Below are 113,542 nucleotides of genomic sequence, written 5' to 3' on the forward strand. Positions count from 1 at the left end.
GATCACTCCGATGCCAAGCTTCAAGATGCGCTCGCCAGAATGCCTGCCCATGCCTCTTCGCCATCTGGAGTCCCTCCGAAAAAGCACCCAGAATGCACGGGATTAGCGGGAAACTACAGGTGGAGCGGCTGGCCGCTTACAGTCTTGTTATCGAATGAGCAGTTAGCGCCTCACGATTGCCTCATTTCTCAACATAGGAAACAGTTCCACTCTTTCAACCACCCACAGGCACAGCCTCTGAAACTGGTTGTGGCTGATCAGGCGTGCTTGGGCTGATCTTTCACCCATGTAGGGGAGGATTTATCCCCGTAGGGCTTTGGCATGATAGGCCAAGTGTTCGCCAATGAATGTGGCAATGAAATGGTAGCTGTGATCATAGCCTTCCTGCATGCGCAGCGTGATGGACCCGCCCTGCTCTTCATAGGCCGCCTGCAGATCCTGCGGGAACAGTTGTTCGGCCAGGAACTGATCATTGGTGCCCTGATCAATTAATACCAGCATGGCAGTGTGCCCGGCCTTGATCAGTTCGGTTGCATCGTAGGCCTTCCACTGTTCTTTATCATCACCCAGATAAGCGCCGAAACACCCCTCACCCCATGGAGATTTCACTGGATGACAGATGGGTGAAAAGGCGGAAACGGAACGGTAGGCGCCTTTTTCCTTCAATGCGCAGATCAATGCGCCGTGACCACCCATGGAATGACCGCTGATGGATTTGATGCCAGGCAGCACCGGCAAATGGGCCTCGATCAATGCCGGCAACTCTGCAGTGACGTAGTCATACATCTGGTAATGCGTTGACCAAGGCGCCTGGGTGGCATTGACATAAAAGCCAGCGCCCTTGCCCAGATCGTAACGATCCGGTTCGTCGGCCACGTCATCGCCGCGGGGACTGGTGTCCGGCATGATCAACGCCAGCCCAAGTTCGGCGGCATAACGTTGCGCGCCGGCCTTGGTGCGGAAATTATCATCGGTGCAGGTCAGGCCCGACAGCCAATAGACGGCGGGGACTTTTTCCGTTTCTGCCTGTGGCGGCAGATAAACGGAAAAAGTCATGGTGCAATGACAGCTGGTGGACTGATGCTCATAGCGGTTCAGCCATCCGCCGAACTCTTTGATGCTTTCGATTTTCTTCATTTTTTTCAACCGTCTTAGAAGATGATCACGGAGCGAATGCTTTCGCCGCTATGCATCAAATCAAATGCCCGGTTGATATCCTCGAGCGGCATGGTGTGGGTGACCATCTTGTCCAGCTCAATTTCGCCGCTCATATAACGATCCACGTAGCCGGGCAGTTCCGTCCGTCCCTTGACGCCGCCGAATGCGCTGCCCTTCCAGGTACGGCCTGTGACCAGTTGGAACGGACGGGTGCAGATTTCCTTACCGGCACCGGCGACCCCGATGACGGTGGAGACGCCCCAGCCCATGTGGGTGCATTCCAGTGCTTCACGCATCACGTGCACATTGCCGATACACTCGAAGGAATAGTCGACGCCGCCATGGGTCATTTCAACAATGGCTTCAGTAACACTGCCGCTCAATTCCTTGGGGTTGACGAAATCCGTCGCGCCCAGCGCCTTGGCTATAGCCCATTTGTCCGGGTTAATGTCCACGGCAATGATGCGTTTCGCCTTGGCCATCACGGCACCCTGAATACAGGACAGTCCTATACCGCCCAGGCCGAAGACCGCTACCGTTGAGCCGGGTTCCACCTTGGCCGTGTTGATGACCGCGCCGATGCCGGTAGTGACACCACAGCCCAGCAGGCAGACCTTATCCAGCGGGGCCGCTTTATTGATTTTTGCCAAGGCAATTTCAGGCACCACGGTATATTCGGAAAACGTGGAGCAGCCCATGTAGTGGTAAATGGGCTTCCCATTCATGGAAAAACGTCGCGTTCCGTCGGGCATGTAGCCGGTCCACACGGTGGATGCAATGGATTGACACAGGTTGGTTTTGGGGGAATGGCAATATTCACATTCGCCGCATTCGGGAATGTACAGGGGTATCACATGATCACCCGGTTTCAGACCCTTGACGCCGGGGCCGCACTCCATCACTTCGCAGCCGCCCTCGTGGCCCAGCACTACAGGGAAAACGCCTTCGGGGTCATCGCCGGACAGGGTAAACGCATCCGTATGGCAGACACCCGATGCGATGACTTTGAGTAACACCTCGCCTTCCTTCGGGCCTTCCACGTCTATCATTTCGATCGACAGGGGCTTTTTCGCTTCCCATGCAACAGCTGCTTTTGCTTTCATCAGGTACGTCCTTAAATAGTAAAAATATATTCTTAACGGTATCACTTTATTTATATTGATTGTCTGCCACAGGTCTTTCGCTGCCTGGCATACGTAGATGGTGAAAACCAATGGATTGGGCACGATGCCGGCGTTCGGGTTTACGGATGGCGTCGGGTCAGGCTGCCATTTCGTACACTTGCTGTGAACGCGCGATGTCTAAATCCTGATGCTCGCCGAGCGCGACCATGCCATGCCGCTCCAGTTGTGCCATCAGCGCCGATATCGCCTCGGTGCCGATTCCATAGTCCGAGAGGCGGGTCGGCACCTGCAGCGATTCGAAGAACTGCCGGGTGTGCTCGATGGCTTGATTGATGCGCGCTTCTGCGTTGCCTTCGCGCAAACCCCATATACGATCTGCGTATTGCAGCAGTTTCTCGCGTTTTTCTTCACGGCAGACTTGCAGCATGGCGGGCAGTAGCACGGCCAGTGTCTGGGCGTGGTCAAGTCCGTGTAACGCGGTGAGTTCGTGCCCGAGCATATGGGTCGCCCAATCCTGAGGCACACCAGCACCGATCAACCCGTTGAGTGCCAGCGTTGCCGTCCACATCAGGTTGGCGCGTACTGCGTAATTTTCCGGCTCCTGCAATGCTCTGGGTCCTTCTTCGATCAGTGTCAGCAGCAGACCTTCGGCAAAGCGATCCTGCACCTTGGCGTCAGCCGGGTAGGTGAGGTACTGCTCGGTGACATGAACGAAAGCATCCACCACGCCGTTGGCTACCTGACGCGGCGGCAGGGTAAAAGTCTTGCTTGGGTCGAGCACCGAAAAGAGCGGAAAGACCACAGGGCTAGAAAAGGCCAGCTTGTCACTGCTCGCGCGTCGGGACACCACCGCAAAGTTGTTCATCTCAGAGCCGGTCGCGGGGAGCGTGAGTACGCTGCCGAACGGGATCGCTCTTTCGATCGCAGCGCCCTTGGCGAGGATATCCCACGGGTCGCCAGAAAAGGGGATGGCGGCAGCGATGAACTTGGTGCCGTCGATCACCGAGCCGCCGCCGACGGCAAGCAGGAAATCGATCTGCTCACGGCGCGCGAGTTCAATGGCCTGCATCAGCGTTTCGTAGGTTGGGTTGGGCTCAATGCCGGCGAACTCGAAAACGGTGAAGTCTTTCAATGCGGACTTCACTTCGGCCAGCGTGCCGGTCTTGACGACGCTGCCACCGCCATAGGTGACCAATACACGGGCGCCGGTCGGGATCTCGCGAGAAATATCGGCAATGCGCCCTTGGCCAAAGAGAATTCGGGTCGGGTTGTGGAGAGTGAAGTTTTGCATGAATTTGTCCTTGTAGTTTATGCGGCCTCAGTTGCTGCGCCGTTTGCCGTGTGCGTCGCGATGAAATCCATCAGCGCCGGTGATAAACAATCGTAAGAGGGCAGGCCGAGTTCTGCCAATCTTTCCCTGACTGCACCCATATTATCCGGGCTCGCACCTGATTCTATAATTGAAGAAACGAATGCTGCGAATTGTGGCGCTGCCCAGCCATCTTCGTTTGATAGCTCGGTATGAATAAAATCGAGCCCGTAAAATGGATGTGCAGTATTTTCGATGCGGCCATACATGTGCACACCGCACTCTTTACAAGCATAGCGTTGCAGCATTTCCTTAGCATTTACGATTGCCAGCTTGTCCTCATTTGCTAAGATACTGACGTTATCACGCGGTACCACCGCAATCTGCGAGAATAGCGCGCCTTCCGGTTTCCAGCACTGCGTACATCCACATATGTGATTGTGCGCAGACTGCCCCTTGATCGCGACCTCAACCTTGTGCGCCGGGCAGGCGCAGAAAAGCGTCCCGCCGGGAAAAGCATCCGCCGCAGACTGTATTCCCTTATCAACTGCCGGATGTATATTGACTGCATTATTCATGAAACGACTCCTTGGTTTTAAATTATTTGTAAATAAACGGGATGTGTAATGCCGTATATTTAAAAGAAGTATTCTACTATCTGAAAAAGGCGGGAAAGGAGAGCAGGGTGGATTCTGGCTGTAAATGCCGCAACGTTGTCCGTATTTGCGTCCAATTGCTCTCGGCATCTGTTTTTTTCATTCGCGATGGCAACAGCGCGCATCGACTGAGAGATCGCGCACACCCGGAAATTATTAAAATTGTTGCAGGTATCGGCTACTCATCCATGCAGCAACTCACCCGCATTGTTTTCAGCGAACTGAAAATAGCCCTGTCTTTCGTGAAGAGCTTTACAAGTAACGAGGGTTTGAGCATCGTGGTCGAGTCGAGCATCGGTAGCTTTTGATTAACTGATGAATACTGAACGGTAGGTTGGATTGATATTAACCAACTTCCGATTTTCGGCTGCTGTTCTTGGCGAATAATAGGAAGACCTGGATAATTATCTAAATGAAAAGCGGTTTCCGGCAGTGTAATATCGTGGCTAGCCATCTGCTGCTGTGTGATTCATTAAGTACACAAAATTTCTGACATGCTCACAACGTATTTAAACCGAAGTGGTGATTGTTCACCAATTATTTACAGCAGGTTACGGACTTAATCTATATGGCAATGACATGAGTCAATATAAGCTACATACCGTGGATATCATTGTATATCCGGGCTTTAAGGCTTTGGAAGCGATAGGGCCATTGAAGGTTCTTGACTATACCAACAGTTGCTTGCGTAAACGCAACCTTGCAGGCGGATATGAGATTGCTATTGTCTCAACAAAAATTGGCATGATCCCATCGGATACTCTGATGTCACTGCAAGCGACCAAGGCGATCAGCATTTTTGCATTGCCGGATCTCGCCCTGATTGTCGGTTCGCCCGATATTGAGCAAGCACTGAAAGATTCCCCAGAAATTGTCGAATGGGTTAAAAACGCCGCACCCAGAATCAATCGGCTGGCAGCATTATGTACAGGAAGTTTCTTTTTGGCCGAAGGCGGGGCACTCAATGGCAGGCGTGCCACAACGCACTGGAATTTTGCGGAACTTTTGCGAAAAAGATATCCCCGGGTGCAAGTGGATGCCGATGCAATCTTTATCCGCGAGGGGAATATCTGGACCTCTGCCGGTGTGACTGCCGGAATGGATTTGGCATTGGCGATAGTGGAAGAGGATTTTGGCCGTGAAATAGCGCTCGAAGTGGCTCGCGACCTGGTGATCTACCTGAAAAGGCCGGGCGGTCAATCCCAGTTTAGCGTCCATCTTTCCAGTCAGCTGACGACCAATCCAACCATACGCGAATTACAAAACTGGATTATGCTGCACTTGGACGAAGACCTGAATGTCACCAAGCTGGCGGCCAGACTGGCGATGAGCGAAAGGAATTTCGCCAGAGTGTTTCATCGGGAAACAACCGAAAGCCCGGCAGATTTTATAGAAAGAGCGCGATTTGAAGTTGCCCGGCGTCTGCTTGAGGAAAACAAATCTCCGTTGAAAGTGATTGCCTTGAAGACGGGCTTCCGAACTGAAGAAAAAATGCGTCGTGTATTCCAGAAAAAAATAGGTGTAACCCCGAAGGTATATCGCGAGCGATTTTCAACTGCTTTGTGAGCATCAGTTACTGTAGGGCGCCGTTTGCCGTGTGCGTCGCGATGAAATCGATCAGCGATGGGGACAAGCAATCGTAAGAGGGTAACCATTCTAGCCAGACCTTCGCAAGCGCGCTTCGCCCGCTTGCGAAGTCGCTCAATGGCATCGTTGAAGGTCCGCTTTCCAAAAGACGTGAGTGTCCGCAAGGGGTCGAAGGCGGCCGACCAGCTTTTCTGGATGCGGTCATTCAAGTTGGTTTCCGCGAAGATTTCCCAATAAATATTGGAAATGACCGGTGTTGGATTTGGAGCAGTCATTCCCCTGCGCCAATTTTCAAGCCTCGCTGACCGGCTCCTTTGGCCGAGAACCTGACATAGCAGACTGCTCCATTTAGGTTCTCTGCCTGATCGAGAGCAGCCGATTACCGGACCGACACGGGAGTGGGCATTGCTTCCATTGGCGGCGTACCCAAGAAGATCAGACCAAATTGGAATTCATCGCGCTTGGCCGAACCGCTCGCACAGGCCCTTCACAGCCTCGCGCTCGCCGCGAATGCGCAAGAACGCGCCCTCACCGTCGGCGCGCTCCTTCAGCACCTCACAACTCGCGAAGATTTCGCCACGCAGTTGCTGTGCCGACCAGGGCAGGAAAAGCTCGGCCTCAACGAGACCTTGCCGGAAAAACGCGACTATCGCCTCGCGTAGTTTTGCAACGTCACCAGTGCGGCGTGCGCTCATCACAATGCAATCGGGGTACTGCGCGCGTAGCGCCGCTTCGCGTTCGGCTTGCGCTGCTGCGTCGCCGACGTGGTCGATCTTGTTGAAGACGCGGATGCGCGGCACGTCCTTCGCACCGATCTCGTCAAGCACCTTGTCGGTGACCTCGAGCTGCCGTTCGAACCCTGGATCACTTGCATCGATGACGTGGAGCAGCAGCGACGCTTCAAGCGCCTCCTCTAGCGTCGATTTGAACGAGGCGACGAGTCCGTGCGGCAGGTTCTTGATGAAGCCGACCGTGTCGCTGACGAGCACGCGCGGCCTGCTCTCGGGCTGGAGGGCGCGCACGGTGGTGTCGAGCGTGGCGAAGAGTTTGTTTTCGACCAGCACCTCGCTGCCGGTGAGGGCGCGCATCAGGGTGGACTTGCCCGCGTTCGTGTAGCCGACGAGCGCCACGTTGGCGATTCCCTGGCGCTCCTGCCGCCGCGCGCGCTGCGTCTTGCGCTCAACGTCCATCGCGGAGATCTCCAGCTGCAGTTCGGCGATGCGGTCGCGGATCTTGCGTTTGTCCAGCTCGGTGTGCGACTCGCCGGCGCCGCGGCCGCCGGTGCCGCTACGCTGCCGCCCTTGCGGCCCCGCCAGCTTCGCCGCCTCGCGCAGGCGCGGCGCCATGTAACCGAGGCGCGCGATTTCCACCTGTGCGCGCGCGGCGCGGGAGCTGGCGTGACGGTGGAAGATCTCGAGGATGACCATGGTGCGGTCCATCACCTCGCAGCCGACCTCGATTTCGAGGTTGCGCGCCTGAGACGGCGAGATCTCGTGATCGACGAAGACGACGTCGATCTTGCCGGCGTTGGGGTCGGCGGCGGCCTGTGGTGTTCTTTCCAGCTCGACGGGCTCGGGTTTGTTGTCCACGAAGGAGCGTATCTCCTGCCGCTTTCCGGCGCCCAGGTAGGCCGTCGAGTCGAAGCTGGAGCGCTTCTGCGTGAATGTGGCTGTGATCTCGAAACCCAGTGTCTTTGCCAGATCGCGCAGCTCGGCCAGCGATGCCTCGAACTCGACGTCGCTCACGTTCGGCAGTTGCACGGCCGCCACGACGGCGTATTTGGGCTTCTCTTTGACTTCTTTTCGCATTCGGGGATTGCTTCTCTTGAGTGGGCGAAGCCGGATAGTATAGTACCTGCCAATGCAATAGTCGCCGGCATTGACCATGCACAGCCCCCCACGCCCAAGCCTTCGGCCCGTCTCGAGCTCGGCATTCAAAAACGGCCTATGATCGTTTCGGGTCCGACGCGCGACTACGCAATATTCGATAGCGGACGTTCAAATCGAGTAGCTCTTGGTTACATCGAATGACCGCAAAGGCCCGAAAAGGACTCATTCGTGGTGCAGCGCTCGACTGACGCTTTCTCGGCCTAAGCGGACCGTCACGATCTTCAGAAAAGGCACTCGGTCCCGTCTGCGGGAATGACCGCTTTCAATATTTCCGAATCGTCCCTTTCGACCCTAAGCCGCCTGATTGCATTCGCATGGCCAATGACCGCTTTCCCTACCGAGGAGCTAGTCGGGACGCCCGGTACCAGTGACCGTTCCTCCTACAATTGCGGTCAGTCGCAATCTTCTGGGCTGAAAATCAGCGTTTTCGATTCGGGCGACTGCTTCTCAAAAAGCTGATCGGCGCAGGCGCTGTAATCGTGGGCATCATCGTCCTGCTGGTCGCGCTGGGTATTTTGTCCTGATGGAAGCCTGTGCAGCGGCATTCTTATCCCATCGCCCGCGCCTCATTTTGTAGCTTTCCGGGGGGGGGGGAGAACGAACGACTGCTCAGGGTCCAGACCGTGTCTGGTACCAGTAGTGCAAACCGCAGCCCATCATTGATGGCACACCTTGTGCAACCCCTCACACTTGGCATTCCCAGCATATTCTGCGGATTTAGATGTTCTTGTTGCGTGGCTGGAAAGTGCGCTCTGATGAGTCCAGCCCTGTTCGGTCAGCCATAACGTGGCATTTCGGATGCCCACTGGTACGGTCGAATGAGTTGCCTAGATGAAACGCATGCAGATTCTCCAGGATGTCTGGCCCTCCAGCCGAAACGTTGTCAATCTTCCACCCGAAATCGGAATTTTGATGTCCATATTGGTTTCGGCTTATCCATGCGCCACATTCATCTTCACGCCAGAGGCCCGAATCCACGTCGAAATTACCCCTTGCTTTCTCCCAAACCTGTTGTACCAGTTCTTCGCTAAACTTCATGAACATTCTCCATAGTCCAAAATGCGCGACACGGCCAGCGTTCTCACCTTTCCTGAGTCAGGACGATCCTTATTGATTAAAGCAGGCTGCAGGGGAAATGCAAACTTTTTCCAGTAGCGGCCTGATGCTGGGGTCAGTAAATTTGCAGGGGGCGTTGCTGAGCGTGAAGGAACCAGCGGTCAAGCACCACGTGCCGGGTGCACCATGCATTGCTTAGCAGCTTGCCGCCGATGAATCGCTGTAGCTGCTGCGGCAATCTGCTCGCGTCCGCAGATTGGGCAGGGCCGAAGCGTTCCTGCAGGCGCTGTGGGTAAGGTGCAAGACGCGCTTGCCGGTAATCGCCGTCTGCTTCGATAATCGTCTCCGCCGCCAGCAGGGTGGATTCCACCGCCGGGCGAATGCCTTCGCCGCTTTGCGGGTAGGCCAAACCCGCCGCATCGCCGATTAGCAGCACCCCATTGTCCATGGGCTTGCGTGCGCTGTGACCGTGAAGCAAATAGGTGTGCCCGCGGAATCCGTTCGGGATGTCGGCAGGAAACTTGCCGCGTCGTTTCAAGAAATCGAGGAAAGCCGCCAAGTGCTCCGATAGTTGGTGGCTCTCATTCCGCCCTAGACCGACGTTGAGATAGCCGCCCTTGCGGAAGCACCACCCATACCCCTTGAGATCCTGGCAGAAAAATAGCTCCGGGGTGTGCGGCAGCACTCGGCATGCTTTCGCTTGTGCGGCATCAAGTGGGAATTCGGCCTCCTGTGCCACGACGAGAGACTGTTGCGCGCCGAGTTGCGCGCCGAGTTGCGCGCCGAGAAACCGCGCCACTGGGCAGGAATGCCCCCCGGCGCCGACCAGTAGTGAGGTCTGAATTTTGCCATTGGCGATGCGATAGTCCCAGTTCGACCCTGAGCCGTCACATGACATCGGTAAGCCGACTGACCGCTTTCGCTACCGAGGAGCTAGTCAGGACGCCCGGCACCGGTGACCGCTCCTCCTCCAATTGCGGTCAGTCGCAATCTGCCAGGGAGAAAATCAGCGTTTCCGTTTCGAGCGACTGCTTCTCAAAATGCTGATCGGCAGCAGGCGACCCACAAGCGACTGTCATGGACTGGTCGTCGAAGGTCTGTTCAGCGGCTTAAAGTGGTCATCCAGTTCCAGTTTGCCTAGCAGACTATCCGCCACTGAATGGTGCCTGAACCAATCGCCAGATTGCATTATTCCATTTCGTTACCTAATATTTCATAGTGGCCGAGATGTTTTTTTGACAACTCACATCGTGCCAGCAATAGCCACCCACCTCCATCCCGTTCAGCAGCTAATTCCGCTCAGTCAGGGATTTTTGCAAGAAGCTCAATTAACAGGGAGACAATATGATCTACGCTGCCCCCGGCACAGCTGGTGCCAAGATCGCCTACAAGGCCCACTATGACAACTTCATCGGTGGCAAGTGGGTCGCCCCGGTCAAGGGTGAATACTTCGATGTTATCTCCCCGATCAACGGCAAGCCCTATACCAAGGCTGCGCGCTCCGGTGCGGAAGACATCGAGCTTGCGCTTGATGCAGCTCACGCGGCTGCCGACAAGTGGGGGAAAACATCTCCCGCTGAACGCTCTAACCTGATGCTGAAGATCGCCGACCGCATCGAAGCTAACCTTGAACTGCTCGCCTACGCCGAGACGGTCGACAACGGCAAACCGATCCGCGAAACACTGAATGCTGACATTCCGCTCACCATCGACCACTTTCGCTACTTCGCCGGCTGCTTGCGAGCGCAGGAAGGCGGCATTTCCGACATCGACGAGACCACTGTCGCTTACCACTTTCACGAGCCTCTCGGCGTGGTCGGCCAGATCATCCCGTGGAACTTCCCGATCCTGATGGCCGCATGGAAGTTGGCTCCAGCAATCGGTGGCGGCAATTGTGTTGTTCTGAAGCCAGCTTCGGAGACTCCGATTAGCATCCTGATCTTGGCTGAACTGATTGCCGATGTGCTGCCCCCTGGCGTGCTCAACATTGTCAACGGCCACGGTCGCGAAGCTGGCTATCCGCTCGCTACCAGCAAGCGTATCGCCAAGATCGCCTTCACCGGCTCGACCAGCACGGGTCGTGTTATCGCGCAAGCTGCCGCCAATAACCTGATACCGGCTACGCTGGAGTTGGGCGGCAAATCGCCCAATATTTTCTTCGCCGACATCGCTCGCGCTGATGATGGCTTTTTTGACAAGGCGATCGAAGGCCTCGTGTTATTCGCTTTCAACAAAGGAGAGGTGTGTACCTGCCCCTCGCGCGCACTGATTCAAGAATCCGTTTACGACAAATTCATGGAGCGCTGCCTCCAACGCGTCAAGGCAATCAAGCAAGGCAACCCGCTGGATACCGAAACGATGGTCGGTGCTCAAAACTCGGAAGAGCAGATGACAAAAATCATGTCTTACCTCGATATTGGTAAGCAAGAGGGTGCACAGTTGCTGATCGGAGGCGATCGTGCCCAAGTCAGCGCCGATCTGAAAGGCGGTTACTACGTCCAGCCGACCATGTTAAAGGGTCACAACAAAATGCGCATCTTCCAGGAAGAGATCTTTGGCCCGGTGCTCGCGGTGACTACCTTCAAGGATGAGGCAGATGCTCTAGCTATTGCCAACGATACTTTGTATGGCCTCGGTGCCGGCGTGTGGAGTCGCGATGGCAATGTCGCCTACCGCATGGGTCGCGCCATCAAGGCGGGGCGTGTGTGGACCAACTGCTACCACGCTTACCCGGCCCACGCCGCCTTCGGCGGCTACAAGGAATCGGGTATCGGACGCGAAACGCATAAGATGATGCTCGACCACTACCAGCAAACCAAGAATCTGTTGGTCAGCTACAGCGAGCAGAAACTCGGCTTCTTCTGATCACACCATTCTTTTCTGGTCACTTTCGGGCGACTCTTTATGGGGCGGGTAACCGCCCCATATGTATTGGAGATGGAAATCATGGTTAAAAAAGTGATTGCCACAGATGCGGCTCTGGAACTCATCGAGTTACTGAAAAAGAAACACGGCCCTCTGATGTTTCACCAGTCCGGAGGCTGCTGCGATAACAGCGCAGCCAACTGCTACCTGCCTGGCGACCTTACCATCGGGGCTGGTGACGTTTATCTTGGAGAAATCGGTGGCTGCCATTTTTATATTGGCAAGGCGCAGTATGAATCCTGGAAACACACACAGCTGATCATCGATGTGATCGATGGGCACGGCGGTACGTTTTCGCTGGAGGGGTCGGAGGGTAAGGCATTCCACACCCGTTCACGGGTGTTTACTGAGGCCGAGTTGTCCGAATTGCAGGCTGAACAAAAGCACCCGTGATGGTACCCTTAGTTCCCCTAAGGTACCCGTGCGCGCTTCGTCAAGTTGATGCTCGGATTGGCAAGTCCGGGGCCAACTCACGAAACGAGGAAAATCGTATGTTAAGCCGTTTGTATGTACTGATGGTTCGCGGAAATGCCCCTTCCCGCGAAATTTTAACTTCCGCTAACAAGTAGCAAGCAGACCTTCGACCGCGGATACTTGACCGTCCGGTGTTGGCACGGTCCGGAAGTAGTCGGCAAATCCCAATTGCAGACGGTTGCGAAAATTCATGGTTTGACCTCTGACTGCTTTGCGGCTCAATGCTCACTGAGTGCTCCGTGCCAGTTCCGGACATTCACGGATCACTAGCCAATGGCTGTTTGTACTAGCAAAGCGGTCGTTCAGCGTAGCGCAATAATGCCAGTTTTTACGGTTTTTTTATGCCGACATGACCATAATTTCCGTGAGTTTTACGTAGTCCCGACTAGACTGCTAATCAAGCAACCTCTTCAGGGAATGCAAAAATGAGCGCCGATTTGCCTGTGCCATCTACCAGTGCCGCCGCTCCAAAAGGATATGGCTGGACGCTGCTTGCCTGCGTGATCACGACCCTCGTCGCCACGCCACTCAGGGAGCACCTCGACCTCACCAACATCGTCATGCTGTTCCTGCTGACGGTGCTGCTGGTCGCGGTGCGCTTCGGCCGTGGGCCGGCGGTGCTGGCGGCATTCCTCAGCGTCGCCCTGTTCGACTTCTTCTTTGTGCCGCCGCGGCTCTCGTTCACGGTCAACGACGTCCAATATCTGGTGACATTTGCCGTCATGCTCGCGGTCGCCTTGATCACCGGCCATCTCGCTGCCGGCCTGCGCCTGCAGGCCGACATCGCCTCTCTCAAGGAGCAGCAAACCAGGGCGCTTTACGAAATGGCGCGAGACCTGGCTGGAGCGCTGACCATCGAGCAGGTTTCCGACATCGTCCGCCGTTTTTTGCATGATGGATTCGCTCTCGATGCGGCACTGCTCCTGCCCGATGAACAAGACAACCTGAAACCGATCGCCCAATTGGATAGCCGGCTTCATATCGAGCAGCGCTTCGCGCTGATCGCCTTCGATCAAGGCGAGCCGGTCGAGGACTACTCGCTGTCGGGGTATGGCTACGGGGCGGGCTACTTCCCGCTCAAGGCGCCGATGAAGGTACGCGGCGTGATCGTCTTCGCCCCCAACAGCCAGAATCCTCACGCAGTGCGGGAGCAAAAACCGCTGCTGGCGACCCTCTCGTCGGTGGTTGCCATTGCCGTAGAGCGTCTGCATTACGTGGAGGTGGCCCAGTCCACCCAGGTGCAGATCGTTTCCGAGCGGCTGCGCAGCTCGATTCTCTCCGCCTTGTCCCACGACCTGCGCACGCCGCTCACCGCCTTGGTGGGGCTGGCCGATTCACTCGCGCTGGCCAGGCCGCCACTTCCCGCTGAGGCCCTGGAAACGGCGGAGGCCATCCGCGAACAAGCGCTGCGTCTCTCCAGCCTGGTCGGAAATCTTTTGGACATGGCCCGCCTCCATGCCGGCCGCGTCACGCTGCGCAAGGAATGGCAATTGATCGAGGAAGTGATCGGGGCGAGCATCCAGATGCTGGGGCGCAGTCTGGCGAACCATCATGTCCGCGTCACGCTATCCAAGGACATGCCCCTGGTGGAGTTCGACGCGGTATTGATCGAGCGAGTATTCTGCAATCTCCTGGAAAATGCGGCCAAATACGCGCCGCCAGGCTCTTTGATCGAAATCGCGGGAAACGTGAAAGGGGAAAGCGTCGAAGTCTCCGTTTGCGACCAGGGGTCAGGCTTTCCTCCGGACAAGCAACACGCGCTGTTCGAGATGTTCGTGCGCGGCGCTCCCGAATCGGCGACCCCCGGCGTCGGGCTCGGGCTGGCGATCTGTCGGGCGATTATCGACGCGCACGGTGGGACGATTCATGCGACGAACAGGCCGGAAGGAGGGGCCTGCGTGACATTTACCTTGCCGAGCGGCACGCCGCCCACCGTTGAAGAGGAGAGCGGAACATGAGTGAAATCTCTCCGAGCGTCGTCGTCGTCGAAGACGAGAAGCAAATTCGCCGCTTCGTCCGTTCCGCGCTGGAGGCCGAAGGCTGCCGCGTGTTCGAGGCGGAAAGCGGCAAGCAGGGGCTGGTCGAGGCCGGCACTCGCAAGCCCGACTTGATCATTCTCGATCTCGGCCTGCCCGATCTGGATGGCGTCGAATTCATCCGCGACCTGCGCGGCTGGTCCGCGGTGCCGATCCTGATCCTGTCGGCGCGCTCCACCGAGAACGACAAGATCGTTGCGCTGGATGCCGGAGCGGACGATTACCTGACCAAACCCTTCGGCGTCGGCGAACTGCTCGCCCGCGTGCGCGCACTCCTGCGGCGGCAAGGCAAAAGCAGCGAGGGCAGCCCCGTGGTCTCGTTTGGCGATGTCCAGGCTGACCTTTCCAAGCGTGTTGTCACACGCAGCGGCGAGCCCGTCCACCTCACGCAAATCGAATACCGCCTGTTCGCCCTCTTGATGGCCAATCCGGGCAAGGTCCTGACCCATCGCCATCTGCTGCGCGAGGTCTGGGGACCGTCTTTCGTCGAGAGCAACCATTACCTGCGGATCTACGTCGGCCATCTGCGCCAGAAGCTAGAAGCCGATCCCGCCCAGCCGAAGTACCTCCTGACCGAGACCGGCGTGGGCTACCGTTTCAAGTCTTAATCCATTCAGAACCCGGAGAACTTATGACCCAACAAGATGCACATCAAGACCGCCGCCTGGCCCCCCTTTCCTTGGCCGCCTTGGGAATCGTTTACGGCGACATCGGCACCAGCCCGCTCTATGCCATCAAGGAAGTATTCGCCGGCGCCCATCCTGTTCCGGTCTCGCCGGATAACGTCCTCGGCATCCTGTCCCTGATCTTCTGGTCGCTGGTGATCGTAGTGTCGATCAAATACGTTGCCTTCATCATGCGTGCCGACAACCGGGGCGAGGGCGGCATCATGGCGCTGATGGCGCTGGCCCTGCACAAAGCCGAGGGCCAGCGCGGGCGGGCGGCGATCATGCTGGCGGGCATCGTCGGCGCAGCACTGTTTTACGGGGACGGTGTGATCACCCCAGCCATTTCGGTGCTCTCCGCCGTCGAGGGACTGGAGGTGGCCACTCCGGCGCTCAAGGCTTACGTGATCCCAGTCACCATTGGGGTGCTGGTCGCCCTGTTCTCCTTCCAGCGCAAAGGCACGGCGGGCATCGGCGCCCTGTTCGGCCCGATCATGTGCCTGTGGTTCGGAACTCTGGCGCTGCTGGGGATCGTCAACATCCTGACCGAGCCGAATGTAGTCAAGTCGCTCAACCCAGCCTATGGCTTTGTTTTTCTCGCATCAAACCCCTGGCTTGGATTCCTCGCGCTGGGCGGGGTAGTACTGGCGCTGACCGGTGCCGAGGCGCTTTATGCAGACATGGGACACTTCGGCCGCAAGCCCATTCAGCTCGCCTGGTTCGGCCTCGTTCTGCCCGCCCTGGTGCTCAATTATTTCGGTCAGGGCGCGCTATTGCTGCATAGCCCGGATGCAGTCCAGAATCCCTTTTACCTGTTGGCGCCCAACTGGGCGCTGTATCCTTTAGTGGCCCTGGCCACGGCGGCCACTGTAATCGCCTCACAGGCAGTGATCTCCGGCGCTTTTTCGATCACCCGGCAGGCGATCCAATTGGGCTATTCGCCGCGCATGGAGGTGCAGCAAACATCGGAGCGGGAGATCGGGCAAATCTATCTGCCGGGAATCAACTGGGCGCTGCTGCTCGCGGTGATCGCCCTGGTTCTGGGTTTCCGCAGCTCTACCAATCTGGGGGCGGCTTACGGCATCGCCGTGACTGGCACGATGGTGATCACCACCATCCTCGCCTTCATCGTCGTGCGCCATCTGTGGGGGTGGGGATGGATTCGGAGCGGGCTGCTGATCTCGTTTTTTCTGGCGATAGATATTGCCTTCTTCGCCGCCAACGCCATCAAAATCGAGGATGGCGGCTGGTTCCCGCTGGTATTCGGCCTGGGCGTGTTCACCCTGATGAGCACCTGGAAACAGGGGCGCAAACTCTTGCGTACCCGCATGGAGAGCGAAGCGATCGCCATCGAACCGTTTATCCGGGGGTTGGATTCTGGCTCGGTGACGCGGGTGCCGCGCACGGCGGTGTTCCTGTCGGGCGATCCCGACGCCGTACCCCATGCCCTGTTGCACAACCTGAAACACAACATGGTGCTGCACGAGCGCATCGCCATCGTGACCGTGCTGGTGGAAGACGTACCCCATGTCCCGGAAATCGACTGGGTCGAGGTGCAGGCACTGCCGAACAATTTCTACCGTGTGATCGTCCGCTACGGTTTCAAGGACGATCCCGACATACCCAAGGCGCTGGAACTCTGCGAGCGATATGGCCTGTCTTTCGATATGATGACCACCTCTTACTTCCTCGGCAGGGAAACGCTGATTCCCCGGCTGGGTTCGGAGATGCCGCTATGGCGCGAGAAGTTGTTTGTTGCCATGTTCCGTAATGCGGGTAGTGCGGCCAGCTTTTTCAAAATCCCACCCAACAGGGTGGTCGAGGTTGGTACTCAGGTGGTGCTTTGAAAATGGTGATGAAGGCGGCTACTGGATCAGCTGCGGCTACGAGGCAATGTTCAGGTTTACTTCACTACAGTGCATTCTACGTCCGGCTGCCGAGGCTGACTTTGATGAGACTGCATATTGAACCCCAAACGCGATTGAACAGTCTCACCCGGACGACCCACTTCCGAAATTCTTCCAGGATCAGAAGGCCGACTGCGAAAGGAAGAACAAAAAGCCAAACTTTCCCCACAATCGGCGCCGTTCCCAAGATGACATTGCCCCAGGGGGTATAGTCGATGAGCAGAATCAGCGCAATCTCCAGTATGACGCCCCAAACAATCAACCGGTTGCTGAAGAGGCCGGTGGAAACTACAGACCTGATGTCACTCCGACACAGGAATACGTTCACGATTTGCATCACAACAATGGCGCTCAGGCAGGCGGTGGTGGCTTGTAGGTAAAGCGGATCATTGGTTGCCAGATTATGGCCGTATTTCCAGCCTGCTCCGTTGAGGACGAAAAAGAAAGCCGCCATGCTTGCGACAGCTTCGATCAGGCCCAGGAACAGGTAGGCGCGCAGCGCCAGAGACCAATCGAACAGCCGCTCGCGCTGCGAGCGGGGAGGTCGCTGCATGGCCTGCGGGTCGGGCCTTTCGATACCAAGTCCGAGGGCGGTGAGCGAGTCGGTTGCCATGTCGATGGATAGAATCTGGACGGGTGTCAATGGGAGCGGAATATTAAACAGCGCAAAGCCGAGATAGGGAATCAATTCCGGAACATTGTGCGCCAGGATATAGGTGAGGAACTTGCGGATATTTTCGAAGACGGCGCGCCCTTCCTCGATGGCGTTCACGATGCTGGCGAAGTTGTCATCCAGCAAGACCATGTCGGCTGCTTCTTTAGCCACGTCAGTGCCGGTAATGCCCATGGCGATGCCAATGTGCGCGCTTTTCAGGGCCGGAGCGTCGTTTACGCCATCGCCAGTCACTGCCACCACATGCTGCTTTTGTTTCAGTGCGTCCACAATGCGCATTTTCTGGTCCGCGCCGACCCGTGCAAAGATAATTTCGGGCGTATCCAGGACGAGCCGCAGTTGCGTAACAGAAAAACCGCGTAGTTTTTCACCAGTGATCACGAGCGGGTTGTCTGACAGGACGAGTCCGATTTCCCGGGCGATCGCCAGGGCAGTGTGAGGGTGATCGCCGGTGACCATGATCACCCTGATTCCCGCCCCGTGACATTTGCGGATCGCCTCCGGTACCTCCGGGCGCGGCGGGTCTTCCAGGCCGGCAAGCCCCGTGAAAACGAGTTCCTCCTCCAGTTGCTGATGTTGTCCTGGGTGTTCCACTCGGCGGTACGCAAAGGCAAGGACACGCAATCCTTGCCGGGCCATGGCTTCCTGAGATTCGCGGGCCCTCTCGCGCAGCTCTGGGGTGAACGGGTGCATCTTCCCCTCCACCAGGATGCGGTTGCACAGAGGCAAGACGGTTTCCGGCGCGCCCTTGCAGAAGAGCGTGGGGCCATCCGGCATTTCATGCATCGTGCTGAGCCTCATGCGGTCAGCGTCGAAAGGGATTTCGTCCAGCCTCCGGTACGTAGGGGGCGTAGGCAGGACTTGCTGCGCCATTTCGACCAATGCGATCTCCATGGGATCCCCGAAAAGAATTTTTTCGCCACGCTGCTCGCCTTCCTTGAGATCGTGGCATAGATGCGCCGCCAGGAAGAAAGGCAGATAGTGATCCGCGAACTGCCGCCCTTGTTTGGCTGCATCCGGCAAAATGGACGTTCCTCCCAGGAAAAGCTGCTTTACCGCCATCCGGTTCTGGGTCAGCGTACCGGTCTTATCCGTACAAATTACCGTGGTGGCCCCCAGCGTTTCGACCGAAGGCAGGTAACGGATAAGGACATTTCGTTTTGCCATGCGCTGGGTGGCGAGAACGAGCGCCAAGGTCAAGGTCGGAAGCAGCCCTTCCGGCACCATGGCAACAATGATGCCGATGGCAAAAATAAAGTCTTGCCAAAAAGGCACGCCGATTGCCCAGCCGATCGCGAAGAATACCAACCCGATTAGGACGGCCAGAGCGGCGATCAGCCGACTGAGGTGCGCGACCTCCTTTTGCAATGGAGAAATCGCCTCCCCACTCACCTGGGTGAGATGGGCAATTTTGCCGAGTTCAGTATGCATACCGGTAGCGAAGACAACCGCCTTGGCCTGCCCGGATACCATCGAGGTGCCGGCAAGCAATATGTTTTTGCCGTGGATCAATTCACTTTCTTCGGAGGGTGAAATATCTCGCGCTTTGGGGAGTGATTCCCCGGTTACCGTCGCGTTATTGACCCTGACGCCGAAAGCCTCGATCAGGCGGCAGTCTGCTGGAATGTAGTCACCTTGTTCCAGGAGGACGATATCTCCCGGCACCAGTTGCTCCACGTCGATCTGGTCCACCTTGTCTTCCCGTGACACCTTGACCTGCTGCGGCAGCAGCTTGCGCAATGCGACCAGGGTTTGTTCGACACGGTATTCCTGCCAGAAAGAGAACAGACCGCTAACCAGGATCACCGCGATGATGGCGTAGCCCACCTTTGCCATGCCCTGCCCGGGAGCGCTCCATTCGGCGAGAAAGGCCAGGCCGGCGGCAACCCACAAGATCAGGGAGAAGAATTGGGTAAATTGCTTGAGAAAGCGCAGTATCAATGACTCGCGGGTAACTTTCTGGACGCGGTTGGGCCCGAATTCGATGAGCCGGCGTGTCGCCTCGACTGACAACAACCCCTGCGGCGTGCTGCGCAGGCTCGCGATCGCTTCATCGGCGGAAAGTTGATGAATCTTCATGAGAGATCCTTTTGACGTTGCCGGAGCCGTTTTCCTCTGGCGATCCTACTCGGCTGGTGCAGCTCAGAATTAAATCTTAGCTCAATTGCGCCCGCGCGAAGACTCCGCCTATGATTGGCCGAGTCTTTGGATCTGCCCAAAAGACCCGCCAAGTCGGCGTCAAGGACGGCGCCGGCAACACGACAGAACCGTATATTCCTACCGACGACTCAAAGCTCAGGAACAATCAGCATCTCCTTGCTTGCTCTACAAGGTTAGGCGTGAAACTAAGGAGGGTAGCCTGAAGACTGGTCTTGGCCGGGATGTGCCAGTCAGGCACCTGAATGACTGTTTTATGCTGGCGCTCTCAACTGGTCGATGCAACACTTTAATCTATAAGTTCGATAGATGGGGTGTGAAATATGACATACAGAACTCGAATCAAATACACGGCCGAGCATAAAGCTGAGATTTGGGACCGCTGGCAACGTGGGGAATCACTAAAATCAATTGGACGGGCGTTTGACAGGCCTTCATCCTCGATCCATGGGCAGATTGCGCCTAGTGGAGGGATACGTCCATCTCCTCGTCGACGATCAGCGTCGGCTCTTACGCTGACCGAACGCGAAGAGATTTCCAGAGGAGTTGCCAGCCAAGTATCCTTGCGCTCGATAGCGGCTCAACTGGGACGCTCACCCTCGACTATCAGCCGAGAAATCGAACGCAATGGTGGCGATGGTAACTATAGAGCCGCACAAGCTGATCAAGCCGCATGGAATAGAGCCTGCCGACCTAAAAGCTGCAAGCTTGCCGGTAGTCCGTGGTTAAGGCGTGCGGTGGAGATAAAGCTCAGGTTAAACTGGTCACCGGAGCAGATAGCAGGTTGGCTAAAGAGAACGCATCCGGGAGATGAGAGTAAGCAAGTGTCACACGAGACGATCTATCGCAGTTTGTTCATACAGGCGCGCGGCGTACTGAAGAAGGAACTGCTGCAATATCTTCGGTCAGAACGAACAATGCGAAGATCCATCCATTCAGGCCAGCTTGAAGATGGACGGGGAAAGATAAGGATTTTTTGGATGCGATGCACTTTCCACATGCTACATTTACTTCGACATCGATCACGGCAGCGGTCGCCGGCAAGTTCCTGGCCAACGCAATTAACTCTAAAGGGCAAGAGCCTTCCTCTGATCATTCCTTTTACGGCACGCCCAGAGGGTGCCGGCATGTGGTTCGAAGGCAGCATTCCTCTCTCTCACCTAGCCTATAAAGTGGGAGAAATAGAGTGGGCCGACATTGGAACGCTTGCGGATCAAGTGCAAATAAGGTTCAAGATCTTCGTGCCGAATTAACATTGGCAATATGAGAATTTAAGATTCTGCCGGTTTTCTGACTTGCCATAGACGAGGTGAAGGCGGCGAATCACCTCAGCAGCTTTTAGATCGAAAGGCCGCTTTGGCCGAATTCTGTTGAAAAACTCTAATTTTTATAACCGCTGAAATCTTGCCAAAAGTCCGTTGCCCATAGAAAAGCAATCAAATTCTTTTTTATAGGCAAATCAGACGCTCTACAGCGAACGATCAGGCAATATGCGATCCTCGGCACGTCTTTCGAAGGAAAGCTTACCCAAGAGGCTTAAATTTTTTTAAGCATCCTGAAAAAAGAGTTTTTCAACAGAATAGCCGAGGAGCGGACATCCGCGACGGCTAACCTGAGCGGCGGTTTATGGCACGCTGCTGCCGGTCGCGGGAGTAGGGCGCCAAGCCGACATTCGCGCCTCTCCAGCATTTTTTATTAATGCGCTTTGCATTATTAAACGTCGAATTGCAAGCGTGCGAGTCGCGCGTACAGCCCGCTCTGTTTTCGTAAATCTTCCGGCGCGCCGGTTTCGACGATGCGCCCATGTTCCAACACGATGATTCTGCTGGCCTTCTTCACGGTGGCAAGCCGGTGTGCAATGACGAGGGTTGTGCGCCCCTGCATAGCGGCGTTCAATCCTTCTTGCACTAGGATTTCGGATTCCGCGTCCAGCGCGCTGGTGGCTTCATCAAGCAGCAAAAGTGGCGCATTTTTCAAGATCGCACGCGCGATGGCAATGCGCTGGCGCTGCCCGCCGGACAAGCGGGTGCCACGTTCTCCCAGGAAGGTCTGATAGCCTTCTGGCAGGCGGTTGATGAATTCTTCCACCTGCGCCGATTTGGCGGCGGCCATGACTGCATCGTCGCTGGCAGTGGGGCATCCGTACCGAATATTTTCCAGCGCATTGGCCGAGAAGATCACCGAGTCTTGTGGCACGATGGAGATCTTGTCGCGTAATTCGTGCAAAGAAAGTTGGCGGATATCCTGCCCGTTGAAGCGAATAGTCCCATTCGTCACATCGTAAAAACGCAATAAGAGTTGGAACAGGGTAGTCTTGCCCGCGCCAGAAGGGCCGACTAGCGCGACGCTTTCGCCAGGTGCGATGTCGAGGGTGATGTCATCAAGCGCAGCTGTTTGCATTTGCGACGGGTAACGGAAGGTGACATTTTCGAACTGGATCTTCGCTTTTCTGGGCTGCGGCAGCGGTTGCGGTGAGGTGGATTCGACAATGGTGGGCTTTGCGTGGAGCAATTCCAGCAAGCGCTCGGTTGCACCAGCCGCACGCATTACATCGCCCCATACTTCCGCCATGGTGCCCACACCGCCTGCTACCAAAACCGCATATAGGACGAAAGAAGCCAGTTGTCCACCAGTCATGCTGCCTTCATGCACCTGGTTCGCGCCGATCCACAGCACGAAAATAATGGCGCCCATCACAGCCGTGATGATCAGCGCCGTCAGCGCCGCACGCACGCGGGTACGCAGGATCGCAGTCTTGAAGCTCACTTCAGCGCGGTCGGTGAACCGTTTGATTTCGTGTTGTTCCTGCGTATAGGCCTGAACTGTTGGAACAGCGTTGAGTATCTCGCCGGCCAGCGCCGAGGCGTCGGCAATTTTGTCCTGGGATTCACGCGAGAGCTTTTTGACTTTACGGCCGATGGCAAAGATGGGTAGCGTCAGCAATGCCATCAGGCCAAAATTCAGGGAGAACAGATAAAAGCTGGTCACCGCCAGCATGATCATGCCGCCGATAAACTGGAACAGGCTGCGCAAGCCCATCGAAATAGAGCTGCCGATCACGGTCTGGATTAGTGTGGTGTCGCCCGTAAGACGTGACAGAACTTCGCCGGTTTGCAAGGTCTCGAAAAATTGTGGAGACTGCGCCAGCATCCGCGCATACACCGCACTTCGCAAATCTGCCGTCACCCGCTCACCTACCCAGGTCACGGTGTAATACCGCGCCGCCACTGTCAAAGCCCACAGGCTCGCCAATCCGAACAGCGCGGCGAAATGTCCATTCAAACTCAGCGTACCCAATAGCCCACCACTGGCGTTTTGCCGTTGCCCGAAACCAAAATCGATCAGATCACGGAACGCCAACGGCACCAACAATATGGTGGCCGAGCCAAGGCACAGGAGTACAAAAGCCAGCGCGATCCTCTCTCGATAGGGGCGCAGGAAGGGCCACAGATCCCAAAGAGAAGATATGCGTCGGGCGGAGTCAGATTGGATCGATTTCGAGATAGACATCCCTTGTTGTCACGTTTTATTGAGTGTTTTCCATTTTCCCATTTCCTAAGAATCAAAACGAGAAAATATTCGCTGGGAAGAATTTTAATTATCCAGGGGTGACCGCTATTGGCACCAGCCAGCCGTTCGCAATTGCCTAATAGTTTTCGGATATGTTCGATAAATCGCTTCACACCATTTATATGGTAAGTCTAGTCATCAGCCACCATGTGCAAACGCCAGCGGACGGGGGGTTGCACGGAAAGCCAGCCGACGGGCGAAGCATTGGCCACCAAAACTTCCCGCAGCCCCTCTTCTGCCCCGAGCCCCAAGGCTTGAGCAGCTTGACGATCAGCGCGCAGTTCGAAAAACCAATGTATGGCCAGCCAGCACACGAGAAATCCAGCCGAGCCGAGCCAAGTCGTCACATCCCAGGGCGTATCGGGAAACATCACCGTCAACACCAGTACCGGCAATAGAGCAGCCAGCCGCTGGGACAAGCTGCTATGCACCAAGGCACGCGCCAAGAGAAAGCGAAGCCCGTTTATCCCAAGTTGCTCCGCCAAGGCGGAAGAGATAAAAACCTGGCTTTGTCCAGGCAACAATCCGGCAGTGACGATGAACGGGGCTGAATATTCCGCCAGAATGACTGGTATCTCGGCCAGTTGGACATGCCCTTTGCTCTTGTGCAGCTCTGCCAGAGCCCAGTCCACAGCTTGACGTAACGGCCCGATAGCGACCTTCTTCACAACGAGTGCCCGGCAGATAGCTGGCCCGTACCAGAACCACGCCATCACCAGTACCCCCTGGTAAAGATTGTAAAGCAGCAAATAGGTCGCGTTCTTGTCCCAGGCCGCAGGCGCGAAAAGGCCCGGTCCATAAAAGGCCAAGGAACTGACCAGCAGGAATATCCAAGTGCGCCGAGGGGATGAAGGAATCATTGTTCTATTGTGCCACGAACTCTTCATGGGCATATTCAAGTCTCTCTATACACTGGGGACGGTTCGTTTCTGATACCTTAGCGACCACCTATCCAGATGGCCGCTTGTGAGCGTAAGAGGCTATACCTCGGTCTGTTCGGCAATTTCCAGGGCATCGTCGACCTAGATACCAAGATACCGAACGTGCTCTCCAGTTTGGTATGCCCGAGCAGCAGTTGAACAGCGCGCAAGTTCTTGGTGCGTCGGTAAATCAATGTGGCCTTTGTTCTGCGCATCGTGTGAGTACCATACGCCGATGGATCCAATCCGATTGAAGCAACCCATTTATTGACGATTCTGGCATATTGCCGTGTCGTAATATGTGGCGAGGCTTTTATCCGACTCGAAAACAGATACTGCTCCGGTTTAAGCTGCGCAATGGCAATCCAGGCGGTTAGTGCGTCACGAGTCTGGCCCGTGATCTCGAACTGTACCGGTCTCTGGGTCTTACGTTGCATGATGATTGCCCGTGGTGCGATTTGATTGCCATGTGCAGCATCCAGCACCTGTAGTGCAACGAGATCGCACCCGCGTAACTTGCTGTCGAGGGCTAGGTTGAACAGCGCCAACTCCCGTGTTTGCTTGGCCAATTGCAGGTGGATGCGGATTGCCCAAATTTCCTTCAGCTTTAGCGGTGGTTTCTGGCCAGTGAGTTTGCCTTTGTTCCAGGGAACTTGAGCATGTTTGACTTTCGGATTGGCTTCCATGATGAACTCTTTCGGGTTAATTGTGTTGAAAAACTCCCCACAAATTTGGCCATAACAGGCGTGCTGATTTATAATTACATCATTGATTTATTGAGGATAAATAATCATGATGGGATGTCAGCCGGGTGGTCAGAATAGACTGTTCTACGCATTCAACCTCGAAGACCACGTTCCCCAGAATCACCTTCTCCGCGGCATTGATCGTTTCCTTGATCTGAGTGACCTGCGCCAGCACCTAGCTGAGTTCTACAGCCACACAGGCAGACCTTCCATTGATCCCGAGTTGATGATCCGCATGCTGGTCATCGGCTACAGTTTCGGTATCCGCTCAGAACGCCGGCTGTGTGAAGAAGTACATCTCAATCTGGCCTACCGCTGGTTCTGTCGATTGGGTTTGGAAGATGCCGTCCCGGATCACTCTACATTCTCCAAGAACCGTCATGGCCGGTTCCGCGATAGCGAGACATTCCGGCATTTGTTTGAAACGGTTCTGCGTCGCTGCATGTCCGAGGGGCTGGTGGGTGGCGAAGGATTCGCCGTCGATGCCAGCATCGTCAAGGCCGATGCGAACCGAGCGCGAGGATTGCCAGGGAACCAGCCGATCGACTGGGCGCATGAGATCTGTATGACGCGTGCAGTGCATGAGTACCTGGCTGGCCTTGAGGAAACCAATCAGACCGAAACGCCACCCAAGAACATCTCGCTGACCGATCCGGCTGCACGTTGGACTGCCGCAACTGGCGAACCCGCTTTCTACGCTTACTCGATCAACTATCTGATCGATCTAAAAGCCGGCATCATCGTTGATGCGGAAGCCACTCCAGCCTACCGTACGGAAGAAGTGAATTCGACCAAGACTATGGTTGACTGCGTGGAAGAGCGGTTCGAAATGAAGCCTGAGCATCTGGTGGGAGACACAGCCTATGGCACCGCTCCCATGCTGGACTGGATGGTGAATGACAAAGGGATTGCACCACATGTGCCTGTTTGGGATAAGACGGCTCGTGACGATGGCACCCTTTCGCGGAGCGATTTCCAGTGGAATGCAGAGGGCAACGAATACCGTTGTCCTGAAGGCCATGCTCTGTGTTGCGATTGGCGACCATTCAAGAACCCGCGCTCACACATCACGAAGGAGCTGGGGTGGGTGAACCAGAGGGATTTGCTTTGCGCCCAGTTGGGTGCCTTGCGGATGCTGCTCGGGGTTCTGACCAGGCCGTAAAAATCCAGCATGCGGTCGAACGCGCGCAACAGTTGTTTTCGTAGCGCCGGGTTGTGGCGGAATTCGACGATCTGTGCGGCTCCAACGTGGGTGCGGTGGGGTTTGCGCCGCTGTTGCTGGTCAGCGGGAACAGCCACTGGATGAAATTGTGGGTGTATTCCAGCCATTCGTCGTCGTGTGCCAGAATGGCGTCGAATGTCCTGCCGTGATCGTCCGGGGCGGTGCCGAGATAAAAATCGACCAGTGGCCGCGGCGCAGGCATCAACCGCCGGTTAGGGACATGAAGCGGATTATCTGGTCCGGTTTTTCGCGGAATTCGTGGCGTTGAGGCTTGAGTTCGATGGCGGCGCGGATTGCGGCAGCCAGTTCGTCGTCCGAAGCGCCGGCACGCAGCAGGGGGCGCAACGCCAGGCTTTCGTCCTGGCCCAGGCACATGTACAGGGTGCCATCGACCGATAATCGGACACGGTTGCAGGTGTCGCAGAAATGCTGCGACATCGGGGTGATGAAGCCGACGGTGAAGGCGCCATCCGGGGATTTCAGGTAGCGCGCCGGGCCTCCTCCGGCCATGACGCCGTCGATCAGCCCGAAGCGCTGCTGCAAGCGCGCCTTGACGGGCTGAAGGTCAAGATATTGCGCGTTCCTGCCGGTTTCGCCCATCGGCATGGCTTCGATCATGCGCAGGGTGAAGTCGTGCTGGATGCAGAACGCCACCATGTCGTCGATTTCGTCGTCGTTCACGCCTGCCATGACGACCATGTTGATCTTGATCGGGGCAAAGCCGGCTTCCTTTGCGGCCATCAATCCTGCCAGGACCTGATCGAGGCAATCTCGCCGCACGATCTGGCTGAAACGCTCCGGATTGAGGGAGTCCAGGCTGATGTTGAGGCGGGATATTTTCGCTTTTTTGAGCTCCACGGCATGTTTGGCAAGCTGGGTGGCATTGGTGCTGAGGGAGAGATCCTTGACGCCATCGATGGCACTCAGGCGGCGAGCCAGATCAGGCAGGTTGCGGCGCGTCAGGGGTTCACCGCCGGTCAGCCGGATCTTGCTGACCCCGAGGCGAGCAAATGCACCGATCACGCGTTCGATTTCGTCAAAGCTGAGCCATAGTTCGGGCTCCTCGAAACCCTTGTAACCTTCCGGGATACAATAGGTGCAGCGCAGGTCGCAACGGTCGGTGACCGACAGGCGCAGATACTCGACGTGTCTGCCGAAACGGTCTTGCAAGATGGGTTCGTTGACCATATGGTTTTCTGAAGATTACAAACACTATTCGAAACGATATCCTTATCCTATTTTTAACACGATGCAATAGGTGAATAGTGGTATTTTCTAAAAATTATGATGAAAAAAAGTGAAGGCTGGAAATGGAAATAACAAATAATTCAGGCTTTTCAACTGATTGCATGAGATGTCCAAGATTGGCAGGATTTCTGGGTCAGGTGCGCAGCGATCATCCGGAATACCACGCCAGGCCCGTACCGCCTTTTGGTGCTGAGGATCCGCATTTGCTGATCGTCGGCCTAGCACCGGGAATGCATGGGGCCAACCGGACCGGCCGGCCGTTTACCGGCGATTTTGCAGGCATATTGCTGTACCGGACGCTGCACAAGTACGGATTTTCCAGCGCACCGGATTCGGTCAGCGCGGAGGACGGGCTGGAATTGATTGGCTGCCGTATCACCAATGCGGTCAAGTGCCTGCCGCCGCAAAACAAGCCGGAGCCTGCTGAAATCAGGCAGTGCAACGGCTATCTCGGCGAGGAAATCGCCGGTCTTGAAGCGGGTGCCGCGATTCTTGCGCTGGGCACAATCGCGCATCAGGCGGTGTTGCGCGCGCTGGGGCTCAAGCTCAAGGATTTTTCCTTCGGCCATGGCGCGGTGCATGCCCTTCCCAGGGGAATGACCCTGTACGACAGCTATCACTGCAGTCGCTATAATACCCAGACCAGACGCCTGACCGCGGAAATGTTCGAGTCCGTATTCGCCAACATCCGCAACAACTTGCCAAGGAGCTGACATGCCCTACGTCAATATTCGCATCGCCGGTACGCTCACCCGCGAGCAGAAGCAGAAAATCGCTGAGGAGGTTACCGACACCCTGGAACGCATCGCCAACAAACCCCGGTCCTATACGGTCATCTCCTTCGATGAGATGCCCTACGAAAACTGGGCGTTTGCGGGTGAACTGCTCGACGCCGACTGATTTGTTCGACCCCAGACATTTTATTGCTAATCTGCCCCATCTTCCGGGGGTGTACCGCATGCTCAACGCGGGCGGAGAGGTCATCTACGTCGGCAAGGCGCGCGATCTCAAGAAACGGGTTTCTTCCTACTTCCAGAAAACCACGCTGGCGCCGCGCACCGGGTTGATGGTGTCGCAGATCGTTCAGATCGAGACCACCGTCACGCGCACCGAAGGCGAGGCGCTGTTGCTGGAAAACAACCTGATCAAGGCGCTGGCTCCCCGCTATAACGTCCTGTTCCGCGACGACAAGTCCTATCCCTACATCATGCTGAGCGGCCACCGCTACCCGCGGCTGGGGTATTTTCGCGGCACGCCCGACAAGAAGAACCGGTATTTCGGGCCGTTCCCCAATGCCGGCGCGGTTCGGGAAAGCATGCAGTTGCTCCAGAAGGTGTTTCGTCTGCGCACCTGCGAGGACAGCGTTTTCAACAACCGCACCCGTCCTTGCCTGCTCTACCAGATCAAGCGCTGCACCGCGCCCTGCGTCGGCTTGATCGGAGACGAAAACTATCATCAAGACGTGAAGGCGGCCGAGCTGTTCCTGGAAGGCAAGGAGCAGCAGGTGCTGGAGCGCCTGGAAGTGGCCATGCATGCGGCGGCGGAGGCGCAGCGCTACGAGGCGGCTGCGGTGTTGCGCGATCAGGTCATGGCCTTGCGTACGATCCAGGAAAAGCAGTTCGTCAGCGGCGAGAGCGGCCTGGATGCGGACGTGGTGGCCTGCGTCGCAGAGGAAGGCGTGGTTTGCGTCAATCTGGTGATGATCCGGGGAGGCCGGCATCTGGGCGACAAAAGCTTCTTCCCCAAAAATGCCGACGAGTGCGATGCGGTCACCGCGCTGGAAGCCTTTCTGGCGCAGCATTATATCGGCCGCTCCGTGCCGCCCCTGATTATCGTCAGTGAAAAGCTGGATGACACCATGCTGGCGGCGCTCCTTACCGAGCAAGCGAAACGAAAAGTTCAGATCAGCGCCAAGCCCATCGGCGAGCGGCGGGTGTGGCTGAGGATGGCGCTGGAAAACGCGCGGCTCGCGATCGCGCAGCGGCTCAGCCAGCAATCCTCCCAGGAGGCACGGCTGCAGGCGCTGATCCAGGCGCTGGACCTGCCGGAGGGGACGCGGCGCATCGAGTGCTTCGACATCAGCCATACCATGGGAGAGGCGACGGTAGCGTCCTGCGTGGTGTACGACAACTATGCCATGCAGAATGGCGAGTACCGGCGCTACAACATTACCGGCATCACGCCGGGGGACGATTATGCCGCCATGCGCGACGTACTGACACGCCGCTACCGCAAGATTGCGGCAGGCGAGGGCAGTATGCCGGACCTGATCCTGATCGATGGCGGCAAGGGGCAGTTAGCGGTAGCCGAGGAGGTGATGGCCGAGGTGGGCTTGAGCGATGTCCGCCTGGTCGGCGTGGCAAAGGGGGCAGAGCGCAAAGCGGGTCTGGAGCAGCTGATTTTTCCGGGCGGCGAAAAGGCGTTACAATTGCCTGCAGATCATATCGGGCTGCATTTGATCCAGCAAATCCGCGACGAGGCGCATCGTTTCGCCATCACCGGGCATCGGGCGCGGCGCGGCAAGGCACGTCTGCATTCGTCGCTGGAGGATATCGGCGGCGTGGGGGCGAAACGGCGGCAGAAATTGCTGGCTCGTTTCGGTGGCTTGAAAGGCGTGCAAGCCGCTAGCGTAGATGAATTGGCCCAGGTCGAAGGGATTAGCCAGACGCTAGCAGAAAAAATTTACCAGGGACTTCATTAGTGCCACTGAATATTCCAAACTTACTGACATGGCTGCGTATCCTGCTGATTCCGGTGTTTGCGGCCGTGTTCTACCTGCCGGCCACATGGCTGCAGCCGCAGTGGGTCAACCTCACCGCGACAGTGATTTTTGCCGTGGCGGCAGTGACGGACTGGCTTGATGGTTACCTGGCCCGTGTGCTGAAACAAACCACCGCTTTTGGCGCCTTTCTAGACCCCGTAGCGGACAAGCTGATGGTGGCGGCAGCATTGATCATCCTGGTGAAATTCGATCGCGTGCCCGCTCTGATTGCTTTGGTCATCGTCGGACGGGAAATCACCATCTCCGCGTTGCGCGAATGGATGGCCGGGATCGGCCAGGGTAAAAGCGTGGCGGTTTCGTTCATCGGCAAGCTCAAAACCACCGCGCAAATGGTGGCGATTCTGCTGCTGCTATACCATGACCCGATATTGCAGGTAATCGACACCCATGTTTGGGGAACCTGGCTGATTTATATTGCGGCTATTTTGACTTTATGGTCAATGGTTTATTATCTCAAGCAGGCTGCACCGCAGGTGTTTGAAGGAAAGTGAATGGCGCTCGGTGTTGACATTGGCGCCAAAGTCGCTAGAATAGCGGCTTCTTAAATGCGGGAATAGCTCAGTTGGTAGAGCACAACCTTGCCAAGGTTGGGGTCGAGAGTTCGAGTCTCTTTTCCCGCTCCAGATTCCGAGGGAAAGCAAACGCTTTCCCTTTTTAGTTGAATTCAGCACGTTTTTGTGCGCTCCTGTTCCAACGGCGGGGTAGCAAAGTGGTTATGCAGCGGCCTGCAAAGCCGTCTACGCCGGTTCGATTCCGACCCCCGCCTCCATCAATCACTTCCGTGACAAGCTTACGCTAACGTTTGGCGAAGCGCTTTTGCCATTCAGTGATTTCACCCCGCTTGATCCCCTTTCCAGTAACCTCGTTTGTAACCCCAAGGCATAGATAATGCCCAAAAGTTGGGAAAGTATGACGGTTTGTTTAAAACAATGAGCCTGCGCGTGGCTGTGGTAAAATCACGCGCTTCGATTCGTGAGTAGATTGCAACGACGTTTTCTAGAAACGTCATGAATAAATCGATGCCCGGATGGTGAAATAGGTAGACACAAGGGACTTAAAATCCCTCGCTGCTAACGCGGCGTGCCGGTTCGATTCCGGCTCCGGGCACCAATAAATCAACGAGTTATGGCGATTTGTTATAACTCGTGATCATTGACTACCATGATTTTTGCCTTGAAAATTTTCCCGTGGTTTGTTTTTGGCGCTTACAATTGACAGATCAAAGCTAGTAATTCTTTTGCAGGCGGAGTGGTGGGGACATCTGCCAAGAGCTTTCCTTTGTAATCACCTCTTCCAATAGCTGTTGAAACAACAGCCATTAGGTGGCGCGCAGTGGGCACGGCGTCCCCGCTCTGCCATTGTCTCCAGGTTCGCTGGTCGCTTTCCTGGATAAAGATTTCTAGCACCGCACAGCTCTTCGCACCAAGTTCTATAATTGTACTGACCGGGAGAAGCTCAATTCCCTGGCGTTCCTCATAACGATGGCCATCGTTTCTACTATTCTTTAGGTGCTCTGTTCGTTATCGCACATAACTTGTCAATAAAAACCTGTATCGTTTTCCAAACGGACTTCGTATGCGCGTTTTCACAATCCGGTTTTTAAAGCGGCCCGAGTGGGGCGTCACTAACAAAATGAAGGCATGAACGATGGGGCAACCTCGCTGGAGCACGGTGATGATCGGCCGGTTCCACTTTTCGCTTGTCGTACTGATCGTCGCGGTCTTCAGTGGATGCGCGTCGCTTCCCCCCGGCTCCAACTTCCCAAAAATAGCGTCCTCGGCGCTGGCTCATCCGGAGGAGACCCGGCTTGGCCGACAGTTTGAAAATGCGGCGCGCGAACATAATGGCAACTCCGGATTTCGCATCATTCCAGTAGGTGCCGACGGGTTCCTGACCCGAATGCAAATGATCAATGCCGCAGAACGAACACTCGACCTTCAATATTTCATTTTTCGCGGGGACGAAACTGGCCGACTGCTTACCGATGCTGTGCTGCATGCGGCCGATCGCGGGGTGCGTGTGCGTGTGCTGATCGACGATGGCGAAACGGTGGCCGGCGACGAACAGATTACGGCGCTTGAAGCGCATCCTTCAGTCGAGATCCGAATCTTCAACCCATTTGCGTATCGCGGCCATACCAACGTGTTTCGAGCCATCGAATTCATGTTCAATGCCTCCCGGCTCGACTATAGAATGCACAATAAATTGCTCGTCGTGGACAATGCAGTAGCGCTCGTAGGCGGGCGCAATATAGGTGATCAATACTTTCAGATCGACCCTGAGTCCCAATTCGCCGACGACGACGTATTCGCCGCCGGTCCTATCGCCCAACAGCTCTCGGCGACCTTCGACGAGTACTGGAGCAGTGCTCTGTCGATCCCGGCCGAGGCGCTTTCAGGCGGGAAGTCGTCACATGCCGCCTTGAACGAGCATCGCGAGGTATTGCACGAACAGAGCCGGCAGTTGAAGTCGGACGGTATCGGCTATGTGAAGCGGTTAGCGACTGGCGAGCCATTTAACGGGATGATCTCCGGCCGCTTGCCCCTGGTCTGGGCGCACGCGCAGCTGATCTGCGACAGCCCAGACAAGAAGAAAGTGGAAAATGGCGCGATGGTGGGCAGGCTGATGCATCGGCCGGTGGCCAATGCCACTGTCGCGGTGCAGTCCGAGCTGCTGATGGTCACGCCCTACCTGATACCGGGGAAAGAAGGAATGAAGTTGTTCAAAGACCTGCGCCAGCGCAACGTTCGCGTCCGCGTCCTGACCAGCTCACTCGAATCATCGACGGTGTTGCTGGCGCAGGCCGGTTACATGCATTATCGGGTGCCCCTGCTTGAGAATGGCGTGGAGCTCTATGAGATCCGCTCACTTCTGGGTAATGCCAGAGGCAGCGGTGAAACGACGGCAATATCGCGCTATGGAAATTATTCCCTGCACGCGAAACTGTTTGCATTTGACCGCCAGAAGCTGTTCATAGGTTCAATGAATTTCGATCAACGATCGATGCATCTTAACACCGAGATTGGCTTGATCATTGACAGTCCCGAGCTTGCTCAACAAATTGCTGCGCGTTTCGAAGCCATGGTGCAGCCGGTCAATTCCTACAGGCTGGCATTGCGTCAGAACGATGCGGGGGGGTCGCCAAGTTCGGTGTGGCACACTCAGGAAGACGGCAAAGCCGTTGAGTACGACACGGAACCGGCCCGGAGTGACTGGCAAAGAGTCGAGGTCAATATTTTATCGCTACTGCCACTGGATAAGGAACTATGAACATACGATTGACAATGGGTTCGGTACTGATGCTGGGACTCTTGTCGGTGCCAGTTGCGGGTGCGGAGCCCCCGGCAAGTATGCCAATAGAAGTCAATTTCCTACTTGGTTATATCGAGGGGTCAGGATGTGAGTTTTATCGCAACGGCACCTGGTACGACTCGAAATCCGCACAAGTGCATTTGCGCGATAAGTTCAAATGGCTTATTGCAAGAAATCTGATCAATACCACCGAAGACTTTATTGAGAGGGCGGCCACTGAAAGCAGTATTAGCGGTAACCCGTATCTGGTGAGGTGCTTTGGCAGCGCACCGGTGACAAGTAAACAATGGCTGCGTGATGAACTTGTGCGTTTTAGAACTTATTAAACGTATATGAACGGCTGTCGAGAAGAATTGGAAGCCCTGATAACTTTGGGAAACGTAACCTCGCGAAATGAAAACCCAGGATATGAGACCCTTTGAGCGCAAACGATACCGAATCAGTACGCAGTACAGAGTAACGAATGAAGGTTGAATTGTTGTCGCTGCAGCCGCTCGTCCGCGAGCGATAAACACCCGGATATTGCACTTTGGATCGGCAGAGATGAAAGGGCCAGAGGCGATTACATCGGCCTCTGGACCGGTTTGCGCAGCGCGAATTACGCGCCGCGGTCTAAGCGTTAGCGTCGAGCCGGAACCTTAGCGGTCCATCTTGATTTTGAGATCACTCCAAACCGATTTTACGCCTTCAGTGTTGCGTGCCGTTGCAATCGCCTGGTTTATTTCTTCCTGGGTATTGGCAGTGCCGGTTAACCACACAACGCCATCCTTATCGGTATCGACTTGAATATGCTTCATGCTGCCCGGATGATCCGCGGCCAGCTTGGCCTTAATTTTGGTTGTGATTACCGAGTCTTTGACGTATGTCATGGGGTGTGAACGGTCCTTGTCAGAATCTGCGGCATAGGCCGCAACTGGGGCCAGCAAGGTGCCGATGATGAGACATGTTGTCGCGAGTTTGGTTTTCATGATCTGCCTTTTCATTTATTAAGTAGGAGGTACGGATGATCCGGCTATTTTCAAATTCGATCTGTACGCTGGCGCACACAGCGCTTTTAAAATGAAGCAGATTATTATCTGGTGATCGATGGCCATCGTGTGGAATTTGATGCGATTGATTGAAGTCCATTACAATCAAGCGCGCTGACATGGCGCTTTTCAAAGGGGAAAATGGTGGCCGTGATTGCTACGTCATTGCCAATCTTCAGTGCTGACAGCATCTACGCTAAGACTGTCAAAGCGTTTCCTTTCCAACTATGTGCGCTAGCGTACCGACGAATCTCCTCCTGGCGCAGATAATTTAACTCCCAATAGACGTTTTCCCTTGTTGGGCCGCGCTGATTGCGCTACTCCTGGCGGAAGCACAGGCCATCGTCGGTGCTGCGCTGGCGGCGCCCAAGCAGCAGATGGAGATTGCGTCCAGGACAAGTTTGAAGGAGAGTCTATGAGCGAACAAACACGGGTCAGTCACCCGAAGGCGCGTCTTTTGTCGACGGACGTAGAGGGATTCGATTCCCTTACCGAGCTTGCCCTGGATATGCGTTCGTCGTGGAATCATGCCACCGACCAAGTGTGGCGGCAGCTGGATCCTGTGCTGTGGGAGCTCACGCATAACCCTTGGGTCGTCTTGCAGACGGTCTCACGGGAGAAACTCCAGCTTGTTTTAGCCGATCCCGCTTTCCGCAAAAACGTTGACGATCTGCTGCAAGCCAGGCGCGATGCGGCAGAGGCGCCTGCGTGGTTTCAGCAAGCCTACCCGCAATCGCAGCTAGGCTGCGTGGCGTATTTCAGTATGGAATTCATGTTGAGCGAAGCGTTGCCCATTTACTCGGGGGGGCTGGGCAATGTGGCCGGCGATCAACTCAAGGCCGCCAGCGATTTGGGCGTCCCTGTGATCGGCGTGGGGCTGCTCTACCAGCAAGGCTATTTTCGCCAGGTGATCGATAAGGATGGCGCGCAACAGGCCCTCTTTCCGTACAACGACCCCGGACAGTTGCCGATCACACCTTTGCGTAAACCGAATGGAGAGTGGTTGCGATTAGAGGTGGCGTTACCCGGTTACTCGGTCTGGCTGCGCGCCTGGCAGGTTCAGGTCGGTCGCGTGAAACTATACCTGCTGGACAGTAATGACGCAGCGAATTACCCTGCGCATCGAGGCATTACCAGCGAGCTTTATGGAGGCGGACCGGAGTTGCGCCTCAAACAGGAAATACTGCTCGGGATTGGCGGATGGCGGCTGCTCGCGGCGCTCGGCGTCAAGCCGGAGGTCTGCCACTTGAATGAAGGGCATGCGGCCTTCGCGGTGCTGGAGCGCGCGCGAAGCTTCATGGAGGAAACCGGGCGGACCTTCGAGGTCGCGATGGCTGTCACCAGAGCGGGCAACCTCTTCACCACACACACGGCGGTGGCTGCCGGTTTTGATCGTTTCGCTCCGGCGCTCATCGAGCAATACCTGGCTGGTTATGCACGCACGCAGCTCGGTATAACCCACCACGATTTGCTGGCCTTGGGCCGCCAGAACCCGAATGACTCGTCGGAACCTTTCAACATGGCGTATCTGGCGATTCGTGGGAGTGGGGCGGCGAATGGCGTGAGTCGCTTGCATGGAAAAGTGAGCCGGCATCTGTTTGAGCCGCTCTTTTTGCACTGGCCAGCTGAAGAAGTACCGGTCGGACACGTGACCAACGGCGTCCATATGCCGACCTGGGATTCGGCGGCTGCCGATAATCTTTGGACAGAGTTTTGTGGCAAGAACCGCTGGCTGGGTGCAGCAACGGAAACCCTGGAGCAGGACATTCGTAGCGTCTCCGACGCCAGGCTCTGGCAATTTCGTACCGCCGCCAGCAAGTCCCTTGTTGAATACGCCCGCGAACGATGGTCCCGGCAATTGGCGGTATCCGGCGCATCGCTCGAGGCGGTTGATGGTGCGAAGCACCTGTTTGACAGCAATACGTTGACGCTGGGTTTTGCTCGCCGTTTTGCAAGCTACAAGAGACCGAATCTGCTGCTCCACGACCCGGAACGACTGCTGCGCCTCCTGACAAATCCGCAACGCCCGGTACAGATCATCATGGCTGGCAAGGCCCATCCCGCAGACCTGGCAGGGCAGGCCCTGATTCAGCAATGGATGCGTTTCATCTGTCGGCCCGAGGTACGCCCCCATGTGATCTTCCTCAGTGACTATGACATGGATTTGACCGAGCAGCTGGTGCAGGGAGTGGATGTCTGGCTCAATACGCCACGACGCCCCTGGGAAGCGTGTGGAACAAGCGGCATGAAGGTGCTGGTCAATGGCGGCATCAATCTGTCTGAATTGGACGGCTGGTGGGCGGAAGCCTACACGCCGGAAGTAGGCTGGGCGTTGGGGGATGGTCAGGAACATGATAGCGATCCCGCCTGGGACGCTGTCGAAGCTGAAGCCCTCTATGACCTGCTCGAACGCGAGGTGGTCCCGGAGTTCTATATTCGTGACGAACAAGGTATCCCCAGCGCCTGGGTGACCCGGATGCGGGAAAGCATGGCGCGATTGACGCCGCGTTTTTCCACCAATCGCTCGGTGTGCGAATACACCGAGCAGCACTACCTTCCGGCGGCCTCAGCCTACCGTACGCGGGCTGCCGATAAAGGCGCAATCGGCGTGGATATGGTTAATTGGCGGCACGATCTGAACCAAAAATGGGCCGCACTACGCTTCGGCGAAGTTAAGTTTGAAACCGATGGCAAGCAACACGTATTTGAGGTTCAAACGTATCTCGATGACCTCGACCCGGAGGCAGTGCGGGTCGAGCTTTATGCCGGTGGCGTTAACGGTGCAGCACCGGAGCGAGTGGAGATGAAGCGCGTGCGGCAACTGGTGGGCGCAACAAATGGCTACGCCTATCGCGCAGGCGTGCCTGCAGCCCGCCCGGCGTCGGACTATACGGCGCGACTCATACCGCACCATGATCATGTGGCGGTTCCTCTGGAAGATGCTCATATCCTGTGGCAGCGGTGATTCGGTTTTGAAAGATACGGCGACCACGACCCGTTGTTCCAACCTCAATCGTGGATATTGGATGCAGGTCAAAAACGTCCCGTGAATTTTGCTAAGTTAGGGAGGCTGTTCCGATGAGTCTAATTAAGGATCCCGCGCCATGAAACAAGGTAAGCATCTCTCAATGATCCGCAGCTTCCATCTCGCGGACTGGTTTACGTTAGGGAATGCAGCCTGCGGCGTCGGTGCGCTTTTCGCCGTGATGAGCTATTTGCAGAGCCAGGACGTGCGGCACCTGTTGTTTGCCTGCGCCCTGATTCCGCTGGCGTTGATATTCGATGTCTTCGATGGCCGCATTGCTCGTTGGCGTCAGCAAACCTCGTCGCTGGGGCGCGAACTGGACTCCCTGGCCGATGTCATCTCTTTTGGCGTTGCGCCGGTAGCTATCGCCTATGGAGCTGGCATGGACGGCCTCTGGGATCGTTTGATTCTGATCTACTTCGTTGCGTGCGGTGTGAGCCGCCTTGCCCGCTACAACATTACTGCCGAGACCCTGGCGCAAGGCAGCGACAAGGTAAAGTATTTCGAGGGCACGCCAATCCCCAGCTCGCTGTTGCTCGTCATCGTCATTGCCATCGCCGCGGTATACGGTGCGATCGGCAACCATATCTGGTTTGGGATGACCCACATTGGTCCATGGCAGTTCCACCCGCTCGTGTTGATGTTCGCGGTTTCCGGCTCATTGATGATCAGCCGGACACTGCACATTCCGAAACTCTGAGATATTTTCTGGCTCGATTTGCCCTACGACGACAACCCGACCGGATTCTCGTCAGTCACCAGGTGTTTGTAAACGACTAAAACCAGATATTTGCGAACAACGAAGCAGAGGCGCGTCGAATTGTGGCAATCAACGCGCGACTGCTGAGACTGAAGAAATAATCAAGACATTGATAACAGCAACCAGGAAAGAAACATGCCAATCAATGATCAGCTGTCAGGTTCAGCAAGCCCAGTAGAGTTGGCCACACATGCCAAAACCCTGGGGGCAAGCCGCGAGTCGTTTTCTCTGCTAACGATCAACGGCGGCTCATCGAGCATCAAGTTCGCGCTGTATCAGACCGGTGAGCAGATGCAACGAGGGTTGGCAGGAAAAATTGATCGCATCGGCTTATCCGGGACGGATATGACTTACAGCGATGCGTCCCGAGGTCAGCAAGGCAGTCTTGGCATAGAAGCTGACGATCACAGTTCGGCGGCTAATTTTCTGATCGACTGGCTCGAACAGCAGGTCGGTTTTACGCACGTCATGGCTGTGGGACACCGCGTGGTCCACGGCATGAAACACATCCAGCCCGAGCGTGTTTCTCAGGTATTGCTGGATGAACTGCACCGCATCAGTCCGTATGACCCGGATCATCTTCCACGCGAGATTGAGCTGATCGAAGCATTCCGCCGGCGTTATCCGCAACTGCCTCAGGTGGCCTGCTTTGACACGGCTTTTCACCACACCTTGCCGCGCGTAGCCCGGCTCTTGCCTATCCCGCGTCGTTTCGACGCCATGGGGATCCAGCGCTACGGGTTCCACGGCCTGTCCTATGCTTATCTTATGCAAGAACTCGCACATGTTGCCGGCACGAAAGCCGCCCAAGGCCGCGTGATCCTGGCTCACCTTGGTAACGGGGCGAGCATGGCTGCCGTTCGCGACGGCCGAAGTATCGATACCAGCATGGGATTTACACCGACCGGCGGTTTGCCAATGGGCACCCGGACAGGCGACCTGGATCCCGGCGTGGCATGGTACTTGATGCAGAGTGAGAACCTGACACCCAAACAGTTCAGCAAGCTCATCAATCATGAATCCGGACTGCTCGGCGTGTCTGAGACCAGTTCCGACATGCGCGACTTGCTGGCGCTCGAAATTGAGGACGTGCGCGCAGCCGAGGCGGTCGAACTGTTTTGTTACCAGGTCAAGAAATTGATCGGGTCATACACCGCAGCGCTGAGCGGACTGGATACGCTGGTGTTCGCGGGGGGGATCGGAGAGAACGCGCCTGAAGTCCGTGCGCGGATCTGTGACGGGCTGGAATTTCTTGGAATCGAGATCGATGAAAACCGCAACGCGACGAATGCAGGCGCGATTTCCGCGGAGACCAGCCGGGTCGCTGTTCGCGTCATGCATACGGATGAGGAAAAGATGATCGCGAAATCGGTCTGCCACGTTTTGGGTCTCCCAATTGAAAAGGAAAATGAATATGGTCATGAAGACGAAAAAGCCTAAGCTCAAGGACCAACCGTTGTCGCCTGATCTTCTGCGCAAGATGAACTGCTGGAGGACCTGAACCGGACGTTCCACCGCCTGCGCCAGAGCGGTATCGACGAGGAATTGTTCGACGTCGTCTCCGGCTTCTAGGCGCTGACAGGGTCTTAGCGACGGCCGAAAGGATAGCGATGAAAATCAATTCAAAGGATTTCCGGGTACAGGAAGGCGAAAAGGTCAAACTCAAGAAGTGGCCGACGCTTGTGAAGCCCGTTTACCAGTCGAAGGAGCAGTATCAAGAACTCCTCGGAGAACAGGTGGGGGAGCTAAGCGCACTGCAACAACTTCACTACGCATCCAACCGTTATGCAGTATTGCTGATTTTTCAGGCCATGGACGCGGCCGGGAAGGATGGCGCCATCAAGCACGTGATGTCCGGCATCAATCCCCAAGGTTGCCAAGTGTTCAGTTTCACACATCCGAGTGCTACGGAGTTGGAACACGATTTTCTGTGGCGCACCTCCCAGTGTTTGCCGGAACGCGGTCGGATCGGCATCTTTAACCGATCCTATTATGAGGAGGTGTTGATCGTTCGTGTGCATCCGGAGATTCTCCGCAGCCAGGGGCTTCCTGATGGGCTGCTCGACGAGAAAACCATCTGGCAGGAGCGATATCGTTCCATCGTGGACTTGGAGAACCATCTCTACCGTAACGGCACACGGATCATCAAGTTCTTCCTTCACCTTTCAGAGGAAGAGCAGCGAAAGCGCTTTCTCGATCGCATCGACGAGCCCGAAAAAAACTGGAAATTCAGTCTTGCCGACATTGAAGAGAGGAAATTCTGGAAACAGTACATGCAGGCCTATGAGGCGTGCCTGAGCGCAACGAGTACAAAAATTGCGCCTTGGTATGTGGTGCCCGCCGACGACAAGGAGAACGCTCGGCTGATTATTTCAAGGATTATTCTAGATACTTTTAAGGCGCTCAAGATGCGCTATCCCAAAGCCAACGCAAAGCGCCGGCAGGAATTGCAGTCGATCCGCCAACGGCTGATGAAGGAAGGTCCAAGTGGCAACTGAGCTCGATAAATTCGGCCTGCACTGGCTCATTGATTGGCTTGTGCAATTGCGCAAGCAGATACTATTTATTTATTCGAGGAGGACTGTATGCTGGTGACATTTACAACAGACGCCCATGCCGACATCACTATGTTTGGGGATGTCGCGCTTGCCATGCTGAAAATGATGGGACACAGCGCAACCGTGCCTGGCGCTATTCTGGCGGCAGATGTTCCTGTCGCGCTGAGTCGGTTAACAGCCGCTATCGATGCAGAAAAAGCCTCGCCGCCAGTTGAGGATAAGGATGGGGATGAGCCGGTGGTGAGCATGGCTAATCGAGCGCTGCCTCTAATTAACCTACTTACTGCGGCAGCAAAGGCAGGCTGTAACGTAATGTGGAAATAAATTGCCATTTTGTTGTTACAAAAGGAAACATCATGAAAAAATTGGAACAGATGGAGTTGGAGGGGCATCGCAGTGAAATCATCGCGGACGTGAAAAGTTTGGTCGAAAAATATCGTGCCATATTCGATTGGGATGTGCCGGAGATCGATCAAAACGTTGCGGATAAACTTATTTTGGCGGAAATACGCAAGGCCTTGGAGGATATCGAAAAGGAATTGCTGGGCTAAACGGAACAGAACCTTGGGGCCAGTGCGCTTGGTTCGGTCACCGATTCATCCGGTAAAACGGAGTGAAATAACACAATTTAAGGAGCGTCGAAATGAAGAAATCACTTCCACCGCACGATCAAATCGAATCAATGGGTGAAGCTTATGAATTGTTGCTGGAGAAGGCGCAGCAGAAAGCGCATCAAAGCGGCGCCGCCATCCACCAAATGATTGATGAGATTCGGGGGGATGTCGTGGCCTTGACTAAGTTTAGTGAAGATGAAGTCGTCAAGCTGGAAGCCTATGTGAAACGGGATCTGATCGATGCTGCGGGGTATCTGGACAAGACCGGCAAGGAATTGAAGGAGTGGGTGGGCTTTGACGTGGCGTTGATGAAGCACGAATTTTGGGAGCGTTTTTCCGCGGCGGCAGATCAGACCACGAAAGCGCTATATCGATTAAAGCAACAGGCGGCAAGCGCCGAATATCATACCGGTGAGCTCATTGGGCTAGGAACGCTGGTTTGCGATCAGTGTGGTGAAAAATTGCATTTTCACAAACCTGGCCACATCCCGCCTTGCCCCAAATGCAACAGTACGCACTTTCATCGGCAGAATTTTGAATAATCCCGATCGCAATTTCCAAGTCACAGTCCCAACAAGGAGATCAAGACTACTTGCCATGTTCTTGAAGTGGGCAAACCACTGGAGCTCATGCCGCGCCATGTCGCCGGTCACTGAGAAAAAGAGATGCGCCCACTAGGAACTGCGCTACAGCGCTGGCGCATGCGCAGGATTCTCAAGCGTCATCCGATACCTCACCACATCTGGCGAAGCGTGACTCGGCGCGTGTTGATTTTGAGAAGCCTGGACGCGGTACAAATGGCGCATCTGCGCGAGATGACGGCATGGTTTCTGGATCAGAAATCAATCACCGGCGCCCAGGGTTTGGAGGTAACGCCGACAATGAAGGTGGCGGTGGCCGCCCAGGCCTGTTTGTTGATCCTGAATCTGGGAGTGGAGTATTTCGACGGCTGGGTCGAGGTTATACTCTATCCGGGTGCGTTTCGCGTTAATCATGCGCAGATGGATGCCATTGGCCTGGTACATGACGAAGCAAGCGTTTTAACCGGCGAGTCATGGTTGCGTGGCCCGGTAATTTTGTCCTGGGATGACGTGGAGCGGGACACCTATCATTACCAGGCCGGACACAATGTTGTGTTGCACGAGTTCGCACATAAGCTGGATGGCTTCAATGGGGCAACGAATGGCATGCCGCCATTGCGTCGTGGCATGAGCCGGAAAAGATGGGCCGAGGCCTTGAGTGGGGCCTACGATGCACTGTGCCTGCAAGTAGCGGCAGGAGAATCAGCCTTTATCAATCCTTATGCTGCCACCAGCCCGGCAGAGTTTTTCGCGGTATTGAGCGAGGTTTTTTTTACTGCGCCGGATATTTTGAAAAACCGCTGTCCCAGTGTCCACAAGCAACTGACGCTGTTTTACCGACAGGCCGCATCGCGTTGATTCATCCTGGAGAGTTACCACTTGGCGGGCATGATGAGAAGAAAGAGGGGTGCTGAGATGGGGAATACCTATAGCCGCACGACGCCGGCTGATGCGCTGGTGATCTTCGGCGTGACCGGCGACCTCGCCCACAAGATGATTTTTCTGGCGCTCTACGCGATGGCCAAGCGCGGCGTCCTCAACGTGCCGGTGGTTGGCGTCGCCTCCTCGAAGTGGAGCCTGGCGCAACTGCGCAAACAGGCGACGGACAGCATCAAGCAAGCCGGCAAGATCGATGACCGGGAGGCCCTCGACCACCTTCTTTCCCTGCTCCAGTATGTGGACGGTGATTACAACGACCTGGGTACGTTCAAAGCGCTCAAGCAGGCGCTGGGCGATGCCCGGCGCCCGGCGCACTACCTCGCCATTCCTCCCGCGCTGTTCGCCGCGGTTATCCAAGGGCTCGGCGCTGCGGGTCTGGCCGATCAGGCGCGCATCATCGTCGAAAAGCCGTTCGGACGCGACCTGGCTTCGGCGCGGGAGCTCAACCGCATCGCGCTGTCGGTGTTTCCGGAAGACTCGATCTTCCGCATCGACCACTATCTCGGGAAGGAGGCGATCATGAATATCCTCTATTTCCGTTTCGCCAACTCCTTCCTCGAACCGATCTGGAACCGCAACTGCGTGGCCAGCGTGCAGATCACGCTGGCCGAGGATTTCGGCGTGAAGGGTCGTGGCGTATTTTACGAAAGCGCCGGTTGCCTGCGCGACGTCATCCAGAACCACCTGTTTCAGATTGTCGCGCTGCTTGCCATGGAGCCGCCGGCCTATCAGGGTTATGGTGCCATCCAGTGCGAGAAAGCCAAGGTGTTCCAGTCCATGCGCCCCCTGCAGTCGGACGACGTGGTGCGTGGCCAGTACGCCGGCTACCGGAAAGAGCCTGGCGTGGCGAAGGATTCGGATGTCGAGACGTTCTGCGCTCTGCGGCTGTTCCTCGACTCGTGGCGCTGGGAGGGGGTGCCGTGGTACCTGCGTTCCGGCAAATGTCTGGCTGCCACAGCGGCTGAGGTTCTGGTGGAGTTAAAGCCACCACCGCAAAGGCTGTTCGACGATTCAGCTCCGGTGGACGGGCGGGCCAACTATCTGCGCTTCCGGCTCTCCCCCAACTCCGCCGTTGCCCTCGCCGCGCGCGTCAAGCGCTCAGGCAAGGAGTTCGTCGGCGACCAGCACGAGCTCTACCTGCTGGATGAACAGCCGGGAGGGGAAACACCCTACGAGCGGCTGTTGGGTGACGCCATGGCCGGCGATGGCGCGCTCTTCACCCGTGAAGATGCGGTTGAGGCTGCCTGGGCGGTGGTCGATCCAGTCCTTGATACGCACCACCGGGCTCACCCCTACAAGCCCGGCAGTTGGGGGCCGAAACAAGCTGACGCGCTCATTGCGGCAGACGGAAGCTGGCACAATCCCATGCTGGTTAAGGCGGCAAAATGACAGCGGCGAACGAGGTGATACTCTTGCCGCGCCAAGGACACATCGCGCTCGACCCCAGGAATATCGCAGCCTATTCACCCGCTGACCTGATGGACTGCATTGCGTCAAAAAGCGCTGCGCTTATGCAGGCCCACCCAGGTGGAGCCAAGCCATGACAGTCGCAGCGCAACTCGACCAGTTGTGCATCAACACCCTGCGCACACTTTCCATCGACGCCGTGCAGCAAGCGCAGTCCGGGCATCCCGGTACGCCCATGGACGCCGCGCCGACGGTTTACTGTTTGTGGCAGCGTTTTCTGCGCTACGACCCGGAGGATCCCAACTGGCCGAACCGCGATCGCTTCGTGCTGTCGTGCGGTCACGCCTCGATGCTGCTGTATAGCCTGCTTTATCTGTGCGGGGTCAAGGCGATGAGTCCAAGCTATGAACAGGCCGGCGGCCTGGCGGTGACGCTTGACGATATCAAGCGCTTTCGCCAGGCCGGCAGCCGCTGTACCGGCCATCCCGAGTATGGCTGGACCTCCGGCGTGGAGACCACCACCGGGCCGCTTGGGCAAGGTGCGGCAACAAGTGTCGGCATGGCCATCGCGGAACGCTGGCTGGCGGCCAACTATAACCGTCCCGGTTACGCCCTGTTCGAGCATAAAGTGTATGCCCTATGCAGCGACGGCGACATGATGGAAGGGGTCAGCAGCGAGGCGGCATCCCTGGCCGGCCACCTCCAGCTTGCCAACCTGTGCTGGATTTACGACGACAACCACATCAGCATCGAGGGCCCGACCCGCATCACTTTCACCGAGGATGTGGCAGCGCGCTTTCTCGGCTACGGCTGGAATGTCACGCGCGTAGCCGATGCCAACGACCTGGAGCTGTTGACGCGCGGCTACGACACTTTTCTCGCTACCCATGATCGTCCCACCCTGATCATCGTGCAGAGTCACATCGGCTATGGCGCACCTCACAAACAGGACAGCAAGGAAGCCCACGGCGAGCCGCTTGGCGTGGAAGAGGTGCGACTGGCGAAGGAATTCTACGGCTGGGATCCTGACGCTCAGTTCCATGTACCGGACGGCGTTCCGGAATATTTCCGGGAGCAGATTGGCCGCCGCGGTGCGGGGCTTCGCGCCGCCTGGGAGAAACTGTTCGCGGCCTATCGCAACCAGTACCCGGATCTTGCCGAGCAGATCGATCGCATGCAGCGCCGTGACTTGCCCGAAGGCTGGGACAGCGCGCTACCGATCTTTCCGGCAGATGCGAAGGGCATGGCGACGCGCGACTCGTCGGGCAAAGTGCTGAACGCCATCGCCCAAAAGATGCCGTGGCTGCTGGGCGGCGCGGCAGACCTGGCGCCGTCAACCAAAACCCACTTGAACTTCGAGTCTGCCGGCGATTTTCAGGCGCCGGGTGAGTCGGGCGAGGCGGGCAACTACGGCGGACGCAATTTCCACTACGGCGTGCGCGAGCACGCCATGTGTGCCATCAGCAACGGGCTCAGCCTGTCGAATCTGCGGCCCTATGCCGCGAGTTTCCTGATTTTCACCGACTATTGCCGCGGCGCGCTGAGGCTGGCCGCGATGATGGAGATTCCGGTCATCACCATCTGGACTCACGATTCGATCAGCATGGGCGAGGACGGGCCCACCCACCAGCCGGTCGAACAACTCGCGTCATTGCGCGCGATGCCCGGCATGTTGGTATTGCGCCCGGCGGACGCGAACGAGGTGGTCGAGGCGTGGCGGGTGATCATGCAGCTCAAGGATCGCCCTGTTTGCCTGGTGTTAACACGGCAGGCGCTGGCAACGCTGGACCGCACCCGCTACGCGCCGGCGAGTGGCGTGGCGCGCGGCGCCTATGTGCTCGCCGACGCCCCGCACCACAGCCCCGATGTGCTGCTGCTGGCGACCGGCAGCGAAGTCGCGCTGTGCATTGCAGCTTATGAGCAACTAAAGGTAGAGGGAATCAAGGCGCGCGTGATCAGCATGCCGTCATGGGAACTGTTCGAGAGCCAGGGCCAGGAATACCGCGACAGCGTGCTGCCGCCGGAGATAACTGCGCGCGTCGCCGTCGAAGCTGCGTCCAGCTTCGGTTGGGAACGCTATACCGGTTTCGGCGGAAGCATCCTTGGCCTGGATACCTTCGGATTGTCTGCACCGATGAAGGTCGTTGCGCAGCACTTCGGGTTCGAGCCTGCTCACGTTGTCGCCGCAGCCAGGGAGCAAGTGGTGCGTCACGCTTCGAAGAAGTGAGACTGGTCTGCACGGGATTCTCGCTGCCGGAATTTCTCTAACTGCGGTGGGATCAACAGTTGCGGCAATGAAGACTTGGCGAATGAACCGCGCAGCTTGGATCGCGTGATCAGCGTACTCGATGAGGCGACTTCGCGCCGCTTCAGCGAAAGGACTCCGGCGGTGTTTTTAGCATCGCCAGTTCGACCTGCATTCTGTCGTTATTGTCAGCGATCCAAATCTCTCCATCCTGAATGGTGCATTGCAGCTGCATGGTGCGTTGTACCAGCGTTGTCAGAGCCTGGCTGGTGGTCTCCGGCAGGTTGATTATGGTCAGGTTGTTGATCCGTCCGAGTTTGCTGCCATTCTGGTTCCACCAGATATCGGCGCCACGGCCGCCATAGGTATAGACGACTACCTGCCTGGCGCGGCCGCAGGCTTTGCGTATGAGTTTTTCATCGGGCAAACCCACGTCTATCCAGAGTTCAATGGTGCCGGTCAAGTCCTTTTGCCACAGATCGGGTTCGTCATCGGCGCTCAGCCCCTTGCCGAACGACAGAGCCTCATGGGCGTGCAGCGCGAAGGCCAGTACTCGCACCATCATGCGTTCGTCGGTTTCCGATGGATGCTGGGCGATGGTGAGCGCATGGTCATGGTAGTAGTTGCGATCCATATCGGCGATTTGCAACTCGGCTTTGAAGATGGTTGATTTAATAGCCATATATATACTTTTTAGGTTGTCGTGGGTGCCGTTTTGGTGTGTCGCATCAGGGATTCGAAGAATAACCGATTTGATTGCGCCCGCGAAGCAATGTCTATTGTCTGATCAATGCATGGTTGACACTGAAATTGCGGCGTCGTACCGTGGTGAATCTATTTTTCGGAAATCTCTATGCAATCCGTCGAATTCCCGCTTAACGGCGAATACATCGAACTCTGTAACCTGCTCAAGCTTGCCGGCGTGGCGGAGAGTGGCGGACGCGGGAAAACCCTGGTCGCTGAGGGCAAGGTTACTGTGGATGGTCGGCCCGAGAGCCGCAAAACGGCGAAAATCCGCGTCGGCCAGGTAGTCGAATGTCTTGGGGTACGGATTGCCGTCGTGGGTCTGTAACTCGGGTTCGTGACGGTATAATATTCGCCATTCGAGCCACGTTGTAAATCTTGCTTAACATGTCGAACCCGTTTACTGCCTGTTGGACGAGCAAAGGAAACAACCTTTGTCTTGGCCAATGGGAAATCCACTACCTTGGGCGGCTTCTGACCCTTGATGCCGGACGGCGCGAGGAAGATATGGGCACCTTCGGCATATTCAGCTACATCTACCCCGACGACGAGGATTTTGCCGAAGGGCTGTTAGAGGACGACTGGATTCTTGAGCACGCCGGTTGGCTGGCCGATCTTTTTTCCGAGCACGACATCCCTGTCGATGCGGCACACATGCGCTGGTTCTATCAGGCTGCCAACCCCCATGACTGGCGGTGCGGCAGTTGCGGCGGGTGCCTCTAGAGCCTGTCAGCCCGGCTGAAGCGCGGTCTCGGTTGCGTCGTTTCCGGCGGTATGGCGCTCGATAAAGCTATCGAGAAAGCGGCGCAGAAAGCCTTCAGTCTGCGCGCTGTGAAAACGGTCGATTCCCTGCCCGCGGCTGTAGGCGATGACCGTCGGAAAACCTCTCGCCTGATGCCTACCGGCGATTCTCATGTTTTCGTCGGCATCGACTTTCGCCAGCACAAATTTGCCGTCGTATTCCTTGACCAGCCTTTCCAGCATCGGCCCCAGCACACGACACGGGCTGCACCATTCGGCGCCGATATCCAGCAACACCGGTACCTCGTGCGAACGGGCAACCACCCGCTCGTCAAAATCGGCTTCTTCTACGTCGTAAGAGAGATTCATCGTCTTGAGTAATTTGAATGAAGGACAAATAATAGTTTAAACAAGCTGTTCGCGTTTAGCCACTGCCCAAATGGGCAATGAGATAGCTCGTGAGATCAATGCGCCTGCTTGGCGGCGGGTCGTTTCGCCGTTGGCGGCAAATTGACCTCATCCATCAGTGCCCGAATTCGGTCGGCTACTTCCTGGGGTGGGGTGGCATAGGCGAACTTGCCGAGAAAGCTCCCGTCCGGCCCCAGCAGGTACATGCCCGCCGAGTGGTCCACCGTATATTGGTTTTTTCCCGCGCCGGGTTCCCAGTGCTTCTCGTACCTCACCTTGAAGTGGTCGGCTACGCGTCGTACCAGTTCCGGGGAGCCGGTGAGGCCGATGATGCGCGGGTGAAAATACGCGGTATAGCGGCTCAACACTTCGGGCGTATCCCGTTCCGGGTCCACGGTCACGAACAGGGGTTGCAGCTGTTCGGCACGGGTTCCCAGTTTTTCCATGATCAGCGACATTTCCGCCAGGGTGGTTGGGCAGATATCCGGGCAGAAGGTGTAACCGAAGGCGATGAGCTGAAAGCTGCCGAGAAAATCCTGATCGGAAATCGCCCGTCCTTTATGATCCATTAGCAGATAACGGGAAACAATCCCGATCTCCGGCTGATCATCCACGACGGGCGAAGGCGTCTCGGCCCGGGCGGGAGCCGCGAACAGCAGGGCTGAGGCTAGAATGGCAAGATACAATCGATTCATGGAGGTTACTTCGTCACAGAAGCAGGTACGGCAGCCTGCAGGCGCTGGGTTGCTTCATCGACTTGCCCGCTGAGAGTGGGGCCATCAGGGCAGGTCGTCCGCTCCTTCCTGCTCTGGTCGAGGAAGGCGTTGTTGGTGGCTTCCTCGAAGGCTGCCCCGTAGCGCCGCGACTTGGGTGCGTGCTGAATCATCGCGGTCTTGATGCGGGAGACGGCTTCTGCGTAGTCGCAGGCAAGCGCCTGACCGTTAATGCGGCCCAAATCCCGAACCTCAGTCAGCCCCGCATCGGTCGAGGAGTCGGCAGCGCGGGCGGAGAGCGCTAAGCTCAGGAAACACAGCAGAAGGGCAGAACGCTTCATATCACTTTTCCTTTTGAATATCAGGGATGCCAAAGTCGAGAATTATAGCAGTCTTGATGAAACCAGAAGGGCATAATCCAGTGCCGGTTTTGAAATCCCGGATTCCTGCCTGCAATTGTGCAGTGGATAAGCCTACTATACTTAATTTTTTACTTTCTGTAAGTGGCTATGATGGTCAGCGAAGCCGCTTAATTCGGTATTAAGGAGACACATGGTCCCTGCTCTGCGTACCCTGATTCTGGGTATTGTGGCCATTGGCCTGGTAGGCTGCGCCAGCCCGAGCCCGCGTTACCAATTCGCTTACCGTTACGAACCGCCAGCCGATAGCGCAGGACAGGCTTGCCTGGAAAAGTGCGGGCAGAAAATGGAAGCCTGTCAGCAGCGTTGCACGGCGGATTACCAGGCTTGCCTGGCAGGCATTGAGCCGTTGGTGGAAGGGCGTTACGGCGAGGCTCTCAAACGCTATGCGGCTGAATTGGACCGTTATCGCTGGGAGCTGGAGCGTTATCAGTGGTACCTGTCGCTGAGCTGGCCAGATTCCTTCTGGTATGGTCACGGTTTTTACTATCCCTGGCCTGGCCCATTCTATTTTCCGCCTGCTCCGCCCAAAAAGCCCAGCCGCGACGAGGAGTTCGACCGGCTAAGGAAGGAAAGATGCGAGATTGAATGCGGCTGTCAGCCCATCTATGACGCCTGCTTTCTGGCCTGCGGCGGCAAGCGGATTCCGGAGGTGAAGTGCATCGCAAATTGCCCTGAGGGGAAATAAGGGTTGGCTTTGTGTGGTTTGTAGGGCTTTGTGGCTGATGGCGGCATTTAAGAGCAAGCGGTTTTTGATGTCTTCAAAAAGTCGGTGAAATCGCCTACAGAATCGCATCGGCACATATGGCTCCCATCACCTTTTTGTCACACGCTGCCCCAGGAGTTCTTGAAAGCGGCTGAATCCGGACTATGCTGGAATAGACCCTGTGGCAGCATCTACCGGGTATGTGCCTGAATGAAAATCCCAACCAACTGTAAGCGCGAATGAACTTCGCGCCAGCCGGCTAAATCCGGTCCTATAGGAGGGGATTTCATTGCCGGTTTAATAACGACTTTTTGAGGAGCTTTCCATGAATCAAACCACACGTTTTTTCTTTACTGCAGTCTTGTCTGCGGTTCTTACGCTGGGCGCGGCAATGACGCCCGCCATCGCTGACGATGCCGACATGTGCCCTGGTATGGGCATGATGAGGGGAGGGATGATGGGCCCTGAAATGATGGATGGCATGATGGGATCAGGAATGATGGGTGGCATGGCAGGCCAGGGCATGATGGGCGGAATGATGGGTCGCGGCATGATGATGGGGCTGGATTTGACTGACGATCAACGTGCCAAGGTTGAAAAAATCAACTACGAGATTGCCAAAAAGCATATGGAGCTGATGGCCGTGATGCTGGAGGAGTCCCATAAGCTGCGGGAGGCGCTGGCGATGAAAACGCCCAATCCGGCCGCAGTGGGCAATGCAACAATCCGGATTCACGATCTCAAGCGGCAGATGAAGCAGTTGCATGTCGACACCCACAATCGCATCGAGGCGGTATTGACCAAGGAGCAACAGGAAATGTTCAGGCGCCACGGTCGGGGCGGCATGATGGGGCATTGAGGCTGTTCCCGGTTGATCCCCGTGGTGAATTAGCGCAGCACATTGCGCCGGATGCAGCTCATACTTCCGGCGGGATTCTCCTGCAAGGGGTTTCTCCGTCGGGTATTACGATCCCGTTTATTCGATTTCTACGCGTTCTCAATACCGCAGCAGACCACCTTGTTACGGCCTGCTTGCTTGGCAGCATAAAGCGCGGCATCGGCTTCTGCCAGAACGTCCTTGAGTTCACGCGTGACATCGGATGGGCAGTGCGAGATGCCGATGCTGATTGAGACGGAGAGGTTCCCGCATTCGGTGGCAAACGATGAGGAAGCGATGGTTTCCCGCAAGGATTCGGCCAGGTTCAGTGCGCCCCCGGTGTCGGTATCCGGGGCGATCACGCAGAATTCTTCGCCGCCGTAACGCCCCAGAACGTCGTGTCCGCGCAACCGTCCCGCAAGCCGACCGGCGACTTTGCGCAACACCTCGTCTCCGGCAGGGTGTCCGTGGGTATCGTTGATGAGTTTGAAGTTGTCCACGTCGATCATCAGCAACGCCAAGGGCGAACCGCTGCGCCGGGCCAGGGCATGTTCGGCGTGTTCCATCAGGGCGCGCCGGTTGGGAACCTGGGTGAGGCTGTCGGTCATCGCCAGGTGCATGATTTCCCGGTCCGTGCGTTCCTTGACCATGAGCACGAAACCGATCGAACCGAGCAGCGCGGTCGCCATGACGGCGATGAAGGAAATGATCTGAACCGGGTGAGGTGATGCGGCGTTCTGGGGTTGGGCGAATTCACTGTAGCCGGACAGGGCGACGACGGCCCGCAGTCCCAGTACCAGCACGATCATGGCGCAACCACCGAATAGTAGCCGCCAGGCCCGCCCGGCGCGGGTTTCCGTGTCGGACAGCAGGGTGCGGGCAATCAGCACCATCTGGAAGCTATAGATGAGGCTGCCCCAGATGAAGCGGTCGCGTATGTCGTCCACCAGAATGGCCGCCATCACCAGCGTCAGCGCGACCGGTGCAAGGTACTGCCAGCGCGGAGCCTGGCGTTGCTGGAATTCACAAATGGCAGCCAGTATCAGGGCATGCGAAGCGGCTTTGAATCCGTTGGCGACAATGATCGAGAAGACATCCGGAATGGTGCCGCGGGCCGCAATCAGCGTCCAGGTCAGGGTTTCCAGGAGCATCGCCGCCGCCCATTTGCCCATGCCGTCCCGTTTTCTGTCGCCGTTCCCGCCGGTGGCGGCGACGAACAGGCTCAGTACCATCAAGGCATTGGTCAGGATCAGCGAAAACAGCAGGGTGCGAGGGTCCAGGTTCATGTTCGCTCAGCGTGACTTGGCTAGCGCCTGCAACACTGCCTTGAGCAATTGCCAACAGCGTGCGACCGATTCTATTTCGACGCTTTCGCCGGGCGCGTGTGCGCCGCGAATATCGGGGCCGAAGGATATCATATCCAGATGCGGATGGCTGGCCGCGAGCAGGCCGCATTCCAATCCCGCGTGAATCACCTGCAATCCAGCGGACTGGCCGAATTGCGCGGTGTATACCTGCTGGCACAACGCGAGCAAGTTCGATGACGGGTTCGGCGTCCAGCCCGGATAGGCGCCGTCCTTCCAAGCGCGCAATCCAAATGATGCGGCATGCGCAACCAACTCGTCGGCTAGAGCATCGGCTCGTGCGTCGTGCAGCGAGCGCACCTTGAACGTCGCGCGGAACGCCCCCTGTTCAAGCGCAACCACGCCGAGATTGTCCGAGGTGTCGGTCACGCCGGGGAATTCGTCGCTCGTGCGTGCCACGCCGTTGGTGGCACTGTTGAGGAAATTGAGCAAGCGATCTCGCTCTGCGCATGAAATGGCAGAAAAAACTTCCGTTCGCCCTGAGCTCGTCGAAGGGTGAACGTCCACACCCGTCCATGGTTCGACAAGCTCACCACGAATGGCCTTAATGGATAGCGACACCTTCGCATCCACCTCAGCGAAGTGCTTCCGCCATGCCGCATTTTTCTGTTGCCTCCATGCTTCCAGTTGCGCCGCATCGGCAGCAGGTAGCGCAAACACTGCGACCGCTTCGCGCGGAATGGCATTGCGCGCCGTTCCGCCCTGCATGCCGATCAGACGCAAATCGAAGCGTTCGGCCAGCTCGCGCAGCGCCTCCGCCAGCAGCTTGATCGCATTGCCGCGCCCGAGATGGATGTCGATGCCGGAGTGGCCGCCGCGCAGCCCGGCCACTTCCAGCCGCATCAGTTCATAGCCCGGCGGCAAGTCTTCCTGTTCGCAATCGTGGCGCACCTCCACATCCACGCCGCCCGCGCAGCCCAGATAGAAATGCCCCCATTCCTCGGTGTCGAGGTTGATCAGCGTCTTGCCCTGCAAGGTGCCGGAGGTCAGACCGCGCGCGCCGTCCATGCCGGATTCCTCGTTCACGGTCAGCAGCACCTCCAGCGGCGGATGGATCAGCCCCGGCTCTTCCAGCGCGGCCAGTGCAAGCGCCACGCCGATGCCGTTGTCCGCGCCCAGCGTCGTGTTCTCCGCCACTACCCAGCCATCGCGCACAGTAGTGTTAATCGGGTCGCGCTCGAAATCATGCTGCGTGCCGGCATTGGCCTGGCACACCATGTCCAGATGGCCTTGCAGGATCACGCCGGGCATCGCCTCGCAGCCTGGGCTGGCGGGCTTTTTCAGGATCAGATTGCCCGCGTCATCGACCACAGCGGTGAGCCCGCGTGCTTGCGCCCAGGCGATCAAATGCTCGCGCAGCGCCGCCTCGTGCAGCGACGGTCGCGGTATCGCGCACAGCGTGGCGAAGTGTGCCCAGACGGAATGAGGTTGGATATTTTCGAGCGCGGATGGCATGTTAACGGTTGATTGGCTTGTATCGCGGCAGTGAGGTTTCGTAGGGTGCAATAAGCGCAGCGCATTGCACCGGATGTTTAGATATGGCTACATACGGCGCAATGCCCGTTGGTTATTGCCCTACGCGGGCTGACCCCGTTTGTTTACTATTTCACCGCCGCACCAGCACAAATAATCATGGCCGGCAGGCCGGCGTCCGCATGACCGGGCAAGGCAACTTCCTCTTGGGGTTGAGCCACGGTTTGACCGGTTCAGCTCTGAGCACGGCCAGTTCCGGCTCAAGCGCTACCATGCGGGCTAGGGCCTTGTTCTGCGCTTCGCAATCCTTGTCGTACATCGCCTTAATCCCGGCCAAATGATCGTCCAATGCGTCGGTAAAGGGGTACGTCCCGTGGATGTATTGCTGGACGGCCTCGATCGCTCTACGCGGGTACTCGTCCACATATCCGCGATGAATGGCGTACTGCGCTTGCTCTACTGAAAATACGGTTCCGGCGACGTCCCACTTATCGTCAATAGCCCTCCGCTTCAGCTCAATATATTCGCGCGCCAGTTGCTCTTTCGCGGAGTCCTTCGGGTCAATGCCTTGCAGGGGTTGGAGCCGGGCAATGTCCGGCAATATCGGACACGTTTGGAACTGCGCAAGCTTTGAGGTTACCTCGTCAGCGGTGAGCGCCGGGGCAGAACCCTTACCCGACTTGCTGCATTGCGCGAACGTAAATACCACCAAAACTACTGCGCCAAACGTAAGCGCGGTCGGCCAATCATTTTTCATCTGTGTACCTTCAATTATGCTCGGCGTGGCCACGCAGAGACCCGGGGCATTATGGACTAAACGGGACTAAACGGGGACAGACCACGTTTTATGGACTAAACGGGACTAAACGGGGACTAAACGGGGACAGACCACGTTTTGTTTTTACTGATCTCTTCATGCACCCACGAAGGATCAAGGTCGGCGCCATTCGACCAAGAGCAACTGCAAGAGCAACTGGGGACAGACCACGGTTTCTGCCCCCATTAAAGAGCAACTGGGGACAGACCACGGTTTCTGCCCCCATTAGATCACCGACTGATCGGCTTATACCGAATCCGCTTGGGCTTTGCCCCTTCTTCACCCAGCCGTTTCTTCTTGTCCGCTTCGTATTCCTGATAGTTGCCGTCGAAGAACGTCCACTTGGAATCGCCTTCGCAGGCGAGGATGTGGGTGGCGATGCGGTCGAGGAACCAGCGGTCGTGGGAGATGACCATGACGCAGCCGGCGAATTCGAGCAGGGCGTCTTCCAGCGCGCGCAGGGTTTCCACGTCGAGGTCGTTGGAGGGTTCGTCGAGCAGCAGCACGTTGCCGCCGGCGATCAGCGTCTGCGCCAAGTGCAGGCGGCCACGCTCACCACCGGAGAGCTGGCCGACGGTCTTGCCCTGATCGGAACCCTTGAAGTTGAAGCGGCCGATGTAGGCGCGCGCCGGGGTCTCGTATTTGCCGACGGTGAGGATGTCGTTGCCGCCTGAGATCGCGTTGAACACGGTCTTGTCGTTCTGCAGCGAGTCGCGCGCCTGATCGACGTGCGCGATCTTGACGGTGGTGCCGATCTTCACGGTGCCGCTATCCGGCTGTTCCTTGCCGGTGATCAGCTTGAACAGCGTGGATTTGCCCGCGCCGTTCGGGCCGATGATACCGACGATGGCGCCGGGCGGCACCTTGAAGCTGAGGTTGTCGATCAGCAGGCGGTCGCCGAAGGCTTTGCTGACGCCGTCGAACTCGATGACTTCGTTGCCGAGGCGTTCGCCGACCGGGATGAAGATTTCCTGCGTTTCGTTGCGCTGCTGGTGTTCCTGCGAATTGAGTTCTTCGAAGCGGGCGATGCGCGCCTTGGATTTCGCCTGGCGTCCCTTGGGATTTTGCCGCACCCATTCCAGTTCCTGCTTCATCGCTTTCATGTGCGCGTCGATCTGCTTGTTCTCGGTCTCCAGTCGCGCGCCCTTCTGCTCCAGCCAGCTCGAATAGTTGCCCTTCCACGGGATGCCGTGGCCGCGGTCGAGTTCCAGAATCCATTTGGCGGCGTTGTCGAGGAAGTAGCGGTCGTGGGTGACGGCCACCACGGTGCCGGGGAAGTGCACCAGGAACTGCTCCAGCCAGTCCACCGATTCCGCGTCGAGGTGGTTGGTCGGCTCGTCCAGCAACAGCATATCCGGCTTTTCCAGCAGCAGTTGGCACAGCGCTACGCGGCGCTTCTCGCCGCCGGAAAGGTGTTCAATCCTGGCGTCCCAGGGCGGCAGGCGCAGCGCGTCGGCGGCAACTTCCATCTGGTGCTCGGCATCGGTGCCCGAGGTGGCGATGATGGCTTCCAGCCGCCCCTGTTCCTCGGCCAGTTTGTCGAAGTCGGCATCCGGCTCGGCATAGGCGGCATAGATTTCCTCCAGCTTCTGCTTGGCCTGCATCACTTCGCCCAGGCCCGCTTCGACTTCCTCCCGCACGGTCTTGGCCGGGTCGAGCTGCGGCTCCTGCGGCAGGTAGCCGATGGAGATGTTGGGCTGGCGCTGCACCTCGCCGTCGTATTCCTTGTCCACGCCCGCCATGATGCGCAGCACGGTAGATTTGCCCGAGCCGTTCAGGCCGAGCAGGCCGATCTTGGCGCCGGGGAAGAAACTCAGCGAGATATCCTTGATGATTTGACGCTTGGGAGGGACGATCTTGCTCACGCGGAGCATGGACATTACGTATTGGGCCATGGCGTTAGTTAGGTGCTCGAGGAAATGCGTAGCTTAACCCAAGGCGGCGGGTTTTGGGAGCACGGAAATCAATGGCCGTTTTTTGGCTTATAATTCCCCCGCGACCTTGATCGCGCCTTCCATGACCGGGACTATCCTCTGATGAATTACCGCCACGGCTACCATGCCGGCAACTTTTGTGACGTATTCAAACATCTCATCCTGATGCTGCTGATCGAACATTTCAAGCAGAAGGAAAAGGGTTTTACCGTGCTTGACGCACACGCCGGCGATGGGTCCTACAGTCTGCGCGGTGAACTGGCCGCCAAGACGGGCGAGGCGGCAGAGGGGATTTTGCGCGTATTGGAATTTCCCAAGCCTTCGCCGGCGCTTGCCGACTTTCTCAACCTGGTGCGCCGCCTGGGTTTGCCGGACGCCGAGGGCAGGCTGACCAGCTATCCTGGCTCGCCGCGATTGGCGCGCGCGTTACTGCGGCCGCAGGACAAGCTGCTGCTGAGCGACATCCACCCGGATGCGCTGAGTTCGCTGGAGAGGTTGTTCCGCGATGACCGCCAGGTGCGCATCCAGCCGATCGATGCCGCGCTGGCGCTGAAGTCGCTGTTGCCGCCGGAAAGCCGGCGCGCCCTTGTGCTGCTCGATCCGCCGTACGAAGAGCCAGACGAGTTCCGCCGCCAGCTGGCAGCCCTGAAAGAAGCGCACAAACGCTTTCCCACCGGCACCTATGCCATCTGGTACCCGATCAAAAGCCCGGAACCGGTGCGCCACTTTCACCGTCAATTGGCTGCCAGCGGGATCAAGCGGATACTCACCACGGAGATCCACCTCGCTCCGCTCAACAACTTTCAACTCAACGGCAGCGGCATGACGATCATCAATCCGCCCTGGAAGCTCGACACGCAACTGGGCGAAGTGTTGCCGGAATTGCTGGCCGCGCTGGGCGCGGAAAAAAGCGGCAAAATCCGTCTGGAATGGACCGTGCCGGAATAACCCAATCCGCTAGTATCTGTAGGTTGGGGTGAGCATGCGAACCCCAACACCCCCAAAGTGATAGAGAGCCATGAGCCGCTACACACGCGCATTTACGCCAGGCGGGACGTTCTTCTTTACGGTCAACCTGGCCGAGAGATCGAAAACCCTGCTTACCGACCACATCGACAAGCTGCGCGAAAACCTGCGGCATGTCCGCGATCGGCATCTATTCCATATCGACGCCATCGTGGTTCTGCCCGACCACCTCCATACCATCTGGACATTGCCGCCAGGCGATGCAGATTACCCCACCCGCTGGACATTGATCAAAGCCGGGTTCTCTCGCGGCCTGCCCAAGAACGAGCGCATCGGTTCGAGCAGAATCGCCAAGGGCGAACGGGGCATCTGGCAACGGCGATATTGGGAACACCAAATCCGCGACAAAACCGATTACGCCCGGCATATCGATTACATCCATTACAACCCGGTCAAACACGGCTACGCGGAAACACCCCTCGATTGGCCGCATTCATCGATACATCGATATATTCGGGATAGGATTCTTCCAGCGGATTGGGGCGCGAATTACGCCGAGGCGGAAATGGCAGGGTGGGGGGAATTATGAGGGGTTTGTTGGGGTTCGCGGGCTCACCCCAACCTACCGGGCTTGGATTGTCAATCACGGCGGGATACGGCTGCGCCTAACCCGCCCTACATTTTGTTCGCCTCATTCTCCAGCACCTGTAAAAACTCATCACCGTATTTCGCCAGCTTGGCTTGGCCCACGCCGCTGATTTCGCCCATTTCCCTTAGGCTGCCGGGGCGGCGGTTGAGGATTTCCAGCAGGGTGCTGTCGTGGAAGATCACATAGGGCGGCACGCCCTGCTCGCGGGCGAGTTCAGTGCGTTTGGCCTTGAGTGCCTGCCACAGCGGGTCTTCGTTGGCACCGGCGAAAGCTTCGCGGGCGCGGGCGCCGCGCTCGGCCTTGCTGGTTCGGCTCTTCTTGGCGGGTTCGGCATCGCGCCGCAGCCAGACTTCCTGCTCGCCGCGCAATACCGGGCGGGATTCCTCGGTCAGGCGCAGGCCGCCGTAGGCTTCGATGTCCACGTTGAGCAGACCGGCGGCGACCAGTTGGCGGTAGACGCTGCTCCACTGGGCTTGGGCGAGTGCTTGCCCGATGCCGAAGGTGGTGAGCTGGTGGTGGCGGAATTTCTCGACTTGGGGTGTGGTTTTGCCCAGCAGGACGTCGATCAGGTGGCCGACGCCGAAACGCTGGCCCGTGCGGTAGACGCAGGATAGCGCCATCTGCGCGGGCTGGGTGGCGTCCCAGGAGTCGACGGGTTCGAGGCAGTTATCGCACTGGCCGCAGTCGCCGGGGTGCTCCTCGCCGAAGTAGCGCAGGATGGTCTGGTGGCGGCAGGCGGTGGCTTCGCAGAAGCCGAGCAGGGCGTCGAGCTTCTGCAGTTCGACCCGTTTGCGCTCGGCGGGGGCGTCGCCGGAATTGAGCATCTGGCGCATCGAGACCACATCGCCCAAGCCGTAGGTCATCCAGGCGTCCGCAGGCAGGCCGTCGCGGCCGGCTCGGCCGGTTTCCTGGTAATAGCCTTCCATGCTCTTGGGCAGGTCGAGATGGGCGACGAAGCGCACGTTGGGTTTGTCGATGCCCATGCCGAAAGCCACCGTGGCGACCATGATCACGCCTTCCTCGCGCAGGAAGCGGCGCTGGTTGGCGTTGCGCGTGGCGGCGTCGAGGCCGGCGTGGTAGGGCAGGGCGTCCCAGCCTTTTTCCTTGAGCCAGGCGGCGGTTTCCTCGACTTTCTTGCGCGACAGGCAATAAACGATGCCGGCATCGTTGGCGTGTTCGGCTTCCAGAAATGCCTGCAACTGGTTCCGCGCGTTGGCTTTCAGCGTCACCCGGTAGCGGATGTTCGGGCGGTCGAAGCTGGAGACGAACTGGCGTGCCTGTTCCAGTGTCAGGCGCTCGACGATCTCACGCCGGGTCGGGGCATCCGCCGTGGCCGTGAGCGCGATGCGCGGCACCGCCGGAAAACGTTCGTGCAGTACCGTCAATTCCCGGTACTCGGGGCGGAAGTCGTGGCCCCACTGCGACACGCAGTGTGCCTCGTCGATGGCGAACAGCGCCAATCCCGGGCCGGCCTGAACTTGCTCCAGCGCACTCAGGAAATTCGCCATCAGCAGGCGCTCCGGGGCCACATAAAGGATATCCAGGTCGCCGCGCATCAGGCGGCCAAACACGTCTCGGGCGGCATCGGCGTTCAGGCTGGAGTTGAGGAAGGCGGCCTTCACGCCGAGTTGCTTGAGGGCGTCCACCTGGTCCTGCATCAGCGCGATCAGCGGCGACACCACGATGCCGACGCCGTGCCGCAACAGCGCGGGGAGCTGGTAGCACAGGGATTTCCCGCCACCGGTCGGCATCAGTACCAGTGCGTCGCCACCGGCTGTGACATGCTCGACGATGGCCTGTTGTTCGTCGCGGAAGGCCGAGTAGCCGAAAACGTCGTGGAGGATTTGCTGGGCAGAAGGGGAGGGCATGGGCGGGCGAGCGGATAAAATGCCATTTTACCCTGTCATGGCCTTCCCGGGTTATGCAATAGTCCGGGTCGACTCTGATGATGGGGCGCAGTTGTGCTGTTGTTTCTGTTAAACTAACTAATATCAGATCAGTGAGTCCGGCTACCAGGCCCGGCTTCATTTCCTTTCTTAATCACGAATACCAGCTTAAAGGGTGATAACTTGGCAAAACCTAATTTTCAATATGAAAAGCGTCAAAAAGAGCTGGAAAAGAAAAGAAAAAAAGAAGAAAAAACACAGCAGAAACTGAACAAAACCCAGCCCCAGGAAAATCCGGATCAGTCGCCGGAAGAGGGTAGCGCCAATCCGCCTCCGGCTGAGTAAAGGACATCTCTAAAGGGTTATGGTTTTCCCTCGGTCATCTTCACAAAGATGGCCGAGTCCCCCAAGACGGGTACGGCTACTTCCCAGTCCATTTTCTTGATGTAATCGGCCAGCGCCTGGGCGGCGTTCGGTTCGCCGTGAACCACGAAGGTTTGGGCGGGCGGGCGCTTGAACTGTTTGAGCCAGTGCAGCAAGGCGGCTTGGTCGGCATGGGCCGAGAACCCGCCGATCGTATAAATTTCCGCGCGCACGGGAATGTCCTTGCCGTAAATGCGCGCCGTTTTTGCCCCATCCACCAGCCGTCTTCCTAGCGTGCCCTGGGCCTGGAAGCCGGTGATCAGGATCGTGTTCTGCCTTTTTCCCAAATTATTGATCAGGTGAAACTTGATGCGTCCGGCATCGCACATGCCGCTTGCGGAAATAATGATCGCACCGGAATGGATGTCGTTCAGCGCAATGGATTCTTCCGCGCTGCCGGTAAAAGTGATCTTTAGCGGAGTGTGGTTTTTTGCCTGCCAGGCGGTAAGGTTCCTCGCCTCCTCGTCGAACATTTCCATGTGTCGCATGGTGATATCCGTGGCTTTGGTCGCCATCGGCGAATCAACATAGACAGTCAGATTCTTGAATCGCCCCTGGCGTGTGAGTTCATGAAGAAAATAGATGATTTCCTGCGTACGTCCCACTGCGAAGGCGGGAATGATGACATTGCCTTTTTTCCGGTACAGCGTGTCATTGATGGCATGTACGAATTCTTCGGTGGTCGATGGCAGGTCTTTGTGCAGCCGGTCGCCGTAGGTGGATTCGACGAACAGGATATCGGTTTCTTCGATTATGGTGGGGTCGCGCAGGATAGGCTGGCCGGGTTGGCCCAGATCACCCGAGAAGACCAGCTTGGTCTGTTTGTCTCCACTCTTGACCCAGACTTCGATTATGGACGATCCCAGAATATGACCGGCGTCCCGAAAGCAGCAGTGTACGGATGGGTGCGGGGAGATCTGTGTGTCGTAGGAAATTGGCGTCAATCTGCCCAGGCAGATTTCCGCTTCGGCCATGGAGTACAGCGGAGTAGCTGCTGCGCTGAGTTTGCGCTTCTCTCTTGGTTTTTCCTCCCGCCGGCGGTTTTCCCTGCTGGCTTCGATTTCCTGAATGTGGGCGGAATCCGGCAGCATGACGCCAAGCAGGTCGGCGGTGGCGGTCGTGGTGTAAATCGGACCGTCAAAACCCGCAGCGACCAGCTTGGGCAGCAGGCCGCTGTGGTCGATGTGGGCGTGAGTCAGCAAGACAAAAGCGATATCCCGGGGAAGGAACTTGAAGGCTTGCGCATTCAGCTTGTCGGCCTCGCGGCCGCCCTGGAACATGCCGCAATCCACCAGGAATTTGACCTCCCCGGTTTCGATCAGGTAGCAGGAGCCGGTGACCTGTTGGGCGGCGCCGAGGAAGGAAATTTTCACTTGTGACCTCCGGGTATGTCTGCTCTAGACCGGGTAAGGCAGGGGCAGGAAATGCAGGGCCGGACCCTCCGGGGTTTTAAAGCGCACCGCGCCGGCATCCACGCTGCCGGTGGGGATCACCGCCAGCAGGTCGTAGCCGCCATCGGGGGCGGGCTGGGCATTCACCACCATGCCCGCCGTCGGTTCTGCGCCGAACAGCTCGTCTCCTGGCTGGGGTGCGCTGTCCGAGCCGAGATGGGCGAGATACAAACGGCGTTTGACCTTGCCGAGGTATTGTGTGCGCGCCACGATCTCCTGGCCGGTGTAGCATCCCTTGTTGAAGCTGACGCCGCCGATGGCTTCGAAATTCGCCATTTGCGGTGTGAACTGCTCCTGGGTCTGGGGCAGGATGACGGGGATACCTGCGTGGATTTCCAGCCATTCCCAGCAGGCGCTGCCGGCGGGAGTGGACTGACTGCTCAATTCCTCCCACAGGGCAGGCCCTTGCTCAAGGGGTGCAACGATCTCGAAGCGCGCTGCGCCGAGCCGGATGATCGTTCCCTTGTCGTGGCGGACGACGCCCAGCAGGTCAGGCGGCAATGCGCCGATAGCTGCTTGCAACAAGGCTTCGGCACCCATGCCGGCCACGCCGAGGCGCACCGATTCATCGCCGGCGTCGCGCACCTTGACCTTGGAGCGCAGCACGTACATCGTCAGCCGCTTCTGGATGCCGGCTTGCAGAGTGGCGGGCAGTTGCAGAAAATAACCGCCAGCGTCCCGCCATAGCAGGAAGCTCGCCAGCATCCGGCCTTTGGGCGTGCACAGGCTGTTGTACTGCGCGCGGTCGGTGGCCAGCCTGACATCGTTGGTGGTCTGGCCCTGCAGAAAGGTCTGGCTGTCCTCGCCATTGATGCCGATCACGCCGCGATGGGAGAGGTCGGTGAGAATGGTACCGGACTGTGCAGCCAGCAATTCTTTTTCCGGATTGCCGAAATGAATGGCATGATCGTCTGCTAGGGTAGCGCCCGCTTTAACGAGATGGTCTTTCCAGGTGGGATTCATAATTCTGACGGAGTTGAAAGTGATGATGGTTAACATAAGGCCAATTAGCCATTTTTACAAGGGTTTCGGGCGGGGATGCTGACGATCGCGGTCGGGCCGTCCCGGCGGTTGGCGGGTTCGCTCGCGGGTATGCATGGTTTTGCCGCCGCCCTGTTTTGGCTGGCGCCACTGCCGCACTGGCTCGCCGTCTTGCTGATGGCGGTGCTTCTCGGCAGCGCCTGGCATACTCTGCGGCGCGATGGTTTCCGCACGCTGCAGCATTCGCTGATTGCATTGCGGCTCGATGCCGATTGCCGTTGCGAATTCCAGACCCGCACCGGGGCATGGCACGAAGCTACCCTGCTCGGCAGCAGCTTCGTTGCCCCTTATTTGACCGTGCTGAATTTGAAACCGGCGGGGGGCCGCTTGGTGAAGCATCTGGTGATTCTTCCGGATGCCGTCAATGGGGAAGATTTCAGGCGGCTGCGGGTGTGGCTGAAATGGCGATGCTCGAAGATGGATTAATCGCAAAAAACATGATTATCCACGGATGAACACAGATTACACAGATAAAACAAACGGTTGAACCTAAGGAAGCGCTGATTAAATGAGAATCGTCATTCCGGCGAAAGCCGGAATCTAGAAAATTCAAAGCACTGGACACCGGCTTTCGCCGGTGCGACGAATAAATCAGTGGTTCCTAAGTCGTTGGCTACCCGAAAGGTAAACCACGCACTTTAATGCAACCTATTGATAATCCGTGTACATCCGTGATAATCCGTGGATAAACTTTTTCTGGTTAATCGCTATTTGCCGCCCGGCACCAGCACCGTGTTTTTTGCTTCGGCCAACTGCTCCGGATAATCCCGGCTGTAATGCAGGCCGCGGCTTTCGTGGCGCAGCATGGCGCATTGCACGATCAGGTCGGCGGTGAGCACCAGGTTGCGCAACTCGATCAGGTCGTTGCTGACGCGGAAGTTCTGGTAATACTCGTTGATTTCCTCGGTGAGCAGGCGGATGCGGTGCTGTGCCCGCTCCAGGCGCTTGTTGGTGCGCACGATGCCGACGTAATCCCACATGAAGCGGCGCAGCTCGTCCCAGTTGTGGGAAATGACGATTTCCTCGTCGGCGTCGGTGACGCGGCTTTCATCCCATTCCGGCAGGGCTGCGGGCGGTGTTTGCGGCTGCTTGAGGATGTCCTTCGCGGCGGCCTGGGCGTATACCATGCATTCCAGCAGCGAGTTGCTGGCCAGTCGGTTGGCGCCGTGCAGTCCGGTGCAGGCGACCTCGCCAATGGCATACAGGTTGGGAATATCGGTGCGCGCCGAGCGGTCGGTGACGATGCCGCCGCAACTGTAGTGTGCCGCCGGTACCACGGGAATGGGCTGGCGCGTGATGTCGATGCCCAGTTCCAGGCAGCGTTCGTAGATGTTGGGGAAATGCTCCTTGAGGAAAGCCGCCGGTTTGTGCGAAATGTCGAGATAAACACAGTCCAGACCGCGTTTTTTCATTTCGAAGTCGATCGCGCGTGCCACCACGTCGCGCGGAGCCAGTTCGGCGCGAGGGTCGTGCTCCGGCATGAAGCGGGTGCCGTCGCGCAATACCAGGATGCCGCCTTCGCCGCGCACCGCTTCGGTGATCAGGAATGATTTGGCGTGGGGGTGATACAAACAGGTGGGATGGAACTGGACGAATTCCATGTTCGACACCCTGCATCCGGCGCGCCAGCCCATCGCGACGCCGTCACCGGTGGCAACGTCGGGATTGGTGGTGTAAAGATAGACCTTGCCGGCCCCGCCGCTGGCTAGCACGATATGCCGGGCGGCAAAGGTTCTGACCTTGCTGCTGTTTTTGTCGAGAACATACACCCCGTGACAAGCATTATTCTCAAGCCCGAGCTTGCCACCGGTGATCAGGTCGATGGCGATGTGGTTTTCCAGCAAGGTGATGTTGGCATGGTTTTTGACCTTTCCCGCCAGGGTGACCTGTATCGCATGGCCGGTTGCATCGGCGGCGTGGATGATGCGGCGGTGGCTGTGGCCGCCTTCCCTAGTCAGATGGTAGCCGGTGCTGTTGTCGGCATCCCGGGTAAAGGGCACGCCTTGCTCGATCAGCCATTCGATCGCGGCCCGGCTGTTTTCCACCACGAAGCGGGTGGCTTGTTCGTCGCACAGCCCTGCGCCGGCGATCAGGGTATCTCTGATGTGCGCCTCGATCGAGTCATCGCCCGCCAGCACGGCGGCGATGCCGCCCTGCGCCCAGTCGCTGGCGCCATCCAGCACCCCACGCTTGGTGACGATCGCCACTCGCCGGCTCTCGGCGAGGTTCAGTGCCAGCGTCATGCCGGCCAGCCCGCTGCCGATGATGATCACGTCAAAATGCGACATGTGCGTTGTTCCTTTGACTTTAAAATGCCTGGGTGGAAATGATAGCACGCAACGTGGGCGCGAGGCAGGGCGACCTTTTCGCGGAATCGGACTGTCAATAACCCTGTCGGGATATGAACTATTCCGCGACGAGGAGGTCTTTGTGAAGAGGGCTGCGTTCCCTGAAATGGATGTGGGCGCTATACTGAGACCATTAGGTGGCATGGAAAGTCTATGCCATCAATAGGGACAAGGATAATGGCGCTGAAATTCAGGGAAGGCCCTCATGGGTGATCGTGAGATTGACCAGCAACTGGTCGAGCGAGCGCAGCACGGCGACAAGCACGCTTTCGAGCTGCTTGTGGCGAAGTATCAGCGCAAGCTGGGGCGTTTGCTGTCGCGCTTCATCCGTAACCCGACCGAAGTTGAAGACGTGGTTCAGGAAGCGTTCATCAAGGCGTACCGCGCACTGCCTTCGTTCCGGGGTGAAAGCGCTTTTTATACCTGGCTGTATCGGATCGGAATCAATGCCGCCAAGAATTATCTGGTGTCTGAAGGCAGACGACCGCCGACGACGACGGAGTTCGACAGCGAAGAGGCCGAAGGTTTCGAAGACGCCGAACAGCTTCGCAATATCAATACGCCTGAAAATGAACTGATGAGCAAGCAGGTTGCCGAAACCGTGAACAAGGCAATGGATAGCCTGCCCGAGGAACTTAAAATCGCGATCACGCTGCGTGAAATCGAGGGTCTGAGTTATGAGGAAATTGCGACCATGATGAATTGCCCGATTGGTACGGTGCGGTCGAGGATTTTCCGTGCTCGCGAAACGATCGCCGAGAAGTTACGACCTATGCTGGGAACTGATAAAGATACGAGGTGGTAAACATGATGGAGAGTCGAATATCTGCGCTGACAGATGGTGAACTGGATCATGAAGAGGCAAATGCAATCCTGCTCTCTGCCAGAGAGCAGCCGGAATTGCAGCAGAAGTGGAATATGTATCACTTGATCGGCGATTCCTTAAGACAAACCGCTCCACTTTCACCCGATTTCAACGCACGATTCGCCGGGCAGTTGGCAAAAGAGCCGACGGTTCTGGCTCCCCGGCGACTCCTTCTGCACCTGCGCCCCTTGATTGCACTATCTGCCGCGGCGTCGGTCGCGGCGGTTTCCCTGGTGGCGTGGGTGGTGCTGCAATTCAATCCTGAGAGTGGCTTGAGTGCGGCAACCAATACCGTTGTTGCGGAGGCAAGCACGGCGAGTGTCTCGTCCGAGATAAACGTCAATAGTTATCTTGCGGCACACCAGGAATATTCACCTGCCGTCCAGCTGCCCCGGCACTATCAGCGCGCGTCTCTCGAAAAATCACGGGATGGAGGTCGATGAGAGCACTATTTCTCGCGGTAGCCGCGCTGGTGGGGTTGCATGGTGTGTCGCAGGCGGCGGATGTGGCGCAGCAGACAGATGCGCTGGGCTGGTTGAAAAAATCTGCCGCTGCGGCGCACCAGCTCAATTACAGCGGTACCTACGTCTATCAGTACGGCGACTATCTTGAAACCAGCAAAATCACCCATATCAAGGATGAAAGCGGCGAGCACGAAAAGCTCGAGGCGCTGGATGGTTCTCCCCGGGAGGTGATCCGCAATAATGAAGAGGTGCTGTGCTTCGAACCGGACAACAGTGCTTCCGTCGTGGTGGAGAAAAGGAAGGTCGAAAAGTCCTTCCCTGCGCTGCTGCCCACGCAGCTTGACGGTATCGCCGAGAATTACCGGGCTCGGTTCGCCGAGCCCGACCGCATGGCAGGCCATGCTTGCAAGGTGATTGTCCTCGAGCCCAGGGATCAGTACCGTTACCGGCACAAGCTCTGGATCGACCAGGCCACGGGCTTGCTGCTGAAAGCCGGTATGCTCAACGATAGGAACGAGGTGATCGGCCAGTTTGCCTTCACCCAGGTCGAGATCGGTGGTCAGATAGACAAGGAATCCCTCAAGCCGAAAATTGCCGGCAAAAAGGTGCGGGTGTCCAATGATCCGGCAACCGCGACGGAACTGCAGCAAAGCGATTTGAGCTGGGCTGTGAAGCAGCTCCCGCCCGGCTTTGCCCTGGTGACGGTGATGAAACGCATGATTCCGGGAAAAGGCGTGCCGGTGAATCACCTGGTGTTTTCTGATGGCCTGGCGACGGTTTCTGTTTTCATCGAGCCTGTCGCGACCGTGACAAAACCCATGCAAAGCGTGGTTCGCCAGGGTGCGATCCATGTTTATTCGCGCACCGTGGCTGACCACCGGATCACGGTGTTAGGCGAGGTGCCAGCCATTACCGTGATGCAGATCGCGAATTCCGTCAGCAAAAATTAGGTGTATTCCATGATAGAAACTGAAGCGGTCGTCGTGAAAATAGAGCATGCCGTTGCCTACGTTCAGGCGGAGCGGAAGTCGAGCTGCAGCGGTTGCAGCGAAAGCAGCTGCGGCACTTCGGTATTGGCAAACTTTTTTGGACAAAGGACGCCGCTTTATCGCGCCAGCAACGAAGTTGGCGCAAAGGTCGGCGATCGGGTTGTGGTCGGCATGGATGAGTCGGCCCTGTTCAAGGGGACGCTGCTGCTTTACCTGTTTCCCCTGCTGTTATTGTTTGTCGGGGCGGTAGCGGGGAGCGCGCTGGCGGTTAGCGCGGAGGTTAAGGACGGGTATTCCGTAGCGGGCGCCTTCATCGGGCTGGTGGCGGGTTTTCTCGGATTGAAGCTTCTTTCGTCGAAGATGGTTATGGGCAGACAATTCCAACCGGTCATCCTGAGCCGGATGGTTGATATGCCGGTACGGGTGGTCAGTTTTGAGGGTGGCTTGAAGAAGTGAGGTTTTTATTTAGGACTTAACTTGGTTGAGGTGGCTAGAAAATGAAGAAGTTGCTGTGCACTTTTTTTCTGATTTCTTTTTCAACGTTTTCCTATGCCAAGGACCTGCCGGATTTCACCGAGTTGGTTGAAAAGCAGGGCCCGGCAGTAGTGAATGTCAGCATCACCCAGACCGTCAGCCAGGAGGAAATGCTTCCTCAAATCCCCAATCTTCCCGAGGGCGACCCTTTCTTCGATTTCTTTCACCGCTTTCGTCCGCCCCACGGCGGTATTCCGCATGAGTTCGAGTCGAAGGCCATGGGTTCGGGTTTTATTATCAGTGCTGACGGCTACATACTCACCAATGCGCATGTGGTGGACGCTGCCGATGAAGTGACCGTGCGCCTGACCGACAAACGTGAATTCAAGGCCAAGGTGATCGGCACAGACCGCAGGACGGACGTGGCGCTGATTAAAATAGAGACGGCTGGGCTACCCAGAGTGGTCATCGGTAATCCTAATCTGCTTAAGGTCGGTGAATGGGTGGCTGCGATCGGTTCGCCTTTCGGTTTCGAGAACAGCGTGACTGCGGGCATCGTCAGTGCCAAGGGGCGCTCCCTGCCGCAGGAAAACTACGTGCCCTTCATCCAGACCGATGCGGCGATCAATCCGGGTAATTCGGGCGGGCCGTTGTTCAACCTCAGGGGCGAGGTGGTCGGTATCAACTCCCAGATATACAGTCGCACCGGCGGCTATATGGGAGTGGCCTTTGCCATTCCGATCGACGTCGCGATGGACGTTGCCGACCAGTTGCGTATTCACGGCAAGATCAGCCGCGGCTGGCTCGGTGTGATGATTCAGGAAGTCACCAGGGAATTGGCCGAGTCATTCGGGTTGAAGAAACCGGAGGGGGCCCTGATCGCGGGCGTGGAGAAGGGTGGTCCGGCGGATAAGGGTGGTCTGGAGCCGAGCGATGTGGTGCTGAAGTTTGACGGCAAGCCGGTGAGCAACGCCAGCGAGTTGCCGCTCCTGGTCGGTGCGACCAAGCCTGGAAAACAGGTGGCGGTCCAGGTATGGCGCAAAGGTTCAGCCAAGAATTTGGTCCTGACCGTGGGAGAAACGCCGGACGAGAAAGTGGCGCAGCGTCCTGGCAAGATGGAAAGCGCTGCTGGCAGGCTGGGCTTGGGTTTGAATGACCTCTCCGAGGCGCAGAAAAGAGAGATGCAGATTCCGTACGGAGTGCTGGTGGTGGAAGCTCAAGCATCGGCTGCACGAGCGGGAATCCGACGCGGTGACGTGATTACGGCGGTCAACAATAGGGACGTGAAAAGTGTCGAGCAGTTCAACCAGATTCTTGCCGGTTACAAGGCAGGGCAGAACATTGCGCTACTGGTGCGTCGCGGGGAGCGCGCACTGTTCATCGCATTCAAGATACGATGAACAGTGGAATTTTGTTGACAGTCTACGGGCGCGAAGACTGCCACCTGTGCCACGACATGATTGCGGCGCTAGAGGCGTTTCAGCCGGAATACCGGTTTGCGCTGGAAGTTGTCGATGTGGACGAAGACGAAATCCTGGAACGGCAATACGGTCATTTAGTGCCTGTGTTGGCAGGCAACGGCGAGAAAATCTGTCATTACCATCTCGATCCGGTCGCGCTTGCTGCTTATTTCGGCAAAATCCGGTAAAATCCGTCTTTCCCAAAAAAGAAAGGGCACCGCAAAGTGCCCTTTTTTACTGACACAAACTATGAACCTAGAAACCTCAGTTGACCGCTCGACTGGATATTTAACAGCGTGATCCCAATAAACTTTTTCATGATTTACCGTTTCACCCGGCTGGTGGGTCCGCTACGGGGTGGATTGCACGGTTTTTGCAGCGCATGGCGGCGTTGCAACTCCTTGGAATGGAACGACCATTCCGCGTCGTTGCGCCTTGCCCTGCACCACAAAAACCGCACACTCCACCCCGTCCAACTGAGGTTTCTAGGTTGAAGCACATCCGCAATTTTTCCATTATCGCTCATATCGACCACGGCAAATCCACCCTGGCCGACCGTATCATCCATCTATGTGGCGGCCTTTCTGATCGAGAGATGGAGGCGCAAGTACTGGATTCGATGGACATCGAGCGCGAGCGCGGCATCACCATCAAGGCACAGACCGCTGCGCTAACGTACAAGGCCCTCGATGGGCAGGTTTACCAGTTCAACTTGATCGACACCCCCGGCCACGTTGATTTCTCCTATGAAGTCAGTCGCTCGCTCTCTGCTTGTGAGGGGGCGCTGCTGGTGGTGGACGCTTCGCAGGGCGTGGAGGCGCAGAGCGTGGCGAACTGCTATACCGCCATTGAGCAGGGGGTAGAGGTCGTAGCGGTACTCAACAAGATCGATCTGCCCAGCGCCGAGCCTGAACGGGTGATCAAGGAAATTGAGGACATCATCGGCATTGATGCCAGTCACGCGGTTCTCTGCTCGGCCAAGACCGGTCTGGGCGTGCAGGACGTGCTGGAGGCAGTCATCGCCCGCATACCGGCACCCAGGGGCAACCCGGATGGCCCCTTGAAAGCGTTGATCATCGACTCCTGGTTCGATAACTATGTCGGTGTGGTGATGTTGGTGCGCGTGGTGGACGGCGTACTGAAACCCAAGGATAAAATCCTGCTGATGGCCGGCGGCACGGAACACCTGTGCGAACAGGTCGGTGTGTTCACCCCTAAATCACAGCCCCGGACACAACTGGCGGCGGGCGAGGTGGGTTTTGTCATCGCCGGCATCAAGGAACTCAAGGCGGCCAAGGTCGGCGATACCGTGACCCTGGCCGGGAAGCGCGCCAGCGAGGCGCTGCCGGGTTTCAAGGAAATCAAGCCGCAGGTTTTTGCCGGGCTGTATCCGGTGGAATCTCATGAGTACGAAGCCCTGCGTGATGCGCTGGAAAAACTCAAGCTCAATGATGCCTCGCTACACTATGAGCCGGAAGTCTCCCAGGCGCTGGGCTTCGGATTCCGCTGCGGTTTCCTCGGACTGCTGCACATGGAGATCGTGCAGGAGCGATTGGAGCGCGAATACGATATGGACCTCATCACCACCGCGCCGACGGTGGTGTACGAGGTGGTGATGCGCGGCGGCGAGGTGCTGGAAATCGAGAACCCCGCCAAGCTGCCTGAGCTATCCAAGATAGAGGAAATCCGCGAGCCGATCATCACCACCACCATTCTGGCGCCGCAGGATTATGTTGGCGCAGTGATGACGCTGTGCAACCAGAAACGCGGCGTGCAGAAGAACATGCAGTACATGGGGCGGCAGGTGATGCTGACTTACGAGATGCCGATGAATGAAGTGGTGATGGACTTCTTCGACAAGTTGAAATCGGTATCGCGCGGCTATGCCTCAATGGATTACGAGTTCCTGGAATTCCGTACTTCCGATCTGGTGAAAGTGGATATTCTGATCAACGGCGACAAGGTGGATGCCCTGTCGGTGATCGTTCATCGAGCTAACAGCCAGTACCGCGGCCGCGAAGTGGCGGCCAAGATGCGCGAGCTGATTCCGCGCCAGATGTTCGACGTAGCGATCCAGGCGGCTATCGGTGCTCAAATCATCGCGCGCGAAAACGTCAAGGCACTGCGCAAGAACGTTCTGGCGAAATGCTACGGCGGCGACATCAGCCGCAAGCGCAAGTTGCTGGAAAAGCAGAAGGCGGGCAAGAAGCGCATGAAACAGGTCGGCAATGTGGAAATTCCGCAGGAAGCCTTTTTGGCAATTTTGCAGGTGGACAATAAATAGTGATGAGTCATGGGTAATGAGTGATGGAAGGTGGTTTTGCCTCACCCATTACTCATTACCCATCACCAAAAAGGGTATCGAATGAATTTTCCGTTAATCATGTTGATCGCGCTGGTCGTTACTGGAGTCATCTGGCTATTCGAGATTTACGCTCTTAAGCCGCGTCGCGCGGCGGGTGCCAAAGAGCCGCTGCTGGTCGAATACTCCAAGAGCTTTTTCCCGGTCATCCTGGTGGTCTTCCTCCTGCGCTCTTTCCTGGTCGAGCCGTTCAAGATTCCGTCCGGTTCGATGATGCCGACGCTGCTGGTGGGCGACTTTATCCTGGTGAACAAATACGCTTATGGCATCCGTTTGCCGGTGGCCAACCAGAAGATCCTCGAGATCAACCAGCCGAAGAACGGCGACGTGATGGTTTTCCGTTACCCGGAAGATCCCTCGCTGGATTATATCAAGCGTGTGGTCGGCGTACCGGGGGATAAAATCAGCTATCGTAACAAGCAACTCTCCATCAACGGCAAGCCGCTTAAAATCGAAAGTCTGGGCGGCTACAGCTACGTCAAAAGCGGCCTGAATTTCGTGAACGCCAACCTGTACCGCGAACAACTGGGGGCGCACAACCACCAGACGCTGGCTCAGCCTGATGCGCCTACTGTCCGCTTGGGCGACGTGCGGCAGTTTTCCAACCGCGAAAATTGCGCTTACAATGATGAGGGCTTTACCTGTACGGTGCCGCAAGGCCACTACTTCATGATGGGCGACAACCGTGACGATAGCAACGACAGCCGCTACTGGGGTTTTGTCCCGGACCGCAACATTGTCGGCAAGGCTTTCATGATCTGGTGGAACTTCGACGATCTCAAGCGTATCGGGAAATCAATTGATTAAGGAGGGAGGCATGAAAAAGCAACAGGGCGCCACGGTGGTGGGAATGCTGTTTATTGCGGGTCTGGTGGGGTCAGGGTTAATCCTGGCGGCAAAGCTGGTGCCTGCCTATATTGAATTCATGTCGGTGAAAAAGATCCTCAACAGCATGGCGACCAGCGGCGACCTAAAGACTATGTCTCCCAAGGAAATACAGAATTCCTTCTTCAAGCGCGCCGACGTCGATGACGTCAAAAACGTCAAGCCGGAAGACCTGACCGTTAGCCGTGAAGGGAATCAATCGGTAGTGACCGTGGAATATTCCGTCAAGGTGCCGGTCGTGGCCAACATCAGCGCCTACATGGACTTCACGGCCTCATCCTCCGCGCAGCACGAGTAACTCATCTGCATGGGTACTGAAGCACTGGTTCGGCGGATTGGCCATGAGTTCAAGGACCCGGCGCTGCTACGCAGGGCACTGACCCACCGCAGTTTCGGCATGCCGCACAACGAGCGGCTGGAGTTTCTCGGTGACAGCGTGCTGAGTTGCGCCATCGCCACGCATCTTTATCATCTCCATACGCGCGTGCAGGAAGGCGATTTGAGCCGGATGCGCGCCCATCTGGTGAAGGAGCAGACGCTCTCTGAAATCGCCTCCTCCCTGAATTTGGGCGATTACCTGAAGTTGGGGGAAGGGGAGTTGAAAAGCGGTGGTTTTCGCCGCCCATCCATCCTCGCCGACACGCTGGAAGCGATAATCGGCGCGGTCTACCTCGATGGCGGCTTTACCAGCGCAGAACAAATGATTGCGCGCCTATTCGAACCACTGATGAAGGGCCTCGACCCTAAGACCTTGGGCAAGGACCCGAAAACCCTGCTGCAGGAATATTTGCAGGGCCGCAAGCTGCCTTTGCCCAATTACACCGTGCTGTCGATCAGCGGCGAAGCCCACGAGCAGCACTTCGAAGTCGAGTGTGCCATTCCTGATCTGGGCGTGCGCGCCTGTGGCGGAGGGGTCAGCCGCCGTAGCGCAGAGCAGCAGGCTGCCGGCAGTGTCATGCAAATATTGAATAGTGAGGGGTGAAGAGTGAGGTGTGAGGAGTAAAACCGGTGACGGCGTTGCTTTTGACCTCACTCCTCACTCCTCACTCCTAATCCCTAACTCCTCACGACTTAATAAAGAGACTAGCATGGAATTTCGCACCGGTTACATCGCCATCGTCGGCCGCCCGAATGTGGGCAAGTCCACACTGCTCAATCATTTGATCGGGCAGAAAATCAGCATCACCTCCCGCAAGGCGCAGACCACCCGGCACCGCATTGTCGGCATTCGCACCGATGCCGATGCGCAGTATGTTTTCGTGGATACGCCGGGCTTCCAGATGCAGCACCAGAATGTGCTGAATCGCGTGATGAACCGCACTGTGACGCAATCCCTGTCGGATGTGGATGTGGCGCTGTTCGTGATCGAAGCGATGCGCTTCGACGCCCGCGACGAAAAGGTGCTGGCCCTGCTGCCGCGCAATCAACCCGTGGTGCTGGTGATCAACAAGATCGACAAGGTGAGTGACAAGTCAACATTGCTGCCGTTTATTGAGAAAGTGTCCGCCTCGTTTCCCTTCGCCGCCATCATTCCTGTCAGCGCCAAGCGCGACGCGCAGTTGCCTGAACTGGTGCAGGAGATCCGCCGCCATTTGCAGGAAGGCGAGCCGATCTATGGCGAGGACGAAATTACCGACCGCAGCGAGCGTTTTCTCGCCGCCGAAATCGTGCGCGAAAAAGTTTTCCGCCTTCTGGGCGACGAGATTCCCTATTCCATCAGCGTCGAGATCGAGAAGTTCGAAACCGAAGGCGACCTACGCCGCGTTTACGCTGCCATCATCGTCGACAGGGATAGCCAGAAGCCGATCCTGATTGGAAAGAAAGGCGAAAAGCTCAAGGAAATCGGCACCCAGGCCCGCAAGGACATGGAAGAACTGTTCGGTCTCAAGGTTTACCTCGAAGTCTGGGTCAAGGTGAAAAGCGGCTGGGCCGACGACGAACGGGCGGTGAAAAGTCTGGGCTACGAGTAGCCTCCCTCCTATCCTTACGGTTAAACGGCGCAACTGCCTCCACTCTGCTATAATGCGCGCCTGCGGCGTACGCATCCAGTCATCGCGCCGCTGCCCATTCGGGCTTGTAAAAACCCCCTCATCTGTCTAAGACTGGCGCCGATAAACGGCGACAGGCCGATGTTATTCCTGGAGTCACCATGTCCTTTGCTTCCCTCGGCCTGTCCGATGAAATTGTTCGTGCCGTCACTGAACGCGGCTACACCGTTCCCACCCCCATCCAGATGCAGGCGATCCCCGCCGTGATGTCGGGCGGCGACCTGCTTGCCGGCGCACAGACCGGCACTGGCAAGACCGCCGGCTTCGTTCTGCCCATCCTGCACCGGCTTTCCGACACCAGCGTCAAAGGCCCCTCCAGCGGTCGTCCGCCGATTCGGGCGCTGATCCTGATTCCTACCCGCGAACTCGCGGCTCAGGTGGAGGAGAGCGTGCGCGAGTACGGCAAGCACCTGAAACTGAATTCCATGACCATGATCGGCGGGGTCAACATCAATCCGCAAATCACCAAACTCAGGAGTCGCGTGGATATCCTGGTTGCCACGCCGGGACGATTGCTGGACCACGTACAGCAGAAAACCGTCGATCTATCTCACGTCGAAATCCTGGTGCTGGACGAAGCCGACCGCATGCTGGACATGGGCTTTATCCGCGACATCAAGAAAATCCTCGCGCTGTTGCCCAGGCAGCGGCAGAACCTGCTGTTCTCCGCCACCTTCTCCGACGAGATCAAGGCGCTGGCCGACAGCTTGCTGAACAAGCCCGCGATGATCGAGGTGGCGCGCCGCAACGCCACTGCCGACAATGTGTCGCACAAGGTTTACCCAGTGGACCGCGACAAGAAACGCGCCTTGCTCACTCAACTCATCAAGCAGCACGACTGGTCGCAGGTGCTGGTGTTTACCCGCACTAAGCACGGCGCCAACCAGCTGGCCGAGCATTTGGTCAAGGGCGGCATCCCGGCGCTGGCGATCCATGGCAACAAGAGCCAGTCGGCGCGGACTCGCGCACTGAGCGAGTTCAAGGACGGTAGCCTGCGGGTGCTGGTGGCGACCGACATCGCCGCCCGCGGCATCGATGTCGTCGACCTGCCGCATGTGGTCAACTTCGAGCTGCCCAACGTGCCGGAGGATTACGTTCACCGCATCGGCCGCACCGGTCGCGCGGGCGCGTCGGGCGAAGCCGTGTCGCTGGTGTGCGTCGATGAGTACAAGTTGCTGGCGGATATCGAAAGATTGCTGAAGCGGGAGTTGCCCGAGGAAGTGGTGCCGGGCTTCGAGCCGGACCGGAATGCCAAGCCCGAGCCGATCCAGAACGGACGCGGGTCAACACCGGGCGGTCGCGGTGGTCAGCCGAGAGGCCGTTCTTCCGCGCCCAGGGCGCCCTCACAGGGCCGGGGAGCAGCGCCGACCAGAGAGGCAAATGGCAATGTGGCTACACCACGGACGCCGCCGCTGCACCGTTCTGGCGGACGCCATCGCTGATTAAAAGCCGAAGGGGCCAAGTCCTGCATTTTCATGCATGCAGGACTTGGCCCCTTAAGTCTTTAATGAAAGCGTCTGACTATCTTTGCACGCTAAATTCGCTCAGCTGTTCAAGCCTTTTTGCAGTAACTCCGCTACCATTTCGTTCAGTCCTACCTGGCGTTCTTGCGCCAGTGACTGGATCTGCTTCACCAGTTCACCGTTCAATTTGACAGCAAACGGCACCAGGCCGAGCGCCTGATCGAGTTTGCGTTGTTCGCGCCGGTCCACGGCAACGGCAGCCTCTTGGCCGATGCGTCCGGCAGTGCCGGGTCGGTTGATTTGGCTCTTTATTTTCAAGCCGATATGTTTTTCCAGATCAGTTCTTTTCACGGCCATTTCCTTGTTGAGTAGAGAGGTTGCGCCCTACGCTTTAATCCGGCAATGCGATCTTCTGGTCGACGCTGAACTGATAGTCGCGGAACACGTGCTCCGCACTGAGTATCTGGTAACTGCCGTCCGGCAGGCGTCGTGTGGTGTCCTTGAGCCGATAGGTGTAATGGCCGCAGGTCCAGCAGTTGAAGTTGCGCATGTGGGTGCAAAGGCAGGTCTTCTCCATCACCGAGATTTTCTTTGCCTTCGGGTGGAGGGCCACTTCGTGATTGTAGGCATCGATGTAGGCGCAATTCCCGGAGGCATCGAGCAGGTAGCCGTAAGATTCGCAGCCAGGACGGATGCCCGAGCCGATCGCCGGGCTGTTCTTGAGCATCCGCATCGGATAGCCCGTGGGTGAAATGGTGTTGACCTCGATGTCGTCCTCCGTTGCCTTGATGTACTCCTGAATCACCTTCTCCGGCAGGCCGCACTCGTGCACCGCGGTAAAGCGTGTTGCCACTTGCACCGCCGCTGCGCCGTTTTCGAGGAAGGACACGGCGTCGCTGCCGGTGAAAATTCCGCCGGCCGCAATCAGCGGAATATTCAATTTCTCGGTCTGCAAATATTGCAGGATTTCAGCCATGATCGTGCGCAGATCGTATTTCGCCCAATCCATGTCGAAGCCAAGATGTCCGCCGGCCAGAGGCCCCTCAACCACGATGAAATCCGGTAGCCGATTGAGTTTTGCGGTTTTGCGCAGGAATATCTGCAGCGCCCGCAGCGAGGAGACAATGATGCCGAGTCTGGCATCGCGAAAGCGGGGATGGTCCTCCATCAGAGCGAACGAACCGAGGTGCAGCCCTGCGCTCAGCGTGATGCCGTCAATCCCGGCATCCAGCGCCGTGCGCAGGCGTACGCGCAGCGTTTCGCGCGGCGCGTTCATGGTCAGTTTTTCCATGCAGTTGATGAAGATCATGCCTTCGCCGCGCTTGGCTTCCATGGTCTTGCTCACGTGCAGGCGGGTGGCCTCGGCAATCTGGCCGAGGTCGAACTTCACCGCCGACTTGTCGGAATTGTCGATGTTGTATTTGTACTGCTTGAGTTTTTCTTTGATGAAGTGCGTTTCGTAGCGGCGGTCGGTCACCGTCGGCAGCATGGCATCTGAAATGTGGCCGATGCCGCCCAGGCGCGCGGCCTCGAGTGCAAGCTCTGCCGTCGAAATATCCACACCCATTCCGCCAATAATGATCGGCACCAGTTCCTGCTTGCCGAATTGCAGGCGAAAATCATCCACACATTTCATTGCTACCCTCGGACTAACGTCAATAGTTATAACTGGCTTTAATATAAGCGCATGCCGCCGCCATATGATTTAGCCTAAATTAAATGATTTTACCACCTCCAGGAGGGTAGATAACTATTTTCCGTGCGGCAATATTTTGTCTTGCGGGGAAACTGGAGGCCGAAAATAATGGATGGGCCTGCATTCTACACCGTATAATTCACGTAGTTAAAAATGAACGCTATTGATTTGTTAGATATTATTTGAGGGTATGGCACGAGAACATAATGCCAGGCAGGGTGATCAACCCGCGTACGTCCTGCATACCTATCCCTATCGCGAAACCAGCCTGATCGTCGAGGTGTTCAGCCGTGATTTCGGCCGTCTGCCGCTGATGGCGCGCGGGGCGCGCCGACCGAAATCGGCCGTGCGCGGACTGTTGCTTTCTTTCCAGCCGCTTTCATTGAGCTGGTTCGGCAAGGCCGAGCTGCGCACCCTGCACAGCGCCGAATGGCAGGGTGGGCAGCCGCTGTTGCAGGGCACGGCGCTGATCTGTGGTTTTTACCTGAACGAGCTGCTGCTCAAGCTGCTGCACCGCGACGACCCGCACGAGCAGTTGTTCCTTTATTACCAGGAAACCTTGCAGGAACTCGCGCGGCGCACGGATTATGCCGCCGTGCTGCGGCGCTTCGAAATGAATCTGCTGAAGGAACTGGGTTACGCCCTGACGCTCGGCCATGATGCTGATTCCGGAGCGGCAATTGAGCCGGATGTGAATTACCGCTACGTTTTCGAGCGTGGCCCGGTGAGGCAAAAAACCGGCCAAAACGGTGTAGAATTGCAGGGGAAGACGCTGCTGGACATGGTCGTCGACGATTACGGCGATCCGGTCACCCTGCAGCAAAGCAAGGCGTTGATGCGGGCGCTGATCAATCATTATCTCGGCGAGGATACCTTGCACACCCGCCAGATATTAAAGGACTTACAGGCACTATGATTCATTTGGGGGTCAACATCGACCACGTCGCCACGCTTCGGCAGGCGCGCGGAACACGCTATCCCAGCCCGATCCAGGCGGCGCTGATGGCGGAATCGGCCGGTGCGGATTCGATTACCCTGCACTTACGCGAAGACCGCCGCCACATCCAGGACGAGGACGTGGAAATCCTGCGTGCAGCCTTGCAGACCCGAATGAATCTGGAAATGGCGGTGACGGACGAGATGGTGGGAATCGCTCTGCGCCTGAAACCGCAGGATGTCTGTCTGGTGCCGGAGAAGCGCGAGGAGCGGACCACCGAAGGCGGACTCGACGTGGTTGCCCATTTCGAGCGCATCAAACAGGCCTGCGCTGCGCTGGGCGATGCCGGCATTCGCGTTTCGCTGTTCGTTGCGCCGGAAAAGGCGCAGCTCGATGCGGCCAGGGAAGCGGGTGCGCCAGTGGTGGAAATTCATACCGGCCACTTTGCCGATGCCGAAACAGAGGCGACGCAGGCAGCGGAACTTGCGCGCATCCGAGCGGCGGTTGAATACGGCATGAAGCTCGGCCTGCGGATGAATGCGGGCCACGGCTTGCACTACCACAACGTGCAGAAAATCGCCGCCATCCCCGGCATTTACGAGCTCAACATCGGTCATGCCATCGTGGCGCAGGCATTGTTCGTGGGCTGGGAGCGGGCGGTGGCGGAAATGAAAGCGCTGATGGTGGCCGCCGCCAGATGATTTACGGGATTGGCACCGACATCATTGCGGTAGGGCGTATCGAGCAAGCCCTGAACCGTCACGGCGACCGGTTTGCGCGGCGTATTCTGGCAGCGGTGGAATGGGACGATTTTGCGACCAGCACCCACCGCGCCCGTTTTCTCGCCAAACGCTTTGCGGCCAAGGAAGCCTTCGTCAAGGCGCTGGGCACGGGGATGCGCCATCCGGCAACCTGGCACAACATCCACGTAACGCACGATGCGCTTGGCCGACCGGGATTCGGGCTGGAGCCAGAGCTGGCGCAAGTTCTGGCGCAGCGCAATATTTGCGGCCATCACCTGTCGATCAGTGACGAGGTGGAGATGGTGGTGGCGTTTTCCGTCCTGGAACAATAATCTAAAGAAATTAAAAATGACTCTTGGCCCGGTAATGCTCGATGTTCTCGGCACCGAATTGACTGACGAGGACAGGAAAAGACTGAAACACCCACTGGTCGGCGGGGTGATCCTGTTCGGCAGGAATTACACTTCGCAGGCACAGCTTTCCCGGCTGACCGCCGAAATTCATGCCTTGCGCAACCCGCATCTGCTGATTGCCGTGGACCATGAGGGCGGCCGGGTGCAGCGTTTCCGCGATGGCTTTACCCGCCTGCCGCCGATGCGCGAGTTGGGGCATATCTGGAACGAACATCCGAACCGCGCCAAGACCCTGGCGCACCAGACCGGTTGGGTGCTGGCGGCGGAGCTGCGCGCCAGTGGCGTGGATTTCAGCTTCACGCCCGTGCTGGACATCGATTTTGAACACAGCGGAGTGATCGGCGACCGCGCCTTCCATCGTGACCCGCAGGCCATTGCCGTTCTTGCGCATAGCCTGATGCTGGGCCTGAAGCAGGGCGGCATGGCTGCGGTGGGCAAGCATTTTCCCGGCCATGGCTTCGTGCGTGCCGATTCCCATCTGGAAATCCCGGTGGATGAGCGCGACTATGCTGACATCGAGATGGATGACCTGATCCCGTTCAAGCAGATGATCGATTTCGGCTTGGCCGGGATGATGCCGGCGCATGTGATTTATCCCAAGGTAGACAAGCTGCCGGCGGGATTTTCCAAAATCTGGCTGAAGGACATCCTGCGCAAGGAACTGGGCTTCGATGGCGTGATTTTCAGCGATGATCTTTCCATGGAAGGTGCCAGCATGGCAGGCGGCGTGGTGCAGCGTGCCGAAGCCGCCTTGCAGGCGGGCTGCGACATGGTGCTGGTGTGCAACAAGCCGGACAGCGCCGACGAACTGCTGGCCGGTCTGAAATGGGAAATGCCGGCACTGGGAATGGCGCGCCTGATTCGTATGCACGGTCGGCCGCACCCGGAAAGCTGGGACAGGTTGCACGAGGACAAGCATTATGTGGCAGCGATGCATGCCGTCGGCAGTATCGGCGGGAGGAGCGGCGATTTGGCGTTGCAGGCCGGCGAGCCGAATCAGTGCGCAATTAGCGGAAACAAATAACCAGAAACTTCACTACAGAGGCACAGAGACACGGAGAAAATCAAGGAAGATTCCTGATGATTGCGGCGTTGCGAGCAATTCGGGTCAGGATGCAAGATTCTTCTGTGCCTCTGTGTCTCTGTGGTTAGCAAATGCCAATTTCAAATCTGACGCCCGCTGATCTTCGCCTGACCATAGCCCCAGATTCATTGGGTTTCTCCGATACTTCCGAACTGCTCAACCTGCCATTGCCCTGGATTGGCCAGGAACGCGCCGAAACGGCCACCCGTTTCGGCTTGGGGATGGACCAGCCGGACTACAACCTGTTCGTGCTGGGCGAGGTCGGCAGCGGCCGCACTTCCCTGCTCAGGCAGGCGATGCAGGTGGTTGCCGTCGAGCGCTTGGTGCCGCCGGACCTGTGCTATCTGCACAACTTCGATACCCCTGAAAGGCCGCTGGCGCTGCGCCTGCCGGCCGGGCAGGGGCGCCAGCTGCGCCAGCTCCTGCAGCAGATGGCAAAATCCCTGGTGACGGAAATCCCGCAGCAGTTGGCGGGACAGGATTTCAAGACCGAAAGCGCGCACATCGAAAAAGCCTTCAAGGATGAGGAGGCCAAGGCTTTTGCCGAACTCTCCGCCTTTGCCGAGGCGCGCAATTTCAGCATCCACCGCGAGGCCGGGCGGATGGTGTTCACCCTGCTGGGCGAGGCGGGACAGCCGCTGGTCGAGGATGAGGTGCTTTCCCTGCCGAAGGAACGCCGGGCGGCGGTCGAGCAGGCAGAGCAGGAACTGCGCGCCGAGATCACCCTTTATTTCGAGAAAACCCGGCCGCTGGAGCGGGTGATGAATGAGGCGCTGGCGGCGCTGCGCCGCCAAGTGGTGAAGCCGCTGCTGGATCATGGGTTGCAGGAAATTCGGGCCGGGCTGAAGAAGCAGATCAAGGATGCCGCCAAGCTGAATGCCTGGCTGGACGACATGGCCCATGACGTGCTCGACAACCTGGGGCTGTTCCAGGCTGACGATGACGATGAGGAAAGCCGGCAGGAGAGCCAGGAAAGGGCACTGTCCCGCTACCGGGTCAACCTGGTGGTGGACAATGGCGGCCTTTCGGGCGCACCGGTGATTGTCGAGGACAATCCGCTGTTCCGCGCGTTGTTCGGCAGCATCGAGTATCAGTCGGAGAACGATGTGCTGGTGACGGATTTTACCCGCATCCGCGCTGGCAGCCTGCTGCGGGCGCACGGCGGATTTCTCATGCTGTACCTGCGCGATTTGCTGGCCGATGAACTGGTGTGGGAAAAGCTGCGGCGCTTCCTGCGCAGCGGCAGGTTGCAGATCGAGGAGCCGGGCACGGCATTCACGCCGATTGCGGCGGTTTCTCTTGAGCCTGAGGCGGTGGATGTCGAGGTCAAGATCGTTTTGATCGGTTCGCGCGAGCAGTATTACGAGCTGCAGGAGGCGGACCCGGAATTCGCTCGCCGCTTCCGGGTGAAGGTGGATTTTGCCGAGAGTTTTTCCGCCAGCGAGGAGACCCGGCGCGCCTCGTCGGTTTTTGTCGCCCATGCCTGCCGCCAGTTGGGGCTGCCCCACTTCTCCGCAGCCGCGGTGGCGCGCCTTCTGGAGGATGCGCACCGCGAGGTCGAAGATCAGACGCGTCAGAGCGCGATATTCGGCCGCGCCGAGGCGCTGGTGATGGAAAGCGCTGCACTCTGCCGCGCCCGCAAGGATGGCCTGGTCGAGGCGGCAGACGTCGATGCGGCCCTGCAGGCGCGCATCTGGCGGCACGATTACCCTGACCAGCGCCTGCGCGAGTCCATTGCCGAAGGCGAGATCATGATCGAGCTGCGGGGCGGGAAGATCGGCCAGATCAACGGCCTGACCCAAGTCGATTTGGGCGACTACCGTTTCGGCTTTCCGGTGCGGATAACGGCCCGCACCTTTGCCGGCGAGGACGGTCTGTTGAATATCGAGCGCGAGGTGGAATTGTCCGGCCCGATTCACGACAAGGGCGTATTCATTCTGCAAAACTATCTGGCTGCATTATTTGCGCATATCGCGCCACTTTCCCTCAATGCCTCTATCGTCTTCGAGCAGGAATACCATGGCGTGGAAGGGGATTCCGCCTCCTGCGCCGAGCTTTATGCACTGCTCTCGTCCTTGTCTGGCCAGCCGCTCCGGCAGGGCATCGCTGTCACTGGCGCGGTCAACCAGCACGGCGAAGTGCTGCCGGTGGGCGGAATCAATGAAAAAATCGAGGGCTATTTCCGTATTTGCGAAACTGCCGGACTGGACGGTAGCCAGGGGGTGCTGATTCCCCACCGTAACCGGCGCCACCTGATGCTGGGGAGCAAGGTCGTGGACGCCGTCGCCAAGGGGCTTTTCCATATTTATACTGCAGAGCATGCGAACGAGGGCATCGAACTGCTTACCGGCCTCCCCGCCGGCATGGCGAACGAGGCGGGCAGCTATCCTCATGGCAGCGTGCTGGGCCACGCCCAGAAAAATCTACAGCTTTTCCGCCGTGCCTGTCATGTGCCGGAACACCCCAAGGCGGGGCGTAAGCTATTGCGCTGATGATCAGACTGTTTCTTAAATTAATTCTCATTCGGAAACACCTGCTTCTCCTTCCCCCTTGATGGGGGAGGGTTGGGGAGAGGGGATAGCGTTTCCGGATGAGAACTAATTATTTAACTATTCTGTACAGAGCGGAGACATAGGTAACACTTGTTCGGCGACATGGGTAACACTATTTGACTTTAAATTATGAAGTCATCAGGAGGTAGCCATGCCGTGGAACGAGGTTAGTACAGTAGATTTGCGCCGCGAGTTTGTCTCCCTGGGCCGGAAGTGAAGAGGCCAAGATCTTAAATGTTTCGACTCATGCGCGTTTGGCTTGGTGCGGTTAGACGGCTTTGAGCTTAATCCGAAATCCGAACGATAATCTCAAGATAGAACCCCGTTCAGGCGACGCGTAACAGCATACTGATAATTCATCAGGGTCCTTGGCGCTTCTTTTCCTCCTGCTTAATCTTCTTGTCAGCCTTTTTTTCCTTCATTGTTTTAGCGGGTTCCTTCTTGACCGCCTTCTTCGAGTCCTGGCTTTTGCTCATGATTTTTGCTCCATCGTTGAAAAATTTGAATGCCGCATCGTCGACCTAACCCAATGGGACGGGCTTCTCCCGTCTGTCGGCATTGATAGTCCAGATCCTTTGGCACGCGGGTCGTCGCCTCCATATTGTGAAGGATTGCGAGATGGCGACGCAAGTGCTTTTGTTTGGCACAGCTTTACACACAGCCTATATGCAAACACGCCGGATTGGGCCGGAATCCCGTCCGGCTCTCGGATACGCACTCTTTCGTCCTCATCCCCCCTTGCGCAGCTTGGCCATTGCCGCAGCCATCGCGCCTCCAACTTGGGGTGCCGGCTCGCGTTTGGCCTGTGGTTTGCGTGATGGTTCGCTGCGCACGGCCGACGCAGCAGGGGCGATGTCGTCGCCGAGGCGCATGGTGAGCGCGATGCGGCGGCGGACGGGGTCGATTTCCAGCACCTTGACCCGCACTACGTCGCCCGCCTTGACGATGCTGTGCGGGTCTTTGACGAATTTTTGCGCCAGCGCCGAGATGTGTACCAGGCCGTCCTGGTGCACGCCGATATCGACGAAGGCGCCGAAGTTGGCAACGTTGGTCACCACGCCTTCGAGGATCATGCCGGGCTGCAAGTCCTTGAGCTCTTCCACCCCCTCCTGAAAAGTCGCCGTCCTGAACTCCGGGCGCGGGTCGCGGCCGGGTTTCTCCAGTTCACTGAGGATGTCCTTCACCGTCGGCAGCCCGAATTTTTCGTCGGTGTATTCAGCCGGGGCGAGGCGACGCAGCGTGGTGCTGTCGCCGATCAGCCCCTTGATACCGACCTTGAGGCGGTCGACGATGCGTTCCACCAGCGGGTAGGCTTCCGGGTGGACGGCGGAGGCGTCGAGCGGGTTGTCTCCGTTCATGATGCGCAGGAAACCGGCGGCCTGCTCGAAGGTCTTGTCACCGAGGCGCGGGACTTTTTTTAGCGCCGAGCGGTTGGGAAAGGCGCCATGCTGGTCGCGGTAGGTCACGATGTTGCCGGCGAGTGTGGCATTCAGCCCGGAGATGCGCGCCAGCAGCGGCGCGGAGGCGGTGTTCACGTCCACCCCGACCTTGTTGACGCAGTCTTCCACCACCGCGTCCAGGCCGCGCGCCAGCTCGTATTGGTTAACGTCGTGCTGGTACTGGCCAACACCGATGGATTTGGGGTCGATCTTCACCAGTTCGGCGAGCGGGTCTTGCAGGCGGCGGGCGATGGATACCGCGCCGCGTATGGTCACGTCGACGTCGGGGAACTCGCGCGCCGCCAGTTCCGAGGCGGAATACACCGAGGCGCCGGCTTCCGACACCACCAGCTTCTGCAGTTTCAGTTCGGGGTGACGCTTGATTACCTCGCTCGCCAGTTTGTCGGTTTCGCGCGAGGCGGTGCCGTTGCCGATGCTGATCAGTTCGCCGCGGTGCTTGGCGGCCAGCGCCGCGATCACGGCGATGGATTTGTCCCACTCGCGTTTGGGCTCGTGAGGATAGATGGTGGCGAAATCGACCAGCTTGCCGGTTGTGTCCACCACCGCCACTTTCACTCCGCTGCGCAGACCCGGATCGAGACCGATGGTAGTGCGCGGCCCGGCGGGCGCGGCGAGTAGCAGGTCGTGGAGATTGCGCGCGAAGACATGGATCGCTTCGGCCTCGGCGGCTTCGCGCAAACGGTTGGTCAATTCCAGGTCGAGGTGCAGGAAAATCTTCACCCGCCACGCCCAGCGCACGGTTTCGCTCAGCCACTTGTCGGCAGGACGCCCCCGGTCGGCAATATTAAAGCGCCGGGCAATCATCTGTTCGCAGCGGTTGGGCGGCGCGGCGCGTCCCTGCGCCTGCTCGTCTTCCTCCAGCACCAGTGCCAGATGCAGGAAGCCCTCGTTGCGTCCGCGCAGCTGTGCCAGCGCGCGGTGCGAGGGGATGGCTTTCATCGGTTCGCGAGATTCGAAATAGTCGCGGAATTTTGCGCCTTCCGTCTCTTTGCCTGCCACCAGGGTGGATTTGAGCACGCCGTTATCCCACAGGTATTCGCGCAATTTGCCGAGCAATTCGGCATCCTCGGAAAATTTCTCCATCAGGATATAGCGTGCGCCTTCCAGCGCGGCTTTGACGTCGGCCACGCCTTTATCGGCATCGACGTAAGCCAGCGCGGCTTCTTCCGGCACCAGCATGTGATCGACCAACAGCGCCTCAGCCAGCGGCTCCAGACCGGCCTCGCGGGCGATCATCGCCTTGGTGCGGCGCTTGGGCTTGTAGGGCAGATACAGGTCTTCCAGGCGTACCTTGCTGTCCGCGTAGAGCAAATCCTTTTCCAGCTCCGGGGTGAGCTTGCCCTGCTCGGCGACGCTCTTGAGGATGGCGGCGCGCCGCTCTTCCAGCTCGCGCAGGTAGCGCAGGCGCTCCTCCAGATTGCGCATCTGGGTGTCGTCGAGGCTGCCGGTGGCCTCTTTGCGGTAGCGCGAGATGAAGGGAACCGTGGCCCCCTCGTCGAGCAGATCGACGGCAGCCTGGACTTGATTGGGATGAACGGAAAGTTCCTGGGCGATGCGTTGGGTGATGCTGGTAATCATGATGCTCCGGGTGTTGCGTAGAAAGGCGCTATTCTGAACTTCTTTTCAGAATTCCGTCGCATTAGCTGAGGAGCCATGCCGGATTTTTTGGTGGTTTTTTTCAAACGAGGAGTGGGGCTGGGCGCAATTAGCCCGCCAGTGAATAGCATTGTTCAGCGGAAACAAGTCAGAACAGATAACGCATTGCAGGAGTTCATGCCCACCCACGAGATGGGTTTTTTCCTTGGTGCGATTGTCCTTGACGCCTTATTCCTTGTCAGAACTTCCCGCAACCGCTTTAACGCCAGCCGCTGCAACATCGACAGTCGTACCAACCACCGCAGCGCCGACCTGAACGGTTGTTGCCGCCACGGTAACCGCAGCATCGGCAACAGCAACTACCGCGCAGCCATTACAGAGAATGCAGATTAGGGCGGGCAGAAGGTAGGTATGCATCGGGAGGCTTTTGGGATGAGGCATTGAGAAAATGCGCTTACAAACTGGTTGCAGTTTACGGAATGACAGACGTAAAAAAGGGCTAGATTTTTCTAACCCTTTGAATATTTGGGGTGGCTGATGGGGCTCGAACCCACGACAACCGGAATCACAATCCGAAATTCTAGTATCATCAATAGCCAGCATTGACGCGCTATGCAGCCGGATATATTATGCCAATAATGATTTATTGGCACAAATTCGGCACAGTGAGGGGCGATAATGGCGACAATCAGAAAGAAAGGCGAGTGTCAGTGGCATGTCCAAATTCGCCGTAAGGGATTCCCCAGCCAAACCAAAACGCTCGACTCTCGTTCCGAGGCTGAGGCGTGGGCGCGTGATATTGAAAGCAAAATGGACAAAGGGATATTCGTGTCCATGGCCGAGGCCGAATCAACTACGCTGTATGGAGCGCTGGAACGCTACGAGCGCGAAGTGTCGACGAAAAAAAAGGGGCGAGATCAAGAAAAATACCGGATTCAATCATGGCAGGCTAATGCTTTGGCTATTCGTTCTCTGGCGAGTTTGCGGGGTGCCGACTTTGCCAAATATCGCGATGAACGCCTGGCAGCTGGTGCTGCAGCGGCGACCGTGCGCCTCGATCTCGCTTTAATTTCACATGTGTTCACTATCGCGGTAAAAGAATGGAATATTCCTGTGCAAAACCCGGTGGCCAATATCCGGCTGCCGCGCCAAAACAACGCCAGGGAACGGCGACTGTCGGAGGAAGAGGTTTGTTTTCTTCTGGCTGCGGTGGATGATCCAGGTGATGCGACTAAAGCGAAGGAGTGCGACCGCCGTAACATTTATATGCCGGCACTGGTGCGGGTGGCTATCGAGTCAGCCATGCGCCAGGGCGAAATGCTGGCACTGACATGGGCGAATGTGGATTTGTCGTCGCGAGTTGCCAAGCTGCCGGACACAAAAAACGGTACTGTGCGCAATGTACCGCTGTCTCCTGCTGCAGTGAATGCTATTAAAGGGTTGCCCAGAGCCATCGGTGGACGGGTGTTCGCCACAACGGCCAGTGCAGTCAAGCAATCGTGGGCGAGGGCGATTACCAGGGCGCAGCGGAACTACCTGGCGGATTGCAAAACCAACGACCGGGAGCCGGTTGCCGGTTTCCTCGAAGATATGACGTTCCATGATCTCCGCCACGAAGGCACCAGCCGCTTGGCTGAGATTTTTCCTTTACACAAGCTCATGAAAATAACGGGGCACAAAGATACGAGGATGTTGGCTAGGTATTACCATCCGCGTGCGGAGGATATGGCTGAGGAGATGGCGCAGAAATGGGGTTGATAACTGTTAATTATCGGTTTACAATTAACCATGATTAAGTCATTTCGCCACCGGGGGATGGAAGAGTTCTTTCGGAAAGGCAGTAAGGCCGGAATCCAGCCGCACCATGCCTCACGATTGCGGATACAGTTAGCTTCTCTGGACAACGCGAAAGGCCCGGAGGACATGGACGTTCCTAGCTGGAAGCTGCACTCCTTGTCGGGAGACCTAAAAGGCCATTGGTCGGTCTGGATAAATGGCAATTGGCGGCTTACGTTCCGCTTCGACGGAGCGGATGCAGAACTGGTGGACTATCAGGACTACCATTGAGGAATCAACCATGAGCAGAATGCATAACCCTCCTCACCCCGGTGAGGTACTAAGAGAATGGATACCGGAAGGCATGTCGGTCACAGAAGCTGCGACCGACCTTTGCGTTTCTCGCGTCACGCTTTCAAAAATTTTGAATGGCAAATCAGGTGTTACGGCTGACATGGCGCTGCGCCTTTCCAAATGGCTGGGCACCTCGCCAGACCTTTGGCTTGGACTGCAAACTCAGTTCGATTTGTGGCTAGCAGAACAGGGCCAGCAGCCCGAAATTCATCCTCTATCGCGCTTGGCAGCTTAAGCGAAAATGATTGAGATCGAAAAAAGCAGCGGCAACGTGTATGCCGACCTGGAAAACCCTGACGCCGGTGAGATGCAGGTCAAAGCCCGGTTGGCCGTCAAGATCGGGGAAATCATCAAGCATCGCCACCTTACCCAGCAGCAGGCTGCTGATATCCTCGGTATGACTCAGCCGAAGTTGTCTAATATGCTGCGAGGGCAATTCCGGGATGTTAGCGAGGTCAAGATGCTGGAATGCCTAAGCCGTCTTGGCCGGGCGCGCAAATCATTGTCCGTAAGGCCTCCCGCACGCGAACCGATGGGCGGACAAGTGTAGTGTTCGCTTATAGAGTCCATGAATGTGCTCTACATCGGAATCACCTCTTACGAAGTATTTTCCTGATTCTCGACCAATGTATTCTCCTGAGCAGCTGAATGGCCGCGACCAGGCAAATACAGCCGTTGCTGACGCCAGTAAGTAAGCCCTCTCAATACTTGATCTGCTTTGACTCGGCACTTTGCCACCGCTACAAGTAGATGAGGCTCTCCCAAGGCGCGAGCCAGTTGATCGGCTTTATCTAAATATTTTTCTAACACTCTCACGTTGACATCACCTAACCCATGTTTCGTCCTACCATTTTTCAATCCACCAGGCCATCTACGCCTAATTGCACTTTGCAGGATTCTCACAAAGGTAAGCTGGGTATCAAGCATGTCGGCTAACCGATCCTCCTCGCGGCAAGTGCTCAATCCTGTGAGGTAAAAACCTGGAATGACAGGCCCAGATTCAAGGTAAAGATCTGGATAGGACACTTGCTCATCCAGGAGGCTCCATAATTGCCCCAGAAATTCACTATCCTCGTCTTCGAGCAACGCCGCCTGGCGAAGGTGCGCTATCTGAATTTTGCCCTCTAGCGCGATACTAATTTGTGTGGCCGTCGTGTCAGAAATCGTCGACCACATATAGTCAATAATCTTGTCCAATGACCAGCGCAGGGGCTTGGTTCTGAAAATTGACCAATATTGGGCTGCATCTACAAAATCCAGGGAACACTCGATCGCCTCAAGCCGGGATTCGATATTTTCATGCGCATTAGGAGTAGCGCGTTTGCCAAAGAATGCATTGTTCGATAGTTGCCAAAAGGCGCGTATTGGGTGTCCGGCTCGGCGATAAAGTCTAGCGCGCTGTAGAGCCATGGATGCATGGCTGTGCCGGCCCAACCAAGCGAGCATTTGGTGTGCCTCATGGAGCATCCCCATGCTTGCATAGATTTTAGGAAGTAACGCCAACTCTGCCTTGTCGTTATCGAGCGTATGCCTAAACTGTCTGAATTCTTCCTCTGCAAGCTGGCCAAGCCCTACGGCAAGGCTTAGATGGGCTCCATTTAAGTGCCGTTGAGCCCGTGAAGGGCTATAAAGCGATTCCAACAGTGCAGGCAAGTCAGGCTGGTTAATGGTGGAGTCACCCTGACGATCTGCATTAATTGGCTGGCTAAGCAATTGTGCAACATACTCGCTTGTAAAATCATGCGGCACATCGGTTCCAGAAAATGCCGTTTGCCAAGAATCAATGGGCTCATCCTGTTCACTCTCGTTAATGCTGTCAGAATGCCGGGCTTTATGCTTTATCCAGATAAGTCGAGGCTTGGTGCGTGCATTCATCCGTTTGCGCATCCAAGCATTGACGTCGAAATGATCCGTACCACTGTATCCGGCCACTATCACCACATCGACCGATTCAAAAATCCGGGTTAACAGCTCTTGAAGTTGTTCCGGCAACCCCGGCACAAGATCTGTCAGCGTTGAACTAAGGCGATCCACTCCGTGCTCGATAGTCCCATGTAGCTTAACCAGTCCCCAATCGTTTTCTTCTGGGCAATTGAGGATGTCAAGAGAGTGCGTTTCTGGATGCATGACATGCACTGGGATGAGGCGTCCAGATGCCTGATGAAAGGCGCTCTCAATGCAATCGTCGAAGTTTGTAGTAATCACCCAACCACGATTATCGATGAGGTGATTAGCGATTATTCGATGGAGGTGATTTGGGGGTCTCCCCTCGAACAAACGCAATAAATTTCTCGGATTTGTTGCGGATGTAGCCGTTTCAGTCCCCGCTCTGTTGCACACTGTGTCTAGGATATGTTCGAGTCTAGGCATATCCCGTCCTATCACCGGTGCGCAGCCCTGGAATACCGACAGAATCTCCTCGGCAGCACGCCCATCAAGAAGGTGATTCAGGAGAGCTTTCGTCAGGTCTTTCCCTGAAGGCAAACAAGTGGGGGCATCAATCGAAATTCCGGCGCCGACTATAAGTGCAATTTTTCCAGGGAATGGTGATTTTTTGTCCGAGTGGAACCACCAATTTTCTACTGGATTGTTGGTGTATGCCATCAAAGCAATTTTCCCTGAAATTCGTAATTCATAAGCATCAAGCGCAGGGGCGTACCTCAGTCATCACTCGACTCCCACGCCATGGCTTGGCTGATAACCCAGTGAGCGGGAGGTTTTCTTCACCGGCCGCGCGGTTCTCACTTCAAGCACTTTACCACCGCCAGACTTGTGCCCGGCGCGAGCCCGGCCATAATACTTTTGGCATTCGTCGGTCGAGTGTCCCAGGGATGCGGCCACTTTCTCAACGCCGTACCCATCCGCTTTCATACCGCTGGCCACCGCGTTGCGGCAAGCGTAGGCCGGCAAAGTTTGATCCAGGCGAATCAGCTTGGCGCGCTGCGCTGCGCGAGTGATCGCCTTAGTGATCGCCTGCGCGCTGTCCTCAATTTTCACCGTCCAGCCCTCCTTACCAATCTCGGCGATCAATTCATCTGCGCCGGTCGCACCGCGCACGTCGATCTTGAGTTCTCGCCACGCCTGGCCGGCATGTTCGGTGACCTTTTTACCCACTATGCGAAACAACAAAACGCCCTCCAGATCTGTCGGGCGAACTTCAAGCCCATTCAACTCTCCGGGCCGACATCCGGTCAATGCCATAATGGCAAAAGCCGGCTTCCACTTGTCGTTCAATTGTTCATAGACCGATTTTTGCCAGCCCTCGCGAACCTTTGACAAGTTGCCGACGCGCCCAACCCTCCGCTTTCGTTCCCCTTCTGGGGGACGGTTTTTTACTGCTTCTTGCAAGAGGGTAATGCCACGCAGGATTTGCCCTATTGCATCTTCATCGCCTTCTCGCGCCAGATCCATCAGCGGCGTAGAGAATTCGGCCACTTGTAGTTGAAGGGAAGCAATATAGTTGCGCCAGTACCCGATGCTCTGGAACGTGGGCAGCGCATTTTTGCGTCGTATTCTGGCTATGAATTTTTCGCGCATCAACCTGGTAGACGGCTGCAATTTGGCTGACCTGGCTATCAGATCGGCGGCAATGTCGAGGGCGGAGGATATATTGTGGTCAACAGTCATGGGTATATAGAGGATTGCAATCTTGAGGTTGTAGGTCACACTGTTTTTTATCGTGTTATCGATGAGCGGATTTTTCAGTTTGCAGCATTGTTATTGGGTTTACGAAGTTGTTTTGTAGGATAACAAAAGATCAAATATTTTGATAGCGGACACATATTCGGACGTCCGTGAAAAATCGCTTTGGCGATTTTACCCGCGTCCGAATATGTGTAGCCGGAACCGGCAGCGCCCCCGTTTTTGTGGCTATCGATGTTGTAAATTTGAGTGACCAGCACATGACAATACGCAATCAGAACTATGTGTCGCGTTGCCGGTTCCGGCAATTGGAATGCCGGAACCGGAGTTGAAACATCCTGTTCAATCAACTTATGCCCCATAACTATTGCCGGTTCCAGCTATTTGAGTTCCGGAACCGGCGCTGTTGAAGCAATTTTCGGCAGCCCAGACGCAATCATTGCCGGAACCGGCAATGATTAGAGTCGTGATGGCGATAGTCACGTAAAACAACGCCGGTTCCGGCTCTGTGAAGATTGCCAGGAAGAGAAGATGGGCGCGTTGCGTTTGCTTTCTTCAGTGGTTCAGCCATTTGATGAAGGCCTTCCACAATTGATGAAGCACGCCAGTACTCGTTGTATTGGCCGACTGTGGAGGGGCAGAAACCGGCTTTCTCGGCAGCCCCTTCTTGCGGTTCACGGAATCGATGTATGCCTCCTTGTCTGTGCGATCACGAGCCTGTACACGCTCAACTTGTCGCTGAGAGATAGCCCCGTCCCATACAACTTGGTTGCGCCGGATCCAATAATGCGACCGACAGGCAAAACTCCAATTTCCGATGGAGGGGTGAAGGGTTACAGCATTTCCATCCTTGCGCAGTGACCAATCGGCCGGAGTCAGAGGAGTGACAACCTCCTCACCGCAGCCGCAGCAACATTTGTGGGAAACAGTGCGGTAGCGCTCACTGATGTAAAGAACACCATCACTGAGTTTCTCGGGAATAAATTCCACAAATTTTGGCGTTACCGTTTTTAGCCTCATTCAACAGGTATCCCTACCATCTCGTCCCGAGTCAGCGACTGGGAATTGATGGAGTAAGTGGTATGGAGTGGCCGATAGTTGTCTTGGTAGAAGCCGCAGAACTGCTTCCATTTGATGACGGCCATCGCCGCATTCAGCGCGTTCATATCGGCGACCTGGATATTCTTGCGATATAAATCATCCGCTGCGTCGTCCATCATGGGCGCATGTTTTGGAAAGTGGGCGGAATGATCGGGGGTACACATCGTTACCCTGCATGTCCCAATCAGACTTTGTTCTTCATTGACCACCATTAGCTCCATCCCCACATCAATAAATGGGATACGTTGCGCTTGAAGGTATTCACTGACCATTTTTCGAACAGGCCCATTGTCCACGCACAGGAAGACAAAATCGAATCCGGCAAGCTGTCCGATGTTTTCTTCAGTAACGTACTCGCAGTGAGGGATGACGCCTTTGCGCATGGCATCATAAATCTGCTGATAGTAAATCACCTTCGATAATTTTTTGTCCAGAGTCTCGAAAGAAGCTGCTCCGGGTGACCGAAATGCATTGTGCTGGAGAAAAGTATCTCCATCAAACAAATGTATTTCCCGAGCATGCGTTTTGGCCATCAGATCCAGCACGTATGACCCTGTGCCGCCCATGCCGATTATGGCAACCCGATCTTTAGCTAGCTTGCTTGAAATGGCCAGAATATCTGCTCGACTTGACGCAGAGTCCCGATAACGAAACACTGAATTCTCATCGTGGGGCGGTATTACTCGAAATGTGCGAGGATTCGCGGTCGGATCAATCGCATTGGCTTCACTCGAGATGATCTTAATGTAAGCGGTCATCTTCGAGTAATAGTCCTGGTAGTTACTCGCTCCATGCGGTTTGTTGGAAAACCGATGTTGGGCAATAAAACCATCCCATAGATGGTGGTCATTTGATGTATTACGAATAGGCTCTATGGGAGTGCCTGTATGGTGACATGGGTACTCACCGACAAACCAAACCTGATGGTCCTTGGGTGGAAGTAGCTCCCCAGCATTCTCACTAATATCTGTCACGATGGTTCCCCTTAGTACAGCGCATTGTGCATTGACATAGGGAACGGCATGGATGAGCAAATATCCGTTTTGGACATCAACCTCATACCCCTCGTTCAGCAGGCGTATGATGTCGGTATTAAGAACGATTTGTTTTGGAGACATTGAAGCTCATCCCTTCTTTGATTTCGACATCCTGCCCATCGACCAGCGTGCCGTCTTTGCCGTGAGGGTTTGCATAAGCCACTGTATAGAGGATATTGGGATCTGGCTGATTATCCGGGAAGGCAATAGATACGAGCTCTAAATAGCTCAGCTTGTGACCGCTGACTTCACGTTGGCGTCCATTGACGATGATTATAGATATTTTGTTTTGACCTGGGGCCTGACTGGAATTACTGTTTGGCATGATGTTTTTTCCTTGTAAGGTATCGGTTCAGCCACACAATGAGGCTGCTTACCAATATATGCGGAACAGTTGAAAAACCCGGACATCGCCATTAGCATGTCCGGATCCCTGAAGTTCTCCGCATATATCAGTAAAGGCAAAGGGAAAAAAACTTGGAACTTGGCGACAAACCCGACGACACAGCAACACCTGAAGACGTACGCCAGGCCATCGGCGCACTCTCAAAGGAAGCGCTTTATCGCATTCGCAAGGCGTCTGAATATTGTTTGTTGGGTACCGAGTACCAGAATCCCGAAGAAATCATTAACGAAGCGATTTTCCGGACGATGAAGGCAGCCAGTGGCGAAAAGGGGCGCCATTGGCCCAAGAATGTCCCATTTGTCGCATATATGATCAAGACGATTCAAGGGCTGGCCAATGATTCGCAGAACTCATCTGACCAGACGAAAACCGATTACATAGAGGCTATGGCAACGGAAACAGCTAGCGCCGAAGATGTTCTTGGGCGGTTCGAGCATCGCCACGCAGACGTGCTTACCCAGGCCATTGAGCAGGAAGAAACCGGCGAACGGCAAGACCGGGCCAATGAGATCGCCTGTAAGATAGACACCTGTTTTTCAGGGGACAGTCAAGTAACTTGGGTCATTATGGGCCACAAGGATGATCTATCAGTATCCGAAATCCGTGAACTTTCTGGAATGACGCAAATCCAGTATGAAACGGCACGAAAACGGTTCCGGCGTGGCATTGATAAATTGTTTCCAGAGAAGAGAAAATCATGAATTCTTCGAAGACGCGCACTGAACTTGCGGCGCTTCGTAACGCCGCCCTGGATGATTTGATGGCCACAACTGACGAGCAACTGCGGCAGGAGGCCATAGACGAAGGTAAGGATCTGGATGCGGTAGCCTTATTGGTCGGCGCTGCCATGCAGGAAGCCGCCTCTGCCGCCCTGCGACATCGCATGGTATTGGCGAAGGAACGCATGCAATCAAGATCGAGCACGAGGAGTGTGCCCGCTATACGTCCACCCATGGAGAGGATTAAACAACTCGTTCAAGACATCTTCCAGGCGGATCAAAGTCTTAGGCTCGCGTTCCGGGAAGGGAAAAAGCAAACGGACGATGACTGGTTGAGCCTATACGACGACTTGGTGGCCATGGGGGCAATCAAACCAGGTGAGCATGATAATTGATTCTCAACAGATGTCTCCAGCCGAGTATCTGCTCTGGAGCTATGGCGTAACTGATCCAACCCATATCGATCTGGACGCTATCGCGAACGCCAATGGGGCCGAAGTCAGATATCGCCCCTTGGGCGGTTGTGAGGCTCGCCTGGTCGCAGGAGAGAATAGTGCAATCATCAGTGTCAGCTCGAATAGCAATGATGGCCGCCAGCGTTTCTCCCTTGCTCATGAGTTGGCCCATTGGATATGTGATCGAAAAACAGGCTCGTTTTTGTGTGCGAAGGAGGATATTGGCCCACAAAATGCGGAAGCAAAGTCCGTTGAGGCTCACGCCAATGGGTACGCAAGTCAGCTCGTTTTGCCAACGTATCTTGTGGACCCGTGGCTGCAGGGGCGGAAAGTCACATTGGAGGTGGCCTCTCAGCTGGGTAAAGTGTTTAACGCTAGCTTAACTGCAGCAGCGATCAAGCTGGTTAAGCGAGCTACCAGCCCCGCCTGTCTTGCTTGTCACTCAAAGTCAAAACTTGTGTGGCATCAACGAAGCAGTTCTTTCCCATTTGATTTCTATGTGCTCGCTGAGCTCCACCAGGATACCGACGCCTTCGGAATGGTGTTTGGGGGCGGAAGCGGAATGACCAGACCCAAAGCAGAACCTGCTAACCGTTGGGTGTCAGGACGTGATGCTTACCGGCTTGAGGTTAATACGCAGTCTGTAAAGTTGCCTGATTCAACGGTACTGACCATGATTAGTCTCGGCCGGTGAATGGGGTAATACAGAGAGCATAGAACGGGCACTGCATTCCGTTCTATGTGTTCGGCTGTCGCTAGCTCTGGCTACTGGAAAGCGGTGAACGAATAAATTATCGCTATACAGCGGTCTTAGGTGATCCGAAAGCGCTCTGAAGTGTGTATGCTCATATATTTGAATCGTTTTCTTGAGGTTTTCTGGAGAATGACAAAGACCCGTATCCTGCGGCCTGTTGGTATTTGAAATTTTTAGACTTCGGCCAAGTTTTGTAATCGGTCGCCCCTCAATTTGAACGTTAACTATCTACAGTATCCTAATGAAGCTTCAATTTGACAAGACCATCAAAGCTGGCGACATACTCACGTCGTTGACTATTGCGCTTTCAGTGATAGCCCTTGTTCTGTCACTTGCAAAGGATCGTGAAAGTAGGGCGGTGGATCAGGGGATTATGATTCGAATTGCTGCTGCAAATGCAATCGTTAAGCTCGATCGCTGGCAGAGTGTTCAATTGTCTTTGTACCAAGAATTAAAGCCTTCTTTTGTAGAGTCTAGTGAATCGTTGGAGAAGAAGTACGATGTAGAGGCTGTCAGAAATAAATTCTGGCGACTTGTTAACGGCGAAAGAATACGCATTTCTCATCAGTTACTAGATGAGCAACTCGGCACGACCTACTTAGACATCCTTTCTCACTTTCCCGCAGCAAGGGCGCAATACATTGAGGCGTTTTCGAAATTGGCCACTGTCGAAAAACAAGTTTCGAGTGATTTTTTGCGTAAATCTCAACAGACGATCCTGAATCTAGACGGCAAGCGGTCGACCTATCAGATGGCGGTTCTTGTGAATACCCTTCAAGCGCAGGCGCGCAAAAGTGAATCAGAACTAAAGAGCAAATCCGATGAGGTGATAGCGCCTGTTCGAGATTATCTTTTAAAAATAATTGATCTGCCCGATGAAAAAATCATCGATGCCAGTCATAACAAACAGACGTCCAACTCGCCGTTCCAGAGGGGCGCTACGCCGGCAAGCCGGCTTTGTTAGGCAGTTTCGATCCCTCGTGACCTGATATTGGGATTATATTCCTATGTTGTTATCGACCTAAGTGCCTCTCACCCATTTATGAACATAGATCTACTGAAAGTCGTTTCAATTTTTTCCGCGTGGTTTGGATTGGCAGTGTTCCTCATGTTAATTGCCGCTGGCAGAGTGCTTGCAGTTTATTTTCCGAGTGTCCGGCGGCGCCATCTCGTATGTGGAGTCGCCTTAGGTAGCATTTCTCCGATCTTTATAGCCCTTCTCAACGACGCCTTTGATGCTTTTGTTAGCCCGCTGACACAAAATCTTCTGAGCCGCCTCTATGATATGGAGAAAATTCATTCCCTTGGCCCGTGGATGGTCGAACAACAGAGGCACTTGACGACTGAGACGGTTCAGGGCTGGCTATCGCTAAGGGATTACATCAAAGACTTCATCCTCATTTTCAGTGCCGGTGTCGGTGGAAATCTGATTGCTGGCTCACTCATGGATTGGCACAAGAGTGAAACTATTGACCATCTTCAATCGGATCTTCCGCAAACTGAGCATGTAGATCCCCTCCAGGCATCGTGCTCCGGCGGTAGGTTACCTCATTCGTTAGGGATCGGAACGGGGAGGGTTATTCACATGAATAATCAGGCATCAGAAGAAGATATTTTGCGGGTTTTCATCGAAGAAATGGAGGCGCGTGGGGAAGGTCGACAGTTTGTTCGTCTAGATGTAGACCAATCTATGGTTGAAAAGATTAACAGTGCAAAGGGGAGCGCTATAGATTTAGAGCAGCTCTGCAGATTGGCTGACAGGTGTTTGGCGAACGAATGGTTAGAGCACACCGTGGTGGGGGGGCGGCAAATATGGACATCTTTCATTAACGGCCACTGGGCAAGGTGTCATAAGGTCGCGTCAGCGAAAAGAAGAAGCATTGGCCAAAAGAACGTTGTGGAAAAGGGCTTCGGATTACATCGAAGAACACAAAGGCTTATTTCTGGCCCTAGGTGCCGCCATTGCAGTAATGGGCCTCTTGCTTAATTTATTTATACGAAAGGGCTGATACCATAGACATTCCAGAACTTAAAGTAACTCTCAAATGTCTGTTCTGCGGCTCTCCACTGCAAGGACAAGAAAACTCTGAATTCCAGTCTGGCGATCAGATTAAGTGTACTGAATGTGGTGAAGGGAATGATTATGACAGCGTCCTTGGTGTTGCTAAGGAGGAAGGAGTAGCAATGATGAAGGATATCGTACAGGATCAGATGCAAAAGACGTTCAATGACCTATTTAAGAAAAAATAGCCCTAACTCTTCGTGTGAGTGGGGCGGCTGACGGCGAGTTTTCGCCAACCTTCAATCCATTGCCGTGCGCCAAAATATCCAGGAGCGCCGACATATTCCTGAAAACTTGCAGCCAAATACTGCAACTTTGATTACCAAATGCGTTTTCTGCACACCAAATAGAAAAGAAGCTGGATACCAGAAAATGAGCTTCGATTTTCCGAACAACACACAACAACACAAAAAGCCAAATCATCTTGAGCCCGTGCACCAAACTATCTTTTTCCGCGAACTGATGACCCTTATACTGGCTGCCTAAATAACGCATTCCGGCAATAATCGGAGCTTCGCCTTCTCTGATCCACTAAAAACATTCCTAGTCGCACCACAAAATCCCCGTGCCATCGGCCATGTGCTCGCGCCGGTTGTCGGCGCAACCCTTCGGGCGTCCTTGCGGCCGGCACAGCATGGCCTCTACACAAACGCCAGTCGAAACCCCGCGACCTTCTCAGGATCGCGGCGGCTGGCTTCTCTCGGGCTCAACAGGAACTGGTCTATAGGAGAGGACGGCAGGTAAACGCGGCCTGTTTATCGGTTGATACAGGTGTGTTTCAACCCTCTGCATTAATAAAATTTTGGTGGTTAAATTGGTTCTGTCGAAATTCACAGAAAGGAAAAATCATGAGAGTGAAACATCTATCAGTCACTATTCTGGCAACCCTTCTTCTAACAGGTGGCCACCGGGATGTAGTGCTACTGGTTGGGCAGAATAACCAGCTCATAGTCAAAGGTGAGTCTTTTACTCAAGGTAAAGTGGGTGCCATGGATGTGGCTCAGGTGCAGCCTGGCCGCATGTCCATGAAATGGTATCCACCGAAAAAATGGTTGGGCATTATCCCTGCAAATTCTGGCGTCGACACTCCATAAAAGAAAGCCGCCAGGAGGCGACCTTCAGTCCTTTCCTGGATTAGTTTAGAAAGCGAAGCCCGCACCGATTTGCGCTGCAGGTTTCCCGGCCAATGAAAGCGAAGCTGTGACTGTGGTTCGTGGCAAAGTCGCCGCGAAACTCAAAGCCGTGGCCGTGCTGCTGCCAAAACTTCCAGCGCCTATTCCCATGCCAATTCCCCGTGCCGATCTGAGCGCCGCAATCGCGGCCGATGAACTGGCCGACGACATGGCCATGCTGGAAACAATACCCGTTTCCGCCTGGTCAACTCGATTCGACAGGTTATCAACCCGGCTCCCGAGTCCGTCTATTCGGCTTCCCAATCCTTGCGCATAGGTGTAAGCCGAATTAGCCGTGTTAAGTGCCGTGGCGGCATTGGTGTTGGCAGTTGCGGCCGCTGTAAACGCGATATTGGCATTCGCATTGGCCGTGTTTGCCGTGGTTTGCGCTGTTGTGGCGGTAGCCTGTGCTGTGGCTGCCGCCGTCCCCGCTGACGTGGCAGTAGTCTGCGCTGCTGCTGCCGCGTCCCGAGCTGTTTGGTCAGTCGTGCCGCCCGATACGCCGGTAATTGCCGCATTCAGTTGGCCAACGGTGGCCGCATCCGTGTTGGCAACGCCGTTCGCGACATTAGTAAGTCGCCGCTGCAATCCCGTATTACCAAAGCTGACGGTGTTACTTTCACCGGTCGTACTTTGAGAGCCAATTGCGACCGCGTTGCTTGTCAACGCGCCGCCGGTGCCAGCCGTAATCGATGCGCCTGTGCCGATGGCCAGGCCATTAACAACGAACTGGCCAGTCGCAATATTCGCTCCGTAGCCAATTGCGGTATTTTGCAGCTCGAAGCCAGCCTGGCCAGCCGCCACGGCATTGGTGCCAATGGCAATGCCATTACTGCCGGCTGCTTGCGCACCAGCACCCAAAACAACGCCGCCTTGGCTGGATGATGTGGCTCCTGTTCCAATGACGATCCCGCTATCACCGCCAGCAGTTGCGGATGCTCCGGCGCCAATAACAATGCTGCCAGATCCGGCTGAGGTCGCCGTAGCTCCAACAATGACGTTGGTTGTCGCAACAGGGCTTGTGTCAGCGGCATTGTTTCCGATCACCACATTCGTGCCGTTCCAGTTGCTCGTTAAAGCACCTGTGCCGAGTATTACATCCGCTGCTTGCGCATTAAAAGCTCCTGCACAGATTGCAGATACCAGAACGACAAGCATTTTCTTTTTCGATTGCATGGTTTTTCCTTTTCTTAGGACGAAAAAAAACCCGCCGGATGGCGGGTCTATTGCCGCAGATTGCGACAATTCAGCGGAGCGGCGTCGGCCACTCGAAATCACACAGGCTGGGGAAGGGTGCTGTTAGGTCGGGACGATAGAGGCGGCGGCCGGAATGTGGCGGTAAAGTGTGGCCACGGAAACCCGCTCAAAATCACCGTTTATGAGAAAGGAACGTTTCGGCAATCAATCCTGATTGCTTAATTTTGGAGCACTGAGAAAATCTTCTTTCGTCCGTGAGGTTAGGCCATTTGCCCACAGGTTTATACCAAATATTCGGGGGATAATCCGTACCCCATAAACGTTCACCTTTCGTCTGAGGTGCGTATTGAGAATTTGTTTTTCAACCATTTAAACCAGTTGGTTAGACAATGAGCCTTGACGCTGCCGGCTACGCGGGTAGGGGACTCTTGCTCGGAAACAGACAAATCAATGATGACTGCCTCAAAGGGGGCGCCGGTCATTTTTTTGCCATCAACCAATGTATTCAGTTCATCAAGGAGAGCTAGGCATTCTCCGTAAATTTCATAGTTACAATCTGTTTTAGCAACACGGGCGACATAGACTGACATCACACGGTCAACATTAGATTTCGCCGGTACCATGACCTCCAGATCAGGATGCAAGCACAGCAGTCTCTCGATCAGATCTCTTACTTTCATAATATCTTCAATCCGTGTCGCCGGCGATGGCGATCCAGGCCAGCCGGTTTGCCTTTGCATCGTCCAGGGCGTGATGCCGGCGCAGGCCCTCGGCGAAGGCCCGTTCCACCGCCTGGTTGAAAGCTTGATCTTGAGTGAGTATCAGCGGCTTGCCGTCGAGGTTAAACGGCCAAGAGTCCCGTGCATGAGGGCTGTCATAATTCACGTTGTAATCAGTGAAAATCTCCTGAATCCACGGCCAGTCCCAGCTTAACGAATCAGTGGCGAGCCTCACCGGCCAGTCGAAGGCCTCCAGCCAAACCTTTAGCCGTTCACGCAGATCGTCCATCGTCATGAGCGCCGCGCCGCCCTCCAGTTGTGGTAGCACTGCCTCCCGGGCGAAGTCGCCGACGTCGGCCAGGCGATAGGTGTCCGAAAGCTCGGCATAGAACGTCCGTTCGCCGGTTTCGTCGATCAAGCCGATGCGGATGAGCTGGTGATCGACGATCAGGTCGGTAAATTCGGTATCGAAGAAAACACGGATCATGTCAGCCTCTCAATCAGCACGGTCACATCTGCCTCAGTGAGTCCCGTTCGGTGATCCACCAGATAGAGCATCGGGCAGGCGGGAGTGAAATAGGCATCGAAGTCGTCAAGCGCCAGCCACGGGCGGCCCTGCTGACCATTATCGGACAACCAGAGACGACATTCCATTTCGCGGCGATAGAATGGTACGGCGTGGTGCATCACCGCTCCTTGCGAGGTAGCCCCCCCAATTAACGGCGTTCCGCCGACGAACCGATGCGCCAGATCCTCGCCGCCGCCCTGGGTGGCGAACTCCACCAGGTCGTCGACGGTGTGTATATCCCGCCATTGGGTTGAGAACACGACTTCCACGGTCGGACACGCGCGCAGGATTTGCCACAGATACGGCCGGCAAGAAAAATCCTCCGGTCGGTTGGGATTCTCGGGATGCAGTACGCCGTCGAAGTCGAGGAAGAGGATCATCGCTACACCTCAATGACCAAATTATCGCGGAAGCCAGGACTTTGCTCGTGCGGATAGCCACGTTGATTGCTGATGACACGGCATCCATCTTCCTCCACAAAATCTACGTTGTGATGAGTATGTCCGAAGGCCCATAGGGCGATCGGGTGTTTGTGCATGAGCGCAGCCATGTCTACCGTGAAATATGGCGTCAGTGCCTCACCGTCGAACCTCGGCGCTACGCAACCACGATGAGGGGAAAAGTGTGTTACGACAATGGTCTTACCGTCGAACGGCTTGGCTAACTCACGTTCTAGGAATGCGCGAGCGTCGTGGTGAAGCTGGATCGTGTCGCTCGGCTCAATGAATTTCTGGTCAGCGCCGAAGATGGTTGAGTAATCGCTAATGTAGTTTTTGGCCATCGCAAGCCGGCTGATCCTGTGTTCTTTGCCGTATAGCTGGAAGTCCGACCATAACGCTGTACCGAGGAAGCGCACGCCATCAATCTCGATCGCGTCGTTTTCAAGGAAGTGCACACCAAGGTGCTTGGCGGTCTTCCGCAACTCGGCGGTCAGTTCCGGGATGTGCGCACCATAGTATTCGTGATTCCCGACAACATAGATAATCTCGGGTGATGCGGGCCACTTCCGAAATGCAGTCTCCGCCCACTCGATGCCGTGGGCATGACTGCCGATGTCACCGGCGAGGATTGCAACGTCGACATCGAGCACCGGCGGCTCCCATGCCAGGGCGCCTTTCCGGTGCACAACCATTTCGAGATGCAGATCCGAGTAAAGAGCGATTCTCATTTGTCCGCCCCATAAACATTCACCATTTTTTTCCTCAAAACAACATCATCATCAACCTTAGAGCTTCATGGCCTCCCAATTGATCGATGGCAAACTATAAGCCAGTTGCCGGTTCTTGCTTATCCAATGGGCGCGTTTTTCATAGGCCAAGGCCCATTTTGCCAACCGATGCATGCCAAGCTCATCCGAGGCCTGCATACCCTTTGCCCGGGCACAGATTAAAGCAAGTGCGAGCTGCTGGTGCGTAGGAAAATAGTCACTCTGCTCGATAAATATTGCTGTCAGGTGCTCCGCCAGAGCCTCATCGGTCGCTAGATCCTCATAGGCCCCCAGGTCACGGGGATTGTCGAGCTCGGATATGAGATCATACGTGGTACCAGGCATATCCAGATACGCATACGACAGAGCACGATGTCCACGATAGTCCTGGGTCTGCACACGGGCAAAACGTGGACCTAGCCCATGCAGATCAAAGAGGAAGTCGTCGAGCTGGACGAAGTGGCCGCTAGGCAATACTACTGCCATCTCTATCAACTCTCGCGGATGCCCGAGATATATATCCGTCATGGCATTTTTTTTGGTTTCGCCCTCGCCTCCAGCGCTTTCATTTTCGCGGAATGTCTGGCCAGCGCGGCGTCGAGTTGGCGCTGCTCCTTCCGCAAGGCCTCAGCGCGCTGAGCCTCGGCGATGTTCGCCGACACGAACGGTACATGTGCGGGCTTTTGATTCAGCGCCGGTATGGTAGGCCTCGGTACTTCCGCCGGCTTCGCTATGGTAGCGCTGGAATCCTTTGCGGGGGATATTTGCGGCACGACGGCCTGCGCAGCCGGAGCAGCCAAGGCCAACATGAAAACAAAAGTGATATGTTTCATTATCATGGCGCCACCATTTCGATGTCCATGTTCGCCAGGAACAGCTCAAAAGCTGGGGTTACGGTGCGCGCTGATTCGGCATAAATCCATGCCTGCCGGTAGTTTGCGGAAATCGTCTCGGCAAGCAACCAGAGTTGGGCCGGCAGCATCGAGGCCCCATGCTCTGCCATAAAAATCGACTGCCGATAGCCCAGCAGCAGCTTTTCAACTGCATCGCGTAATTGAGCGGCCGACGCTTTTAGGTGCCAGTATGGTCGATCCTCGATGTCGGGATCGACCTGGACGATCAGATCCTCCAGTTCGTCCTGCGAAACGACAGGTGGAACCAAGTATTCTTCGGGTAAAATTGCGTTAGCCATGATCACCTCCTTTGTGGGTGGGTTGTGGTTAGGTTGCGCCGCCGGTGGCTGCCGGCGGTGCAACCGACTTACTTAATATTTTTCCGTCAACAATCACTCTAAATTGCTGACTGCGAAGCTCACTGCCGCCGCTCGGCTCATTCCGCGCGCCTTGGCCCAGGCATCTAGCCGGGCCAGAAGGGCAGGGTCTATTGAGAGCGTAATAATCGATTTGCGGCCGGATTTCTTTATCGACTTCACCGGGGCCTCATCTTCCGCTGGTCGCGCATCCGGCGCGCCGGCAATGAAGGCATCGGCCGCTGCGGCTGGCACTGCTGCTTTTTTTCGTGTAATGCCCATAATCTTTACGTAATCCTTAATGTGTTTTTAAAGCATGTTACTGGAATATTGCCGCAACAAGTCGGCGGATTTCCGCAGTTGCCTTCGGGTCGCGGCTCGCTTCTTCCAGGATACCCCGGCCCCGGCCGGCGGCATCGGCAATCGCCTTGCGCCGCCCGACTGGCGCGGCAAGGTATTCAATCCCTTCCGGGGTCGCTCCGGCAGCGTCATCATTGTCATGCCCTCGGCTGTCTGCCATCGCCAAGAACGCGACGGCGCGAATGTCGCGCGCGGCACGAGCCTCGGCCAGCAATGCGGCCATGTCATCGAGCGCCCACACGTCGAAGCTCCGGGGTTGAAAGGGGATTAGCACTAGGTCCGCAAGCATGAGTGCTGCTCGCAGTGCTGTGTTGTCTCGCCCGCCAGCGTCGATGATGATGTCTGAGTACCGCTCCCGTGCCATCGTGACCTGCTGCCGCAGTATCTGACCTTCGGAATAGTGCGCGGCGGCGATCGCCGGGCCGTCCTCACGGTTGGCCAGGGCGGCAATCAGGGAGCCTTGCCTGTCGCCGTCGACGGCCAGCACGTCACGGCCATCAAGGGCGCGGGCGGCGGCCAGGTTAAGTGACATTGTGGTTTTACCAACGCCTCCCTTGGTGTTGAGTACAGCCACGATCATATTTAACCTTTCCAGTGTATAGATGTAATTATGCTATCATGTTTACGTAATGTTGCAAGCAATATTAAATGCCGTGAGGTTTCCTCGAACATCTTTGGCCATCCTCGGTTTTGCTGCGGCCGCGCTCGCGTGCTACGCATCGAGACCGCTTCTCGGTCTCGCCCCTACGCTAAGGAGTGCGGCTTTCGCCGTACGCTAGAGGGGCGCTGCTTGCGCGCCCCCACCCCAGCAACCCTACCGGGGGACGCCTCCCCAGCGGGGGGATGTAGCGCCCTCCGGGCGCACTAATTAGGGCGGCCAAAGGCCGCGACTGTTTGGCAGGGTGGAAAGAAGCAGGTTTGAATCGAGAAGCCCGTGACTAGACGAAGGATTCTGCGCAGCGCATAATCATCAAAGAATAGGAGGGTGATATGAGCTTCTTAGACAGACAGCAGGGTATGTTGGATGGATCGGCTGCAACGGCCAGGAACTACGGCGCAGCGATCGACCAATGGGAGGATCACGCCAATCGGCTGCAAGGGCGGTTGCAGGCTGCTACAAACCAGGCCGAAGAACTGGCCAAGCAGCGACTTTTTGCCCAAGCGCAGCTCGAAGGGCAGACGGCCGTTATGTTGGAGCTGAAAGCCGAACTCGAACGGGTGTGTCCAAACTCGCCTCTACTGCATGAGGATGGCCGGCGGACGAATATCGCCCGTGCGGCAATGGCGCAGTTCCTCAAGCAGCACGGCTACGACTACGATCCGAAAACGCAGGCGGTGCGAAAAGTAGGGCCGTAAAAAAGGGGCCTAGCGGCCCCTTCATTCTTTGCTTATCGCGGATCTGGTAGAAGCTCCGCATTGCCACGGTCTTTATCGGCTTGTGACAGCGTTCCGCCATCACCTTCCCCTTTTCCACCACCGTTGCCACCTCCACCAGGTTTCTTCGGAGATCCACCGCCTCCTTTGCTCATGTTCATCATTACGGCCTGGTAGCGATGCGCCGCTTCCTTTTGTTCGCTGTCATCTGCGATACCGTGTACGCCCATTGAGCCGCCGATCGTTCTGAGGGCGTTGTCCGGGAGCCAGTTCACTAGGGCGAAAACCGAGTGAATTACGCCTGTCATGATAATTACGTAGATGACCACATAGGCCACAAACGCGGCGATGAACGAAAAGCTGTTGTGTTCGGCGCCCTGAACTGTCGTCATGTAGGCGAGATTGATGTAGCCAGTCACGGGCTGGGCAAGCCAGATCGAGCCAAAGAAACCAAGAACCGTCAACGTTGGACGCATCACTAGGCCCAATATAAGCATGTAACCCGGTCCGGCGCGACCGACCTGGTCATCACCGTCCGGATGCATGTGTGCGGCGGCCATGATCGGGCTGGCGATCACCATCTCAAAAACCAGGACAAACCACTTGATAACTGCCGTGACGCCGACAATAAAAGGAATCAACGGGATGTAATAAGCGGCGATCGAACCGAAAATCAACAGGCCCAGGACGATAGATTGCAATATCCAACTTACTGAATTAAGGGCGGCGCCGGCGTTAAAAAAATTGCCTACCGTCCAGGACACCGCTCGGCTTTCGACCCCGCCGCTAGTCACGGCCAGGAATGTGGCGATTGCCTCTGCAGTGCCGATGATGCTGTCACCCACCGCCTTGATCTGCCCGACATGACTCAAGTTTGACCCGGCCAACTCTTGCGTAAAACTATAAATGCCCTTTTGTGCGAAGCCCGACAGAAGGCGTTTTATGTCACCCCACGAAGTTGGAAATTCTCCATCCTCCTTAAACTGCCGCCGCAATTCCTGTCGCGGCGCATCGCTCCGAGCCTTGAGATATTCGTTTGCTACTGACATCGCGTCGTCGTAGGTCTGTAGCGTCTCTTTCGTTTCTTTGTCCGAGATCGAAATAGGACTAGTCGACGGCAGCGCATTGAGCGAAGCCTGCATCACGTCGTTCAGCTGGATAAGTTGGTTGTAGTACGTTGGCAGGTAGATCCAGCCACCGGCGCGCACAGCGTCAATAAACTGTGTTCTGCGAGTGTCCGAGGTTTGTTGTACCGCAGACTTTGCGGCCTGCATCAAGGCGTTTTCGTAGTTGGCTGCAGCTATCTCGATCGCACCAGGAGCAGGCGGCTGGAAGGCGACGATCTGCTGGGCCACGGGGCGCAGATCCGCGATCATCTGGCGTACAGCGTTGGCTTGCGCCAACATGATCGGTTGCTTTGCGATCCTGGTATTGCTGTTGCCCTCAGACGCCTCGTCTGATTGTTCCCAGGTCAGCGCACCGCAAACATCAGGGCTCAGGCGAGCCGGCTTGCCGTTTTCCATTTCTCGCCAGTGAAATTCCGTTACCCGATAGGAGGAGTCATAAAGCGCCTTCCCTACGCCGATCGGGCCGAGTGCCACATCGACCAGGCCGATTTCGCCGGTGTTCGCCACGATCCACGATTTTTCTTCTGGGAGAATCCGTCTACTTTGGTTCGAGTCGGTGTACTGCTTGTTCATCGCTGCCATGCAAACTTCACTGCGCAAAATGCTGGACGCAAACTGCCGGGTGTCCGGCAGGTGTGGACGACTCACCATGTTGGTTTCAGCAATATAGTCCAAACCCGCGTTAAGCACCGCATCGCCGATACCGGCCGACTGGACGGCCAACCACAGGACGACAATCTGAATGAGGGAGTAGCCGGAACCCAGCGGGAGCAGGAGCGCGGAACCGCCGACCGTGCGGATCGGTACCCAGATTTCCGACATTTTCTTACCAAGGAGCTGGCCATCGTGGGCCGAATCGATGGTACCTTTCACGGTGGTATAGGCTACGAAGAGCATACCTAGAAACATTACGGCCGAGTTGAATGGAGCGAGCATCGCGCCCAGGGGGCTGTCGACCTGGCCGCTCTCGGCGTTCGCGCCGGCGGAGATTTTATCGACGATCGGCCCGAATATTTCCCGAAGAAATTTTACCGAGGCGTCCCCAGGCGGCGGCGTGAATAAGTGAAGCGAACCACTGTCAGCTCGCGCGGACGATGCGAACAGTGCCAGCGCCAGGCTGGCGATGATTCCTATTGCCATTGCTACGCGGCGCACCCATATGTCCCTCACAAACCAGCCGCCGAAGCCATACAAGGCCCTGTCGCGCACCTGGCAGGCCCGGAAATGCCAGTGCAGGGTATTAACTACGCCGAGCAACATCACGCCGGCCGACAGCATGGCGTGGCTGGCCATGTTCGAGACCATCGGCGAAATTGCAAAAACGGAAAACCCGACCACAAACACCAGGAACCACAGTGCCGAGCGGTATTGAAATTCTCGTGCCCGTGTGTGCAGATCCGCCTCGGTGAGGTCCAGGCGTGCTACAGCATCGGCAAATGTTTCCTTGATCGGCTTGCGCCGATCGAAGAGCGCGGTCTTGGCGAGTTTGCCAACTCGCCCCGCTGCCGTCACAACCTCGCCGACCGCGCCGGCGGCTTGCTTGGCCATCCACCATCCACTGACGACGGATATCCCCGTAAAGACCGCTTTTTTCTTATCCATGCCCTATTACCTCCCCGCTTTCGCGGCCGCGTTTCGGAGCTCGCGCATTCTCACCGCGGAGTCCTGTTCCACGGAGATCGCCAGCTGTGTAGCCAGAACAGCCTCGATCCTCTCTGTTTTCTTGTAACGATCAAAATCCATTGAGGTCTGCAGCGCCATAATTTTGACCACCTCGCGCATCATGTTTTCCATGCCGAGGCCGGCGATCATCTTGTACCAAGCTGGCGACTCAAAGCGTCCCCGCACCTGGCTTTCCATCAGTTCCAGTCGGCTCACATCGGCTTTGTTCAGCATGGCGGCAGCTCCCAAGCCTTGGATAGGAGTACGCTCGGCGACCGCTGCATTCAAGGAATTTGCCGCTACCGAGGCGCGCGCTTGCTCGATATACTGGCCGGCAACGAAGGTTTTTCCCTGGTTCGTGGACTCCCAATTTTTGGGAATGTTTTGCGTCGGCATTGGGTTGACCACGTTGGTCACAAAAGCCTGCGCCGCCGCGATCTGATCCGGGGTGTAGCTCGACGTATTGAGCGTGGCATCGGCGCGCACATCGGCGTTCTGCATGGCCGGATCGGCTGGGCGGGAGCAGCGGCCGAGATCCGCGTCCTGCTGCGAGCAATAATTGTTAACGTGATCGTCGTAAAGCTTGCCCACGGCGGCCGAGGTGTTCGGCGTGAATAAGGTACGCTTCGCAGAATCGGTGTTGTACGAGCGCAGCGCTTGCGCCGCGCCGGCGCTGGCCACTCCTGCGCCGGCGCCACCAGCTGCCTCAAAACATTGGCGTGGCGATGGCTCATAGCGTAATTGCGCCTCAGCACGCGCCCTTTCCATGTGCATCTGCGACTGGACGGCGGCATTGCCTTCAGCGAAGGTCCGCATCGCGGCGGTCTGCTTTTCGATCTCGGCATAGAGCTTGCCGAACCCCGTTAAGATGGTCAGGTTCAGGTGTTCCAGCACCGCGGCGATAGCGGATGTAGCGCTTGAAATAGCTTGCGATACCAAATCTCCGGCTTTTATGGCCGCACCTGCGGCCTCCTTACCGTCGCCGCAACAAGCATCGGCTGACCCCTGAACAAATAAACTACTGATAAAGATCAACGCCACGAGGTTGTTTTTGGTTTTCATAGCCGCACCTATTTGAGAATATTGACGACGCGATCAACCGCCTTATTTGCCGTATTCTGCATCATCGTTCCGTTGTCCCCTTGAACGCTGACGCCAACCTGCGACGACGTGCTTACACCAACACCAGGAATCATTCCGACATTCCCATTCACCGATTGCATCGCATCGCCCACCGCTTTATCGAATTGGCCTCGAGCCGTCTGACACACTCGCTGCATCAACTGCTTGGCCATGGCTGCGAGAATCCCGTCCCACATGGAAGGGATGCTCACCTGGAAACCCGTGATGAAATCCAGACAAGACGAAATGGCGTCGTCGAATGTCTTACCAGGATCTTGGCGGGGCTGATAAGTCTGTACATAGCGGAGTTGCGCATCGCGCGATCCCTGCGCCAGATCGTTACAGTCCACCAGGCTTCGGCTGGACGAGCTGGACACATCGAGTGCCAGGACAGGCGGGGAGAAGATCAGGATGACAATCAGTGCTGCAGCGGCATTACGCATCGCTCGCCTCCTCTTCCTTCGCAGCACCAGGAACTGGCCAAGAAAAAACCTTCAAGGCGTCATAAATAATGAGAGCGATCCAGCCAGCGGTGAAGCAAAGTAACCACAGGTGCGAATAGTCGCGCAGATGAGGGAAATATCCTGTCGCGGCATAAATACGCGTCACAACATCTATATTTTCCGGGGAGCGAAAAAAGGCATTGCTCGCGATGGCGGCCGACAGAAAAAAGATCGGATGCAACCACCAGTATTTTTGTCTCATCCACAGACGATGCAGACCCAACGGAACCCACCAAAAGAACCAGGCAAGAATGACCGCAACAGCCTTGTAACTGAAATTCTTGACCTTGCTTTTTTTATTGTTCATTTGCCCCTCCTTAGCTGTGCCTTGCACTTAATTTCTGCACCTGGCGTGAAATCGCCAGGAACCGGCCTCGCGCCAGATGCAGCTCGAAGTCGGTTTGGTGCTCCATCCAATCCTCAGCGCTTCCGCCGAGCCCGATAGAAAGGCGTAAAGCCATCGTGGGGCTGATGCCAATGCGTCCGTTTATGAGATCAGAGAAATGGGTGCGATTGATCCCTAGCGAAGTTGCCGCGGCACTTATGCTCACCCCGAGAATTTTCAACTTTAGTCTGATGATCTGCCCGGGGTGAATTGCTTTAGTTGGCGCATTCACGGTACTTGTCCTATGTCGTGAGGATACCGTCAGCTTACCCCTATAGCATCGCAAAAACAAGCGCAAGCCATTGATTAATAATAACAAATAATACGCAATAATAACAACAATCCTATAATTCAGAGCGCATCATCTATTTTTCCCGCCAAACAGTGCGGCCTTTGGCCGCACCTAATTGGCGCGCCAGGAGGGCGCTACATCCCCTCGCCGGGTAGGCGTTCCCCGATAGGGTTGCTGGGGTGGGGGCGCGCAAACAGCGCCCCTCTAGCGTGCGGCGAAAGCCGCACTCCTTAACTGGCTGGCTGTGTCGAGGCATGTGGAAGCCTGAGTGGAGGTTTACGGTTAAAGAATGGTTAGAAAAATGGTTAGCGAAGTGGAAAACAGACCGCAATGCTCTGACTGACAATGGTTTTCTAAAACTCTGCCATGCTTTATCTGTCACGTTTTCATGCTTCATCTGTCACTGGATTCGTGCGTCATTTGTCACGGGATAACCCTCGGAACAGGACAAATTTATGTAATTCATGCTTCATCTGTCACGCTTAGGTAGCCTTGCTGCGCTGTCGGTCGCACCGGGGATCGACTTATCCACACCTACACTGATTGGGCAACTTGTCCGTTCCGATTTCGGTGACAGATGAAGCACGATCGGCGAAAACGTCATGCTTCATCTGTCACGGCCTATGCTTCATCTGTCACACTTTTGTGGATAACTGCGTATTCGTCTGGAGTGGCTTACTTGCCATGATGGATTCACCAGGACACGTAGATGCAGTCGTCCGCACCGAGATGGACGCGCTTGGCGATCTCGCGCGCCTCAAGCTCGGCACATGCCTGGCGCACCGTGCGCCGCCAGCCAGTCAAGGCTGCATTGCTCGATCCGCACATCTGGCTAAACTTCTTGATACCGAGAGGGAAGGGGTGCTTGTGGCTCTCAATATAGTCGGCCAAACGTCGGGCGACCGGCGATAGGTTGCGGTACGGCTCCCATGTATGGTTCGTGAAGGTGTTGCCGGCAAACAGCAGGACCAAATTCGGATCAATCCAGACGCGATAGTTTGTCTGCTTTCCTTCATAGTTGTTAATTGTTGTGTACTTGTCGATCAGAGATATTGCCCCACTCTTTCCATATGCTTTCTTGTTGAAAACCATAACTTCATTCGCCTTTAGGCGCGAGATGCATTCGCGGGCTTTGTCATAGTAGCGGCCGTTCTTCGACCACCCGACGTCCGAGACAAGCTGTTTGATTAAGAAGTCAAATGGTTCACCAAGCGGCACTCCCGTGGCATAGTGCAGGATTTGCAGCCAGACGATTTCATCGTCTTCCGCGCGCAA

112 protein-coding genes, 3 tRNA genes and 2 pseudogenes (1 of these 117 cut by a window edge) are annotated in these 113,542 nt (G+C 56.4%); 66 read left to right on the forward strand and 51 right to left on the reverse strand.

Annotation, left to right across the window (positions count from 1 at the left end; genetic code table 11):
- Positions 1-300: 300 nt before the first annotated feature.
- From fghA to gfa, 4 genes are all read right to left on the reverse strand, one after another.
- Positions 301-1,137, reverse strand: coding sequence for an S-formylglutathione hydrolase (gene fghA, locus VMV64_RS00050; RefSeq protein WP_325327898.1), 837 nt, complete (start codon positions 1,135-1,137; stop codon positions 301-303).
- Positions 1,138-1,151: 14 nt separating this feature from the next.
- Entirely contained in the window at positions 1,152-2,261 is a 1,110-nt protein-coding gene (locus tag VMV64_RS00055; protein ID WP_325327899.1) for an S-(hydroxymethyl)glutathione dehydrogenase/class III alcohol dehydrogenase, read from the reverse strand.
- Between the two features lie 157 nt (positions 2,262-2,418).
- The gene (gene yqhD / locus VMV64_RS00060) at positions 2,419-3,573 is read right to left on the reverse strand and encodes an alcohol dehydrogenase (protein WP_325327900.1); all 1,155 of its coding nucleotides are present in this window, start codon (positions 3,571-3,573) and stop codon (positions 2,419-2,421) included.
- A gap of 17 nt (positions 3,574-3,590) precedes the next feature.
- On the reverse strand, positions 3,591-4,169 hold the full coding sequence (gene gfa / locus VMV64_RS00065) for an S-(hydroxymethyl)glutathione synthase (RefSeq protein WP_325327901.1): 579 nt from the start codon (positions 4,167-4,169) through the stop codon (positions 3,591-3,593).
- 107 nt (positions 4,170-4,276) lie between these two features.
- On the opposite strand from gfa, the gene VMV64_RS00070 reads away from it, so the two are divergent.
- Positions 4,277-4,555 (forward strand): hypothetical protein, encoded by a 279-nt coding sequence (locus VMV64_RS00070; RefSeq protein WP_325327902.1) that lies wholly within the window; start codon positions 4,277-4,279, stop codon positions 4,553-4,555.
- 271 nt (positions 4,556-4,826) lie between these two features.
- Positions 4,827-5,813 (forward strand): GlxA family transcriptional regulator, encoded by a 987-nt coding sequence (locus VMV64_RS00075; protein ID WP_325327903.1) that lies wholly within the window; start codon positions 4,827-4,829, stop codon positions 5,811-5,813.
- Between the two features lie 473 nt (positions 5,814-6,286).
- On the opposite strand, the gene hflX is transcribed toward VMV64_RS00075, so the two are convergent.
- The 4 genes from hflX to VMV64_RS00095 form a co-directional block, all read right to left on the reverse strand.
- Positions 6,287-7,642: a GTPase HflX gene (gene hflX, locus VMV64_RS00080; protein WP_325327904.1), complete on the reverse strand. Its 1,356-nt coding sequence runs from the start codon at positions 7,640-7,642 to the stop codon at positions 6,287-6,289.
- 473 nt (positions 7,643-8,115) lie between these two features.
- Positions 8,116-8,268: a hypothetical protein gene (locus tag VMV64_RS00085; RefSeq protein WP_325327905.1), complete on the reverse strand. Its 153-nt coding sequence runs from the start codon at positions 8,266-8,268 to the stop codon at positions 8,116-8,118.
- A gap of 172 nt (positions 8,269-8,440) precedes the next feature.
- Entirely contained in the window at positions 8,441-8,761 is a 321-nt protein-coding gene (locus tag VMV64_RS00090) for a hypothetical protein (protein ID WP_325327906.1), read from the reverse strand.
- Between the two features lie 133 nt (positions 8,762-8,894).
- Positions 8,895-9,677, reverse strand: a complete 783-nt coding sequence (locus VMV64_RS00095) for a hypothetical protein (RefSeq protein WP_325327907.1) — start codon at positions 9,675-9,677, stop codon at positions 8,895-8,897.
- 446 nt (positions 9,678-10,123) lie between these two features.
- Here VMV64_RS00095 and adh point away from each other — a divergent pair, with 446 nt between their 5' ends.
- From adh to VMV64_RS00120, 5 genes are all read left to right on the forward strand, one after another.
- Positions 10,124-11,644, forward strand: coding sequence for an aldehyde dehydrogenase (gene adh / locus VMV64_RS00100; protein ID WP_325327908.1), 1,521 nt, complete (start codon positions 10,124-10,126; stop codon positions 11,642-11,644).
- A gap of 72 nt (positions 11,645-11,716) precedes the next feature.
- A complete protein-coding gene (locus VMV64_RS00105) occupies positions 11,717-12,097 on the forward strand; it encodes a DUF779 domain-containing protein (RefSeq protein ID WP_325327909.1) in 381 nt (126 codons plus the stop codon).
- Between the two features lie 506 nt (positions 12,098-12,603).
- Positions 12,604-14,136 (forward strand): DUF4118 domain-containing protein, encoded by a 1,533-nt coding sequence (locus tag VMV64_RS00110; protein ID WP_325327910.1) that lies wholly within the window; start codon positions 12,604-12,606, stop codon positions 14,134-14,136.
- On the forward strand, positions 14,133-14,822 hold the full coding sequence (gene kdpE, locus VMV64_RS00115) for a two-component system response regulator KdpE (RefSeq protein ID WP_325327911.1): 690 nt from the start codon (positions 14,133-14,135) through the stop codon (positions 14,820-14,822). Before VMV64_RS00110 ends, kdpE begins: the two co-directional genes overlap by 4 nt.
- Before the next feature lie 23 nt (positions 14,823-14,845).
- Positions 14,846-16,726 carry a potassium transporter Kup gene (locus tag VMV64_RS00120; protein WP_325327912.1) on the forward strand — a complete coding sequence of 627 codons (1,881 nt, stop codon included), beginning with the start codon at positions 14,846-14,848 and terminating at the stop codon, positions 16,724-16,726.
- Positions 16,727-16,802: 76 nt separating this feature from the next.
- On the opposite strand, the gene VMV64_RS00125 is transcribed toward VMV64_RS00120, so the two are convergent.
- Positions 16,803-19,538, reverse strand: a complete 2,736-nt coding sequence (locus tag VMV64_RS00125; RefSeq protein WP_325327913.1) for a cation-transporting P-type ATPase — start codon at positions 19,536-19,538, stop codon at positions 16,803-16,805.
- 401 nt (positions 19,539-19,939) lie between these two features.
- Between VMV64_RS00125 and VMV64_RS00130 the strand changes: the two are divergent.
- Positions 19,940-20,584, forward strand: a pseudogene (locus VMV64_RS00130) (transposase); the annotation flags it as partial.
- A 745-nt stretch (positions 20,585-21,329) separates the two neighbouring features.
- Here VMV64_RS00130 and VMV64_RS00135 read toward each other — a convergent pair.
- The 3 genes from VMV64_RS00135 to VMV64_RS00145 form a co-directional block, all read right to left on the reverse strand.
- Positions 21,330-23,126, reverse strand: coding sequence for an ABC transporter transmembrane domain-containing protein (locus VMV64_RS00135; RefSeq protein WP_325327914.1), 1,797 nt, complete (start codon positions 23,124-23,126; stop codon positions 21,330-21,332).
- Between the two features lie 191 nt (positions 23,127-23,317).
- Positions 23,318-24,073, reverse strand: a complete 756-nt coding sequence (locus VMV64_RS00140; RefSeq protein WP_325327915.1) for a hypothetical protein — start codon at positions 24,071-24,073, stop codon at positions 23,318-23,320.
- 50 nt (positions 24,074-24,123) lie between these two features.
- A complete protein-coding gene (locus VMV64_RS00145) occupies positions 24,124-24,792 on the reverse strand; it encodes a tyrosine-type recombinase/integrase (protein ID WP_325327916.1) in 669 nt (222 codons plus the stop codon).
- Between the two features lie 106 nt (positions 24,793-24,898).
- Between VMV64_RS00145 and VMV64_RS00150 the strand changes: the two are divergent.
- Positions 24,899-25,927 (forward strand): annotated as a pseudogene (locus VMV64_RS00150) (transposase); the annotation flags it as partial.
- A gap of 140 nt (positions 25,928-26,067) precedes the next feature.
- Positions 26,068-26,223: a hypothetical protein gene (locus VMV64_RS00155; protein WP_325327917.1), complete on the forward strand. Its 156-nt coding sequence runs from the start codon at positions 26,068-26,070 to the stop codon at positions 26,221-26,223.
- Between the two features lie 52 nt (positions 26,224-26,275).
- On the opposite strand, the gene moaA is transcribed toward VMV64_RS00155, so the two are convergent.
- Positions 26,276-27,262, reverse strand: a complete 987-nt coding sequence (moaA, locus tag VMV64_RS00160) for a GTP 3',8-cyclase MoaA (RefSeq protein WP_325327918.1) — start codon at positions 27,260-27,262, stop codon at positions 26,276-26,278.
- A 122-nt stretch (positions 27,263-27,384) separates the two neighbouring features.
- Here moaA and VMV64_RS00165 point away from each other — a divergent pair, with 122 nt between their 5' ends.
- The 9 genes from VMV64_RS00165 (at position 27,385) to VMV64_RS00205 (ending at position 33,742) form a co-directional block, all read left to right on the forward strand.
- Entirely contained in the window at positions 27,385-28,035 is a 651-nt protein-coding gene (locus VMV64_RS00165) for a uracil-DNA glycosylase (RefSeq protein ID WP_325327919.1), read from the forward strand.
- Position 28,036: 1 nt separating this feature from the next.
- The gene (locus VMV64_RS00170; protein ID WP_325327920.1) at positions 28,037-28,222 is read left to right on the forward strand and encodes a 4-oxalocrotonate tautomerase family protein; all 186 of its coding nucleotides are present in this window, start codon (positions 28,037-28,039) and stop codon (positions 28,220-28,222) included.
- A complete protein-coding gene (gene uvrC, locus VMV64_RS00175) occupies positions 28,167-30,023 on the forward strand; it encodes an excinuclease ABC subunit UvrC (RefSeq protein WP_325327921.1) in 1,857 nt (618 codons plus the stop codon). Before VMV64_RS00170 ends, uvrC begins: the two co-directional genes overlap by 56 nt.
- The gene (gene pgsA, locus VMV64_RS00180; protein WP_325327922.1) at positions 30,023-30,595 is read left to right on the forward strand and encodes a CDP-diacylglycerol--glycerol-3-phosphate 3-phosphatidyltransferase; all 573 of its coding nucleotides are present in this window, start codon (positions 30,023-30,025) and stop codon (positions 30,593-30,595) included. Before uvrC ends, pgsA begins: the two co-directional genes overlap by 1 nt.
- Positions 30,596-30,651: 56 nt before the next feature.
- Positions 30,652-30,727 (forward strand) — tRNA-Gly (locus tag VMV64_RS00185).
- 72 nt (positions 30,728-30,799) lie between these two features.
- Positions 30,800-30,873, forward strand: a tRNA-Cys gene (locus VMV64_RS00190).
- Positions 30,874-31,125: 252 nt separating this feature from the next.
- Positions 31,126-31,214: transfer RNA gene (locus tag VMV64_RS00195), tRNA-Leu, on the forward strand.
- Between the two features lie 564 nt (positions 31,215-31,778).
- On the forward strand, positions 31,779-33,374 hold the full coding sequence (locus VMV64_RS00200; RefSeq protein WP_325327923.1) for a phospholipase D family protein: 1,596 nt from the start codon (positions 31,779-31,781) through the stop codon (positions 33,372-33,374).
- 14 nt (positions 33,375-33,388) lie between these two features.
- Positions 33,389-33,742 (forward strand): DUF5329 domain-containing protein, encoded by a 354-nt coding sequence (locus tag VMV64_RS00205; protein ID WP_325327924.1) that lies wholly within the window; start codon positions 33,389-33,391, stop codon positions 33,740-33,742.
- A gap of 312 nt (positions 33,743-34,054) precedes the next feature.
- On the opposite strand, the gene VMV64_RS00210 is transcribed toward VMV64_RS00205, so the two are convergent.
- Positions 34,055-34,384, reverse strand: a complete 330-nt coding sequence (locus tag VMV64_RS00210) for a BON domain-containing protein (RefSeq protein ID WP_325327925.1) — start codon at positions 34,382-34,384, stop codon at positions 34,055-34,057.
- Between the two features lie 475 nt (positions 34,385-34,859).
- Here VMV64_RS00210 and glgP point away from each other — a divergent pair, with 475 nt between their 5' ends.
- From glgP to tkt, 10 genes are all read left to right on the forward strand, one after another.
- Positions 34,860-37,409: an alpha-glucan family phosphorylase gene (glgP, locus tag VMV64_RS00215; protein ID WP_325327926.1), complete on the forward strand. Its 2,550-nt coding sequence runs from the start codon at positions 34,860-34,862 to the stop codon at positions 37,407-37,409.
- Positions 37,410-37,548: 139 nt separating this feature from the next.
- The gene (locus VMV64_RS00220; protein WP_325327927.1) at positions 37,549-38,169 is read left to right on the forward strand and encodes a CDP-alcohol phosphatidyltransferase family protein; all 621 of its coding nucleotides are present in this window, start codon (positions 37,549-37,551) and stop codon (positions 38,167-38,169) included.
- Positions 38,170-38,364: 195 nt separating this feature from the next.
- Positions 38,365-39,669 carry an acetate/propionate family kinase gene (locus VMV64_RS00225; RefSeq protein ID WP_325327928.1) on the forward strand — a complete coding sequence of 435 codons (1,305 nt, stop codon included), beginning with the start codon at positions 38,365-38,367 and terminating at the stop codon, positions 39,667-39,669.
- 170 nt (positions 39,670-39,839) lie between these two features.
- Positions 39,840-40,727 carry an ADP-polyphosphate phosphotransferase gene (locus VMV64_RS00230; protein WP_325327929.1) on the forward strand — a complete coding sequence of 296 codons (888 nt, stop codon included), beginning with the start codon at positions 39,840-39,842 and terminating at the stop codon, positions 40,725-40,727.
- Between the two features lie 87 nt (positions 40,728-40,814).
- Positions 40,815-41,111, forward strand: a complete 297-nt coding sequence (locus VMV64_RS00235; protein ID WP_325327930.1) for a DUF1840 domain-containing protein — start codon at positions 40,815-40,817, stop codon at positions 41,109-41,111.
- Between the two features lie 32 nt (positions 41,112-41,143).
- On the forward strand, positions 41,144-41,338 hold the full coding sequence (locus VMV64_RS00240) for a hypothetical protein (protein ID WP_325327931.1): 195 nt from the start codon (positions 41,144-41,146) through the stop codon (positions 41,336-41,338).
- Positions 41,339-41,430: 92 nt separating this feature from the next.
- A complete protein-coding gene (locus tag VMV64_RS00245; RefSeq protein WP_325327932.1) occupies positions 41,431-41,943 on the forward strand; it encodes a zinc ribbon-containing protein in 513 nt (170 codons plus the stop codon).
- Between the two features lie 123 nt (positions 41,944-42,066).
- Positions 42,067-42,840: a M90 family metallopeptidase gene (locus VMV64_RS00250; RefSeq protein ID WP_325327933.1), complete on the forward strand. Its 774-nt coding sequence runs from the start codon at positions 42,067-42,069 to the stop codon at positions 42,838-42,840.
- A 57-nt stretch (positions 42,841-42,897) separates the two neighbouring features.
- Positions 42,898-44,310: a glucose-6-phosphate dehydrogenase gene (gene zwf / locus VMV64_RS00255; protein ID WP_325327934.1), complete on the forward strand. Its 1,413-nt coding sequence runs from the start codon at positions 42,898-42,900 to the stop codon at positions 44,308-44,310.
- Positions 44,311-44,461: 151 nt separating this feature from the next.
- Positions 44,462-46,555 carry a transketolase gene (gene tkt, locus VMV64_RS00260; RefSeq protein WP_325327935.1) on the forward strand — a complete coding sequence of 698 codons (2,094 nt, stop codon included), beginning with the start codon at positions 44,462-44,464 and terminating at the stop codon, positions 46,553-46,555.
- A gap of 142 nt (positions 46,556-46,697) precedes the next feature.
- On the opposite strand, the gene VMV64_RS00265 is transcribed toward tkt, so the two are convergent.
- Positions 46,698-47,255, reverse strand: a complete 558-nt coding sequence (locus tag VMV64_RS00265) for a YaeQ family protein (RefSeq protein WP_325327936.1) — start codon at positions 47,253-47,255, stop codon at positions 46,698-46,700.
- Between the two features lie 171 nt (positions 47,256-47,426).
- Between VMV64_RS00265 and VMV64_RS00270 the strand changes: the two genes are divergently transcribed.
- Both VMV64_RS00270 and VMV64_RS00275 read left to right on the forward strand, forming a co-directional pair.
- Positions 47,427-47,645, forward strand: a complete 219-nt coding sequence (locus VMV64_RS00270; RefSeq protein WP_325327937.1) for an RNA-binding S4 domain-containing protein — start codon at positions 47,427-47,429, stop codon at positions 47,643-47,645.
- Positions 47,646-47,704: 59 nt separating this feature from the next.
- Positions 47,705-48,040 (forward strand): hypothetical protein, encoded by a 336-nt coding sequence (locus VMV64_RS00275; RefSeq protein ID WP_325327938.1) that lies wholly within the window; start codon positions 47,705-47,707, stop codon positions 48,038-48,040.
- Between the two features lie 6 nt (positions 48,041-48,046).
- Here the strand turns inward: VMV64_RS00275 and VMV64_RS00280 are convergent, their stop codons facing one another.
- The 3 genes from VMV64_RS00280 to VMV64_RS00290 all read right to left on the reverse strand — a co-directional run bounded on the left by VMV64_RS00280 (position 48,047) and on the right by VMV64_RS00290 (position 49,520).
- On the reverse strand, positions 48,047-48,427 hold the full coding sequence (locus VMV64_RS00280) for a thioredoxin family protein (protein WP_325327939.1): 381 nt from the start codon (positions 48,425-48,427) through the stop codon (positions 48,047-48,049).
- A gap of 95 nt (positions 48,428-48,522) precedes the next feature.
- The gene (locus tag VMV64_RS00285) at positions 48,523-49,161 is read right to left on the reverse strand and encodes an SCO family protein (protein WP_325327940.1); all 639 of its coding nucleotides are present in this window, start codon (positions 49,159-49,161) and stop codon (positions 48,523-48,525) included.
- Between the two features lie 5 nt (positions 49,162-49,166).
- Positions 49,167-49,520 carry a hypothetical protein gene (locus VMV64_RS00290; protein WP_325327941.1) on the reverse strand — a complete coding sequence of 118 codons (354 nt, stop codon included), beginning with the start codon at positions 49,518-49,520 and terminating at the stop codon, positions 49,167-49,169.
- Between the two features lie 211 nt (positions 49,521-49,731).
- Here VMV64_RS00290 and VMV64_RS00295 point away from each other — a divergent pair, with 211 nt between their 5' ends.
- Both VMV64_RS00295 and VMV64_RS00300 read left to right on the forward strand, forming a co-directional pair.
- Entirely contained in the window at positions 49,732-50,286 is a 555-nt protein-coding gene (locus VMV64_RS00295; RefSeq protein WP_325327942.1) for a hypothetical protein, read from the forward strand.
- A gap of 343 nt (positions 50,287-50,629) precedes the next feature.
- A complete protein-coding gene (locus VMV64_RS00300) occupies positions 50,630-51,163 on the forward strand; it encodes a Spy/CpxP family protein refolding chaperone (RefSeq protein ID WP_325327943.1) in 534 nt (177 codons plus the stop codon).
- A 128-nt stretch (positions 51,164-51,291) separates the two neighbouring features.
- On the opposite strand, the gene VMV64_RS00305 is transcribed toward VMV64_RS00300, so the two are convergent.
- The 4 genes from VMV64_RS00305 to ettA all read right to left on the reverse strand — a co-directional run bounded on the left by VMV64_RS00305 (position 51,292) and on the right by ettA (position 56,730).
- Positions 51,292-52,467: a GGDEF domain-containing protein gene (locus VMV64_RS00305; RefSeq protein ID WP_325327944.1), complete on the reverse strand. Its 1,176-nt coding sequence runs from the start codon at positions 52,465-52,467 to the stop codon at positions 51,292-51,294.
- 6 nt (positions 52,468-52,473) lie between these two features.
- Positions 52,474-54,000 (reverse strand): aminoacyl-histidine dipeptidase, encoded by a 1,527-nt coding sequence (locus VMV64_RS00310; protein WP_325327945.1) that lies wholly within the window; start codon positions 53,998-54,000, stop codon positions 52,474-52,476.
- Positions 54,001-54,175: 175 nt separating this feature from the next.
- Positions 54,176-54,775 (reverse strand): hypothetical protein, encoded by a 600-nt coding sequence (locus VMV64_RS00315; protein ID WP_325327946.1) that lies wholly within the window; start codon positions 54,773-54,775, stop codon positions 54,176-54,178.
- Between the two features lie 290 nt (positions 54,776-55,065).
- Positions 55,066-56,730, reverse strand: a complete 1,665-nt coding sequence (gene ettA / locus VMV64_RS00320; protein WP_325327947.1) for an energy-dependent translational throttle protein EttA — start codon at positions 56,728-56,730, stop codon at positions 55,066-55,068.
- A gap of 141 nt (positions 56,731-56,871) precedes the next feature.
- Here ettA and VMV64_RS00325 point away from each other — a divergent pair, with 141 nt between their 5' ends.
- Positions 56,872-57,717, forward strand: coding sequence for a 23S rRNA (adenine(2030)-N(6))-methyltransferase RlmJ (locus tag VMV64_RS00325; protein ID WP_325327948.1), 846 nt, complete (start codon positions 56,872-56,874; stop codon positions 57,715-57,717).
- Positions 57,718-57,787: 70 nt separating this feature from the next.
- On the forward strand, positions 57,788-58,324 hold the full coding sequence (locus tag VMV64_RS00330) for an REP-associated tyrosine transposase (protein WP_325327949.1): 537 nt from the start codon (positions 57,788-57,790) through the stop codon (positions 58,322-58,324).
- Between the two features lie 86 nt (positions 58,325-58,410).
- Here the strand turns inward: VMV64_RS00330 and recQ are convergent, their stop codons facing one another.
- Entirely contained in the window at positions 58,411-60,252 is a 1,842-nt protein-coding gene (gene recQ, locus VMV64_RS00335; RefSeq protein ID WP_325327950.1) for a DNA helicase RecQ, read from the reverse strand.
- Between the two features lie 201 nt (positions 60,253-60,453).
- On the opposite strand from recQ, the gene VMV64_RS00340 reads away from it, so the two are divergent.
- Entirely contained in the window at positions 60,454-60,615 is a 162-nt protein-coding gene (locus VMV64_RS00340; RefSeq protein WP_325327951.1) for a hypothetical protein, read from the forward strand.
- A gap of 17 nt (positions 60,616-60,632) precedes the next feature.
- On the opposite strand, the gene VMV64_RS00345 is transcribed toward VMV64_RS00340, so the two are convergent.
- Together VMV64_RS00345 and VMV64_RS00350 are read right to left on the reverse strand one after the other, a co-directional pair.
- Positions 60,633-62,066 carry an MBL fold metallo-hydrolase gene (locus VMV64_RS00345; RefSeq protein WP_325327952.1) on the reverse strand — a complete coding sequence of 478 codons (1,434 nt, stop codon included), beginning with the start codon at positions 62,064-62,066 and terminating at the stop codon, positions 60,633-60,635.
- A gap of 24 nt (positions 62,067-62,090) precedes the next feature.
- Positions 62,091-63,107 (reverse strand): folate-binding protein YgfZ, encoded by a 1,017-nt coding sequence (locus VMV64_RS00350; protein ID WP_325327953.1) that lies wholly within the window; start codon positions 63,105-63,107, stop codon positions 62,091-62,093.
- 75 nt (positions 63,108-63,182) lie between these two features.
- Between VMV64_RS00350 and VMV64_RS00355 the strand changes: the two genes are divergently transcribed.
- On the forward strand, positions 63,183-63,611 hold the full coding sequence (locus tag VMV64_RS00355) for a protein YgfX (RefSeq protein ID WP_325327954.1): 429 nt from the start codon (positions 63,183-63,185) through the stop codon (positions 63,609-63,611).
- Positions 63,612-63,892: 281 nt separating this feature from the next.
- Here the strand turns inward: VMV64_RS00355 and nadB are convergent, their stop codons facing one another.
- On the reverse strand, positions 63,893-65,473 hold the full coding sequence (nadB, locus tag VMV64_RS00360) for an L-aspartate oxidase (protein ID WP_325327955.1): 1,581 nt from the start codon (positions 65,471-65,473) through the stop codon (positions 63,893-63,895).
- A gap of 265 nt (positions 65,474-65,738) precedes the next feature.
- Between nadB and rpoE the strand changes: the two genes are divergently transcribed.
- The 12 genes from rpoE to VMV64_RS00420 all read left to right on the forward strand — a co-directional run bounded on the left by rpoE (position 65,739) and on the right by VMV64_RS00420 (position 76,522).
- On the forward strand, positions 65,739-66,338 hold the full coding sequence (rpoE, locus tag VMV64_RS00365) for an RNA polymerase sigma factor RpoE (RefSeq protein ID WP_325327956.1): 600 nt from the start codon (positions 65,739-65,741) through the stop codon (positions 66,336-66,338).
- 2 nt (positions 66,339-66,340) lie between these two features.
- Entirely contained in the window at positions 66,341-66,841 is a 501-nt protein-coding gene (locus VMV64_RS00370) for a sigma-E factor negative regulatory protein (protein ID WP_325327957.1), read from the forward strand.
- On the forward strand, positions 66,838-67,812 hold the full coding sequence (locus VMV64_RS00375) for a MucB/RseB C-terminal domain-containing protein (RefSeq protein WP_325327958.1): 975 nt from the start codon (positions 66,838-66,840) through the stop codon (positions 67,810-67,812). The genes VMV64_RS00370 and VMV64_RS00375 overlap by 4 nt, the downstream gene beginning before the upstream one ends.
- 9 nt (positions 67,813-67,821) lie before the next feature.
- The gene (locus VMV64_RS00380) at positions 67,822-68,307 is read left to right on the forward strand and encodes a SoxR reducing system RseC family protein (protein ID WP_325327959.1); all 486 of its coding nucleotides are present in this window, start codon (positions 67,822-67,824) and stop codon (positions 68,305-68,307) included.
- A gap of 41 nt (positions 68,308-68,348) precedes the next feature.
- On the forward strand, positions 68,349-69,725 hold the full coding sequence (locus VMV64_RS00385) for a DegQ family serine endoprotease (RefSeq protein WP_325327960.1): 1,377 nt from the start codon (positions 68,349-68,351) through the stop codon (positions 69,723-69,725).
- Positions 69,722-69,973: a glutaredoxin family protein gene (locus tag VMV64_RS00390; RefSeq protein WP_325327961.1), complete on the forward strand. Its 252-nt coding sequence runs from the start codon at positions 69,722-69,724 to the stop codon at positions 69,971-69,973. Before VMV64_RS00385 ends, VMV64_RS00390 begins: the two co-directional genes overlap by 4 nt.
- Positions 69,974-70,275: 302 nt before the next feature.
- Positions 70,276-72,069 (forward strand): translation elongation factor 4, encoded by a 1,794-nt coding sequence (gene lepA, locus VMV64_RS00395; RefSeq protein ID WP_325327962.1) that lies wholly within the window; start codon positions 70,276-70,278, stop codon positions 72,067-72,069.
- Between the two features lie 81 nt (positions 72,070-72,150).
- A complete protein-coding gene (gene lepB / locus VMV64_RS00400) occupies positions 72,151-72,954 on the forward strand; it encodes a signal peptidase I (protein WP_325327963.1) in 804 nt (267 codons plus the stop codon).
- A 10-nt stretch (positions 72,955-72,964) separates the two neighbouring features.
- Positions 72,965-73,330 carry a DUF4845 domain-containing protein gene (locus VMV64_RS00405; protein ID WP_325327964.1) on the forward strand — a complete coding sequence of 122 codons (366 nt, stop codon included), beginning with the start codon at positions 72,965-72,967 and terminating at the stop codon, positions 73,328-73,330.
- A 9-nt stretch (positions 73,331-73,339) separates the two neighbouring features.
- Positions 73,340-74,014 (forward strand): ribonuclease III, encoded by a 675-nt coding sequence (gene rnc, locus VMV64_RS00410; RefSeq protein ID WP_325327965.1) that lies wholly within the window; start codon positions 73,340-73,342, stop codon positions 74,012-74,014.
- Between the two features lie 106 nt (positions 74,015-74,120).
- Positions 74,121-75,002, forward strand: coding sequence for a GTPase Era (gene era, locus VMV64_RS00415; RefSeq protein ID WP_325327966.1), 882 nt, complete (start codon positions 74,121-74,123; stop codon positions 75,000-75,002).
- Between the two features lie 179 nt (positions 75,003-75,181).
- Positions 75,182-76,522, forward strand: coding sequence for a DEAD/DEAH box helicase (locus VMV64_RS00420; protein ID WP_325327967.1), 1,341 nt, complete (start codon positions 75,182-75,184; stop codon positions 76,520-76,522).
- 102 nt (positions 76,523-76,624) lie between these two features.
- Here VMV64_RS00420 and VMV64_RS00425 read toward each other — a convergent pair whose 3' ends face one another.
- A complete protein-coding gene (locus tag VMV64_RS00425) occupies positions 76,625-76,894 on the reverse strand; it encodes a hypothetical protein (protein WP_325327968.1) in 270 nt (89 codons plus the stop codon).
- 40 nt (positions 76,895-76,934) lie between these two features.
- Positions 76,935-78,179: a nitronate monooxygenase gene (locus VMV64_RS00430; protein WP_325327969.1), complete on the reverse strand. Its 1,245-nt coding sequence runs from the start codon at positions 78,177-78,179 to the stop codon at positions 76,935-76,937.
- A gap of 250 nt (positions 78,180-78,429) precedes the next feature.
- Between VMV64_RS00430 and recO the strand changes: the two genes are divergently transcribed.
- From recO to VMV64_RS00455, 5 genes are all read left to right on the forward strand, one after another.
- Positions 78,430-79,155 (forward strand): DNA repair protein RecO, encoded by a 726-nt coding sequence (recO, locus tag VMV64_RS00435; protein ID WP_325327970.1) that lies wholly within the window; start codon positions 78,430-78,432, stop codon positions 79,153-79,155.
- A complete protein-coding gene (pdxJ, locus tag VMV64_RS00440) occupies positions 79,152-79,877 on the forward strand; it encodes a pyridoxine 5'-phosphate synthase (RefSeq protein WP_325327971.1) in 726 nt (241 codons plus the stop codon). The genes recO and pdxJ overlap by 4 nt, the downstream gene beginning before the upstream one ends.
- The gene (gene acpS / locus VMV64_RS00445; RefSeq protein WP_325327972.1) at positions 79,874-80,251 is read left to right on the forward strand and encodes a holo-ACP synthase; all 378 of its coding nucleotides are present in this window, start codon (positions 79,874-79,876) and stop codon (positions 80,249-80,251) included. Before pdxJ ends, acpS begins: the two co-directional genes overlap by 4 nt.
- A gap of 16 nt (positions 80,252-80,267) precedes the next feature.
- Positions 80,268-81,356 (forward strand): beta-N-acetylhexosaminidase, encoded by a 1,089-nt coding sequence (gene nagZ, locus VMV64_RS00450; protein ID WP_325327973.1) that lies wholly within the window; start codon positions 80,268-80,270, stop codon positions 81,354-81,356.
- Positions 81,357-81,487: 131 nt separating this feature from the next.
- The gene (locus VMV64_RS00455; protein WP_325327974.1) at positions 81,488-83,908 is read left to right on the forward strand and encodes an ATP-binding protein; all 2,421 of its coding nucleotides are present in this window, start codon (positions 81,488-81,490) and stop codon (positions 83,906-83,908) included.
- A gap of 788 nt (positions 83,909-84,696) precedes the next feature.
- Here VMV64_RS00455 and VMV64_RS00460 read toward each other — a convergent pair.
- On the reverse strand, positions 84,697-87,006 hold the full coding sequence (locus tag VMV64_RS00460) for a Tex family protein (protein ID WP_325327975.1): 2,310 nt from the start codon (positions 87,004-87,006) through the stop codon (positions 84,697-84,699).
- A gap of 75 nt (positions 87,007-87,081) precedes the next feature.
- On the opposite strand from VMV64_RS00460, the gene VMV64_RS00465 reads away from it, so the two are divergent.
- The 5 genes from VMV64_RS00465 to VMV64_RS00485 all read left to right on the forward strand — a co-directional run bounded on the left by VMV64_RS00465 (position 87,082) and on the right by VMV64_RS00485 (position 89,704).
- Entirely contained in the window at positions 87,082-87,417 is a 336-nt protein-coding gene (locus tag VMV64_RS00465; RefSeq protein WP_325327976.1) for a hypothetical protein, read from the forward strand.
- A gap of 285 nt (positions 87,418-87,702) precedes the next feature.
- Positions 87,703-88,782: a site-specific integrase gene (locus tag VMV64_RS00470; protein WP_325327977.1), complete on the forward strand. Its 1,080-nt coding sequence runs from the start codon at positions 87,703-87,705 to the stop codon at positions 88,780-88,782.
- A 30-nt stretch (positions 88,783-88,812) separates the two neighbouring features.
- Positions 88,813-89,091 carry a type II toxin-antitoxin system RelE/ParE family toxin gene (locus tag VMV64_RS00475; protein WP_325327978.1) on the forward strand — a complete coding sequence of 93 codons (279 nt, stop codon included), beginning with the start codon at positions 88,813-88,815 and terminating at the stop codon, positions 89,089-89,091.
- 10 nt (positions 89,092-89,101) lie between these two features.
- Positions 89,102-89,389 carry a HigA family addiction module antitoxin gene (locus VMV64_RS00480; RefSeq protein WP_325327979.1) on the forward strand — a complete coding sequence of 96 codons (288 nt, stop codon included), beginning with the start codon at positions 89,102-89,104 and terminating at the stop codon, positions 89,387-89,389.
- A gap of 6 nt (positions 89,390-89,395) precedes the next feature.
- Positions 89,396-89,704 carry a helix-turn-helix transcriptional regulator gene (locus VMV64_RS00485; RefSeq protein ID WP_325327980.1) on the forward strand — a complete coding sequence of 103 codons (309 nt, stop codon included), beginning with the start codon at positions 89,396-89,398 and terminating at the stop codon, positions 89,702-89,704.
- Between the two features lie 47 nt (positions 89,705-89,751).
- On the opposite strand, the gene VMV64_RS00490 is transcribed toward VMV64_RS00485, so the two are convergent.
- The 6 genes from VMV64_RS00490 to VMV64_RS00515 form a co-directional block, all read right to left on the reverse strand.
- Positions 89,752-91,758: an SIR2 family protein gene (locus VMV64_RS00490; RefSeq protein ID WP_325327981.1), complete on the reverse strand. Its 2,007-nt coding sequence runs from the start codon at positions 91,756-91,758 to the stop codon at positions 89,752-89,754.
- Between the two features lie 63 nt (positions 91,759-91,821).
- Positions 91,822-92,820 carry a hypothetical protein gene (locus VMV64_RS00495; RefSeq protein ID WP_325327982.1) on the reverse strand — a complete coding sequence of 333 codons (999 nt, stop codon included), beginning with the start codon at positions 92,818-92,820 and terminating at the stop codon, positions 91,822-91,824.
- Positions 92,821-92,855: 35 nt separating this feature from the next.
- The gene (locus VMV64_RS00500) at positions 92,856-93,158 is read right to left on the reverse strand and encodes a hypothetical protein (RefSeq protein ID WP_325327983.1); all 303 of its coding nucleotides are present in this window, start codon (positions 93,156-93,158) and stop codon (positions 92,856-92,858) included.
- 193 nt (positions 93,159-93,351) lie between these two features.
- Positions 93,352-93,816, reverse strand: coding sequence for a DUF6527 family protein (locus VMV64_RS00505; RefSeq protein WP_325327984.1), 465 nt, complete (start codon positions 93,814-93,816; stop codon positions 93,352-93,354).
- Positions 93,813-95,015: a ThiF family adenylyltransferase gene (locus tag VMV64_RS00510; RefSeq protein ID WP_325327985.1), complete on the reverse strand. Its 1,203-nt coding sequence runs from the start codon at positions 95,013-95,015 to the stop codon at positions 93,813-93,815. The genes VMV64_RS00505 and VMV64_RS00510 overlap by 4 nt, the downstream gene beginning before the upstream one ends.
- Positions 94,990-95,259, reverse strand: coding sequence for a multiubiquitin domain-containing protein (locus tag VMV64_RS00515; RefSeq protein ID WP_325327986.1), 270 nt, complete (start codon positions 95,257-95,259; stop codon positions 94,990-94,992). Before VMV64_RS00515 ends, VMV64_RS00510 begins: the two co-directional genes overlap by 26 nt.
- Positions 95,260-95,411: 152 nt before the next feature.
- Between VMV64_RS00515 and VMV64_RS00520 the strand changes: the two genes are divergently transcribed.
- The 6 genes from VMV64_RS00520 (at position 95,412) to VMV64_RS00545 (ending at position 100,424) form a co-directional block, all read left to right on the forward strand.
- Entirely contained in the window at positions 95,412-96,041 is a 630-nt protein-coding gene (locus VMV64_RS00520; protein ID WP_325327987.1) for a hypothetical protein, read from the forward strand.
- A complete protein-coding gene (locus VMV64_RS00525) occupies positions 96,038-96,454 on the forward strand; it encodes a hypothetical protein (protein WP_325327988.1) in 417 nt (138 codons plus the stop codon). The genes VMV64_RS00520 and VMV64_RS00525 overlap by 4 nt, the downstream gene beginning before the upstream one ends.
- Positions 96,444-97,208, forward strand: coding sequence for an ImmA/IrrE family metallo-endopeptidase (locus VMV64_RS00530; RefSeq protein WP_325327989.1), 765 nt, complete (start codon positions 96,444-96,446; stop codon positions 97,206-97,208). Before VMV64_RS00525 ends, VMV64_RS00530 begins: the two co-directional genes overlap by 11 nt.
- A gap of 301 nt (positions 97,209-97,509) precedes the next feature.
- A complete protein-coding gene (locus VMV64_RS00535) occupies positions 97,510-98,232 on the forward strand; it encodes a hypothetical protein (protein WP_325327990.1) in 723 nt (240 codons plus the stop codon).
- 78 nt (positions 98,233-98,310) lie between these two features.
- Positions 98,311-99,255, forward strand: coding sequence for a hypothetical protein (locus tag VMV64_RS00540; protein WP_325327991.1), 945 nt, complete (start codon positions 98,311-98,313; stop codon positions 99,253-99,255).
- A gap of 923 nt (positions 99,256-100,178) precedes the next feature.
- Entirely contained in the window at positions 100,179-100,424 is a 246-nt protein-coding gene (locus VMV64_RS00545; protein WP_325327992.1) for a hypothetical protein, read from the forward strand.
- A gap of 45 nt (positions 100,425-100,469) precedes the next feature.
- On the opposite strand, the gene VMV64_RS00550 is transcribed toward VMV64_RS00545, so the two are convergent.
- The 10 genes from VMV64_RS00550 to VMV64_RS00595 form a co-directional block, all read right to left on the reverse strand.
- The gene (locus tag VMV64_RS00550; protein WP_325327993.1) at positions 100,470-101,678 is read right to left on the reverse strand and encodes a hypothetical protein; all 1,209 of its coding nucleotides are present in this window, start codon (positions 101,676-101,678) and stop codon (positions 100,470-100,472) included.
- 344 nt (positions 101,679-102,022) lie between these two features.
- Positions 102,023-102,379 carry a hypothetical protein gene (locus VMV64_RS00555; protein WP_325327994.1) on the reverse strand — a complete coding sequence of 119 codons (357 nt, stop codon included), beginning with the start codon at positions 102,377-102,379 and terminating at the stop codon, positions 102,023-102,025.
- Between the two features lie 7 nt (positions 102,380-102,386).
- Positions 102,387-102,905 (reverse strand): hypothetical protein, encoded by a 519-nt coding sequence (locus VMV64_RS00560; RefSeq protein WP_325327995.1) that lies wholly within the window; start codon positions 102,903-102,905, stop codon positions 102,387-102,389.
- A complete protein-coding gene (locus VMV64_RS00565) occupies positions 102,902-103,366 on the reverse strand; it encodes an HAD domain-containing protein (RefSeq protein ID WP_325327996.1) in 465 nt (154 codons plus the stop codon). The genes VMV64_RS00560 and VMV64_RS00565 overlap by 4 nt, the downstream gene beginning before the upstream one ends.
- 2 nt (positions 103,367-103,368) lie before the next feature.
- Positions 103,369-104,154 (reverse strand): metallophosphoesterase, encoded by a 786-nt coding sequence (locus tag VMV64_RS00570; RefSeq protein WP_325327997.1) that lies wholly within the window; start codon positions 104,152-104,154, stop codon positions 103,369-103,371.
- 57 nt (positions 104,155-104,211) lie between these two features.
- A complete protein-coding gene (locus tag VMV64_RS00575) occupies positions 104,212-104,721 on the reverse strand; it encodes a hypothetical protein (protein WP_325327998.1) in 510 nt (169 codons plus the stop codon).
- Positions 104,718-105,026 (reverse strand): hypothetical protein, encoded by a 309-nt coding sequence (locus VMV64_RS00580; protein ID WP_325327999.1) that lies wholly within the window; start codon positions 105,024-105,026, stop codon positions 104,718-104,720. The genes VMV64_RS00575 and VMV64_RS00580 overlap by 4 nt, the downstream gene beginning before the upstream one ends.
- Positions 105,027-105,028: 2 nt before the next feature.
- A complete protein-coding gene (locus VMV64_RS00585; protein WP_325328000.1) occupies positions 105,029-105,385 on the reverse strand; it encodes a hypothetical protein in 357 nt (118 codons plus the stop codon).
- A 93-nt stretch (positions 105,386-105,478) separates the two neighbouring features.
- Complete coding sequence (locus VMV64_RS00590; RefSeq protein WP_325328001.1) at positions 105,479-105,724, reverse strand: ribbon-helix-helix protein, CopG family; 246 nt, start codon at positions 105,722-105,724, stop codon at positions 105,479-105,481.
- Between the two features lie 37 nt (positions 105,725-105,761).
- On the reverse strand, positions 105,762-106,382 hold the full coding sequence (locus tag VMV64_RS00595; protein ID WP_325328002.1) for an AAA family ATPase: 621 nt from the start codon (positions 106,380-106,382) through the stop codon (positions 105,762-105,764).
- Between the two features lie 410 nt (positions 106,383-106,792).
- Here VMV64_RS00595 and VMV64_RS00600 point away from each other — a divergent pair, with 410 nt between their 5' ends.
- Positions 106,793-107,158 carry a hypothetical protein gene (locus tag VMV64_RS00600; RefSeq protein ID WP_325328003.1) on the forward strand — a complete coding sequence of 122 codons (366 nt, stop codon included), beginning with the start codon at positions 106,793-106,795 and terminating at the stop codon, positions 107,156-107,158.
- A gap of 32 nt (positions 107,159-107,190) precedes the next feature.
- Here the strand turns inward: VMV64_RS00600 and VMV64_RS00605 are convergent, their stop codons facing one another.
- The 6 genes from VMV64_RS00605 to trfA form a co-directional block, all read right to left on the reverse strand.
- Entirely contained in the window at positions 107,191-109,905 is a 2,715-nt protein-coding gene (locus VMV64_RS00605; RefSeq protein WP_325328004.1) for a DotA/TraY family protein, read from the reverse strand.
- A 6-nt stretch (positions 109,906-109,911) separates the two neighbouring features.
- Positions 109,912-111,027, reverse strand: a complete 1,116-nt coding sequence (locus VMV64_RS00610; RefSeq protein WP_325328005.1) for a hypothetical protein — start codon at positions 111,025-111,027, stop codon at positions 109,912-109,914.
- Between the two features lie 8 nt (positions 111,028-111,035).
- Positions 111,036-111,530, reverse strand: coding sequence for a hypothetical protein (locus VMV64_RS00615; RefSeq protein ID WP_325328006.1), 495 nt, complete (start codon positions 111,528-111,530; stop codon positions 111,036-111,038).
- Positions 111,523-111,897, reverse strand: coding sequence for a hypothetical protein (locus VMV64_RS00620; protein WP_325328007.1), 375 nt, complete (start codon positions 111,895-111,897; stop codon positions 111,523-111,525). Before VMV64_RS00620 ends, VMV64_RS00615 begins: the two co-directional genes overlap by 8 nt.
- 10 nt (positions 111,898-111,907) lie before the next feature.
- A complete protein-coding gene (locus tag VMV64_RS00625; RefSeq protein WP_325328008.1) occupies positions 111,908-112,207 on the reverse strand; it encodes a HigA family addiction module antitoxin in 300 nt (99 codons plus the stop codon).
- Between the two features lie 753 nt (positions 112,208-112,960).
- Positions 112,961-113,542, reverse strand: partial view of a plasmid replication initiator TrfA gene (gene trfA / locus VMV64_RS00630; protein ID WP_325328009.1) — the 3' portion only. The gene runs 303 nt beyond the window's last position; 582 of the gene's 885 nt are visible here — the last part of the coding sequence; its start codon lies beyond the right edge, outside the window — the gene reads right to left on this strand; its stop codon occupies positions 112,961-112,963.

It is taken from the genome of Sulfuricella sp. (genome assembly GCF_035531155.1).
In the GTDB taxonomy this organism is placed as follows: domain Bacteria; phylum Pseudomonadota; class Gammaproteobacteria; order Burkholderiales; family Sulfuricellaceae; genus Sulfuricella.

Coding starts and splice junctions, on each gene's coding strand:
- fghA (WP_325327898.1), bottom strand. CDS start 1,137: ATGAAGAAAATCGAAAGCATCAAAGAGTTCGGCGGATGGCTGAACCGC.
- VMV64_RS00055 (WP_325327899.1), bottom strand. CDS start 2,261: ATGAAAGCAAAAGCAGCTGTTGCATGGGAAGCGAAAAAGCCCCTGTCG.
- yqhD (WP_325327900.1), bottom strand. CDS start 3,573: ATGCAAAACTTCACTCTCCACAACCCGACCCGAATTCTCTTTGGCCAA.
- gfa (WP_325327901.1), bottom strand. CDS start 4,169: ATGAATAATGCAGTCAATATACATCCGGCAGTTGATAAGGGAATACAG.
- VMV64_RS00075 (WP_325327903.1), top strand. CDS start 4,827: ATGAGTCAATATAAGCTACATACCGTGGATATCATTGTATATCCGGGC.
- hflX (WP_325327904.1), bottom strand. CDS start 7,642: ATGCGAAAAGAAGTCAAAGAGAAGCCCAAATACGCCGTCGTGGCGGCC.
- VMV64_RS00085 (WP_325327905.1), bottom strand. CDS start 8,268: ATGCCGCTGCACAGGCTTCCATCAGGACAAAATACCCAGCGCGACCAG.
- VMV64_RS00090 (WP_325327906.1), bottom strand. CDS start 8,761: ATGAAGTTTAGCGAAGAACTGGTACAACAGGTTTGGGAGAAAGCAAGG.
- VMV64_RS00095 (WP_325327907.1), bottom strand. CDS start 9,677: ATGTCATGTGACGGCTCAGGGTCGAACTGGGACTATCGCATCGCCAAT.
- adh (WP_325327908.1), top strand. CDS start 10,124: ATGATCTACGCTGCCCCCGGCACAGCTGGTGCCAAGATCGCCTACAAG.
- VMV64_RS00105 (WP_325327909.1), top strand. CDS start 11,717: ATGGAAATCATGGTTAAAAAAGTGATTGCCACAGATGCGGCTCTGGAA.
- VMV64_RS00110 (WP_325327910.1), top strand. CDS start 12,604: ATGAGCGCCGATTTGCCTGTGCCATCTACCAGTGCCGCCGCTCCAAAA.
- kdpE (WP_325327911.1), top strand. CDS start 14,133: ATGAGTGAAATCTCTCCGAGCGTCGTCGTCGTCGAAGACGAGAAGCAA.
- VMV64_RS00120 (WP_325327912.1), top strand. CDS start 14,846: ATGACCCAACAAGATGCACATCAAGACCGCCGCCTGGCCCCCCTTTCC.
- VMV64_RS00125 (WP_325327913.1), bottom strand. CDS start 19,538: ATGAAGATTCATCAACTTTCCGCCGATGAAGCGATCGCGAGCCTGCGC.
- VMV64_RS00135 (WP_325327914.1), bottom strand. CDS start 23,126: ATGTCTATCTCGAAATCGATCCAATCTGACTCCGCCCGACGCATATCT.
- VMV64_RS00140 (WP_325327915.1), bottom strand. CDS start 24,073: ATGAAGAGTTCGTGGCACAATAGAACAATGATTCCTTCATCCCCTCGG.
- VMV64_RS00145 (WP_325327916.1), bottom strand. CDS start 24,792: ATGGAAGCCAATCCGAAAGTCAAACATGCTCAAGTTCCCTGGAACAAA.
- moaA (WP_325327918.1), bottom strand. CDS start 27,262: ATGGTCAACGAACCCATCTTGCAAGACCGTTTCGGCAGACACGTCGAG.
- VMV64_RS00165 (WP_325327919.1), top strand. CDS start 27,385: ATGGAAATAACAAATAATTCAGGCTTTTCAACTGATTGCATGAGATGT.
- VMV64_RS00170 (WP_325327920.1), top strand. CDS start 28,037: ATGCCCTACGTCAATATTCGCATCGCCGGTACGCTCACCCGCGAGCAG.
- uvrC (WP_325327921.1), top strand. CDS start 28,167: ATGAGATGCCCTACGAAAACTGGGCGTTTGCGGGTGAACTGCTCGACG.
- VMV64_RS00200 (WP_325327923.1), top strand. CDS start 31,779: ATGATCGGCCGGTTCCACTTTTCGCTTGTCGTACTGATCGTCGCGGTC.
- VMV64_RS00205 (WP_325327924.1), top strand. CDS start 33,389: ATGGGTTCGGTACTGATGCTGGGACTCTTGTCGGTGCCAGTTGCGGGT.
- VMV64_RS00210 (WP_325327925.1), bottom strand. CDS start 34,384: ATGAAAACCAAACTCGCGACAACATGTCTCATCATCGGCACCTTGCTG.
- glgP (WP_325327926.1), top strand. CDS start 34,860: ATGAGCGAACAAACACGGGTCAGTCACCCGAAGGCGCGTCTTTTGTCG.
- VMV64_RS00220 (WP_325327927.1), top strand. CDS start 37,549: ATGAAACAAGGTAAGCATCTCTCAATGATCCGCAGCTTCCATCTCGCG.
- VMV64_RS00225 (WP_325327928.1), top strand. CDS start 38,365: ATGCCAATCAATGATCAGCTGTCAGGTTCAGCAAGCCCAGTAGAGTTG.
- VMV64_RS00230 (WP_325327929.1), top strand. CDS start 39,840: ATGAAAATCAATTCAAAGGATTTCCGGGTACAGGAAGGCGAAAAGGTC.
- VMV64_RS00235 (WP_325327930.1), top strand. CDS start 40,815: ATGCTGGTGACATTTACAACAGACGCCCATGCCGACATCACTATGTTT.
- VMV64_RS00240 (WP_325327931.1), top strand. CDS start 41,144: ATGAAAAAATTGGAACAGATGGAGTTGGAGGGGCATCGCAGTGAAATC.
- VMV64_RS00245 (WP_325327932.1), top strand. CDS start 41,431: ATGAAGAAATCACTTCCACCGCACGATCAAATCGAATCAATGGGTGAA.
- VMV64_RS00250 (WP_325327933.1), top strand. CDS start 42,067: ATGCGCCCACTAGGAACTGCGCTACAGCGCTGGCGCATGCGCAGGATT.
- zwf (WP_325327934.1), top strand. CDS start 42,898: ATGGGGAATACCTATAGCCGCACGACGCCGGCTGATGCGCTGGTGATC.
- tkt (WP_325327935.1), top strand. CDS start 44,462: ATGACAGTCGCAGCGCAACTCGACCAGTTGTGCATCAACACCCTGCGC.
- VMV64_RS00265 (WP_325327936.1), bottom strand. CDS start 47,255: ATGGCTATTAAATCAACCATCTTCAAAGCCGAGTTGCAAATCGCCGAT.
- VMV64_RS00270 (WP_325327937.1), top strand. CDS start 47,427: ATGCAATCCGTCGAATTCCCGCTTAACGGCGAATACATCGAACTCTGT.
- VMV64_RS00275 (WP_325327938.1), top strand. CDS start 47,705: ATGTCGAACCCGTTTACTGCCTGTTGGACGAGCAAAGGAAACAACCTT.
- VMV64_RS00280 (WP_325327939.1), bottom strand. CDS start 48,427: ATGAATCTCTCTTACGACGTAGAAGAAGCCGATTTTGACGAGCGGGTG.
- VMV64_RS00285 (WP_325327940.1), bottom strand. CDS start 49,161: ATGAATCGATTGTATCTTGCCATTCTAGCCTCAGCCCTGCTGTTCGCG.
- VMV64_RS00290 (WP_325327941.1), bottom strand. CDS start 49,520: ATGAAGCGTTCTGCCCTTCTGCTGTGTTTCCTGAGCTTAGCGCTCTCC.
- VMV64_RS00295 (WP_325327942.1), top strand. CDS start 49,732: ATGGTCCCTGCTCTGCGTACCCTGATTCTGGGTATTGTGGCCATTGGC.
- VMV64_RS00300 (WP_325327943.1), top strand. CDS start 50,630: ATGAATCAAACCACACGTTTTTTCTTTACTGCAGTCTTGTCTGCGGTT.
- VMV64_RS00305 (WP_325327944.1), bottom strand. CDS start 52,467: ATGAACCTGGACCCTCGCACCCTGCTGTTTTCGCTGATCCTGACCAAT.
- VMV64_RS00310 (WP_325327945.1), bottom strand. CDS start 54,000: ATGCCATCCGCGCTCGAAAATATCCAACCTCATTCCGTCTGGGCACAC.
- VMV64_RS00315 (WP_325327946.1), bottom strand. CDS start 54,775: ATGAAAAATGATTGGCCGACCGCGCTTACGTTTGGCGCAGTAGTTTTG.
- ettA (WP_325327947.1), bottom strand. CDS start 56,730: ATGGCCCAATACGTAATGTCCATGCTCCGCGTGAGCAAGATCGTCCCT.
- VMV64_RS00325 (WP_325327948.1), top strand. CDS start 56,872: ATGAATTACCGCCACGGCTACCATGCCGGCAACTTTTGTGACGTATTC.
- VMV64_RS00330 (WP_325327949.1), top strand. CDS start 57,788: ATGAGCCGCTACACACGCGCATTTACGCCAGGCGGGACGTTCTTCTTT.
- recQ (WP_325327950.1), bottom strand. CDS start 60,252: ATGCCCTCCCCTTCTGCCCAGCAAATCCTCCACGACGTTTTCGGCTAC.
- VMV64_RS00350 (WP_325327953.1), bottom strand. CDS start 63,107: ATGAATCCCACCTGGAAAGACCATCTCGTTAAAGCGGGCGCTACCCTA.
- VMV64_RS00355 (WP_325327954.1), top strand. CDS start 63,183: ATGCTGACGATCGCGGTCGGGCCGTCCCGGCGGTTGGCGGGTTCGCTC.
- nadB (WP_325327955.1), bottom strand. CDS start 65,473: ATGTCGCATTTTGACGTGATCATCATCGGCAGCGGGCTGGCCGGCATG.
- rpoE (WP_325327956.1), top strand. CDS start 65,739: ATGGGTGATCGTGAGATTGACCAGCAACTGGTCGAGCGAGCGCAGCAC.
- VMV64_RS00370 (WP_325327957.1), top strand. CDS start 66,341: ATGATGGAGAGTCGAATATCTGCGCTGACAGATGGTGAACTGGATCAT.
- VMV64_RS00375 (WP_325327958.1), top strand. CDS start 66,838: ATGAGAGCACTATTTCTCGCGGTAGCCGCGCTGGTGGGGTTGCATGGT.
- VMV64_RS00380 (WP_325327959.1), top strand. CDS start 67,822: ATGATAGAAACTGAAGCGGTCGTCGTGAAAATAGAGCATGCCGTTGCC.
- VMV64_RS00385 (WP_325327960.1), top strand. CDS start 68,349: ATGAAGAAGTTGCTGTGCACTTTTTTTCTGATTTCTTTTTCAACGTTT.
- VMV64_RS00390 (WP_325327961.1), top strand. CDS start 69,722: ATGAACAGTGGAATTTTGTTGACAGTCTACGGGCGCGAAGACTGCCAC.
- lepB (WP_325327963.1), top strand. CDS start 72,151: ATGAATTTTCCGTTAATCATGTTGATCGCGCTGGTCGTTACTGGAGTC.
- VMV64_RS00405 (WP_325327964.1), top strand. CDS start 72,965: ATGAAAAAGCAACAGGGCGCCACGGTGGTGGGAATGCTGTTTATTGCG.
- rnc (WP_325327965.1), top strand. CDS start 73,340: ATGGGTACTGAAGCACTGGTTCGGCGGATTGGCCATGAGTTCAAGGAC.
- era (WP_325327966.1), top strand. CDS start 74,121: ATGGAATTTCGCACCGGTTACATCGCCATCGTCGGCCGCCCGAATGTG.
- VMV64_RS00420 (WP_325327967.1), top strand. CDS start 75,182: ATGTCCTTTGCTTCCCTCGGCCTGTCCGATGAAATTGTTCGTGCCGTC.
- VMV64_RS00430 (WP_325327969.1), bottom strand. CDS start 78,179: ATGAAATGTGTGGATGATTTTCGCCTGCAATTCGGCAAGCAGGAACTG.
- recO (WP_325327970.1), top strand. CDS start 78,430: ATGGCACGAGAACATAATGCCAGGCAGGGTGATCAACCCGCGTACGTC.
- pdxJ (WP_325327971.1), top strand. CDS start 79,152: ATGATTCATTTGGGGGTCAACATCGACCACGTCGCCACGCTTCGGCAG.
- acpS (WP_325327972.1), top strand. CDS start 79,874: ATGATTTACGGGATTGGCACCGACATCATTGCGGTAGGGCGTATCGAG.
- nagZ (WP_325327973.1), top strand. CDS start 80,268: ATGACTCTTGGCCCGGTAATGCTCGATGTTCTCGGCACCGAATTGACT.
- VMV64_RS00455 (WP_325327974.1), top strand. CDS start 81,488: ATGCCAATTTCAAATCTGACGCCCGCTGATCTTCGCCTGACCATAGCC.
- VMV64_RS00460 (WP_325327975.1), bottom strand. CDS start 87,006: ATGATTACCAGCATCACCCAACGCATCGCCCAGGAACTTTCCGTTCAT.
- VMV64_RS00465 (WP_325327976.1), top strand. CDS start 87,082: ATGCCGGATTTTTTGGTGGTTTTTTTCAAACGAGGAGTGGGGCTGGGC.
- VMV64_RS00470 (WP_325327977.1), top strand. CDS start 87,703: ATGGCGACAATCAGAAAGAAAGGCGAGTGTCAGTGGCATGTCCAAATT.
- VMV64_RS00475 (WP_325327978.1), top strand. CDS start 88,813: ATGATTAAGTCATTTCGCCACCGGGGGATGGAAGAGTTCTTTCGGAAA.
- VMV64_RS00480 (WP_325327979.1), top strand. CDS start 89,102: ATGAGCAGAATGCATAACCCTCCTCACCCCGGTGAGGTACTAAGAGAA.
- VMV64_RS00485 (WP_325327980.1), top strand. CDS start 89,396: ATGATTGAGATCGAAAAAAGCAGCGGCAACGTGTATGCCGACCTGGAA.
- VMV64_RS00490 (WP_325327981.1), bottom strand. CDS start 91,758: ATGGCATACACCAACAATCCAGTAGAAAATTGGTGGTTCCACTCGGAC.
- VMV64_RS00500 (WP_325327983.1), bottom strand. CDS start 93,158: ATGGGGCATAAGTTGATTGAACAGGATGTTTCAACTCCGGTTCCGGCA.
- VMV64_RS00505 (WP_325327984.1), bottom strand. CDS start 93,816: ATGAGGCTAAAAACGGTAACGCCAAAATTTGTGGAATTTATTCCCGAG.
- VMV64_RS00510 (WP_325327985.1), bottom strand. CDS start 95,015: ATGTCTCCAAAACAAATCGTTCTTAATACCGACATCATACGCCTGCTG.
- VMV64_RS00515 (WP_325327986.1), bottom strand. CDS start 95,259: ATGCCAAACAGTAATTCCAGTCAGGCCCCAGGTCAAAACAAAATATCT.
- VMV64_RS00525 (WP_325327988.1), top strand. CDS start 96,038: ATGAATTCTTCGAAGACGCGCACTGAACTTGCGGCGCTTCGTAACGCC.
- VMV64_RS00530 (WP_325327989.1), top strand. CDS start 96,444: ATGATAATTGATTCTCAACAGATGTCTCCAGCCGAGTATCTGCTCTGG.
- VMV64_RS00535 (WP_325327990.1), top strand. CDS start 97,510: ATGAAGCTTCAATTTGACAAGACCATCAAAGCTGGCGACATACTCACG.
- VMV64_RS00540 (WP_325327991.1), top strand. CDS start 98,311: ATGAACATAGATCTACTGAAAGTCGTTTCAATTTTTTCCGCGTGGTTT.
- VMV64_RS00545 (WP_325327992.1), top strand. CDS start 100,179: ATGAGAGTGAAACATCTATCAGTCACTATTCTGGCAACCCTTCTTCTA.
- VMV64_RS00550 (WP_325327993.1), bottom strand. CDS start 101,678: ATGCAATCGAAAAAGAAAATGCTTGTCGTTCTGGTATCTGCAATCTGT.
- VMV64_RS00555 (WP_325327994.1), bottom strand. CDS start 102,379: ATGAAAGTAAGAGATCTGATCGAGAGACTGCTGTGCTTGCATCCTGAT.
- VMV64_RS00560 (WP_325327995.1), bottom strand. CDS start 102,905: ATGATCCGTGTTTTCTTCGATACCGAATTTACCGACCTGATCGTCGAT.
- VMV64_RS00565 (WP_325327996.1), bottom strand. CDS start 103,366: ATGATCCTCTTCCTCGACTTCGACGGCGTACTGCATCCCGAGAATCCC.
- VMV64_RS00570 (WP_325327997.1), bottom strand. CDS start 104,154: ATGAGAATCGCTCTTTACTCGGATCTGCATCTCGAAATGGTTGTGCAC.
- VMV64_RS00575 (WP_325327998.1), bottom strand. CDS start 104,721: ATGACGGATATATATCTCGGGCATCCGCGAGAGTTGATAGAGATGGCA.
- VMV64_RS00580 (WP_325327999.1), bottom strand. CDS start 105,026: ATGAAACATATCACTTTTGTTTTCATGTTGGCCTTGGCTGCTCCGGCT.
- VMV64_RS00585 (WP_325328000.1), bottom strand. CDS start 105,385: ATGGCTAACGCAATTTTACCCGAAGAATACTTGGTTCCACCTGTCGTT.
- VMV64_RS00590 (WP_325328001.1), bottom strand. CDS start 105,724: ATGGGCATTACACGAAAAAAAGCAGCAGTGCCAGCCGCAGCGGCCGAT.
- VMV64_RS00595 (WP_325328002.1), bottom strand. CDS start 106,382: ATGATCGTGGCTGTACTCAACACCAAGGGAGGCGTTGGTAAAACCACA.
- VMV64_RS00600 (WP_325328003.1), top strand. CDS start 106,793: ATGAGCTTCTTAGACAGACAGCAGGGTATGTTGGATGGATCGGCTGCA.
- VMV64_RS00605 (WP_325328004.1), bottom strand. CDS start 109,905: ATGGATAAGAAAAAAGCGGTCTTTACGGGGATATCCGTCGTCAGTGGA.
- VMV64_RS00610 (WP_325328005.1), bottom strand. CDS start 111,027: ATGAAAACCAAAAACAACCTCGTGGCGTTGATCTTTATCAGTAGTTTA.
- VMV64_RS00615 (WP_325328006.1), bottom strand. CDS start 111,530: ATGCGTAATGCCGCTGCAGCACTGATTGTCATCCTGATCTTCTCCCCG.
- VMV64_RS00620 (WP_325328007.1), bottom strand. CDS start 111,897: ATGAACAATAAAAAAAGCAAGGTCAAGAATTTCAGTTACAAGGCTGTT.